This window comes from Methylobacterium sp. TK31 (assembly GCF_055361545.1).
In genome coordinates this window covers 742,856-856,617 of record NZ_CM143964.1, presented here as the reverse complement: position 1 = coordinate 856,617, position 113,762 = coordinate 742,856, and the positions used below count along the sequence as shown (strand labels likewise).

The following is a 113,762-nucleotide window of genomic DNA, read 5'->3' as shown; positions in this document are numbered from 1 at the left end:
CGGCCTGCACCAGGAACACCGGCGGGCAGCGGGCCCGGACATGGGTCTCGACGGACCAGTCCGCGCTAAGGTCGAGTTCGGGGTGGCGGCCGACCAGCTGGACGCGCGTCGACGTGTGGTCGTAGGGCGGCTCAAGGGTGATGATCGGGTAGATCAGCGCCGCCGTGGCGGGATGGGCCGGCAGGGCGTCGGTCGCGTCGCCCGATCGATAGGACGCGAATGCCGACCGCGTCGCGGCGAGGCCCATCAGGTGGCCGCCGGCCGAGAAGCCAAGGACGCCGATCCGGTCCGGAACGACGCCGTATGCGGCGGCCCGCGACCGGATCACGCGTAAGGCGCGCTGCGCGTCCTGGAGCGGGGCCAGCGGTCCGTGGGTCCAGCCCTCCCGGGGCAGGCGGTAGCTCAGAACGAAGGCGGTGATCCCGTGCGCGGCGAGCCAGCGGGCGGCCGGGCGCGCCTCCCTCTCCAACTCGATGCGCTTGTAACCGCCGCCGGCGGCGACCAGCATGGCCGTGCCGTTCGGCCGGGACGACGCGAACACCTCCAGACCGGGAACGGCGATGTTGCTGACGGCGCCCTTTCCGTTGACCGCGGGCGGCCCCCCTGGTCCACCTCCGCCCGGCGGGTCATCCGGCCAGAGCCGAAGGGACGCGGTTCCGGCAACCGCTCGGCCTGCCGCGAGCACGGCGGCGGTCCCGAGTACCAGCGAACGTCGGTCGATGCTCATGGCCGCGCCGGCCGGGACGTTTGCATGGCTTCGGACGATACGGCTCGCGGTCTGCCGAACAGTCGGTTCAGGTAGCCGAAGTAGACCGGCTGCTTCTGCCGAAGCTCCTCGCGGGTGAAGGGCTCGCGCGCCAGTCTGCCGTGCAGGTAGGCACTGGCGGTCATCGCGAAGAACTCGCTCGGGTTCTTCAGGACGTAGGCACCGGCCGGGTAGAATCCGCCCTCCCTGGCCCGCTCGTAGAAGGCCAGGATGTCCGGGTTCCGCTTGCCGTCGGGCAGCATACGGAAGTGGTACACGTGCATGTACTCGTGCAGCAGGATCGGACGGTCGTCGCCCGGGTCCGCGATCGCGATCGCGACGCTTTCGCCGCCGTTGTAGTGGCTGCCCGCGCTCGCGCCGGTCTGCACCACCACCGGGAAGCGTCGCAGGAAAGCCTTGGTGGAAGCGTCAAGGACGGTGGCCTCGACGAGGTCGACCTGATGCTCGGCGGCCCGTCGCAGTTGGGCGAGCTCGGTGTTCGGGACATCCGGGCCCATCTCGATCCGGTAGCCGCGATACGTCTCGCTCCCGTCACCGGATCGAGACGTGGCGGCCGCGACCTCCCGCGGCGCGGCGTCGACCGTGCCTCCGTGGACGGCCATCGTCCCGACCACGGCGAGCGCGGTCACGACATGCCAGAGCGGGGATGCAAGTTGGGCTGGGGCCATGCGTCCGTTGCCTCTCTTCGTCGGGACCCGTCCGAGGGCCTGAGCTGCGATGCGGATGACCGTCGCCCCCGGACCGTTCCTGGATGTGACGGGATGCTCGCGGCATGTAACGTTTTGTGACAGCGGTCGCTTTCGCGTTGCGGCCGGGTCACGGCGGCCTATCCTCGTGGCCATGGCCGACATCACTACCATCGCCATCGTCGAGGACGACGACGACATCCGCACCCAGCTCGCGGGCTACCTTGAGAGCGAGGGGTGCCGCGTCGTAGGCATCGACGGTGGCGCGGGTCTCGACCGGCTTCTCGCGACCGGACCCGCCCCAGACCTGATCGTCCTCGACTGGATGCTGCCGGGCGAGGACGGCCTGTCGATCTGCCGGCGCCTGCGCGAGGCGGGCGGTCCGCCCATCGTGATGCTGACGGCCAAGGACGAGGATATCGACTGGGTCCTCGGTTTGGAGATGGGAGCCGACGACTACGTCTCGAAACCGTTCAATCCCCGCGTGCTGCTCGCGCGCATCCGAGCGGTCCTGCGCCGGGCCAGCGGCGGTGCATCGGCCGCCGATCCCGGTTCGGAGACACTGCGCGTGGCCGACCTCACCGTGGACCTCGCGGCCCGCACCGTGACCAAGGGCGAGCCGGGCACCGTGGTGGCCCTCACCAGTGCCGAGTACGACCTGCTGCACTGCTTCGTCACCCGGCCGCAGCGGGTGCTCTCGCGCGACCAACTCCTCGACTGGACGCGCGGCCGGACGGCGGACGCCTTCGACCGCACCATCGACGTGCAGGTGAGCCGCCTGCGGCACAAGCTCGACGCCTCGGGCAGCGCGGCGGCGGCCCTGCTCAAGACGGTGCGTAACGCCGGCTACATCCTGGCCGCACCGGTGGGACGGGCGATATGATGGGCCGCATCGGCCTGCTCGGCCGAATCATGCTGATCCTGCTCGGCGCGCTTTCGCTGCTGGTGCTCGCAACCGTCGCAGTGGACAAGTGGCAGCGGCATGAGGAAGCCTCGCCCTACGCAACGCGTTTCCCTCGCCTCGATCAGGCCGCCGGCATCATGACCCTGCTGCGGGACGCGGACCCCGCGCAACGCCCGGCGATCCTGAAGGCAGTGAGCGGTGAAGCCCTGAGAGCCGAGATCACGATTGCGCCCCCCGACGAGGCCGCGCTGATCCGGGAACCCGTCCTCGAAGCACGCCTCCATCGGCTGACCGGCGATGCAGCAGGTGGCATCCGCGCCTTCACCACCACCGACATGCTCTACCGCGGCATCGGTCCGACGGACATCGGCACCGGACTACGGCACCGGTCCATCGGCAGTCTCGCACTGGCCACGTACGCCCTCGCGGACGGGCGGACACTGGTCATCACCGCCATCAAGGGGCACCGCTCGCTGATGCCGTGGCTGCTCGGGCAGCCGCTGAGCCTGTGGGTCGCGGCACTCGGCCTTGTCGTCGCCGGCCTCGTCCTCGTCGGCGCGCGCCACGAGCTTGCGCCGTTGCGGCGGCTGACCGAGGCGGTCTCCCGCTTCGACGGTCGTGCTCCCGAACCGGCCCTCGTTCCGCAGGGTGCCCCCGAGATCCGGCGCCTGTCCCAGGCCGTCCAGGCCATGCAGGAGCGCATCGTCGGCCTGATGGGCGAGCGCTCGCTGCTAATCGGCGCGATCTCGCACGACCTGAAGACCTACCTAACCCGTCTGCGGCTGCGGGCCGAGGGCGTGGCCGAACCTGAGCGCCGGGAGCGCCTGGTCGAGGACCTCGAAGCGATGACCGCCCTGCTCGACACCTCGCTCGGTTTCGCGCGGGGTACCGCCGTCGAGGTTGGCCGAACGACGGTCGACCTCGGCGACCTCGTCGCGGTCGAGGTCGCAGAGCACGCCGCGCAGGGGGTGAACATCGGCCTGACCGGCGAGGACGTACCGGATGCCGTGGTCGCCGGCGACGCGGTCGCCCTGCGCCGGGTGGTCGCCAACCTGATCGGCAACGCCGTCAAGTTCGGACGCTCCTCGGTCGCGGTCGCGGTGCAGCGTGCGGGGCCGACCTGTCAGGTCGCGGTCGAGGACGACGGGCCGGGCATTCCGGAAGCGGAGCGGTCGGCGGTGTTCAGCCCGTACTACCGGATCGAGCGCTCCAGGAACCGCGGGACTGGCGGGACGGGTCTGGGGTTGGCCATCGCCCGGCAGATCGCCGAGGCGCATGGCGGCACCGTCGTGGCCGAGGCAACCGCACTCGGCGGCGCCCGGCTCGTCCTGACGCTGCCCGCCATCGCCTGACCACCCAGGCCGTCGTTACAAATCGTTACGCCGGCGCATCCGCCCGTCACATCCGGGAAGAAATCCGGGACGATCCTGCCCTCATCGGTCGCGGCGTCGGGAGACGGCGCCAAGACTCCACGAGAGCAGAGGATGCAACGATGCTGAAGTATCTCGCCCCAATCGCCTTCCTGGCCGCCATCGCGGTCCCGGCCACCGCTGCGCCCCTAATCCAGGATGCCGTCTCGAACGGGTCGGACGGAGCCGAGATCATCCAGGTCTACGGTGGCTGCGGACCGTACGCCCATCGCGGTCCCTACGGCGGCTGCCGGACCGGTGGTCAGGCCGGTGGCTACGTTCGCGGCGCGTCCTGCCCGGCCGGCTTCCACATCGGGCCCTACGGGCGCCGCTGTTGGCCGAACTGAGCCGACCAAACCCTTTCCCTTTCCACACGTCCGGTCGCGCGCCGGACACGTCTGGAGCGAAACATGTTCCGCAGGATCGTCGTACCCCTTGCCCTCGCCGCGGGGCTTCTCACGGTCGGCTCGGCTGCCGAGGCCCGTGACGGCTGCGGCCTCGGCCTCCACCGGGGTTTCTACGGCTGGTGCCGTCCGAACCTCGGCTACCGTCCGTACGCATACGGCCCGGTGTACCGCGGCTTCGGCTATCGTGGATGGGGCGGCCGCCGCTGGCATTATAGCTACCACTATGCCTGGCATCGTCGTGTCGGTTGGCATGGCGGCGGGCATCGCTGGGGCGGGTTCCGGCACGCGGGCTGGCATCACCGCTGGTGACGCGGGCGCGCCATGACCCGTCGGGCCGCATCGTGACCTCGGAGGCCTTCCTTCATGTTCGCGAACCAGCGGTCACAGGTTCTCATCACGGGCGGCACGAGTGGTATCGGGCTTGGTCTCGCGAAGAGGTTCCTTGCCTCGGGAGCCTCGGTCCTCGTCACGGGTCGGGATGGCATTCGCCCAGCCGAGGCGGAGGTGACCAATCCGAACCTGCGCGGCGTCCGGAGCGACATCGGCAGCGTCTCCGACCGGGAGACGCTCGCCCGTCACGTCATGGAGACGATGCCGGGCTTAAACGTCGTCATCAACAATTCCGGGATCCAGCGTCGCGTGGCCTTGGCCGACGACCAGGCGCCATGGGTCGAGCGGCAGACCGAGATCGATGTGCTCCTCTCGGGGCCGGTCCATCTCAACACGCTGCTGCTACCGGGTCTGCTCGCGAGGGGCTGCCCCTGCCTCGTCGTCAACGTGACGTCGTGTGGCGCCTACGCCCCCCAGCCGTTCGCGCCGATCTACGCGGCATGCAAGGCGGCACTCCATAGCTACACGGTCACGTTGCGCCATTCTCTACGCGGCACCGAGGTTCGGGTGATTGAACTGATCCCGCCCGCGGTCGCCACCGGGCTCGCGGGACCCGGACGGAACCATGGGGCATCCATCGATCAGTTCTGCGACACGGTCTTCCCGCAGATCTTGGAAGGGAACGAGGCCGAGATCGGCTACGGTCCGACGGCGACGGACGAGTTTCATGACGCACGACAGTCGTTTCGCGAGATGTTCGAGGCGTCGGCGGTTCGCTTTCCGGTAAAGGGCTACCGAGACCGTGACATCGCGCAAGGGCGTCGAGGTTCGTCCGGCGGGTTCTAGCGAAGAGGCTATCTGGCGACGTTGCGGATCATCGATGCTCAACGCTTGTAGGTGCCAGCGAACACCGTGCCCCAAGGTAGGTCGCAGGTGCCACGCTGCTCGACTTTCCAGCCGTCGACGCCACTCGGACGGACGGTGACGAAGCAGCCGCCTTCCGTGGTCCTGGTGTCCTCAAATTCGGCCTGCCCCGGTCGTAGGTCGAGTAAGACGCCGGTGCTGCTCGCGTTTGACCTGACCGGTATTTTGGACCGAGCCCATTGAGAGGCTACTGCATGGTGGCGGCCATGGGTAGCCGGAAGGCCAGATCCGGGAAGGTGACAGGCGCAGGTGGCCGGTAGCTCAAGGACGAATGCGGCCGAACGCAATTGTAGGTATTCTGCCAAATCCCGATCATGGTCTGTGCCTCCTTGAGCGAGCAGAAAATCTCTTGGCATAGGCACTCGTCCTTCAGCTTGCCCTTGAAGCTCTCACGATAGCCATTCTCCCACGGCGATCCTGATGCGATATACTGGATATGCGGACCGGTTTGGGCGACCCATTTCCGCAAAGCCTTCGCGATCATCTCGCTGCGCGGTCCTTCGGTTCCGGGCCGTTGTCGCAGCGGATGTTCTCCGGGATGCCATGCAGGCACATCGCATCGGCCAGCGCCTCGATCACACCCAGACTGTTGATGCGCCGCGCGACCTTCAGCGCCAGGCAGGCGCGACTGTGCTCGTCGATCAGCGTCAGGATACGCAGGCTTCGCCCGTCGTGGGTCTGGCCTTGCACGAAGTCGAAGCTCCAGACGTGATTGCGATGGAGCGGCCGCAGCCGCACGCAGGAGCCGTCGTTCAGCCAAAGACGGCTGCGCGGCCGATGCTTTTGCGGAACCTTGAGCCCCTCACGACGCCAGATCCGCTGAACCCGGTCTTTCCCCACCTGCCAACCCGCTGCCTGCAGCAGCGCGGTGACGCGGCGGTAGCCATAGCGTCCGTACTCGGACGCCAAGGCGACGATGGCGCGGGTCAGCGCATCCTCGTCAGCGGTACCGTGGGCACGTAGCGTTGCGTGCCCCGGTGCTGGCCGACGATCCGGCAGGCGTGGCGCTCCGAGAGGCCGTACTTCTCCTGGATCGCGTCGACTGCCTGCCGGCGTCGCTCCGGGGCTACAAGTTTCCCGCGGCGACGTCCGCCAGCACCTGACCCTCCAACGATAAGTCAGCCACGAGCCGGCGCAATCGCGCGTTCTCCCGCTCCAGCGCCTTGATCCGCTCGCGCTCCTCTGAACCGCTCCGGGTTTCCCGGAGGCTCCAACTCTTGAGAGGATGGAGCGATGACGAAGCGAACCCCACCGTATTCCCCTGCGGTCCGTGCCCGCGCGGTTCGGATGGTCCTGGACCACCAAGGCGAGCATGCCTCGCAATGGGCGGCGATCAGCTCGATCGCGGCCAAGATCGGCTGTTCGGGCGAGACGCTCCGGAACTGGATCCGTCAGTCCGAGCGGGACACGGGACCACGGGGCGGCCCGAGCACGGAGGAGCGCGAGCGGATCAAGGCGCTGGAGCGGGAGAACCGCGAGTTGCGTCAGGCCAACGAGATCCTCCGGAAGGCCAGCGCATATGTTGCGATGGCGGAGCTCGACCGCCCTTTCAAACGATGAAGGCGTTCATCGACGAGCACCGCGATGCCTACGGGGTCGAGCCGATCTGCAGGGTGCTGCCGATCGCCCCGTCGACGTACCACGCGCACTGATCAGCCCCCATTGAAGTGGTCCGCCCTTTGGTATGGCTTTTGAGCCTGGTGGAGTTGACCCCGTTTGTGGTCCACGACCTACGCAAGTTCTCGGGCTGTGACAGCTTGATTGGTGAAGGCTCGGGGCGTCAAGCCGTCCAGGGCCGTATGAGGTCGGTCATCGTTGTCGTGGCACCTCCAGTCCTCGATGCGCTCGCGGGCATCAGCCAGCGACAGGAACCACGAAGCGTTCAGGCACTCCGCCCGCAGGCGGCCGTTGAACGATTCGATATAGGCGTTGTCGGTCGGCTTGCCCGGTCGTGAGAAGTCGATCTCGACCCCGTTCAGGTAGGCCCACTGGTCGAGCATGCGCCCGGCGAACTCCGGTCCATTATCCACCCGCAGGCTCTTGGGCCGACCTCGCAGCCGGACCAAGGTGTCCAGAGCCTCGGTCACCTGGAAGGCGCGGAAGTTGGCTCTCGGCGTGAGCGAGAGCGCCTCTCGCGTGTGGCAATCGACGACCGTCAGGATCCGGAACGGACGACCGTCGAAGAGGCGATCGGATACGAAATCCATCGCCCAGACCTCGTTCGGTCCACCGATGGCCAGTCGCCCCTGACGGTAGCGCCACGCCCGCTTGCGCTTGGGCAGCTTGGACCGGATCGACAGCCCTTCGTCGCGGGTTGTTCCGGTAGGTGCGCTTATGGTTCACCTCCCAGCCCTCCCGTCGCAGCAGGATGTGCAGCCGCCGGTAGCCGTAGCGCACCCGTGAGGCGGCCAGTTCCTTCAACCGCATCCGCAGCGCGACCTGAGGGTCGGCTCGCTTCCTGTAGCGCTGGGACGAACGGCCGAAGCCGGTAGCCAGACAGGCCCGACGCTCGCTGATGTCGTAAGCCACCTGCAGGTGACCACCGACCTCGCGGCGAGCGGCGGGCCTTACCACTGATCCTTCAGGACATCCTGCAGCATGGAGCGGTCCAGCGTCAGGTCGGCGACCAGCCGCTTGAGCTTGCTGTTCTCGTCCTCCAGCGGCTTGAGCCGTCGGATCTCCGGCACACGCCCATGCCGACGAACTGCTTCTTCCAGCGGTAGAATGTCGGCTCAGAGACGCCCATCTTCCGACAGACCTCGTCCACCGTCGCGCCATTCTCCGCCTGCCGCAGGGCGAAGGCGATCTGTTCATTCGTGAAGCGTTTGCGAGGCATGGCATCCACCCTCCTTCAGGGTTCAGGATGCCCGAAAAACTTGCGCTCAGCGCGGACCAGTTTGCTGGGTCAAGTTTAGGGGTGGTGTAATTCAAAATTCAGGTGTAAACCGAACGCCAGTGAATCTCGCGGCGAGGTTTAAATGAGTAGCATAAAGCAAGAAGATCAAATTAGCGTACTTGTCGCATTCGATGCGATGCGAAAATTCCTTGATGATTATTGGAAAAGAGGAGGGGGTGGTTCTGATGATATAGCTGTATTGCTTGGATCTCTTAATATAGATGAAATAGAAAATTCACTCCCCCTCGACGCGGCTCTATGGCATGATTGGCTAAAGGCAGTGTCAAAAAAATCTAAAATATTTATGGCGCAGCAAATCAGTCAGTTTTCGCTCACAGGGAGCGACATTTCAACCATAGGGATATAATATAAAAGCTAAATTTTCCAGCACAAAGTATCATACTCGTTTAAGTAAACGTTTAGGGGAATTTATGATCCCTCTGACTGACAAGTGGTGGGAAATTTCGCCTGAAGTCGACATGAATGCAATATTGCATGAATTAGCGGCGTTGATTTTTCCTAAAGCTATCCCGTATCTTGAGGTATTTTTAGACAATCAGAAATTAATCCGGCTTTGGGAGGCCGGCCAATCTCCTGGCATCACAGGTTTGCGAAGACAAAGATTTCTGACGAAATCGAAACAATTGGAGATCCTAGTTTGAGTCTCATCGGAATGTGGCATGTCGACCCGGAAGACACTGAGGCGGTCTTGATATTCGGAAATGTGCAAATCGAATTCGATGAATACGGCAACCTAAAATATCAAATTACAGACCAAAGGGCACGCCAAATTATTAATTTAAATTACTATATTTTTGGTGATAAAATCATAACTACTCAGCCATCTTCACCAAAGACCAAGTATACAAAATTTTCTTACACTGAGAAATGGTCACTTCTCCTGAAATTTGGTGGCATGTATGCCAATTTTATTCGCAAAAATTCTTGATAGAGTATATTTTATTAGCGCTCATCTAAAACCAAAGCTCATATTGGCAAGTTTTATATTTGGAATTAAAGAAAATTAAGTATATTTTAATTCAGTATGCAACATTAATTTCAAATTTTGCGATCGAACCGGATAATCATGAGGGACGATGCCGATTTATCAAGACGCGGTCGCTGAGCAGCTGGTCGCATCTGGCGTCATAAAGCGCCAAACTCTCGAGCGCGCTCAACGCTCCGCTGAAGAAAGTGGCTCTCGCGTTGATCAGGCACTCAACCGCCTCGGTCTCGACTCCGACGACCTCATCGTTCAAACTTGGAGCAGCGTCACCGGCATTCCCTTCGCCGCCGCCGCCGATCTACCCGCGGCATCTGTCGATACGGACGTAACCGATCTCGTAAGTGTTGAACCGCTTGCGCGTCTGCGCCGTCTCGGCCGCCGGAAGGCGAGAGATGTTGTGCCGTTGCAGACAGCGATGAAGGGGCGAGCGGCTCAAATGGGGGATAGTATCGCGCAGGCAGCCTAAAACATCGTCGAGCGGTAGCAGCGTTCGCCTCCGGAACTCGACCACAATCGCCTCCTCAGCCGGCGTCAGGACTGTGCTCTCGGGCGTCGGCCCCATCGGCGCATCTGTTGTCACCGTCCGCTTGCGCCATTTCGCGACTGTCTTCGGGTTCAGGCCATACTGAGCGGCTAGGGAGCGGCTACTTTCTTTCGACGCTTGGAGCTCGGCTCGAATACGCAGTGTCGTGCGGGCGTTGCCGTGAAGGACTCCTGCCATAGTGCACCCTACGCCTGACGCCCCAGCGCCAATAATGCACCATCACACTCCGGGACTGCACACCTAGGCGCCCCGTCGACGGCTTACCCGAACCTCCATCTTTTTGACCGCTACGCCGGCGCTCTCAGCGCCCGACTCCTCCGAGTCAGACCGTCATCGATGCTGGCCGTGAAGCCGTCGTCGGCACGATTTCGTCCTCATCCTCGACCGGTCCGGGTTTTCGCCGCGACAGCGTGAGGATCAGCACCGGCAGGATCAGCAGGATGAGGAGCGGTGCCAGGCTCATGCCGCCGACGACGACCAGCGCCAGGGGCTTCTGAACCTGCGAGCCGACACCGTTGGAGAAGGCGGCCGGCAGGAGACCGACGCCGGCGACGACGCACGTCATCACCACGGGACGGAGCTGCGTGTGGCAGGTGCGCAGCATCGCCCGCACCCGCTCGTCACCCTCGGCGATCAGTCCGTTGAAGTGCGACAGCACGATGATGCCGTCCATCACGGCGATGCCGAGGAGCGCGATGAAGCCGATCGCCGCGGAAACGCTGAAGGGTGTGTCCGTGATCACCAGGGCCAGAACACCGCCGGCCGCAGCCATCGGGATGACGCTGAGGGCCAGCAGCATGTCGATGACCGATCCGAAGTTCATGAACAGCAGGATCGCGATCAGGCCGATGGCGATCGGCACCGTCACCGACAGCCGCGCCAACGCGCCCTGCATGTTATTGAACTCGCCCACGAGTTCCAAGCGGTAGCCGCGCGGCAAGCTGACCTCGGTGTTGACGCGCTCGCGCGCTTCCAGAATCGCACTGCCGAGATCGCGATCGCGCACGCTGAACTTCACTGGCAGGTAACGCTCCTGGCCTTCTCGATAGATGTAGGCCGGGCCCGAGACGAGGGCGACCTGGGCGACCTCGCTGAGGGGTACCTGCATCAGCGTGCCGTTCGGCCCCTGACCCGAGATGCGCAGATTGCGGATGGAGGCGACGCTTTGGCGGAACTGTTCGGCAAGGCGGATGACGATCGGGTAGTGTCGGTCCGACCCGCTGTCGTAGAGATCACCGGCGCTGTCGCCACCGATGGCGGTGCGCACGGTAGCGTTGATGTCACCGGGGGTGAGGCCGTAGCGCGCCGCGCGGACGCGATCGACGTCGATTTGCACCGTAGGCTGGCCCAGCGACGTGAACACGCCGAGATCGGTGACGCCGGGCACCTTGCGCAGCACCGCCTCGACGCGGTTGGCGACCTCTGTCAGGGTTTCGAGATCGGACCCGAAAACCTTGAAGGAGTTCTCGCCCTTGATGCCGGAGACCGCCTCCGCCACGTTGTCCTGCAGGTATTGCGAGACGTTGAATTCGACGCCGGGGAAGTCGATGCGCAGCCGGTCGAGCAGATCCCCGACCATCCGATCCTTGGTCATGCCGGGGCGCCACTTCTCCGCCGGTCTGAGAGGCGCGAAGAATTCCCCGTTGAAGAAGCCTGCGGCGTCCGTGCCGTCATCCGGCCGGCCGTGCTGGGAGACCACGCTCTCGACCTCGGGCAATGCGGCGATGATGCGGCGGATACGGTTAACGTAGAGGTTGCCCTCCTCGAGCGAGATCGTGGCCGGCATGGTGGCGCGGAGCCAGAGATTGCCTTCTTCGAGTTTGGGCAAGAATTCGAGGCCGAGTTGGCGCCCCGCCACGCCGACGCCGGCGGTGAGCAGCAATGCGAGACCGAGGGTGAGGATGCGGTTGCCCAGCGCGGCGCGGATGGCGGGTCGATAGAGACGGTCGAGCGTCCGCACGAGGATCGTCTCGACCTCCTCGACATGGGCCGGCAGCAGGTAGGCGGAGAGGACCGGCGTCACCGTGAAGGTGGCGATGAGGCCGCCGAGAAGCGCATAGGCGTAGGTCTGCGCCATCGGCCCGAAGATGTGCCCTTCCACGCCCGTGAGGGTGAAGAGCGGTAGGAAGCCGGTCACGATGATGATCGCCGCGAAGACGATCGAGCGGCTGACGTCGCCCGAGGCCTGGCGGATGCGCAGAAGCTTCCCGGCGAGGCCCGGCCTCACGATCTCCCCGGTCGGGGCGCCGTGACCGGAGAGCCGTCGGAAGATCGCCTCGACCATGATCACCGTCCCGTCGACGATCAGCCCGAAATCGAGGGCTCCCACGGAGAGCAGGTTCGCCGACTCGCCGCGCACCACCAGGATGATGACCGCGAAGAACAGCGCGAAGGGGATCGTCGCTACCACGATGAGGGCGCTGCGCAGGTTGCCGAGAAACAGCCACTGCACGATCAGGATCAGCACGATGCCGACGAGCATGTTGTGCAGAACCGTATGGGTCGTGACCGCGATGAGGTCGGCGCGGTCGTAGATCCGCTCGATCTTCACGCCGGGCGGCAGCAGGCCCATGGCCTCAATGCGGCCCACCTCCGCCTGCACGGCCTCGATCGTCGGTGTGCTTTCCTCGCCGCGCCGCATCAGCACGATTCCCTGCACGATGTCGTCGTCGTCGTTCATGCCGGCGATGCCGAGGCGCGGCTGATGCCCGATGGTGACGGTCGCGACATCCTTGACCAGCACCGGGGCGCCACCCGACTGCGTCAGCACGGTGTCGCCGATGTCGTCGGTCGAACGGATCAGGCCGACGCCGCGCACCACCGCGGATTGGGTGCCGAGATTGATTCGGTTGCCGCCGACATTGAGATTGCTGTCGTTGAGGGTCTTCACGACGCCGGACAGGGTCAGTCCGTAGGCCGTGAGCCGATCGAGGTCGACGGCGATGTCGAACGTCTTGGTCTTGCCGCCCCATCCGATCACGTCGATCACGCCCGGCACGGCCCGGAAGCGTCGGCGCAGCACCCAGTCCTGGAGGGACTTGAGATCGAGGACGCTGTAGCCCGCAGGGGCAGTGAGCTTGTAGCGAAAGATCTCGCCGATCGGACTCACTGGAGAGATGGTGGGCTTGGCGCCGTTCGGCAGAGCGTCGAGCTGGGCCAGCCGGTTCAGCACCTGCTGCTCTGCCTCGCGGTAGCTGAATTCAAAGCCGAACTGCAACTTCACATCCGACAGGCCGTAGAGCGAGACCGAACGGACTTGCTTCAGGTTCGGCAGGCCCGAAGTGATCACCTCGATCGGCACCGTGACGTAGCGTTCGATCTCCTCGCCCGACAGGCCAGGCGCCTGCGTGATCACGTCGATCATCGGCGGCGTCGGGTCGGGATAGGCCTCGATGTTGAGGGTCCGGAACGCCACGAGCCCGCAGGCCAGCAGCAGAACGAACGCGAGCACCACCAGGGCACGCTGGCGCAGCGCGAGATGGACAAGGCCGGTCATGGGTGGGTTTCCTGCTGCCGAAGGCCGACGGATCAGCCTCGGGTCACCATCCGGTCGATGAACAGGGAGCCGCGTGAGATCACGCGCTCGCCCGTCGCGAGCCCTTCGAGGATCTCGATCTTGGCTCCGTCGATGATCCCGGGCTTGACGCGACGGTTCTCGACCGAATTGTCGGCCTTGAGCACCCAGACGCTGGCCTTGCTGCCCTCCAGCACCACCGCGGCGCGCGGGACCGATTGAGACAGGGTCTCGCGCTCGTTGATGATGCGCACGGTGGCGTACATCTCGGGCTTCAGCAGGTTCTGGCTGTTGTCGATGTCGGCCCGGACCGTGATGCGCCGGGTCGCGGGATCGACCGAGGAACCGATGAAGTTGATCCGACCCTCGAAGACCTTGTCGGGGTAGGCCAGGACCCGGAACTTGAGGCGGTCGCCGAGATCGACCTTGGCGGCATCCGGCTCGCGCAGCTGCGCAATCAACCAGACTTTGGACAGGTCGCCGATGATGTAGGAAGGATCACCGCCGCCAGTGCCGACATACTGGCCCGGCCCGATCTTACGCTGGATGATGGTTCCCTTGAGCGGCGCGTTAATCGCCGTCTCAGGGTTGATCGAACCCTTCTGCAGGTTGGCGACCTCGTCGTCGCGCAGTCCGAGGATGCGCAGCCGGTTGCGCACCGCTTCGAGGCCGACCTCGGCCGTCCGGGCGTCATTGGTGGCGGTATTCAGGTCGTTTTGCGCCGACTGGAGTTCACGCAGGGTGGTGACCCGCGAATCGTAGAGGTCGTGCAGACGCTTCTCGGCGGCCTGGGCGTAGCCGAGCTGCGAACGGGCCTTCGCGAGCACGTTGAGGGCAGCGAGATAGTCGTTCTGCGCCTGGACCATCTCGTTCGCCTGGATCGAGAACAGGCGTTCGCCCTTCTGTACCTGCTCGCCGGTGCGCGCGAAGATCGCGATGACGCGGCCGGGATAGGGCGAGAACACCGGTGTCGCCTGATACTCGTCGACGCCGATCTTACCCTCGGTGGTGATCTCCTCGTAGAATAGGCGCTGTTCGACCGTCTCGGTTTCGATGGCCGCGAGCTGGTCGGCGCTGAGGACGAATTCGCCCGGACCTGACGGCGCGACCGTGACCGCAGCCGGCGTCGGTGAGGTCGCGGCACCCGCGAATGTGCCGGGGAGCCACAGAAATCCAGCAACGCAAAGGATTGAGGCGGCTAACAGAATTGAGATCTGCGTGCGATGCTTCAGGCCGGCGAGTGGAGCGAACGAACCCTGAGGGTCAGTCATCGGATGAATCTCGCGCGTCTTCGCGTGTGTGAACTAATCCGACCCGACCGGATGGCGCGTCGGTCTGTAGAGGGCCCCCGCCCGAGATACAAGCGTGACCGATTCAGTTTTAGTCGCATCACAAATCCCGGAGCGGACACGTCCTCCCTGCCAATGACGCGGGAGCCCCGGTGACTTGAAATTCGACGTCGCCTTTCCGTTCTCGTCTTCAAATCCGATATCTGGTCACGCCGAAGATCGGGACGACAAAACCCCGCAGACCCTAGGGTTTGCGGGGTTAAAGTTGCGTCACATGAATCCCTGGGAGGGACCTTTGGTATACTACATGCCAAATTGCTTGCAGCAAGGGTCTTCGCCCTCGAAAGAAGTTTTATTTTGCCGGTGGCTATGTGGGTGACGGAGAAATCTTTCGATCGAGCGGCAACGAATAAACCCTCACTCCCACTCGATCGTGCCGGGGGGCTTCGAGGTGATGTCGTAGGTCACGCGGTTGATTCCCTTGACCTCGTTGATGATCCGGGTTGCGACGCGGCCCAGGAACGTCATGTCGAATGGGAAGAAATCGGCCGTCATGCCATCGACCGAGGTCACGGCGCGCAGGGCGCAGACGTGGTCGTAGGTGCGGCCGTCGCCCATCACGCCGACGGTCTTCACGGGCAGGATCACCGCGAAGGCCTGCCAGATCGTGTCGTAGAGTCCGGCCTTGCGGATCTCTTCGAGGTAGATGGCATCCGCCTTGCGCAACGCTTCCAGCTTTTCCGGGGTGATCGTGCCCGGGCAGCGGATGGCGAGGCCCGGCCCCGGGAAGGGGTGCCGGCCGACGAAGGCCTCCGGAAGCCCGAGTTCCTTCCCAAGCACCCGAACCTCGTCCTTGAACAATTCCCGCAGGGGCTCGACGAGCTGCATGTTCATGCGCTCGGGCAGGCCTCCGACATTGTGGTGGGACTTGATCGTGACGGAGGGGCCGCCCGTGAAGGAGACGCTCTCGATCACATCCGGATAGAGGGTGCCCTGGGCGAGGAAGGCCGCGCCGCCGATCTTCTTCGACTCCGCCTCGAACACGTCGATGAACAGGCGCCCGATCGTCTTGCGCTTCTGCTCCGGGTCGCTGACGCCGGTCAACTCGCCGAGGAATAGTTCCTGCGCTTCGACGTGCACAAGGGGAATGTTGTAGTGGTCGCGGAAGAGGCGAACGACCTCCTCGGCCTCGCCCATGCGCAGGAGGCCGTGATCCACGAAGACGCAGGTGAGCTGCTCGCCGATCGCCTCGTGGATGAGCACCGCCGCCACGGCGGAGTCGACACCGCCGGATAGGCCGCAGATCACCCGCTCCTTGCCGACCTGCGTGCGAATCTTCTCGATCGCCTCTTCGCGGTAGGCGCCCATGGTCCAGTCGCCGGAGCAGCCGGCGATGTCGCGAACGAAATTGCGGATCAGGAGGGCGCCATGCGGCGTATGCGCGACTTCGGGGTGGAACTGGACCGCGTAGTAGCCGCGAGCCTCGTCCGCCACGGCCGCGAACGGAGCGTTCTTCGACATCGCCACGGTGGTGAAGCCATCCGGCAGTTTGGTGACGCGGTCACCGTGGCTCATCCAGACGGGATAGTGCTCGCCCACATGCCAGACACCCTTGAACAGGGGACATTCCGACAGGATCTCGATCTCCGCCCGGCCGAACTCGGCATGATGTCCACCCTCGACCTCGCCACCGAGCTGAGCGGCCATGGTCTGCTGCCCGTAGCAGATGCCGAAGACCGGCACGCCGGAATCGAAGACGATCTGCGGCGTCCGGGGGGAGGCCTCGGTGGTCACCGATTCAGGTCCCCCCGAGAGGATTACGCCCTTGGGCTTCGTCTCGGCAAACGCTTCGGCCGCCTTCGTGAAGGGGACGATCTCGCAATAGACCCCCTCTTCGCGGACGCGGCGCGCGATGAGCTGCGTCACCTGGCTGCCGAAATCGACGATGAGGATCTTGTCGTGCTCTGTAGTCATAGAACCGGAGTTAGACGAGGCCTCGATCCGGTGCAACGGAGGGGCCCGCACAGCCGCCCTGCAGCGGCGATCCGGCTGGGGATGTGGCGCCGGCATGCGTTAACCGGTTGTTCACGGCGGAGCGTCGACACCGTGCGCCCCAGCAACGAACAGGAGCCTCAGCCATGAGAGCCACCATCTTCGGGATTGCCAGCCTCGCCCTCGCAGGCTTCGGCGCCACCTCCGCCTCCGCACTGCCGGTTCCGGCCGGCGTCGCACCGGCGAGCGGCATCGAGCAGGTTCGCATCGTCGAGCGCCGGGTGATCCGCGGCCCCCGTTGCAAGACCGTGGTCACCAAGCGCCGCGGGCCCCTGGGCCGGGTGGTCGTGGTACGCAAGCGCCGCTGCTTCTAGGAGGTGGATCGCGCCGCTTTCGAGCGGGCGCGCTGCGGTCTCTTGCAAGAGACCTCTGGGACTTCCGGAATGGCCCTTCGCAGGGCCATTTCTCGTTTTCAGCCCCTGCGTTCCAGCGTGGCGACGTAGAAGCCGTCGGTCCCCGTACGGGCGGGACTCATCTGCAGCCCGTGCCGGGTGAGACCAACGGCGGGTGCGACGCCGGGCGTGCAGGCGGCGATGACATCCGAGGCCGCGACCACCGAAAAATCGCCGGGACGACGCGCGAGAAGGCCCGCGATGGCCGCATCGTTCTCCTCGGGCAGAAGCGAGCAGGTCACGTAGGTGATGCGCCCACCCGGGCGCACCAGCCGCGTCGCCCGATCGAGCACCGTGGCCTGGTCGGCGATGCGCGTGGTCAGGGCGTTTGGGCGCATCCGCCACTTGGCGTCGGGATTGCGCCGCCAGGTGCCGGAGCCGGTGCACGGCGCATCGACGAGGACACGATCCGCGCTGCCGTCGAGGTCCCCGAGGACGTCGGTGCGCGCCTTGCCGGCACGGGGCGTGCGGATTTCCGCGACGGCGCCCGCGCGGCGCAGCCGCTCATGGATCGGAGCAAGTCGGCGCGGATCATCGTCGCTGGCTACCAGCCGCCCGGAATTTGCCATCATCGCGGCCAGGCTCAGGGTCTTCCCACCACCGCCGGCGCAGAGGTCGATCACGGTCTCGCCGGGCCGCGCACCGCTCAGCAGGCTCGCGAGCTGCGAGCCCTCGTCCTGGATCTCATACCAGCCGTCAATAAACTCCGGCTCGACATGCAGGGCGGGGCCGCGCCCGTCCTCGCCGATGGGGATGCGCAGGCCGTTCGGCGCATATGGAGTCGGCTCCGGCGCGAGATGAGCAAGGCCGGCCAGAGCCTCCACCCGGCTGCGCTTCAGGGTATTGATCCGGATATCCAGGGGCGCGCGGCGGCCGAGGGCGCGCAGTTCGTCCAGGATCTCAGCGCCGAAGGTTGCTTCGAGGGAAGGTAGGACCCATTCGGGCACGTCGCCGGCGACGTGCAACGGCGCGCCGACCAGGGTCCCCTCGGCCAAGCGAACATGCTCGTCCGCCGTCAGGGGTGCCGGGGCGAAGCGCTCCCCGCTGAACATCTGCGCGACGGTGGGAGCGGCGAGGCCGTACTGAAGCCGCAGCGTGCCGATGACGAGGCTCCGCGGGCTCTCATCGGCCATGATCCAGGCGGCGGAGGCGCGACGGCGCAGGGCGTCGTAGACGAGACTGGCGATGGCGGCCCGGTCGCCCGATCCGGCGAAGCGGTGGGAGAGGCCCCAGTCCTTCAGGGCATCGGCGGCGGGGCGGCGGCGCGCGGCGATATCGGCGAGGACCTCGATGGCAGCGGAAAGGCGGGCGGGGGGTGTCAGGGTAAGGTCCTCGGGTTCTTCAACAATCTCGTCGGCATCTCGGTCCGGTGCCGCGATACGGCCACGCTTCAGGCGACGACCGAACACAATACGGTCGAGCTTCCGGCGGGTTTACGGCTCAGCTTGTGCCATGGCGCCGCGCGGAGCGGATGCCCGGAGCTTTAGAGAACCTCATGTCCCCCGTCATCCATCTCAGCCTCGCCGGCCTCGTCATGCTGGCGGTTGCCGCCTGTTCCACGGCCCCCGCCGCCCCTGACCTGTCGGCACCGCCCCCGCGCCGGCTCGATGCCAAGACGCAGCTCGAATACGGCGCGCCGCCGCCGCCTGGACCTCGCTACTGAGGCTTCGCGGCCGCTGCCTCGCGGGTGCGGCGGTTCTCGTAGGCCTTGAGATGGGTGTAGACGCGGTCGAGCATCGGGTGCCCGGTCGCGTCGGGGGCCCGCGCGATCAGGTCGCCGATGATGTGGTCGGCTTCGATGCGGGCGCCTCCCTCGATGTCGCGCAGCATTGAGGCGGTGAAGGCCGAGCCCTCGGCGGTCAGGGTCTTGCGGGTGTTGTCCATCGCGGTCGGCCGCGGTGCGTAGCCGGCGGCCTCGGCGATGGAACGGCATTCCTCCATCAGCGCCTCGATGAAGGCGAGTCCGCCCGGGGCGGCGACGATGTCGCCGATGGTGGCGCGCATCAGGCAGGTGGAGCCGGCGAGCGTCGCCAGGAAACTCCATTTCTCCCACATTTCCAGGACCATGCTCTCGCTGAGGCGGGGCTGGAAGTTCGCGCCCCGCATCAGGGCCTCGATGGCCTCGACCCGGGCGGACCGGCCGCCGGCCCGCTCGCCGTAGGTGAGGGTGTGGAGCGGATTCATCTGGCGGATCTCGCCCGCGGGGCCGAGGGTCGCGACGATCGCGCAGGCGCCGCCGAGCACCCGGTCCGCGCCGTATACCAGGTCGAGCGCGTCGAGGTGGCGCATTCCGTTGAGCACGGGCAGGATCGCGGTGCCGGGTCCGACCGCCGGCCGGACGTCGGCGATGGCGCTGTCCAGATCGTAGGCCTTGCACGAGAACAGCACGAGGTCGAAGGCGCCGCCCCGGCCGGCGGCGAGGTCCGCGGCGGTCACCATCCGGGGCGCCGGGATGTGCAGGTCGCCTGCGGGACTCACGACCCTGAGGCCGTCGCGGGCGAGCGTCTCGGCACGGGCCGGACGGACCAGGAAGGTGACGTCGCGGCCGGCCTCGGCGAGGCGTGCCCCAAAGTATCCACCGGTGGCGCCGGCGCCGACAACGAGCACGCGCATGGTCTCATCCCTCTCGTCGTTGGTGGATCACGGCCTCATCGGGCCCCGATTCCGTCGAACCCGCGTCTTCGTAGCGGGTCAGGCGCCGATCGGCGCCCAGAAAATCCGGGCCGCGAAGACGATCCACATCGCCAGCAGCACCAGCGTCCCGGCGGTATAGGCCCGGAACCGGGACGGGACGTGATTCGTCGTGAGGTAGATTCCCGCGTGGACGAACCGCGTCGCCACGAAGACCCAGGCCAGGACGACGAAGAGCAGGTCGGCCTTGCGCGTCGCCAGGGCGAAGCCGACGAGGACGTAGAACAGGACCGGGATCTCGAACTGGTTCGAGAAGGTGTTGGCGGCCTGCTGGGCCGGGGCCGGCCAGTTGCGCTGGCCGAGCGACAGCGCGCGGTCCTTCACGGCACCCCCGCGCAGCGCGGAGAGGCGCGTGCGCCCGGTCCAGAACAGCAGCGCGAAGGTGAGGAAGACCTGGGCGAAGACGGGGGCCAGGATGGCTTGGACGGTCACGGCGGTTCCTTCGCCAGGGCAGGCCCGCGCCAGGGCAGGCCCGCGCCAGGCGCCCGGCCGGACCTCCGGCACGGGCAGGGGCGGCGCGGGGTCAGGCGCGGCCGGGGTAGTTCGGGCTCTCGCGGGTGATGGTCACGTCGTGGACGTGGCTCTCGCGCAGGCCCGCATTGGTGATGCGGATGAACTGCGCCTTCTCCTGGAAGTCCGGGATCGTCGGGGCGCCGACATAGCCCATGGCGGCGCGCAGGCCGCCGGCGAGCTGGTGCAGCACCGCCGCCACCGGACCCTTGTAGGGGACCTGTCCCTCGATGCCCTCGGGCACCAGCTTGTGGGTATCGCTGACCTCGGCCTGGAAGTAGCGGTCGGCGGAGCCGCGGGCCATGGCGCCCACCGATCCCATGCCGCGGTAGCTCTTGTAGGAGCGGCCCTGGTGCAGGAACACCTCACCGGGGGCCTCGTCGGTGCCGGCGAGCAGCGAGCCCAGCATGGCGACGGAGGCGCCGGCCGCGATCGCCTTGGCGAGGTCGCCGGAGTACTTGATGCCGCCGTCGGCGATCACCGGCACGTCGGCGCCGTGAGCGGCCTCGACGGCCTCCATCAGGGCGGTGAGCTGGGGCACGCCGACGCCGGCGACGATGCGGGTGGTGCAGATCGAGCCCGGGCCGATGCCGACCTTGATGGCGTCCGCGCCGGCATCGATCAGGGCCTGGGCGCCGTCGCGGGTCGCGACGTTGCCGGCCACCACCTGCACGGCGTTGGAGAGCTGCTTCACCCGGCGCACGGCGTCGAGCACCTTGATCGAGTGGCCGTGGGCGGTGTCGACCACGATGACGTCGCAGCCCGCGTCGATCAGGCGCTCGGCCCGCTCGAAGCCGCTGTCGCCGGTGGTCGTGGCGGCGGCGACCCGCAGGCGGCCCTGCTCGTCCTTGACCGCGCCCGGATAGGCGACCTGCTTCTCGATGTCCTTGACCGTGATCAGGCCGATGCAGCGGTAATGGTCGTCGACGACGAGCAGCTTCTCGATGCGGAACTGGTGCAGCAGGCGCTTGGCCTCGTCCTGGCTGACGCCCTCGCGGACGGTGATGAGCCGGTCGCGGGTCATCAGGTCGGCGACGGTCTCGGACGAGTTCGTGGCGAAGCGCACGTCGCGGTTGGTGAGGATGCCGACGAGCTTGCCGCGGGAGCCGTTGGGGCCGCGCTCCACCACCGGGATACCGGAGATGCGGTTCTGCTTCATCAGCGAGAACGCGTCCGCCAGGGTCTCGTCCGGGTGGATGGTGATGGGGTTCAGCACCATGCCCGACTCGTACTTCTTGACGAGGCGGACCTGCTCGGCCTGCTCGGCCGGCTCGAGGTTGCGGTGGATGACGCCCATGCCGCCGTTCTGCGCCATGGCGATCGCCATCGGCGCCTCGGTGACGGTGTCCATGGCGGAGGCCAGGATCGGCAGGTTGAGGTGGATCGAGCGGGTGAGCCGGCTCGCGATCTTCACGTCGGTGGGCATCACCGAGGAGGCTGCGGGGCGCAGCAGGACATCGTCGAAGGTCAGGCCCTCGATGATGGAATCAGCGGTGATGCGGGCCATGAACCAACTCCGGAACGGGTGTTGCGCCGGGCCCTCGCGGGCGCTCCGACGTCACTGGGTTGGCACGGGCCAGTATCATGCGCGGGGAACCGGCGCAAAGGCGCCGGTGATCGCCCTTGACAGGAAAATGCGCTCCCGGCGCCGTTCTCCTGTGGGGGTTGCGCCTAGCGCACGCCTCGCGGCGCGCCCGGCAGCCCTTCGGCCGGTCCCTTGTCGGTCCATTCCGGCGGCGCGCCGACGTAGTCGCCGAGGATGCCGTCGAGGCCGGGGGCGCGGCCGAAGGCCTCGCAATCCGGATCGAGGGGCGCTTCGCCCAGGGTGGTGATGCGGACGCGGTCGTAGGTCGGCAGCGTCAGCGGCGCCTTGAACGGGTCCTGGCCGGTGGCGAGGTAGAAGCCGAAATCCTGGCCGAACTCGCCGGCGAGGTCGTAGGCGTCGCTGGCCGGCGAGAACCGGGCCTGGTTGGTGAAGGCGTTGCTCGCCCCGCCCCAGACCATGGCGGCCCGTTGCACGTTGCGGCCGTCGAGGGCCTCGGCCTCCACCGTCAGGCTGCCGAGCCCGATCGGGATGCGGGGAATCGGGACGCGGCCCACCGCCGTCGCGAAGCCGGCGCCGAGCTGGGACGCGATGGTGATGCCCGCCGAGGTCGCCACGGTGGCACCGGCGGCCGGCACGTTGGTGAGGTCGATCCGGGTCACCGCCGAGCGGACGGTGAGATCGGCCTTTCGGCCGGTGACCACGTCGTAGCGCAGGGAGAGTTCGTAGCAGAGCGCCCGGTCGGCCGCGTTGGCGACGAGCTTGCGCTCGGCCGGCGTCAGGCCCGGGGCCACGACCTCGGAGAAGGTGGTGGGCACGATCCGCACGGTCCGGGTGGCCGCCAGGGCCGCCGGATCGACGAAGATCCGCGAAGAGCTCGCCGTCTCGTCGCTGGCCGCGAGGCGGTCGTAGCGGGTCAGCGCGCCCGATTCCGTCAGGACGACGGTGCCGCAGCCGGCGACGGCGGCCGCCAGCGCGAGGCAGGAGACGAAGCCGGCCAGCCTGCGTCGATGTTCGAACCTCGGAAGCATCGGTGACTTTCTTGGAGTCGCGGTAGGGGGTGCCCGGCGCGACTCCGAAGCGGAGTCGCGCAGCGTCCGATCATGCCGTCGAGCTTAGCGGCTCCAGCAACAATGTGGAAAGGCGCGCGCCGCCGGTCCCGGTCCGATGCTGGTCCGATGTGGCCGCAGGGCCACGCCGCCCGGGGCGTCGGGCCCTGCACATGCGACATGCCGCTTTCATCCCGTGCGCTTCGTCACCCGACGCGCACGGGCCGCGGGATCACTTTTCGTGCGCCGGAGGCACCCGGACGGCCCGACCGGACCTATGTCTCGCCGATGCGTACGTCCCAGATCGTCCCCCTCGTCGTCGCCACCGCGCTGTTCATGGAGAACACCGATTCCACCGTGATCGCCACCGCGCTCCCGGCCATCGCCCGGAGCCTGAACGAGGACCCGATCGCCCTGAAGCTCGCGCTGACCGCCTATCTCGTCAGCCTCGCGATCTTCATCCCGATCAGCGGCTGGATGGCCGACCGGTTCGGGGCCCGCACCGTGTTCCGGGTCGCGCTCGGGGTGTTCATGGCCGGGTCGCTGGCCTGCGCGGCCTCGAACTCGCTCGCCGGCTTCGTGGCGGCCCGGTTCTTCCAGGGGCTCGGGGGCGCCATGATGGTGCCGGTGGGGCGCCTCGTGATCCTGCGCAGCGTGCCCAAGAGCGAACTCGTCAGCGCCCTCGCCTACCTGACGATCCCGGCCCTGATCGGGCCGATCTTCGGTCCGCCGCTGGGTGGCTTCATCACCACCTATTTCGACTGGCGCTGGATCTTCTTCATCAACATCCCGATCGGCATCGCCGGCATCGTGCTCTCGACGATCTACTTCGAGAACATCCGCGAGGCCGAGCGCCCGCCCCTCGACGTCCTCGGCTTCCTGCTCTCCGGGCTCGGCCTCGCCACGCTGATGCTCGGCCTCGCCTCCACCGGCCGGCAACTCCTGCCGGACGGCCTGTCCTGGGTCTGTCTCGGCGCCGGCTGCGGGTTCCTGATCCTGTACTTCCGGCATTCGCGCGACCGCGCCAACCCGGTGATCCGCCTCGACCTGCTGCGGTATCCGACCTTCCGGGCGGCGGTGACCGGCGGCAGCCTGTTCCGGATCGGCACCGGCGCGATCCCCTTCCTGCTGCCGCTGATGCTGCAGATCGGCTTCGGCCTCGATCCGCTCCGGTCGGGGCTGATCACCTTCGCGGCGGCGGCCGGCGCGCTCCTGATCAAGATCATCGGTCCGCGCATCCTGCGGGCCTACGGCTTCCGCCGGGTGATGCTCGTCAACGCCCTGGTCGCCTCGGCCTTCCTGGCGGTGAACGGGCTCTTCACCGCCGAGACTCCGCACGCGGTCATCATCTGCGTGCTGCTGATCGGCGGCTGCGTGCGCTCGCTGCAATTCACCTGCGTCAACGCCATCGCGTATGCTGAGCTGGAAAGCCGTGAGATGAGCGCCGCGACGAGCCTCGCCAGCGTGGCGCAGCAGCTCTCGCTCAGCCTCGGGGTCTCCCTCGGGGCGCTGGCCCTGGAGGGGGCCGCCGCCCTGCACGGCCGCACCGAGATCGCGGCGCAGGATTTCGGCCCCGCCTTCCTGGCGGTGGCGCTGATCTCGGTGATGTCGTTCTTCCCGTTCCGGCGGCTCAGCCCGGAGGCCGGCGCCGAGGTCTCGGGGCACCGGCTCGTCGCCGCCGCCCCGCGCAACGCGATGCCGTAGGACGCGGCGGCGTCCTGGACCAGGCCACGTCTTGAACCAGGCCGGGCCTTGGACTTCAGACGGCGTCTCGGATCTCAGGCAGCGGTCTTGGACCTCAGGCGGCGGCCCGGGCCGGGGCCCGCCCGGGCGCGCGCTTGGGCTTTTGCGCGCCGCGCGCGGCGGTATTCGACTTGGCCGGAGCCTTGGCGGGGCTCGCCGCGGCGCGGGCGCCCTGGCGCCAGCCCTGCCAGCTCCAGCGGCCCGGACCCGTCATGGCGTAGATGAGGAAGCCGCCCGCCAGGCCGAAATCGGCCAGGAGCAGGGTGCGCTCGGCCACCGCGCTCGGTCCGGCGAACTGCCAGAACGGGTGGAGCAGCACCGCCATTACGCCCGCGAAGGCGGCGAGCGCCAGGCCGCTGATGCGGGGCAGCACGCCCAGGATGAGGGCGACCGGCCCGAAGACCTGGACGATCACCGCCGCGGTGGCGACGGCGTTCGGCGACGGCAGGCCGGTGGCCGCGAGGGTGACGGCGAAGCCCGAGACGTTGAGGGCCCGGGCGATGCCGGTGGGTAGCAGCGCGGCCGCGAGCAGCAGCCGGGCGAGGAAGAGCAATCCGTCTTGGGCACGGCCGGTCACGTCTCTGGCTCCGTCTGGCATCCTGGAACGCCGAGCTTTGTCGGGACCGGCTGAAGACGGCGTTAAGGCCGGCGCGTCCTCAACCGGAGACGCCGCCGCGGAACAGGCGGCCGCGCTCGGTCCAGGCCACCACCGCGAGGGCGAGGCCGCCGAGGAGGGCGTAGCCGATGCCGATGGGCAGCACCGAGCCGTCGAAGGCATGCCCGATCAGGAAGCCGCAGAAGGCGCCCAGGATCGTGGTGTAGAAGCCGAGGAAGGACGAGGCCGTGCCGGCGATCTCGCCGAGGGGCTGCAGCGCCAGGGCGTTGAAGTTCGGCATGGCGAAGCTGATCAGGAACTGGTTGGCCGCCAGGATCGAGAGGAACAGGGCCAGCGGCGGATGGCCGTGATAGGCGAGCCCGACCACGACCTGCCCCACCGCGACCACCACGAACAGGCTCAGGCCCGCATGGGAGAGAGGCCGCATGCCGAGGCGCCGGACGAGGCGGGCATTGACCAGGGTGGCGGCCCCCATGGCGCCGGCGACGAGCCCGAAGGCCAGGGGGAACAGGCCGCCGAGGTGGTAGAGCCCCGTGTCGAAGACCTGCTGGGCCGAGCCGACATAGCCCATGATGCAGCCGGTGAGCAGGCCGAGGGCGGTGGCGTACCCCACCGCCACCCGGTTGCGGAAGGTGATCCCCACCGCCTGGGCGACCGCCGCGAGGGAGAAGGGGCGCCGGTACTCGGGATGCAGCGTCTCGGGCATCCGCCAGGCGAACCAGACCACCAGGAGGCCGGCCAGCGCCAGCATCGAGACGAACACGTAGACCCACGAGCCGAACAGCAGCATCGCGCCGCCGATGGCCGGCGCGATCATCGGCACGATCAGGAACACCATCATGATGAGCGACATCACGCTCGCCATCTCGCGCCCGGCGAAGCGGTCGCGCACGATCGCCGTCGAGAGGACGCGCCCGCTGGCCGCGCCGATGCCCTGGATGATCCGTGCCGCAAGCAGCCAGCCGAAGGACGGCGCCACCATGGCGAGGCCGGTGCCGACGACGTAGATCGCCAGCCCCGCGAGCAGCACGGAGCGGCGCCCGTAGGTGTCCGAGAGCGGCCCGTAGACGATCTGCGCCGTGCCGAAGCCGATCATGTAGACGTAGACGAGGAGCTGCAGGCTGTTGGCATCGGCCACGCCGAAGCGGGCCTGGATCGCCGGGAAGGCCGGCAGCAGATTGTCGATGGAGATGGCTGTCACCGCCATCATCAGCGCGACGATGCCGACGAACTCGCCGAAGCCCGGACCCTTCCAGGGCCGGGCCGCGGGGTCCGATGCGGAGTCGGGGATCGGGCCTGACGGGGCGTGCGCGGTCGTGGCCGGGGTGGTGCTCACCTGGGACGGTTCCTCGGGGGGGCTGGGGCGGCACGGCGGATCACCGTCCGAGCCAGAACGTTTCGACCGGGTCTTGGTGCCTTCGGGGCGGCGGGGCCATCGGGGCCGCCGCATGGCTGCCGCGCGGGCCGGCCGGCGCGCTCGTGCCACAATTCGGGGGAACCGTGACCGGGCGCCGACCTGGCGGCGCGGTCGGGAGCGGAACAGCGGCAGCATGCACGAGACGCGTCGCCGCATCGTCCAGTTCGCGCTCCTCGGCGCCCTCCTCCCGGTCCGGATTGCGGCGGCCGGGACAGGCACCGATCCCGGTTCGGCTTCGCCCGAGGCGGACTTCGGCGGGCGGGCCGATTTCGCCGAGCGGGCCGACGCCCTGGTGCGGCCCTACGCCCGGGCCGGGATCTTCTCCGGCGCCGTGATCGTGGCCCGCGACGGGGCGGTACTGTTCCGGCAGGCCTACGGCGCCGCGCAGCGCGAATGGTGCGTGCCCAACACGCCCGAGACCCGCTTCCGGATCGCGTCCCTGACGAAGCAGTTCACCGCCGCGGCGATCCTCAGGTTGCAGGAGGCCGGGCGGCTGCATCTCGACGACCCGGCCGCGCGGCACATGCCGGGCCTGCCGACGACCTGGGCGCCCATCACCCTGCGGATGCTCCTCGACCACACGGCGGGCCTGCCCAACGTGACGGCGCTGCCCGACTATCCGACCACCCTCGCCCGGGCCGCCCGGACCCCGATGGAGGTGGTGGGCCGGCTGTTTCGCGAGGAACTGCTATTCCCGGCGGGCTCGGCCCAGGAATACAGCAACACCGGCTACATCCTCCTGGCGGCGATCGTCGAGCGCGTCGCCGGCGCGCCCTTCGCCGAGGCCCTGAACCGCCTCATCCTCGCCCCCGCCGGCCTCGCGGACACCGGCGACGCCGACCCGGAGGCGGTGATCGCGCAGCGCGCCGCGGGCTACCACCGGGTCGCCGGGCAGTGGCGGAACGCGCCCCCCGTGGTGCCGGCGGCCGCCCTGGGGGCCGGCGGCCTCGTTTCCACCCTCGACGACCTCGTGGCCTGGGACGCCGCGCTGTTCTCCGGCCGGGTCCTGCGCCCCCCCGCGCTCGCCGAGATGGTCCGCGACGGCGGCCACGGCTACGGGCTCGGCCTCTATGTCGGCCGGGCCTACGGCGAGCGCCTCCTGTCCCATGGCGGGTTCCTGAACGGCTTCTCCGCGATCAAGGATAGCTATCCGGATCTCGGCCTGACCGTGGTGGTCCTCGGCAACACCGAGACCGCGCCGGCCCAGACCCTGTCCCGCCGCCTCGGCGCCCTCGCCCTCGGGCGGCCGGAGGCGACCGAGATCGCGGTGCCGGCCGCCGTGCTCGACCGCTACGTCGGCGTCTACCGGACCGGTCCGCGCGCCGTGGTGTCCCTCGCCCGCGAGGGGGACCGGCTCGTCGCCCGCGGGACCGGCCCGGGACGCCTCGTCCTGGCGCCGGAGAGCGACCGCGTCTTCGTGGCCCCGGACGGGACCCGCATCGCCCTCGACATCGAGCCCGACGGCCGGGCGACGGGCTTGCTCCTCGACCTGGCGGGCGGCGCCCGCTCGGGCCCGCGCATCGACGCCCAGACGGCGCGGCGCATCGGCAACCGACGCCTGGCGCGCCTGACGCCGCACTGAGACCGGTCCGGGTCGCCAATCCGGCCGAACGGGTCTACCATCCGGCCCGCGCCGCGACGCCATCGGGCGCATCGATCATCCGAGCCGCGCCCGTCCGTTGGCCAAAAGTCCACCTTGATTTGGCGCGGCGTCTGGCCTTGGCTGCGGCCCATAAGAACAATTAGGAGGATACGCGATGAACAAGCCAGAATTTCTCAACCAGGGTACGAAGTCGCCCTTCTCGGCGCGCTACGAGAACTTCATCGGCGGCCAGTGGGTCGCGCCGGTGGCGGGACGCTACTTCGAGAACACCTCCCCGATCACCGGCCGGGTGATCTGCGAGGTCGCCCGCTCGGATGCCGCCGACGTCGACAAGGCCCTCGACGCCGCCCATGCCGCCAAGGAGGCCTGGGGCCGCACCGCGCCGGGCGAGCGCGCCCGCATCCTGAACAAGATCGCCGACCGGATGGAGGAGAACCTCGACCTGATCGCGCTGGCCGAGACCTGGGACAACGGCAAGCCGATTCGCGAGACGACCCACGCCGACATCCCCCTCGCCATCGACCATTTCCGCTACTTCGCCGGCTGCGTCCGCGCGCAGGAGGGCTCGATCTCGGAGATCGACCACGACACCGTCGCCTACCACTTCCACGAGCCGCTCGGCGTCGTCGGCCAGATCATCCCGTGGAACTTCCCCATCCTGATGGCGGTGTGGAAGCTCGCCCCGGCGCTCGCGGCCGGCAACTGCATCGTGCTCAAGCCCGCCGAGCAGACCCCGGCCTCGATCCTCGTGGTGGTCGAGCTCATCGCCGACCTGCTGCCGGCGGGCGTGCTCAACATCGTCAACGGCTTCGGCCTCGAGTGCGGCAAGCCGCTGGCCTCCTCGCCCCGCATCGCCAAGATCGCCTTCACGGGCGAGACGACGACGGGCCGGCTGATCATGCAGTACGCCTCGCAGAACCTGATCCCGGTGACGCTCGAGCTCGGCGGCAAGTCGCCGAACATCTTCTTCTCCGACGTCGCCAACGAGGATGACGACTTCTTCGACAAGGCGCTGGAGGGCTTCACGATGTTCGCCCTCAACCAGGGCGAGGTCTGCACCTGCCCGAGCCGCGCCCTGGTGCACGAGTCGATCTACGACCGCTTCATGGAGCGGGCGATCAAGCGCGTCGAGGCGATCACGCAGGGCTCGCCGCTCGATCCCGCCACGATGATCGGCGCCCAGGCCTCCTCGGAGCAGCTGGAGAAGATCCTCAGCTACGTCGATATCGGCCGTCAGGAAGGCGCCGAGTGCCTCACCGGCGGCGAGCGCAACGTCAAGGACGGCGAGTTCGCCGACGGCTACTACATGAAGCCGACGGTGTTCCGCGGCCACAACAAGATGCGCATCTTCCAGGAGGAGATCTTCGGCCCCGTCCTCTCGGTGACGACCTTCAAGGACGATGCCGACGCTCTGAGCATCGCCAACGACACCCTCTACGGCCTCGGCGCCGGCGTCTGGACCCGCGACGGGAACCGCGCCTACCGCTTCGGCCGCGCCATCCAGGCCGGCCGCGTCTGGACGAACTGCTACCACGCCTACCCGGCCCACGCGGCCTTCGGCGGCTACAAGCAGTCCGGCATCGGCCGCGAGAACCACAAGATGATGCTCGACCACTACCAGCAGACCAAGAACATGCTGGTCAGCTACTCGGCCAAGAAGCTCGGCTTCTTCTAGGACCCGTTCGAGACACGCCGATCCGAGTGAGACTTGCCCCGGCCGGACAGCGGCCGGGGCTTTTTTGTTCGCCGCCCTATCTCTCCCGTATGACCCGCCCCGGAGACCGGCCCATGAGCGAGACCGCCCTCGACCCGACCACCGCCGACCAGGCCGGCGCCGACGGGACGCCCCTGCGCGTCACCGCGACCCCCGCCGCCATCGCGCTCATCGAGGAATTGCGGGCCGAGCACGGCCCCGTGATGTTCCACCAGTCGGGCGGCTGCTGCGACGGCTCGTCGCCGATGTGCTATCCCGTGGGCGACTTCCTCACCGGCGACAGCGACGTCCATCTCGGCACCGTGGCCGGGGCCGATTTCTGGATCAGTCGGCCGCAATTCCAGGTCTGGAAGCACACGCACCTCATCCTCGACGTGGTGCGCGGCCGCGGCGGCATGTTCTCCCTGGAGAACGGGCGCGACCAGCGCTTCCTGATCCGCTCCCGCGTCTTCACCGAGGCCGAGAACACGGCGCTGGAGGGCGCCTGCCGGATCTGAGGCCTCAGGTCCGCGGTTTCGGCGCCCCGCCGGCATTGCAGCGCTTCATCGCCGCGAAGGCGTCGGCGGCGCCGGTCAGGTCGAAGCCCGCTTTCCAGCCCTTGCCCTTGATCAGGATCTCCTCGGATTCCGCGGCCTTCTCGGCGAGGTTGGCCGGCAGGGTTCCGACGAGCTGGGTGCCGTTGCCGGTCCAGGTCGACTTGGCGCTCACGGTCTTGCCGCCGAGTTCGGTGGCGGCCACGATCTTCTCGTCCTTGTCGTGCCGCCACTTGCCGTAGGTCAGCACCACGACGAGCGCCTTGTTCTCCAGCGCGAAGGCGACGGCATTGTCGGCGTCGTCATCGTCCTCGTCGACATAGGCCCGCACGATCACGCAGGACGGACTGCCCGTGATGCCGGTGGCGCGCTCGACCTGCCAGCCGTTCAGGCTCTCGAACAGGGGACGTTCCTGGGCTGCCGCGGGCCCGGAGGAAACGAGACCGGCGAGGAGGCCGAACAGCCAGGACCGGGTCGGCGACGGGCGCTTCATGAGGGGGGCTCCGGTTGGGATGGGGGAGGATCGCGGCTCAGAGCTTGGCGCCGGGCACCGGCGGCTCCGCCGGCTCCGTCGGCTTGGCCGCCGACTTGGCGGCCTCGCGGGCATCCATGAAGGCGGCGAAGTCCTCGGGCGTCTGGGTCGAGAATGCCAGGATGGGCTGCGGGTCGTCCGACAGGTCGCGGAAGGCGGCGCAGAGTTCGCTGGCCGGCTTGGCGAAGGTCGGCTGCAGCTTGCCCTGGATCTCGCCCAGGACCGGCGCCATCTCGGGCGCCAGGGCAGCGAGCTTGGCATCGAAATCGGTCCGCTGCCGCGCCGTGGTGGGAATCTCGCAACTCGCGAGGAGCTTCTGGAAGATCAGGCCCATCCCATAGACCTTGATCCGGGTCTCCGGGGGCCGCGCGGCCGCCTTCTTCTCGCTCTGGCGTCGCTCCGTCTCGGCCGCGAAGGCCTCCGGGGACAGGACGAGGTACTGGCCGAGGGCTGCGCCGAAGCCCGCCGCATCGTCCGGCTTCGGGCAGAACGGCTCCTTCGGGTCGTTGAAGCGCTTGCCGAGTTCGATGTCGATCATTGCCTGGATCGGGCTCATCTCCGGGCGCATCGCCGCGAGCTTGGTGTCGAGGTCGGCCCGCTGCTTGCCCGTGCTCGCGACATCGCAATCCTTCAGCGCCTTCTGGAAGAAGAGCCCGCTCGCGTAGTTGGCGATTCGCCCCTCCGACGGGAGTTCCGCCGCGGCCTCCGCCGGACCTCCGTTGCAGCGCTTCAGGGCGTCGAAGGCTTGCGCGAAGGCCGGGATCTTGAAGTCGGCGTCGCCGTCCTTGAAGCGCAGCACGATGGCGTCGGCGCCGAGGAGGTGGGGCAGGAGCGTGTCCGGGAACTCGCCCGTCATCTGGGTCTCGTCCGCCTTCCACTTGGAGCGCGGGTCGATCACCTTCCCCCCGGCCAGGAGCACGACGGTCCGGTCGCCCTTGTCGTGCGACCAGCCCTGGTAGCCGAGGGAGAGGATGAGCAGGCCGGGAGAGGTGGCCACGACAACCGAGCTGGCATTCTCGTCGTCTGGATCCTGGTAGCCGCGCGCCATCAGGCACTTGGCCTTGTCGCCCTCTCCGCTGCGGCTGATCTCCCAGTCCTTCACCTTGGCGAAGGGAACGTCCTTGGCCGACGCGGCGGTCGCGCCGAACCCGATCCCGGCCGCGAGCAGGGACACCAGAAACCGGGAGAACATGGGCAGCTCCGCATCGCCTGCGCGTCCGGGGACGGGTGCCCGGTTCAGGTCGGTCGATGTAGAGTGCCGAGCGTGGAGAAAGTCTTGATCCGGCCGGATTCACCAATGTTCGCGTCGGTCAGAGCTAATGAATGTGTAATGCCGCGCAGGCCGGCGGCCGTCGAATCCCACCGTCGGTGCGGATCGATACTGATCCTGCGTTCGCCGGGGCGGCGATTGGCAAATCTTCGCGCCGGGGCGGATCGAGCAGGTTCGTCCGAAGCCGTTCGCGGTCGCGTTCCGGTCACGTCGAAGGCCTGTTCGCCCGCGCCCGAGGGCTGGCGGAACAGGGCCGCCCTAAGAGGACGGCGAGAAGTGGGGTTGCCGAGGTCACGCTTCTGTGCGGGCTCGTCGCTCCCCGGGCGGCCCGGGGGGCGACGTTCCGGTCACGGCGACGCGATCGGCCGCGCCGCCCGTTCGTTCAGGCGCGGCTGACGCTGGCCGCGGTGATCTCGGAGAGCTTCGTGGCGCCGACCTGCCGCATGATGGTCTCGAACTCGCGCTGCATGATCGCCAGTACCGCCGTGACGCCGGGCTCGCCGAAGGCGGCCAGGCCCCAGACGTAGGGGCGGCCGATGCAGACGGCGTCGGCGCCGAGGGCCAGGGCCTTGATGACGTCGGTGCCGCGGCGGATGCCGCCGTCGACGAGGACGGGCACCTTGCGGTTGACCGCCTTGACCACCTCCGGCAGCGCATCGATCGTCGCTTCGAGGCTCTCCTCGGCGCGGCCGCCATGGTTCGAGACGATCAGGGCGTCGACGCCGTAATCCAGGGCTTTCCTGGCATCCTCGTGGGTGACGATGCCCTTGAGGACGAGCTTGCCCTTCACGATGCCGCGCAGGCGCTTCACGTAGTCCCAGGTCATGCCGGTGCCGTAGAGGTTGGTGACCTTCGACACGTCGATGCCGTCGAACATCGGCTTGCGGCTGACCTCGTTCTTGAAGCCGGGGGTATGGCAATCCGAACAGTTGCGCGTGTCCAGCCGGCGCTCGCGGAACAGCGTCTCGGTGTTGCGGCCGCCCTGGCGGTCGACCGTGAGCACGATGGCGGGGGCGCCGGCCTTCTCGGCCCGCTTCACCAGGGCCTCGGTCACGGCCCAGTCGTCGGTGGGGTAGAGCATGTACCAGACCGGCGCGCCGCGCTCCTTGATCACGTCCTCGATCGCGGTGCTGCCCACGGTGGACAGGATCATCTGGTGACCCTTGACCTTGGCGCCGCGCGCCACGGCCGACTCGGCCTCGGGGTGGAAGGCGCCCTGGCTGCTCACCGGGGCCAGGACGATCGGGCTTGCCCAGGTCTCGCCGAAGATCGTCACCGTGGTGTCGATCTTGCGCACGTCGATCAGGCGGCGCGCCCGGATGCGAATCCTCTCGAAGCCCTCGCGGTTCGCCTTCAGGGTCTCGTCGCCGTCGACGCCGCTGGCGAGGTAGCCGTAATGGGCCGGAGGCAGGGCCTTCTTCGCGGCCGGCTCGAAATCGAAGACGTTGAGGGCCTGGCTCGGATCGTCGATGATCGCGCCGATATTGGCGGGTGACTGGCGCAGGACGTCGTAGCTCTGGGCCATGGCGGCCTCGCTGCCGAGGACCGAGAGGCCGGCCAGCGCGCTCATCATCGACGGCGCCGCCACGGGGCTGGCCGACAGGAACTCCAAGAACGCGCGGCGGTGAATCCGTTTTTCAGTCTCGGACCCGGACTGACGGGAAAAGGTCTTGGACATCAGGCAGGCTCACAGAACGATCTCGTGGAGATATTGTCCTGTACCAATGATATCGCGCTGCGCAAGTTTGAGGGTTGGGCCTATGTTTCCATATTCTCGTCCGACTTCGAGAGATATAATGCAAAAATCAGTATTCACAAAATATCGAGTGGCTTAGAGACTCCTCGAAAGAGGTCTTCAAAGAAAGAAACGCGCGGCCGTCCCCGTGCCGCATTGCGCCGAGCGCAACGCCACCACGCTTCGGCGACTCGGTCTTTGCGGCAGGCGTCAGGCGTCGCGCGGGTCGAGGGCGGCGCCGGCCGGACCACGATATCCGGAGGCGAGCACGTAGAGTTCGCTCGAATCGGCCCGGCTCGCGTTCGGCTTCACGTGCCGAACGCTGGCGAAGTCGCGCTTCAGGTCGGCGAGCAGCGTGCCTTCGGTGCCGCCCTGGAACACCTTGGCGAGGTAGGAGCCGCCCGGCGCCAGGATCTCGCGGGCGAACTCGGCCGCCGTCTCGGCCAGGCCGATGATGCGCAGGTGGTCGGTCTGCTTGTGGCCGGTGGTGTTCGCGGCCATGTCGGAGAGGACGAGGTCGGCCGGGCCCCCGAGCAGGTCCGTCAGCAGCTTCGGTGCCTCGGGGGCGAGGAAGTCCAGGGTGATGAAGTCGACGCCGACCATCGGCTCGATCTCGAGGAGATCGATGCCGACGATCTTGCCGCTGGCGCCGACGATCTTGGCCGCCACCTGGGACCAGCCGCCCGGGGCCGCGCCGAGATCGACGATGCGCTGGCCGGGCTTCAGCAGCTTGAAGCGCTCGTCGATCTCGATGAGCTTGAAGGCCGCGCGCGAGCGGTAGCCCTCCCGCTTAGCCCGGGCCACGTAGGGGTCGTTGAGCTGGCGCTCGAGCCAGCGCTTCTGCGAGGCGGTGCGGCCCCGCCCCGTCTTGACCCGCTGCTTGAGTTCGCCGCGCAGACCCGCGCCGGCACCACGCCTGTCACTCACCGGTAGCTCCCACGGCGCCAGACGCCGTCCTCGCGCATCATGTTCATCAAGAGGCCCTCGCGCAGGCCGCGATCGGCGATGCGCAGGCGATCGGAGGGAAACGCCCGCCGGATCGCCTCCAGGATGGCGCAGCCCGCCAGCACCAGGTCCGCGCGGTCGCGCCCGATGCAGGGATTGTCCGCGCGCTGTTCGAGCCGGGTGTCGAGGAGGTCGTCGATGGCCTCGCCGACATCGGCGTCGCTCATCCACAGGCCGTCGACCCGCCGGCGCTCGTAGCGGGCGAGGCGCAGGTGCATCGCCGCCAGCGTCGTCACCGTACCGGAGGTGCCGAGCAGGTGGAAGTGCCGGGCATTGGCCGCCGGCGCCGCCCGGATGGCGAAGCGCGCCAGGAGGTCGGCCACCTCCTCCACCATGCCCTCGAAGGTCAGGCGGGTGACGTTCGAGCCGCCATGGCGCTCGGCCAGGGTGACGACGCCGACGGGCAGGGAATCCCAGGCGCGGATGCGCAGGGTCGGGTCGGCGGAGGGGTTCGTGGCCGCCCCGTCGAGCCAGGCGATCTCGGTGGAGCCGCCGCCGATGTCGAAGATCACCACCGATTCGGAATAGGGGTCGGCCAGGGCGGCGCAGCCCGTCACCGCAAGGTAGGCCTCGGTCTGCCGGTCGACGATCTCGAGGTCGAGGCCGACCTCGTTGCGCACGCGCTCGACGAACTCGGCTCCGTTCACCGCGAGGCGGCAGGCCTCGGTGGCGATGATCTTGGCGCGCACGACGCCGCGGGCCTGCATCTTGGCCTTGCAGACCCGCAGGGCCTCGAGGGTGCGCTCGATGGCGGCCTCGCTCAGGCGGTCGGAGCTGCCGAGGCCCTCGCCGAGGCGGACGATGCGCGAGAAGGCGTCGATGACCCGGAAGCCGTGGCTGGCCGGCTCGGCCACGAGGAGGCGGCAATTGTTGGTGCCGAGGTCGAGGGCGGCATAGGCGCTGCGACGGTTCGCGCGTCCCGGGGTGCCCGAGCCATCGGCGTGCGCGTCCGGTGCCGATGACGGCGTCTTCCCGCCGCTCGGGCGGGCCGGCATGGTCGCGGCGCTCTCTTCCCTCATCGGCCGAGCCGGAATCCCCGATCGTGGTCCCAGGCGGAGAGCCGGACCAACACGTCTTCGCGACGCTACAGGTCTCCCCGGCAAACTGCAAAGCCTCGATCGCCGGGGCGCATGGATCGGGGATGATTTCGGCGACTCGAACGGAGCGTCAGCCGAGCTTGCCCGCGGCGGCCATGCGCGGCACCGGTCGGAGCAGGCTCTTCACCTGGGAGAACGGACGCGGCCGGTTGATCACCTCGTCGAGGCGCGACCACAGGGTCTTGGGCGAGAACGGCTTGGCGATGATCTCGTTGACGCCGAGCGAGATCGCCCGGTCGACCACGTTCCGCCGCGGCTGCGCCAGCATCAGGATGATCGGCACGGTGGGCGACGGCGAGGTGGTCGGCGTCCGGGCGAGCCGGATGAACTCCTCGCCGGAGAGGATGGCGAGATCCCAGTCGATGATCGTCAGGTCGGGCTTGCTCTCGGCCAGGACACCGAGGGCCTCCGCTCCGTCCGGCGCCTCGAGGACCCGCTTGATCCCGACGCGCATCAGCATGTCGCGCACGATGCGGCGGATATACAGGCTCTCGTCGACCACGAGTGCGGAGAGGTCCGGAAAACTCGGCGTGGCGATCATCGGTGCGGCGTCGGACCCGGTGGTTCGGGGCGGACCTGCCCCGTGCCCACCCTAGCGGCGGAGACTTTGCGCTTCGCTAAGATCGGCCGGGAAATTGATTCGATCGGGCCGCCCGGGAATTGCCCAAGGCGCGGGCACCGCGGCCGGCACGGGCACGGGTGCGTTAAAAAGCTACGCATTTTGCCGCAGGAAAGTTACGGAACCCTCGCCAACCAGGACAGATGCATCTTGCGATCAAGGCGTCTTTCAGTCAGGACTAAGGCGTTATTCTTGGTCACCGCTGCTGGGAGTAATGATAGTGCGGAGCGTGGGCTGTCTGGGATGGCGCGCACGCGGTTATCGAAACTGATGGTCGGCGGACGGTTTTTGCGAGCTTTCTATGGGACGTGGTCGTGATTTTCGGGGGCCGCAGAAGCGCGGCTTCGATGAGGGTGGAGCCGAGCCGCGTTGGCCGGATCAGGCTCCTCCGAGCGGCGGTGGCTACGGTGGTGGTTTCGGCGGTGGCGGCGGTTTCGACCGTGGTCCGTCGCGCGCCGCCGCGGCACCCTCTGGACCGGAGCGCGATGCGACGGTCAAGTGGTTCAACAAGGAGAAAGGCTTCGGTTTCGTCGAGCTGGCTGACGGCTCGGGCGATGCCTTCCTCCACATCCGCGCCGTCGAAGCCGCTGGCCATGCCGACCTCCTCCCCGGCACGCGCCTGACGGTTCACACCGCCCAGGGCCAGAAGGGTCCGCAGGTGACCGACGTCACCAGCGTCGACACCTCCACGGCCGAGGCTGCTCCCATGCGCGACGCGCGTCCGCCCCGCAGCGGCGGATTCGGTGGCGGCGACCGCTTCGGCGGTGGCGGCGGCTATGGCGGCGGTGGTGGTGGCTACGGCGACCGCGGTGGCGATCGTGGCGGCGGCCGCTTCGCCAGCGGTCCGTCCACCGAGATGACCGGCACCGTGAAGTGGTACGACCCGGCCAAGGGCTTCGGCTTCGTCTCCGTCAACGACGGCGGCAAGGACGTGTTCGTGCACCGCTCCGCCCTCTCTCGCGCCGGCCTCGACTCCCTGGCCGAAGGCCAGCAGGTCGTCCTCGGCGTCGTCGAGGGCCAGAAGGGCCGCGAGGCCCAGAGCATCAACGTCGACGATTGATCGTCCCGGGCTGGCCGCGTTGCGGCCACCTTTCACGGCATGACTGAAGCGGCGGCCCCCATCCGGGCCGCCGTTTCGCGTTTCACCCCATGACATCGCCATGACCTCGCCATGACATCGCCTTCGGAGACCGGGATGCGGACCGCCCTCCTCGCACTGATCGGCCTCGCCGGCCTGGCGGCCAACGCCCCGGCCTCGGCGGAGGACTTCACGGGCTTCTATGCCGGTGTGAATGCGGGCTACGGCTTCGAGACCGGCGGGCGCGACCGGCCCGGGTTCGTAGCGCCGGGTGCGCCGGGCGACGGTCCCGCGACGGCGGCGGAGGCCGGGCTCCCGCCGAGCGCTCGCGACGCGTCCCGCGCCCTGCAGTCGCGCAACCGCGCGTCCCCGGGCGGCGGCGCCCTCCCCCGCTGAGGGACCGGCCGGCGGGGTCTCGGCGGAGGCTCGACCACAACGGGAAAGGGCCACCCTCGCGGGCGGCCCTTTCGTATCGTCGGCGATGATCCGGGGGGGATCAGCGCGAATAGAACTCGATCACGAGGTTCGGTTCCATCTGGACCGGGTAGGGAACCTCGCCGAGATTCGGCACGCGGGTGACGCGGGCCGTCATCTTGGAGTGATCCACCTCGATGTAGTCGGGCACGTCGCGCTCGGCGAGCTGCGCGGCCACGACGACGATCTCGAGCTGCTTCGAGGAATCCTTGACCTCGATCAGGTCGCCCGGCTTCACGAGGTAGCTGGCGATGTTCACGCGCTGGCCGTTGACCTTGACGTGGCCGTGGTTGACGAACTGACGGGCCGCGAACGGGGTTGGCACGAACTTCGCGCGGTACACGACGGCGTCGAGGCGGCGCTCGAGCAGGCCGATCAGGTTCTCACCGGAATCGCCGCGCAGGCGGATCGCCTCGGCGTAGTAACGGCGGAACTGCTTCTCGGTGATGTTGGCGTAGTAGCCCTTGAGCTTCTGCTTGGCGCGCAGCTGCGTGCCGAAGTCGGACATCTTGCCCTTGCGGCGCTGGCCATGCTGGCCGGGGCCGTACTCGCGGCGATTGACGGGGCTCTTCGGGCGGCCCCAGATGTTCTGGCCCATGCGGCGATCGAGCTTGTGCTTCGCCTGGATGCGTTTTGACATCGCGGTTCCTCTCGCAATGGAGATCTATCGAGGAACGCGCCCTCCTCTTTCCGCCGGGCCCGGGAGCCTGAAGCGGAACGACAGGACGGACATTGCCGCCCACGGGTGCGCTTGAAAATGCAGCGGGGCCCCTCGTCGGAGCCCCGTTACCGGCGCCTCGTTAGAGCACGCGACCGCCGTCGTCAATGCCGAGCCGGCTGCCGATCGCCTATTGCAGGCCGAGGGGCATGGCCTCGACGGCGACGCGGCCGATGCCGCGGTCCTCCAGGGAGCGGCGCAGCGGCGACGTCAGGCCGGCGCCGCTCGTGAAGGCGCCGAGCACCGGTGCGTCGTCCCGGCCCGGGGCGCGGGGGCTCGGCCCGATCAGCTGGGTCACCCGCCGGGCGATGGCGGGCGCGGGGTCGATCCAGGTCACGGGCCAGGGCGCGAGAGCCTGGAACCGGGCGAGCAGGAGCGGATAGTGGGTGCAGGCGAGGCAGACCACGTCGGTGCGCCGGCCATCCTCCAGGGTCACGAAGCAGGGTGCGATCTCGCGGGCCAGGGCCTCGTCGTCGACGGGCAGGCCGGCCAGTTCGGCTTCGGCGAAGCCGGCGAGGTTCGGGGCGCCCACCAGGGTTACGGCGCACGCCCCCGCATAGGTCTCGATGAGTTCGTGGGTGTAGGCGCGGGCCACGGTGCCGGGGGTCGCGAGCAGGCTGACCACCCGGGAGCGCGTCGCCTCCGCCGCCGGCTTGATCGGCGGCACCACGCCGACGAAGGGCGTCGCGAAGCGCTGGCGCAGGGCGGGCAGGACCAAGGTCGAGGCGGTGTTGCAGGCCACCACGACGAGATCCGGGGCGTGGAGGTCGATCAGGCGCTCCATCACGCCGAGCACCCGCTCGATCAGCACCGGCTCGGACAGGCGCCCGTACGGAAAGGCGGCATCGTCGGCGGCGTAGACATAGGCGGCATCCGGCCGGGCGCGCCGAACCTGTTCGAGCACGCTCAGGCCCCCCAGCCCGGAATCGAACACCAGGATGGTGGGCGCCGGCGCCACGTTCCGCGCCACCGCCGCCGTGGTCGCTCCTGCCATGAGATCGATCCGCATCCGAGCCCGGCCCGACTGTCCCGCGTCAACGGGTCAATGTCGGCCCCGGAGGGTTAAGGGGTGGTCACCGTGGCGGCAAAAAGGCGATCGACCCGGTGGCCGAGCGTGGCCGCGACGAAGGACCCCGCTGCGCTTCCGTTGCCGAATGCGCGCGCGGCCATATCTCCCCTCTCACGTTCGACTTTGAACATCCAAGTCTGGGAGTGGTCGCCATGGCAGCGACGGCAGCGTTTCGCGAGACCCCTGGGGCCGAGCCCGGTCGATCCGCCTTCCCGCCCCCGCCCCTCTCGGCCGCCCCGGTGGATCGCGCGGCCTGGATCGCAGCCTTCCACCATGTCCGCGACGAGACCGAGCGCCGCGCCGCGCCGCTCTCCCCGGAGGACCAGCAGGTCCAGTCGATGGCCGATGCCAGCCCGACCAAGTGGCACCGCGCGCACACGACGTGGTTCTTCGAGCAGTTCCTGCTGCGCGAGCACCTGCCGGGCTACGCCATCTACGACGAGCGGCTGCACTACCTGTTCAACTCGTACTACGTCGCCGCCGGCCCGCGTCAGCCGCGGATCATGCGCGGCCTGATCACCCGCCCGACGGCGGACGAGGTCGCCGCCTACCGCGCGCATGTGGACCGCGCCGTCGCCGCGCTGCTCGGCCAAGCCTCGGCGAGCGCCCTGGAGGCGGTGCTCCCGGTCCTCGAGATCGGGCTCTACCACGAGCAGCAGCACCAGGAACTGCTGGTGACCGACATCCTGCACGCCTTCGCGCAGAACCCGCTCGGACCAGCCTACGACGCGGCCTGGCGCTTTCCCGAGGCCCAGGGCCTGCCGGGCAAGGCGGAGCTGCGCCGGGGCATCGAGCCGATCGGCCATGCCGGCGAGGGCTTCTCCTTCGACAACGAGTCGCCGCGCCACGATGCGCTGATCCAGGGCGGCACCATCGACCGGGCCCTGGTCACCAACGCGCAATGGCTGGCATTCATGGCCGATGGCGGTTACGCGCGCCCCGAACTCTGGCTCTCGGATGGCTGGATCGCCGCCCAGGCCGAGGGCTGGGAGGCGCCGGGCTACTGGCGGGAGGCCGAGGGCGGCTGGGGCAGCATGACCCTCGCGGGCATCCGCCCGGTCGATCCCGCCCTGCCCGTCACCCATATCAGCTACTACGAGGCCGATGCCTATGCGCGCTGGGCCGGGCGCGACCTGCCCACCGAGTTCGAGTGGGAGGTGGCGGCCCGCGCCGACCTCCTCGGCGACGCCTTCGGGCTGGTCTGGCAATGGACCCGCAGCGCCTACACCGCCTACCCGGGCTACCGCCCGGTGGACGGGGCGCTCGGCGAGTACAACGGCAAGTTCATGTCAAACCAGTTCGTCCTGCGCGGCTCCTCGGTGGCGACGCCGCAGGGCCACGCGCGGGTCGGCTACCGCAACTTCTTCTATCCCCATCAGCGCTGGCAGTTCACGGGCCTGCGCCTGTCGGACGCCCGGGCCTGAATCCCCGACCCCGTTCCCTGAATCGTCGCGTACCCGGAGACGTCCCTTGACCATCAATCCCGTCTTCACGGACGCGACCCCGATCGCCGCCATCGACGCCGAGCGCCAGTTCCTGGACGACGTGCTGACCGGCCTCTCGGCGCCGCAGAAGTTCCTCTCGGCAAAGTACTTCTACGACGCGGCGGGCTCGGACCTGTTCGAGGCGATCACGCGGCAGCCGGAATACTACCCGACCCGCACGGAGCTCGGCATCCTCGATGCGCAGGGGGCCTCCATCGCCGCCGCCCTGCCGGCGCGGGCCAACCTGGTCGAGCTCGGCAGCGGGTCGACCGTCAAGGTCCGGCGCCTGATGGCGCACCGGCCGGATCTCGCCGCCTACGTGCCCGTAGACGTCTCGGAGAGTTTCCTCCTGAGCGAGGCCGAAGCCCTCGCCCGCGATTTCCCGAACCTGACGATCGCCCCCGTGGCGGCCGATTTCACCCGCGCCTTCACCCTGCCCGCCGGCCTCTCCGAGGGACCGGTGGCCGGGTTCTTCCCCGGCTCGACCATCGGCAATTTCGAGCCGCCGCAGGCGACCCGGCTCCTCGCCCATTTCGGGCGGGTGCTCGGCGCCGGCGCGACCCTGATCATCGGCGTCGACCTGGTGAAGGAGAAGGCGGTGCTCGATGCCGCCTATGACGATGCGGCCGGCGTGACGGCGGCCTTCAACCGCAACCTGCTCGTGCGGATGCGCCGGGAGCTCGGCGCCGAGGTCGATCTCGACGCCTTCGCCCACCGGGCCTTCTTCAATCCCGAGCCGTCCCGCATCGAGATGCATCTCGTCAGCCTGAAGGCGCAGACGATCCGCATCGCCGACCGGGCGATCGCCTTCGCGGAGGGCGAGACCATCCACACCGAGAACAGCTACAAGTACACGGTCGAGCGCTTCCGCGCCCTGGCGGGCGAGGCCGGCTGGCGGGCCGAGGCGGTCTGGACCGACCCGGACCGGCTGTTCTCGATCCACGCCCTGCGGCAGGGCTGAGGGATCAGCTCTTCTTCTCCATCATCGCCTTGACCTGCATCAGCTGGTCCCAGAGCTGGCCCGGCGAGGTCCCGAGGAAGTCGAGCGCGGCGGTGACGCCCCAGTAGATCCCGATGACGATCAGCGGGACGAGGATCCAGCCCAGGATCTCCTCGCCCCGCCGGCGGCGTCTGCGCCGCAGGCGGCGCTGCTCGCGGGCCGTGAGCTTCGGGGCCGGGGGCTGCCTGGTCGCGATGGGCGTGAGGGGGCCCTCGTGCAAGTCGTTCATCGGGGACGCCCTCCTCAACCGATCTCAGCGATGGGGAGGCGTATCCGGCCAGTCTCTCGCAGTGCCCGCTCTCCGTTCCCGCGCTTGCTAACCATCCGGCGACCCCGTGTCGACCGCCGGACGCGGTTTTCCGCCACCCGCGGGACCTGAAAAACCGGCCCCTCCCATGCGGGAGGGGCCGGTTCGACTTGGTTGGTTCGACTTGGTTTGTTCGACCGAGCTGGTCCGACCCGGGCCGATCGTCGTGACCGGTCCCGGGCCGTCCCTCCTCAGGCCTTGACCAGCGGCACCTTCGGAACGGTGCGGACGCCGCCGGAGCCGCCGCTCGGGCCGCCCTTGTCGTCGCGCTTGTCGTTCGTCTTGCGGGCGGAGGCCTTGGCCTTCGTGCGCTTGTGCTTCTTGGCCGCGTTGGCGACGTCCTTCTCGGGCTTGGGCGTGACCGGACCGGCGGGGAACTCGAAGCCGAGCGCGTCCTTCTCCGCGCCCTCGCCCTTGCGCAGGACGACCCGCACCGCGCCGCCGTCCTTCAGCCGCCCGAACAGGACCTCGTCGGCCAGCGGCGTCTTGATGGTCGACTGGATCAGGCGGGCCATCGGCCGGGCGCCCATCGCGTCATCGTAGCCGTTCTCGGTCAGCCACTCGCGCGCCTCGTCCGAGAGCTCGATGGTGACGTTGCGGTCGGCGAGCTGCGCCTCGAGCTGGAGGACGAACTTGTCGACCACCTTCGCCACCACGTCCTTCGGCAGGTGGCCAAACGAGATGATCGCGTCGAGCCGGTTGCGGAATTCCGGCGCGAACAGCTTGTTGATCGCCTCGACGTCGTCACCCGTGCGCTTGGCCTGGGTGAAGCCGTAGGCCGAGCGCGCGAGGTCGGAGGCGCCCGCATTCGTGGTCATGATGATGATCACGTTGCGGAAATCGACCTGCTTGCCGTTGTGGTCCGTCAGCTTGCCGTGATCCATGACCTGCAACAGGATGTTGAACAGGTCCGGATGCGCCTTCTCGATCTCGTCGAGGAGCAGCACGCAGTGCGGGTGCTGGTCGATGCCGTCCGTCAGCAGGCCGCCCTGGTCGAACCCGACATAGCCGGGGGGCGCGCCGATGAGCCGGCTGACCGTGTGCCGCTCCATGTACTCCGACATGTCGAAGCGCAGCATCTCGACGCCGAGGGAGGCGGCGAGCTGCTTGGCGGCCTCGGTCTTGCCGACGCCGGTCGGGCCCGCGAACAGGTACGAGCCGATCGGCTTGTCCGGATCGCGCAGGCCGGCGCGGGCCAGCTTGATCGCCGAGGTCAGGGCGTCGATGGCGTTCGGCTGACCGTAGACGACCCGCTTGAGGTTCTCGGTGAGGTTCTTGAGAACCACCGCATCGTCCTTCGAGACGGTCTTCGGCGGGATGCGCGCCATGGTGGCGATGGTCGCCTCGATCTCCTTGACGCCGATGGTGCGCTTGCGGCGCGCCTCCGGCACCAGCATCTGCGAGGCGCCGGTCTCGTCGATGACGTCGATCGCCTTGTCCGGCAGCTTCCGGTCGTTGATGTAGCGCGCCGACAGCTCGACCGCGGCCTTCACGGCCTCGGTGGTGTACTTGAGCTTGTGGAACTCCTCGAAATACGGCTTCAGGCCCTTCACGATCTCGATCGCGTCGGGGATCGACGGCTCGTTGACGTCGATCTTCTGAAAGCGGCGCACCAGGGCGCGGTCCTTCTCGAAGTACTGGCGGTACTCCTTGTAGGTGGTCGAGCCGATGCAGCGCAGCGAGCCGTTGGCCAGCGCGGGCTTGAGAAGGTTCGAGGCGTCCATCGCCCCGCCGGAGGTGGCGCCGGCGCCGATCACCGTGTGGATCTCGTCGATGAAGAGCACCGCGTTCGGATGCGCCTCGATCTCCTTCATGACCTGCTTCAGGCGCTCCTCGAAGTCGCCGCGATAGCGGGTGCCCGCCAAAAGGGTGCCCATGTCGAGGGAGAACACCGTGGCCTCGATGAGGACCTCGGGCACCTCCTTGTTGATGATCTTGCGGGCGAGGCCCTCGGCGATGGCGGTCTTGCCGACGCCGGGCTCGCCCACGAGGAGCGGGTTGTTCTTCTGGCGGCGGCAGAGGATCTGGATCGTGCGCTGCACCTCGGCCTCGCGGCCGATGAGCGGGTCGATCCGGCCGTCGCGGGCCTTCTTGTTGAGGTTGACGCAGTAGGCCTCGAGGGCGTCGCCCTTCTTCTTTGTGCGACCCTCGCCCTCGTCGCCGCTCGGACGCTCGGAGGCGGATTCGTCGTCGGCCCCGCGCACGGGCTTGGCCTCGGAGGCGCCGGGCCGCTTGGCGATGCCGTGGCTGATGTAGTTGACCGCGTCGTAGCGCGTCATGTCCTGCTCCTGCAGGAAGTACGCGGCGTGGCTCTCGCGCTCGGCGAAGATCGCCACCAGCACGTTCGCGCCGGTGACTTCCTCCCGCCCGGAGGACTGCACGTGGATCACCGCGCGCTGGATCACCCGCTGGAAGCCGGCCGTCGGCTTGGCATCCTGGCGGCCGTCCCCAATCAGGTTCGACAACTCGGTGTCGACGTATTCCACGAGGCTGCGCTTGAGCGTGTCGACCTCGACGTTGCAGGCCCGCATAACGGCCGCCGCGTCCTGATCGTCCACGAGGGCGAGCAGGAGATGCTCCAGCGTCGCATATTCGTGCCGGCGCTCGCCGGCGAGCGCCAGGGCGCGGTGGAGAGCTTGTTCTAGGCTGCGAGAGAAGCTGGGCAAAGCGTGGCCTCTGTGTGGGGTGCCTATTTCTTTTCCATAACGCACTGGAGAGGATGTTGGTGTTTGCGGGCGAAGTCCATGACCTGCGTCACCTTGGTCTCCGCAACTTCGTACGTGAAGATCCCGCACTCGCCGACACCGTTTTGGTGCACGTGCATCATGATCTGAAACGCGACTTCCTGCGACTTGTTGAAGAATTTCTCGACGACGTGGACGACGAACTCCTGGGGCGTGTAGTCGTCGTTCAGCAAGAGAACCCGGTAGAGGCTCGGTCGCTTGGTCTTCGGCTTGGTGCGGGTGATGATGGCGGTCCCGGACCGTCCGTCATCCGTACCGCCGGGCTCGCGTGGCTCGTCCGCCGCCCGCACATCCGCGAAACGCCGGTGAAGGGTGTGGTTCTCGGGGCCGTCCGCGCGTGAGGATTCGCTGCCCCGTATCAGGACGTCGGTCATCTGAATCGCATCGACCCCTTGGTGCGGCATGCTGCTCGTTGGCTGCTCATCCGCGGGTCGCGCCGGCGAGGCGCGCTCGCATCGTCGGTAATCTATAGGGCGTTCGGTCGCTTCGCCAGTCGGCTGCGCGCACTTGTCCGAGACCGCCACGGTCCGGCCGCGCGAGGGGCCTTTCGGGGCACCGGCGCTCGTCGCCATGTCCCGAACATGTCCCGAACGCGGAAGGCCCCGCGCGATCGCTCGCACGGGGCCGGATGGGAGAACCGGGACAGCCTCCCCGGCGCGGCTCGACCGCGCCCCGGAGGCAGGACGTCAGGCGGCCTTCTGGTCGACCGCCGGGAAGCCGGGGAGCTTCGGGAAGGAGTTCAGGTCGAACGCCTTCGGGTTGAAGAACGTCTTGGGATCGAAGAAAGCCTTCGGATCGAACAGGGTCTTCATGTCGAACGGCGCCTGGGCCTGCAGCGGGGCGCCGACCTCCTGGGCGAGGCCCTGGTAGAGCTCGGTCATCACCTTGGCCTGGCTCTGGAGGCGCTCGAAGGAGGCCTTGAGGTACTCGGCCTGGATCTCGAGGGCGGCCTGCAGCGTCCGGGCCCCGGCCAGCTTCTTCATGGTCTCGGCACCGGCGCTGTAGGATTCCTTGGCGAAGTCGGCGATCTCGATGCCGGCCGTCTGGTTGGTCTTGGCGAGCGACGAGACGCCCTTCATCATGGTGGCGAGGCCGGTCTTGTTCAGCTCGGCGGCCTTCTCGTACATTGGGGTCATCTGGTGATCCTTCCGCCCCGCGGGGCTTACCCTGATGTGCCGGGCAGATGCCCGCGAGGCCGAACGCGGCCCGTGCCGTTTATGTGTGCGACGCACCATGAAACGTCAAGCGATATATTGCAGTGCACCATGGGTCGCGATCCGGCGAATTGGTCCCGCAGCATTAACCGGGCCGTAACTGCGTCCACCTAGCCTGATTGACAGATGTTGCGGGGTAACGGCGGCACGGTCGCCCTCCCCGCCGAGATGTTGCGGTGCAAGCCGGCCCGCGGGTCGTGCATGTCGAGGCAGTGAGTCGTGATGCGTAGCCATACTCCCCGCGACGGCCGGGCACCCGCCAGGGTTCCCGCTCTCACGGCCGCAATCGCGGCGGCGGCCGTCCTGGCCGCCCTCGCCTCCCCGGCCGAGGCGCGCCGCGGCCATCACCACCGCGGCGGCGGCGGTGGCGGCTACAACCCGCCCTACGCCGCCATGGTGGTGGACGTGAAGACGGGCAAGACGCTGCACGCGATCAACGAGGATTCGCTGCGCCACCCGGCCTCGATCACCAAGGTGATGACCCTCTACATGCTGTTCGAGCAACTGGAGCGCGGGCGCTACACCCTCGAATCGCCGCTCACGATCTCGTCCTTCGCCGCCTCCCAGGCGCCTTCGAAGCTCGGCCTGCGTCCGGGCTCGACCATCGAGGTCGAGGACGCCATCAAGGCGATCGTCACCAAGTCGGCCAACGACGTGGCCTGCGCCATCGGCGAGAACATCGCCGGCTCGGAATCCCGCTTCGCCGAGATGATGACGCAGAAAGCCAAGGCGCTCGGAATGAGCCGCACCCACTACGCCAATGCCTCCGGCCTGCCGGATGCGGACCAGATCACCACGGCGCGCGACCTGACGATCCTCGCCCGGGCGATCCAGGACCGCTTCCCGCGCTACTACCGCTATTTCCAGACCCGGTCCTTCGCCTTCCGCGGCCGGGTCATCGGCAACCACAACCGTCTCCTCGGCAACGTCCAGGGCGTGGACGGAATCAAGACCGGCTACACCCGCGATTCCGGCTTCAACCTGATGACGGCGGCCAGGCTCGACGACCGCCAGATCGTGGCGATCGTGCTGGGCGGCAAGTCCGGCGCCAGCCGCGACCGCATCATGGCGGACCTCGTGCGCCAATCCCTGCCCCGCGCCTATGCCGGCGCCCGCCAGACCCCCGCAACCACCGAGGTCGCCGAGCGCGCCCGCCCGGCGGTGGTCGCCGACGGCGCGTCGCGCACCCGCACCCAGGTCGCCTCCGCGGACGACGAGGAGGACGTGGAGACCACGGCCTCCACCCTGCGCGCCGGCCAGCCCCTCGACATCTCCCCGAACCGCGGCGCCACGACGACCCCCGGCAGCGCCGGCATGAAGTGGCGCTCCGGTGCGCTCCCGGCCTCGGCCCAGGCCTATGCGCCCGCGAACGGGCAGGCCGCCTTCCCGGCCGGCGGCAAGACCGACGCCCGCCTCGCTTCCGTCGACGGCCCGCGCACCGAGGGCCCGAAGCCGGTGGCCGGCGCGCGCGTCACCCCCACGGCCTGGGTGATCCAGCTCGGCGCCATGGACGACGAGGATAAGGCGAAGTCCATGCTCTCCGAGGCCCGCAGCCGCGTCGGCAGCACGCTGGCCAAGGCCTCGCCCTACACCGTGAAGGTCGAGCACGGCGGCGCCACGCTGTTCAGGGCCCGCTTCTCGGGCTTCGCCGAGCAGGACACCGCGCAGGACGCCTGCAACGCCCTGAAGCGCAACGGCTTCAACTGCTTCGCCACCCGCAGCTGAGTTCACGCTGACGGGTTCGCAAGGGTCCGGGATCGCCGTCGCGCGACCCGGAACAGCACACGGCCGCCCGGGCTCCTGTCGCCGGACGGCCGCACCTTCGACATTCCCTGTCTGGCAACGCGCGTGGAGTATCAGCGATGTCGGTTGTTAAGCCTGTCACGGGCCGCGTTGACGCGGGCCGCCTGCTCGGCCGTGCCTCCCTGGTCGGGGTGCAGCCGCTTCATCAACGTCCGGTGAGCCGCGCGGACCTGCTCCAGGGTCGCCCCGCGCTCAAGCCCCAGGATCTCATAGGCCTCCTGCTCCGTCATCGCCCCTGGATACGCCGCGCGGCGCGGCCCCGGGTCGGGATCGCCCTGAGCGTGTACACGCCATCCGGGATGCCGGCGGTCGAGATACGCCTCTAGGCGCCGCGCCGTCGCGGCGTCGCGTCCGAACAGGGCGAGGAGGGCGGGCAGCGGAATCACCGAGAGCGGTTGGCCGGCATAGGGCCCGGCCAGGGCGACCCCCTCCCCCGCCGCATCGAAGCGGATGGTCGCGCCCGTGAGCCGCCGCGGATCGTAGCGGGCGGCGAAGCCCCGCACCCGCTTGTCCAGGCCGCTCACGCCTTCGTGGAGCCAGACGGCACCGGCGCCGAAGAGGATCGCGAGCTCGATGCGGCCCCGCACCAGGAACAGCCCCGCCGCCGCCAGGGCGACGTAGCCGCCGACCCGGCGCAGGACGCGGCTCGTCAGGGCGGGGTGCCGGAGGCGCAGGTTCCGCCCGAACCACCAGACCAGCAGAAGGGCGACCGCTCCGGCGAGAAAGGTCACCGGCCGATGCCGTACTCGGCGCCGACCCGGCCGCCGACGCGCAACTTCACCCCGCCGAGGTCGCGAAAGCCCTGCGCGTCCGGTGCCGCCGGCGTCGGACGGGCGCTTCCGCATCCCGGCTGCGGCGGCAGGCGCACCCCTTCAGGCGCGTTCTCCGGGCAGAGATGCGCCGGCGTGCGCTCGGCCGCGCCGGCACTGAGGACGCCGGCGAGCCAGAGCAGGACGACGAGGGGAGAACGGGGCCGGATCATGGATCGCCTTCGCTGATCGATCCGCCGCTTTAGCGAGTGCCGCGCGCCGTGACGAGGGGGCGGCCTCAGAGCCGGCTCTCCGCCACGTCGGTGGTGGTCACGCGGACACGGCGCGTTCGCCCGTCACGCTCCACGGTCAGGTCGATCGCGTTGCCGAGGCCGGCGGCCTCCATGGCGGCGGTGAGGTCCGCGAGGCGGTGGACCGGCCTGTCGCCGGCCCCGACGATGATGTCGCCGATCTCGCCCGTCTGCGCATCGACCCCCCGCAGGCCGGCGGCGGCGGCGGGCGAGCCGCGCAGCACGCGCAGCACCACGACGCCGTCGATGCCGAGCCGGGCGGCGGTGGCCTCCTGCCCGGCGATGATGCCGATGCCGGGATTGCGGGTCCGGCCGTTGCGGATCAGTTCGGGCACGACCCGGTTCACCACGTCGACGGGGATCGCGAAGCCGATGCCGGCGCTGGCGCCGGAGGGGGAGAAGATCGCGGTGTTGACGCCGATGAGGCGGCCGGCGGAATCGAGGAGCGGCCCGCCGGAATTGCCCGGGTTGATCGCCGCGTCGGTCTGGATCACGCCCGAGAGCTCGCGGCCCGCGCTGGTGGGCAGGCGCCGCTGCAGCGCGCTGATCACGCCGGTGGTGAGGGTGTGGTCGAGGCCGAACGGGTTGCCGATGGCGAAGACCGACTGCCCGACCTTCAGGTCGGACGAGGTGCCGACCGCCAGGGGCTGCAGCGGGGCGGTGGTCCGCCCGAGGCGGAGAACCGCGAGGTCGTAGCTCGGCGCGGCGCCGACGAGGGTCGCCGAAACCACCTCGCCCGAGGACAGGCGCACGGCGACGGAACTGCCCCCTTGCGCGGCGGCCGCGACCACGTGGTTGTTGGTGACGATGTGCCCGGCTGCGTCCCAGATGAAGCCCGTTCCCGTCTGCGAGCCGCCGCCCTGCTCGCCGGTCTCGTCGTCCACCCCCATCAGGGCCCGTCCCCGGGCCGCGGCCTGGACGAAGACGTGGACCACCGACGGGCTGGCCCGGGCGAAGAGGTCCACGGTCGCGGTCTCGGCCGGCGCCAGGTCGCCCCGGGCGGTGATCGCCCGCGGGGCATCGGCCGAGAACAGGAATCCGGTCAGGTAGGGCTGCGCCACGAAGAGCGCGAGCAGGACGAGGGCCGCCCCGGCGGCCCAGCGCAGGAACCGATCCGCCGGCCGCGGCGGGTAGGAATCGGGCATGTGTCATCCTCTTCACCATGCGGCGAAATCCGCAGCGCAACGGCGCCCCATTAACTGGGCGGTGACGCAATGCCCTTCAACTGGAGAGGTCCCGTCATGGATCAGGGTGCGACAGCACACCGAAGGCCGTGACGGCCAAAGATAAACATCGGCTCGACAGTGTCAGCCGAATCGACAAACAGAACGAGAGGGCGTCCAAAAGCAGCCATATTCTGCGCGCTGATCAACAACGGTGTGCTTTGTATGAGGGAGGGAGCGTTCAGGCCCGGATGATGATTTCATCCTTGTCCGAAATGACCTCAAAGCTGCCTCAGAGATGCTTCCATTCACCCGGATAGACGTCCCGCAGCGAATGTTCAGGTTCGAGGTCGTACAGACCTCTCGCCGGACATCCGGCATCGCGGGGAACGACCCTCACGATTGAAGGAATTGAGACCCATGGAAACCCAAGCCCTGGAACGCCCCGCCGATCTGACGATCTGGCGTACCGCTCCGGTCCCGGCGCCCCTCGCCCAGCCCGCCCGCTACCGCACCCTGCGCGAAGCCATCGAGGCCGCGGCCGGCGCCCTGTCCGATCCGGCCAAGCAGCCCTGGATCATCACCGAGGATGGCGAGGTCCTCTCGCCGAACTGGATCCGCACCTACCTGAACTGAGAGACTTCCCTGAACTGAGAGACTTGGCCGGCGCGTTCCGCGCCCGTCGCCCCGCGAGCCGACCGCTGCCCCGTGCGCGGCCGGCCCGCGTGCCTCCGCGAGAGACCGCCATCGATCCCCTGCGGCGCCCCAAGCCGAGCTTTGCTCCGCGACCCCGCCTCGTCGGTCGCGTGTAGGTCCATCGACCCGCCGATATCACCAACCCCGAATCGAAGCGCCGGCCGCGACGCGACCGCCCCCGCAGCGGCCGTGCTCCTCGGCCTGTGCCGGCTCGTCCGGACAGCGGACGAAAAAAAGGCCGCTCCGAAGAGCGGCCCGAAGTCTAGGGAGGAAACGCCCAATAAGGGCTGCTGAACCGCGACGCCATCGCGGTCCCGCAATGCACAATCTAAAGTGCGTCGCACAAAATGCAAGGGCTTTGCACGTCGTTCAAGGCAGATTCTTCGTCCGCTGCGTCCGGCCTCCGCGAGCCGGCTCGGCCCCCGCGGCGTCGCCCTCCCCGCGGCGGCTAGTGCTCGCTCAGAAGCTGCGCGATCTCCGCCTTGAGCGCGTCGGAGAGGTCCTTGCGCTCCAGCGCGTAGGCGATGTTGGCGGTGAGGAAGCCGAGCTTGGAGCCGGTATCGTAGGTCCGGCCCTGGTAGTGCATGCCGAAAAAGGCCTGGTCCTTGGCGAGCTTGATCATGGCGTCGGTGAGCTGGATCTCGCCGCCGGCACCGGTCTCGCCGTGGGACAGGATGTCGAAGATCTCGGGCTGGAGGATGTAGCGGCCGGAGATGATGAAGTTGGACGGCGCCGTGCCGGCCTTCGGCTTCTCCACCATGCCGTTGATCTCGAAGGTCTGGCCGAAGGTCTGGCCGACGCCGACGATGCCGTACTGGTGCGTCTCCTCGGGCTTCACCTCCTCGACCGCGATAACGTTGCCGCCGTGGCGCTCGTAGGCGGAGAGCATCTGCTGCATGCAGCCGCGGCTCAGCATGTCGGGCAGCAGCACGGCGAAGGGCTCGTCGCCGACGATCTCCCGGGCACACCAGACCGCGTGGCCGAGGCCGAGGGGCGCCTGCTGGCGGGTGAAGCTGGTCTGGCCGGCGGCCGGCAGGTCGCGCTTGAGAGCCTCGTAGGCCTCGGTCTTGCCGCGCTCCTGCAGCATCCGGTCGAGCTCGAACGCGACGTCGAAATGGTCCTCGATGACCGCCTTGCCGCGTCCCGTCACGAAGATGAAGTGCTCGATTCCCGCCTCGCGGGCCTCGTCGACGACGTGCTGCACCACGGGCCGGTCAACGACGGTGAGCATCTCCTTCGGAACCGCCTTGGTGGCCGGGAGGAAACGGGTGCCCAAGCCGGCGACGGGCAGGACGGCTTTGCGAATCGGTTTCATCAAGCGGGACCCGGTAGCGAGGAAGGGTTGAGGAGAACCTCGAATGGATTGACGTTGCCTCGATACAACCGTCACTGCCGGGGACGATAGAGGCATCGACGCAACGGGCATAACCGACAAGCTCGGTTTCCGATATATCGTCGGTGAGATGGTTGGGGAGAAGGTGTCATGGCGGTTCTTGTCACGGGTGGGGCGGGCTATATCGGCAGCCACATGGTTCTGGCTCTGCTCGACGCCGGGCACGAAGAGGTTGTAGTCCTCGATGACCTTTCAACCGGGTTCGACTGGGCACTCCCGCCCGAGGTGAAACTCGTGATCGGCGATGTCGCCGATCAGTCCTTGGTCACGGAAGTCATCCTCCAGCACCGCATCGATGCGATCGCACACTTCGCCGCGCGCATCGTCGTACCGGATTCCGTGGCGGATCCGCTGCATTATTACTTAGCCAATACGGTCAAGACACGGGCTCTCATCGAAACAGCGGTTCGCTGCGGCGTCAAGCACGTGATCTTTTCCTCGACGGCGGCGGTCTACGGCGAGCCCGAGGTGGTGCCGGTGCCGGAAAACCTGCTGCCCGCGCCGATCAATCCTTATGGGCGCTCCAAGCTGATGAGCGAATGGATGATCGCCGACGCGGCCAAGGCCCACGGCTTCTCCTACGTCGTCCTGCGCTACTTCAACGTGGCGGGTGCGGACCCGCGCGGACGGACGGGACAGTCGACTCCGAACGCCACCCACCTGATCAAGGTCGCGACGCAGGCCGCCCTCGGCCAGCGCACGCATCTCGAGGTCTACGGCACCGACTACCCGACCCGCGACGGCTCGTGCCTGCGCGACTACATCCAGGTCTCCGACCTCGCCGAGGCCCACCGGGTGGCTCTGAACCACCTCCGGTCCGGCGGCGAGAGCCTGACGCTGAATTGCGGCTACGGCCGCGGCTACTCGGTCCTCGAGGTGATCGACGTGGTCAAGCGGGTCTCGGGACGCGACTTCGAGGTCCGTCTCTCGCCGCGCCGGCCCGGCGACCCGGCCCAGATCGTCGCCGAGGCCCAGCGCATCCGCGATCTCGGCTGGACGCCGCAGAACGAGGACCTGGACCGGATCGTCGCCCAGGCCTTCGCCTGGGAAGAGGCCCTGACCCGGCGCAACCGCACGTGAGGGGCTGGGTGCCGCTCGTCCTCGCCGGACTGCTCGGCGCCGGCCCTGTGCAGGCGGCCGCCGCGTCTCCTCCGTTGACCGTGACGGCCGAGGCGAAGTCCCGCTTCACCGCCTTCGTCGCCGGCCTCCGGCCCGAGGCCGAGGCGCGCGGTGTCTCGTCGACGACGTTTTCGGCCGCCTTCGCGGGGTTCGCCGGGCCCGATCCCGAAATCCTCGCCCGTACGGGCAGACAGGGCGAGTTCGGGCGCCCCGTCTGGGATTACCTCGTCGGCGCGGTCTCACCCGGGCGGATCGCCCGGGGACAGGCCCAGGCCAAGCGGCTGGCGCCCGTCCTCGGCCGGATCGAGGCCCGCTACGGCGTACCGCGCTGGATCGTGCTGGCGTTCTGGGGCGTGGAGTCGGATTTCGGGGCGAGCGCCGGCAGCGTCCCGACGATCCGGGCGCTCGCGACGCTGGCGGAGGCGAAATTCCGCGGGACGCTGTTCCGCAACGAACTGCTCGCCGCCCTGACCATCCTGGAGCGGGGCGACGTCACCCCCGAGCGCATGAAGGGCTCCTGGGCCGGGGCCATGGGGCAGGTGCAGTTCCTGCCGTCGAGCTTCCTGGCGCATGCCGTCGACTTCGACGGCGACGGCCACCGCGACATCTGGGGGTCGGAGGCCGATGCCCTCGCCTCCATCGCCGCCTACCTGAAGACCCTGGGTTGGAACCCCGCCCTGTCCTGGGGCTACGAGGTCGTCCTGCCGGCCGGGTTCGACCTAGCCCGCTACCGGGGCGACCTCTCCGATTTCGCCGGGCGCGGGGTCCGGCGCACGGATGGGGCGGCCCTGCCCGCCAAGGGCGGCGCCAGCCTGTTCCTGCCCGGCGGCCTCGGCGGCCCGGCCTTCCTGATCACCGACAACTTCGAGGTGGTCCGCGCCTACAACACCTCGGATTCCTATGCGCTCGCGGTGGGACACCTCGCCGATCGCCTGGCCGGCGGACCGGCCCTCGCCGCGCCCTGGCCGGCGAAGGCCGCCCGCCTCGACAAGGCGGGGCTGCAGGCGCTCCAGTCCGGTCTGGCCGCTCGCGGGCTCTACGCGGGCGACACCGACGGACGTGCCGGGCCGAAGCTGCGCGAGGCGGTGCGCCAGTACCAGATCGCCGAGGGCCTGCCGGCGGACGGCTACGCCACGCCTGCGCTGCTGGAGCACATCCGCCGGCGCCCTTAGACCTCGGCGGCATCCTCCTCTAAGGTGTTGGCCACCCGACCGGTCGTCCGGTCCGATTGATCGAGGCATCCCATGACCTTGCCGGCATCGCGCACGGCCTGGTGTCTACTTTCCGGATTGTCCCTGCTCCTCGCCGGCGCCCTGCCGGCGGCCGCGCAGTGGGGCGATTCCTACGATGCCCCCCGCGGCGGCGACTACCAGTCGCCGCGTCGGCGGGCGCGGGACTATTACCGGGACGACGACGGCTACGGCGCCCGGCAGGCGAACCGGCGCTACGCGCCGCCGCCGCAGGAGGCGCCGCGCCAGTTCTACTGGCCCTGGGAGGACCGCCCGGCCCCCGCCCAGGTCGCGCCCGTGCCGAGCGCCCGCCCGGCGCCGCCGCGCAACCGCAGCTATGCCGACGATGGGCGCGCGGGCCACGACGACGGCCGCGCCGTCCGGCGCCGTCCCCGCCCTGCCCCGGTCGTCGCCCAGCCCAAACCCGCCGTCCCGAAGGTCGAGCCGACGACCCGCATCGCCGTGTTCGGCGATACGCTCGCAGGCCATCTCGGCAGCGGCCTGTCGAACGTGTTCGAGGACAATGCCGAGATCGGGGTGGTCGATCGCTCGAAGGCCGATAGCGGCCTCGTGCGCAGGGATGTGGTCGACTGGCCCAAGGCCGCCGAGGAATTCCTGAAGGCGAACCCGAAGACCAGCTACGCGCTGGTCATGCTGGGCTCGAACGATCGCCAGCCGATCCGCGAGGGCGACCAGACCCTCGAGCCCCTGAGCGACCGCTGGCGGACCCTCTACGCTGAGCGCGTCGATGCCCTGATCAAGGTGTTCACCGAGGCCAAGATTCCGTTGATCTGGGTCGGGGCGCCGCCCATGCGCAGCGAGTCCCTGACGAAGGACATCGCGGCGATCAACGACATCTTCCGCGAGCGCGTGGCCAAGGCCGGCCAGACCTACGTCGACATCTGGCCGGGCTTCGTCGACGACCGCAACCGCTACGCGGCGACGGGCCCGGATCTCGAAGGCCAGGAAGCGAAGCTGCGCACGGCCGATGGCGTGCACTTCACCAAGGCGGGTGCGCGCAAGATGGCGCATTTCGCCGACGTCGAGTTGAAGCGGATGATGGGTACCGGTACGCCGCCGGCCCAGCCGGCGCTCGCCGCCCCCGTGGCGGTGGCGCCGCAGCCGACGGTTGGCGGGGAGGCCGCCAAGCTCGACGATGCCGCCGCCATCGATCGCCAGATCACCGCGATGCTGCCGAGCCTGCCGGAGCCGCCGGGCATCCCGGCGCTCCCGGTCAAGCCCCTGGCCGGTCCGGTGGTCCCCCTCGGCCGTGCCGAGGTGACGCCGGGCGGCACCCTGATCAGCGGTCGACCCCGCGATGCCGATCCGTCGGGGACCGTCGAGCGCGCCCTGGTCCGTGGGGCGGCGCCCCTGCCCCAGCCCGGCCGGGCCGACGATTTCAAGTGGCCGCCCGGCTGACCGCCGGTCCATCCTCCGCCGGCCCGGGTGGCGGGTCGGACGGCGGGGCTCGGCGACCGCGCCGCTAGCCGACGCCCACCGGATGTTTCGTCACCACGGGGCTCCGCATGGTGACGAGTTCCTCGCCGGCCGTCGGATGCACCGCGATGGTGCGATCGAAATCCGCCTTGGTGGCCCCCATGGTCACGGCGATGCCCACCGCCTGGATGATTTCGCCCGCATCGTGCCCGAGCACGTGCACGCCGACCACGCGGTCGCTCGCGCAATCGACCACCACCTTCATGAGCACGCGCTCCTCGCGGCCCGAAAGCGTCGCCTTCATCGGTCGGAAGCTCGACCGGTAGACGTCGACGGCCCCGTAGAGCTTGCGGGCCACATCCTCGTTGTGGCCGACGACGCCGATCTCCGGTGTCGAGAAGACGGCGGTGGGGATGAGGCCGTGATCGACGCACCAGGGCTTCTCGCCGAACACCGTGTCGGCGAAGGCGTGGCCTTCGCGGATGGCGATGGGCGTCAGCGCAGCCCGGTCGGTGACGTCGCCCACGGCATAGATCGAGGGAACGCGGGTCTGCGAAAAGGCGTCGACGGGAATCGCGCCGCGCGCGTCCGGCTCGATCCCGACCGTGTCGAGGCCGAGGCCGGCGATGTTCGGGCGCCGGCCCGTGGCGGTCAGGACCTGATCGACCTCCAGGGTGGCGCCGTCGTCCAGGGTGACGCGGATGCCGCTCCCGGTGCGGTCCAGTCGCTCCACCGTCCGGTTGAGGCGCAGGTCCATGCGCTTGGCATAGGCTTCGCCCAGAGCGTCGCGGATCTCGTCGTCGAAGCCGCGCAGGAGCCGGTCGCCCCGGTGCAGCAGCGTGGTGCGGCTGCCCAGATGGGCGAAGACGCCTGCGAACTCCACTGCGATGTAGCCGCCGCCCACCACGAGAATGCGCTCGGGCAGGGTCTCGAGGTCGAAGACCTCGTTCGACGTGATGGCGAGCTCGGCGCCCGGGATCAGCGGCTCCTTGACCGGATGGGCACCGACCGCGACCAGGATGAACCGCGCCGTGACGCGGCGGCCCGATCCGACGAGGCGCACCGTGTGCGCATCCTCGATCACCGCCCGCTCGGGAACGATGGTGACGCCGGCCCGCCCGAGATTGGCGTCGTAGATGCCTTCGAGGCGTGTCACCTCGGCATCGCGCCGGGCCTTCAGGACGCTCCAGTCGAAGCGCGGCTCGGGCAATGTCCAGCCGAACCCGGCCGCATCTTCGAACTCGTCGGCGAAGCGCCCGGCATAGACCATGAGCTTCTTCGGCACGCAGCCGCGGATCACGCAGGTGCCGCCGACCCGATACTCCTCGGCGAGCTGGACCCGGGCGCCGTATCCGGCGGCGATGCGGGCCGCCCGGACACCGCCGGAACCGCCGCCGATGACGAACAGGTCGACGTCGAAGGTGCGGGCCAGATCGTCAGCCATGAACTCATCCTGCGGGTGTGGGCGCCGAGGGCTCTCCATCGCCTGAACGGGCCGGCACATCAACCGTCGCGTCGCCCGGGTTCCCCCGCACGACGCAAACGAAAAGGCCGCTTCTCCACGTGGAGAAACGGCCTCTAAACCACCGGTGCGGCGCGACGGGGCGCCGCCGGGCTTACTTGATCTTGGTTTCCTTGAAGTCGACGTGCTTGCGCACCACGGGGTCGTACTTCTTCATCGACAGCTTCTCGGTCTGCGTGCGGGAGTTCTTCTTCGTGACGTAGAAGTAACCCGTATCGGCGGTCGAGATCAGCTTGACTTTAACGGTGACGGCCTTGGCCATGGACGCGGCGCTCCTGTGATCGCGGCATTCCGCATCAGCGAAACGCAAAAGGGCCGGCGTTGGCCGGCTGAATACCGGCGGGTGATTGCCTCATCGGCCGGGATTCGTCAAGGCGCATCGTGTTCGGGATGGCGGACGATGCGCAGGGCGACGACGACCGCGTAGCCGAGGAACAGCAGGCACAGGCTGTAGGCGAAGCCCTGGGGTGGGGCCAGATCCATGCCGCCGCCGATGATCGGCGGTCCGAGCATCAGGCCGACATTGTAGAGCACCACGAAGGCGGCATTGGCGCCCGCGAGTTCCGGCCCCCGCACCGTCGCCCCGAGATGGGCGAGGCCCACCGTGTAGAGCGTTCCGGCGATCCCGCCCCACAGGAACAGGAGCACCAGCAGCGCGGGGAACGAGGACGAGGCGAGCGGGATCAGGCTCGAGCCGAGGGCGCCGCCGAGACCGGCCATCAGCAGCACGAGGCGCCGGTCCACCCGGTCGGCGAGCCAGCCGAAGGGAATCTGGAACATCACGTTGCCCAGCGCCAGCGCGCTGACGAGGCCGGCCGCCGTCTCGGCGTCGTAGCCGAGGCGCAGGCCGTAGAGCGGCAGGATCGCGAAGCCGCCGGTCTCCACCGCCCCGTAGACCAGGGCCGCCGCGGCGGCGGCGGGCGCGAGGCGCAGATAGGCGAGGAAGGACCGCGACGCGCCGTGCCCGATCTCCGGGGACAGGCCCCGGGCCAGCAGCAGGGGGACCAGGGCGACGAGGAACAGGCCGGCCCCGCCGAGATAGGGCGCGTAGCCCTGCGTCCCCAGGACGGCGAGCAGGGTCGGCCCGACCGCGAAGCCCAGCGCCAGCACCGTGGCGTAGATGCCCATCACCAGCCCGCGCCGCTCCGGCGGGGCCGCCGCATTGATCCAGAACTCGGAGAGCACGAACAGGGCGCCCAGGCTCGTGGAGAACACGAAGCGCAGCACGAACCACCAGGCGATGCCCTGGAGGAGCTTGAAGGCGACGAGGCAGAGCGCGCCGAGCACGATGGCGCCGACGAGCAGGGGCAGGACGCCGAGCCGGGCCGCGAGGCGTGGTACGAACGGCACGGTGAGGATGGCCGCGAGGCCGGCGACCGCGGTGTTCACCCCGATCAGGGTGCTCGACGCTCCCATGCGCTCCATCTCGATGGAGAGCAGCGGGATCGTCAGGCTGAGGCCGATGCCGACCACCGCCACGCAGGTGATGGCCGCGGCGATCGAGGCGAAGCGAGAGCGGTCGAGGGGCTCGGCGAGGCGTGGAACCGGCATGACGGGGTCCTGCGGCTCGCTTCCGCGACGCCGGGACCGCCTTGTCTACGCCGGGGGGCGCTCGCGCAACCTCCGGGCCGCCCTCAGCGCGCGGCCGATTTCAGCGGCTTGTTGTCGTTGGCCGGCGGCTTGCGCTCGATCTTCTGGCCGTCGCGCAGGTCGGCGGGCGGGCTGAGCAGGATCTCCTCGCCGCCATCCAGGCCCTGGCCGAGCTCGACGGTGGTGCCGAGGTCGCGCCGGATCGTCACCGTGCGCCACTGCGCCGTGCCGTCGTCGCGGGCGACCGCCACCTGCGTGCCGCGCTGGTTGAAGACGAGGCTCTCGGCCGGCACCCGCACGTTGGGCTCGGTGCGCGGCACCTTCAGGGTGACGTAGACGTAGAGCCCGGCCCGCAGCGCGCCGTCGCCATTCGGCACGTCGACCTGGGCCGTCAGGGTGCGCGACGAGGTCAGCAGCGCTACCGAGCTGCGCTCGACCTTGCCGGAAAAGGTCCGGTCGGCGATCTGCGGCACCTTGATGGAGGCCTCGACGCCCGGCTTCACCCCGACAGCGACGTTCTGGGGCACGTTGACCGAGACGCGCAGGATGTCGTCCCGGTCCATGGAGAGCAGGGCCGTCCCCGTTCCGTCGGCGTGGACGAGATCGCCGACATCGACGCCGCGCTGGGTGATCACGCCGTCGAAGGGCGCGATGATGTCCTTGAAGCCGGTGAGCGCCCGCAGGCGCTCCACCGTGGCGGCCTGGGCCTTGATGTTGGCCTGGGCCACCTTCACACCGGCCTCCGCCGAGGCGAGGGTCGCGGCCTGGCTGAGCACGCTGGCCTGGGAATTGTCCGCGTTCTGCTTCGAGGCCCAGCCCTGGCCGGCGAGCGTCGTGGTGCGGTTGTTGGTGACGTTGGCGAGGTTCACGTTGGCCTTGGCCTGGTCGACCATGGACTTCGCCTGCAGGAGCGCGGCCTCGAGCTGCCCCGTCTGCGCCTCCGCCTGGGCCAGCTGCTGGTCGAGATCCGGAGCGGCGATCCGCATCAGGATGTCGCCCTGGCGTACGCGGCTGCCGATGTCGACCCGGCGTTCGGCGATGTATCCGGTGGCGCGGGCGTAGAGGGCCGCCTTGGCGAAGGCGTCGGTCTGGCCCGGCAGGGTGATGTCGATCGGCTTGTCGGCCCGCTCGGCGGTGGCGGTGCGGACCACCGGCACGAAGCTGTTCATCTTGCGCTGGGTCTCGGAGGCAGCGGCGCGCCGCTCCATCTGGCCGTATCCGCCCCAGGCGAGCAGGCCGATGGCGATCACTGCGGCGATGAGGAACGGCGCCTTGCCGGGCGGCGGCGGGATGTCGGACGGGTCATGGGTCTGATGCATCACGGCTGTCCCATCCCCGAACCGGGCCTCATCCTGCCATCCATGTCCCGGACCCGCCAACGGCTCACGCGTAATCCTCCAACGGCTTGACCTCGCCCCGGCGCAGCAGGGCGTACAGGAACGGCACGAAGAGCAGCGTCGCCGGCGTGCCGATGGCGATGCCGCCCATGACCGCCCGGGCCAGGGCCGCGTTCTGCTCGCCGCCCTCTCCCGTGCCCAGCGCCATCGGGATGAGGCCGAGGAACATCGCGCTCGCGGTCATCAGCACTGGCCGCAGGCGGGTTTCGCCGGCGAGCAGGGCCGCTTCGACGACACCGCAGCCGGTGGCCTCGCGATGCTCCTTGGCGAAGGTCACCAGCAGGATCGAGTTCGCCGAGGCGATGCCCACCGACATGATCGCGCCGAACAGTGAGGGAATCGAGAACGTCGTTCCGGTGATGAACAGGCTCGCGACGATGCCGCAAAAGGCGAGCGGCAGGGCGGCCAGAACCACGAAGGGATCGCCCCAGCTCTGGAAGTTCACCGCCATCAGCAGGTAGACCGCCACCAGGGCGATCGCGAGGCCGACCTGGAGCCGGAAGAAGGCCGATTCCATGTTCTCGATCTGCCCGCGCACCGTGATCTTGTCGGGCGCCGGCAGGGCCTTCTGCTCCTCGGCGACGATCTGGCGGATCTCACTCGCCACCGAGCCCAGATCGCTGTCCTGCACCGCCGCGTAGACGTTGAAGGTCGGCTGCGTGTTGACGTGATTGATGACGGTCTGCGACCCCTCGCGGCGCATGGTCGAGACGCTGGAGAGGAGCGTCAGCACCCCCGGTGCGTCGGCGCCCCCGTTGACCAGGAGCGGCGTGTTCTGGAGCGCCGTCAGCGAGTCGTTGCGGTATTCCGGCGTCTGGACCCAGAGCTGGTAGGGGATGCCGGTCTTCGGGTCGGTCCAGAAGTTCGGGGTGACCTGGAAGGAGCCCGACAGCGAGACGTTCAACCCCTGCGCGATCTGCTGCTGCGTAAGGCCGAGCTCGGAGGCGAGGCGGCGGTCGACATCGACGAAGAATTGCGGCGTGCCGACGATCTGGTGCAGGTGCACGTCGACGGCCCCGCGCACTGCCTTGAGGCGGCGGACGATGGTCTGGGCCACCTCCAGATCCTTGGCGGTGTTGCGGCCCGAGACCTGGATGTCGATCTGCGCCAGGGTGCCGAAGTTCAGGATCTGGGTGATGATGTCCGAGGGCTGGAAGTAGAACACCACGTCGGGGAAGCGCTCGCGCAAGACCTCGCGCAGGCGCTTGGTGTAGTCCGCCACCGAGCCGTGGCCCTCCCTGAGGTTGATGAGCATCTGGCCGTCGTTGTAGGCGACGAACGAGCCGTCCGAGAACGCGAAATTGTAGTTGTTCGCCGGCAGGCCGATATTGTCGAGAATCTGGTCGATCTCGCCCTCGGGGATGACCTCGCGGACCACATTCTCCACCTGCGCGAAGACCTGTTCGGCCGTCTCGATCCGCATGCCGGGCCGCGTCCGCAGGTGCAGGGTCATCTGGCTCGAAGCGACCTGCGGGAAGTAGTCCTGACCCACGAAGACGAAGAGGCCGGCCGTGGTGGCGAAGATGACGGCCACCAGGCTCAGCGTCGCGACGCGGCGGGCGATCACGACGTGCAGCAGGCCGAGATAGCCGCGGTGGAAGCGCGCGAACCGCGCCTCGAAGCCGTGCCGGAACCAGCCTGCCAGCCGGAACACCGGTCCGCCGATCCAGCCGAAGGCGCGCGCGATGCGTCCCCGCCGCGGCGGCGCGCCCTCCCCGTGCTTGGCGTCGTATTCCCGCGCCACGAGCACGTCGATCAGCACCGGCACCAGGGTGCGCGACAGGACGTAGGAGGTCAGCATGGCGAACACGACCGCCAGCGCCTGCGGCGTGAACAGGTATTTCGGCGTGTCGGTCAGCGCGAAGACCGAGACGAAGGCGGCGCAGATCGACAGGGTGGAAATCAGCGCCGGCTTGGCGATGCCGGCCGCGCCCTCCACCACCGACTTGCGGAAGGGCTCGCCCTCCTCGAACAGCCGGTAGGTGTTCTCGATCGCCACGGTGGCGTCATCGACCAGGATGCCGACCGCCAGGGCGAGGCCACCCAGCGTCATCACGTTGATGGTCTCGCCCAGCGCCGCCAGGATCGCCAGCGAGGTCAGGATCGAGAGCGGAATCGAGACCAGCACCACGATGGTGGAGCGCCAGGAGCCGAGGAACAGCAGGATGGTGAGGCCGGTCAGGCCGGCCGCGATGATCGCCTCGTGGATCACGCCCTCGATGGCGGCCGAGACGAAGACCGACTGATCGAAGAGCGGCTTCAAACTCATGCCCTCGGGGGCGGCGGCCTGGATGTCCGGCAGCGCCTTCTTGACGTTGTTGACCACGTCCAGGGTCGAGGCGGTGCCGTTCTTGAAGATGCGCATCAGCACCGAGTGCAGGCCGTCGGCGCGGACGATGTTGACCTGCGGCGGGCCGCCGTCGCGGACGTTGGCGACGTCGCGCACCAGGATCGGCTGGCCGCCCACCACCTTGATCGGGATCTGGTTCAGGGCCTCGATCGCTTCCGGCGAGGCGTTGAGTTGCACCGGGTATTGCTGCTCGCCGATCTTGGCGAGGCCGGAGGGGATCGTCAGGTTCTGCGCCGTCACCGCGTTGGTGACGTCCAGCGCCGTCAGCCCGAGGGCCTGGAGGGCGTGCAGGTCGAGATCGACCATGATCTGGCGCGGCGTACCGCCGAAGGGCGACGGCAGGGTCGAGCCCGGCACCTGGGTCAGGCGCTGGCGGATGCGGTACTGGGCATAGTCGAAGACCTTGGTCAGGCTCTCGCGGTCAGAGGAAAGCGCGAGCTGGATCACCGGCACCGAGGAGGCCGAGAAGCGCAGGACGATGGGCGGCTGGACGCCGGGCGGCATCGTCGAGCGGATCGAGTTCATCGCCGAGACGACCTGCGCGATGGCGAGGTCGATGCTCACCGCGCCGTCGAAGTAGATCTTCTGGATCGCCGTGCCCTGGAGGGTCGTCGACTCCATCCGGGCGATGTTGTTGACGTTGTTGGAGAGCGAGAACTCCGCGTAGGTCGTGATGCGGCGCTCCATCTCGGAGGTCGACAGACCGTTATAGGTCCACACCACCACGACCACCGGGATATCCACGGTGGGCAGCACGTCCTTGGGCGCGACCACGACCGCCGCCGCGCCGCCGAGCATCATCAGTACGGCGAGGACGTAGATCGTGATGCGAAACTTCAGAGCATACTGGACGAGGCCCATGCGGCTCCCACGCGATCGCGTTCCGGCTGGTGTACCACGGTGGTCGCATGCCGGCGGCTTCTCTGTAGCCGTGACGCCGCGACGCAATCGAGGCCTGAACCCGGGTTTTTTGTTTCCGGGTGTAAATCAGCGGCTTAAGCTTTGTCGCTGCTGCCCGATTACTGTGCTGGTTTCGCCGGGGCGTTGCGGCCGATGCCGTCCGGCAACGTCCGGTGCGGACCCCTCCGGATGTTCCGTGCGCCAGTCGGCAGGCGGATTTGGCAGGCCTGTTCCCAGGTCATGGGACGGCCGCGGAGGAAGGTCGCGAGGCCCCTCGATCGGCGCTGGCGCGGCGCATCGGTTCGATCACGGGGATATCTGACGCGGTCTCGGTCGTCCCGGAACAATCCGCAGAGATCGTCGCCTGTCCGGTCGGGATCGGGATCGTCGGGCCCATCAGGCCACGCAGAGGACCAGGGCGGGGGAGGACCGAGCGTTCGCCCGCCGCCAGCAGGGCCTGCTCGGGATCGCGGGGAGGGACGTCGTCGAACGCGTCCGAGGTTTCCGCCGCGTCGATGATGTCCGATCGGAGGTATCTATGCGCCGGACCGGGTCCGTGCGCTGGAAGCGGTGTGGGCGTATCCGGAGTCCGGACCCCAGCGCCCCGCATGCAGGCCCGCCCGCCCGGTCAGCTTCTCGCAGGGCAGCGGCCCCTGGCGCTCAGCAGCAGCGGAAGCCGCTGCGGTTGCCGACGCCGAAACGGGCGTTCTCCCGGTTCCGGAAGAACTCCCGCTCGCTCATCGGCTCCTGGTCCGCGTGCGTCTTGCGGATATGGGCGGCGTAGGCGTCGTAGTCGCCCTGCCCCACCATCAGGCGGGCGCCGTCGCAGACGCATTTCGAGAAGGTCTTGAGACGGTCCCGCAATTCGGTCGACGACAGCGCCATGGGGCTTACTCCGCGGGAACGGCGGCCGGGCCGCCGCTCTCCAGGGCGGTCCAGCGATCGGCGCGGTACGCCTTCACGCAGGCCATGATGCCGAAGGTGGCGATGGCGAGCACGAGGCCGACGAACAGCACCGCGAGGGCCGCGTCGATCCGATCGTTGAAGACGATCTTGTGCATGTCGGCCATGTTCTTGGCCGGCGCCAGCACCTTGTTCTCGGCGATGGCCGCCGAGAAGCGATCGGCATGGGAGAGGAAGCCGATCTTCGGGTCCGCCGAGAAGATCTTCTGCCAGCCGGCCGTCAGCGTGCAGACGCAGAGCCACACGGTGGGGATGATCGTGACGAAGGCGTAGCGCTCGCGCTTCATCTTGAAGATCACCACGGTGGCGAGCGTCAGGGCCACGGCGGCCAGCATCTGGTTGGAGATGCCGAACAGCGGCCACAGGGTGTAGATGCCGCCGAGCGGATCGGTGACGCCCTGGTAGAGGAAGTAGCCCCAGGCGCCGACGCAGAGGGCGGTGGCCAGGATGCTGGGCGCCCAGGCGGTCGTGTCCTTGAACTTCGGCGAGACGAGGCCGAGCAGGTCCTGCAGCATGAAGCGCCCGGCGCGCGTCCCGGCATCCACCGCCGTCAGGATGAACAGGGCCTCGAACAGGATGGCGAAGTGGTACCAGAACGCCATCATCGCCTTGCCGCCGATGGCCGAGGAGATGATGTGCGCCATGCCGACTGCGAGGGTCGGCGCACCGCCGGCGCGGGAGATGATGGAGTGCTCGCCGACGTCCTTGGCCGTCTGGGCGATTTGCTCCGGCGTGATGGTGAAGGCCGGGTCGAGCTTCGTCACCGCGGCGGCGGCGCTCTCCGGCGTGGTACCGACGAGGCCGGCCGGGGAGTTCATGGTGAAGTAGATGCCGGGCTCGATCACGCTGGCCGAGACCAGCGCCATCACGGCCACGAAGCTCTCCATGAGCATGCCGCCGTAGCCGATGAAGCGGGCATCGGACTCACGATCGATCAGCTTCGGCGTGGTGCCGGAGGAGATTAGGGCGTGGAAGCCGGAGACCGCGCCGCAGGCGATGGTGATGAACAGGAACGGGAACAGCGATCCGGCCCAGACCGGGCCACTGCCGTCGACGAACTTGGTCACCGCCGGCATCTGCATGTGCGGTGCGACGTAGGCGATGCCCAGCGCGAGGCCGATGATGGTGCCGATCTTGAGGAAGGTCGAGAGGTAGTCGCGCGGGGCGAGCAGGAGCCAGACCGGCAGGATCGAGGCCACGAAGCCGTAGCCGATCAGCAGCCAGCACAGCTGCGTGCCCGTGAAGGTGAAGAACGGACCCCAGTAGGGATCGGCCGCGACGTTGCCGCCGTAGACGATGGCGAGCATCAGCAGCACGAAGCCGATGATCGAGACCTCGCCGACCTTTCCGGGGCGGATGTAGCGGGCGTAGAGGCCCATCAGCATCGCGATCGGAATCGTCGCCGCGACCGTGAACGTGCCCCAGGGGCTTTCGGCCAGGGCCTTCACGACGATCATCGCCAGCACCGCCAGCAGGATGACCATGATCATGAAGGTGCCGAACAGGGCGATGATGCCCGGGATCGTGCCGAGTTCGGACCGGATCAGCTCGCCCAGCGAGCGGCCGTCTCGGCGCATCGAGATGAAGAGGACCATGAAGTCCTGCACCGCGCCGGCCAGGACCACGCCCGCCAGGATCCAGAGCAGGCCCGGCAGGTAGCCCATCTGCGCGGCGAGCACGGGGCCGACCAGCGGTCCGGCGCCCGCGATGGCGGCGAAGTGGTGCCCGAACAGCACGTTGCGGTTCGTCGGGACATAGTCGAGCCCGTCGTTGTGCACGTGGGCCGGCGTCTGGCGGCCGTTGTCGAGCCGCATGACCTTGGAGGAGATGAAGAGCGAGTAGTAGCGATAGGCGATGAGGTAGACGCAGACCGCTGCAACCACGATCCAGAGGGCGTTCACCGTCTCGCCGCGGGTCGTCGCGACGATGGCGAGGGCCGCCGCCCCCAGCGCTCCCACGAGGGCCCAGGGCCCGTGCTTCGATACCGCACTCATGACGTCTCGCTCCAGCGACCTGTCCTTGATGGCAGGTCGTCAAGGGCTCTTCTCGCGCAAATTTTGCGGAAGGGCCAGAGGCGAGCGGCTCCAATCGTTAGGGTTTGAATAACACATCCGGGGATTGTCACCGCGCGCGCGCGGGGCCCCTCCGGCTTCAATCGAGTTCGATGACCCGGTTCGGCAGGGCATCGACCGGCCTGGCCTCCGGCGGGAGCGGACCGGACAGGATGGCCCCGACCTCGACGACCGCCGCGACCAGTCCCGCCTCCGCCTCGCCGCGACGCAGGGCCGCCAGCAGGCTCTCGATGGCCCCGGCCCAGGCGGCGGCCGGGACATGCGCGGCGACGCCATGGTCGGCAACGATCTCGGCATGGCCCTCGGCCCTGGCCAGATAGATGAGCACGCCGGTCCGCCCCGCCGTCCGGCTGAGCCCGCGGGTGGTGAACTCGCGCAGGGCCTGCTCGTGCGCCCGGTCGCGGCGAATGACCCGCGGCACCAGGACCATGCGCAGCCGCGGATGCAGGCCGGCCAGCAGGGCCAGCAGGACCACGGCCACCTGGGTGAGCGCGATCGCGGCGGCACTCCACGGCGTCAGCGCGATCAGCGGCCAGGGCACGGCAAGGCCGGCCGCGAGCGCCAGCAGAAGTGGCGCGGAGCGGTAGAGACCGGCGCGGGCGGCCACCAGCACGACGATCTCGCCCGCCGTCCCGGTCTCGGCCCGGCGGATCGCCTCCGCGATCCGCGCACGCGCCGCCGCGTCGAGGAAGGGATGCCGTTCACCAGTCACCGGAGGCTCCTCCCCCACCCGACGAGCCGCCGCCCCCCGAAAAGCCGCCGCCGGAGAAACCGCCGCCATCGAAGCCGCCCGAAACGCCGCCGCTCCAGCCGCCCGAGGAGGGCCCGGGCAGGATGATGAAGCCGCCTCCCCTACCGCGACGGCCGCGGTTCATCCGGTAGACGACGAACAGGATGACGAAGAACAGCACGATGAAGATCATCACCTGCCCGGGATCGGCCTCGTCGCTGCGCACCTCCGCCTTGCGGTGCCACTCCTCGGCGTCGCCCGAGAGGATCGACAGCATGGCGTCGACGCCCGCATTGATGCCGCCGGCATAGTCGCCGGTCTTGAAGCGCGGCGTGATCGCCGTGGTGATGATCACCTTCGAGAGGGCGTCGGTCAGCGCGCCCTCGAGTCCGTAGCCGACCTCGATCCGGACCTTGCGCTCGTTCGGGGCGACGAGGAGCAGCGCCCCGTTGTTGGTCTTGGCCTGCCCGAGCTTCCAGGCGCGGAACAGGCGATTGGCGTAGTCCTCCACCGTGCGGTCCTGCAGGCTCGGTACGGTGGCGACGACCACCTGGTCGGAGGTCTTGTCCTCGTATGCCTTCAGCTTGGCCTCCAGCGCCGTGCGATCCTCGGGCTTGAGGATGCCTGCCGCGTCGACCACCCGCCCGGTCAGGGACGGGAAGGTCGGCTCGGCCGCGGCGGCCGGAACCACCGCGAGACCGAGGACGAGCCAGAGCCCGAGAATCAGACGCTTCGCGAGATCCCGGACGGGATACGCCTCGACCCATCCCGGACGCGGGCGGCCCATGGCGGTCTAGAACTTCACGTTCGGCGGGCGCTCGGAATTGGGCGTCGCCGTGAAGGTCTCCATCGGCTTCGCCTCGGGGTAGAACCAGGCCGCGATCCAGCGCCCGGGGATGGTACGGACCTCGGTGTTGTAGTCCTGGACGGCGGCGATGTAGTCGCGGCGCGCGACGGCGATCCGGTTCTCGGTGCCTTCGAGCTGCGATTGCAGGGCGAGGAAGTTCTGGTTCGACTTGATGTCGGGGTAGCGCTCCACCGTGACGAGCAGCCGCCCGAGGGCGCCGGACAGCTGGTTCTGGGCGTCCTGGAATTCCTTGAACTTCTGCGGGTCGTTCACCGTGGAGGCATCGACCTTGACGCTGGAGGCCTTGGCCCGGGCCTCGGTGACGCCGATCAGGACGTCCTTCTCCTGCTGCGCGTAGCCCTTCACCGTCTCGACGAGGTTCGGGATCAGGTCCGCCCGGCGCTGATACTGGTTCTGCACCTCGCTCCAGGAGGATTTCGCCCGCTCCTCCAGGGTCGGCACGCGGTTGATCGCACCACAGCCCGTCAGAGTCGTGCCGAACGCAAGGGCCGCGACCGCGATCCGGATCCGGCCGAGCCAGGTCCTGACCGGCCCCGCCGCCGGGATGACGACACCTGAACGCATGCTTGGACTCCTCGGAAGCGGATCGCGGCCGCGGAACGGAAGTCCCTGCGACGCGGAGTGACAGATAGGTACGCGGCGGCTGCGATAAAGGCGCACAGTGAAAAACGTGGCCGCACGCGAAACCCGGCGGGACGCGGATCGTGTCCGGGTCGCTGCCGCAAGGCGCCGCGCGTGCCGGTTGACGGGGCGCCGGTTGACAAGCCGTGAGCGATCGGTCGCTTTACCCGCCATGGACGAAACGCCCCGCCCATCGCCCGAGAAGCCGCGGGTTTCGATCACCTACTGCACGCAATGCCAATGGCTTTTGCGGGCGGGATGGATGGCGCAGGAGCTCCTGTCGACCTTCCGGGACGATCTCGGCGAGGTCGCCCTGATTCCCGGCACCGGCGGCGTCTTCGTGATCCAGTGCGGCAGCCACCTGATCTGGGATCGGACGCGTGACGGCGGCTTCCCCGACGTCAAGGTCCTCAAGCAGCGTATCCGGGACCAGCTCGCGCCCGAGCGCGACCTCGGCCATATCGATCGCGTGGGCGTCGATCGCCCATGACCAACCCGCCTCCCGATCAATCCATGACCGCGCGCCGCCCGGGGCGTCGGTGGTGGAGACCGAGGTCGCTCGCCTCCGCCTACGCCCATGTCCGCCAGCGCGGGTTCTCGACCCAGGTCTACCTGATCGCCCTGGTGATCGCGCTGATCGGACCGGGACTGATCTTCACGGCGATCCTCCTGGTACGCTATGCCGGAACGGAGCGGGCCCGGTTCGAACAGGACGCCCGCGAGAACGTCCGGGGCATCGCCCTGTCCGTCGATCGCGACACGGCCGGCCTCGTCTCCGTGCTCCAGACCCTCGCGACCTCGCCGCGGCTGAAGGACGGGGAGTTCGAGAACTTCGACGCTCAGGCCCGGCTCGTGCGCGACGCGGTCGGCCTCGACATCCTGCTGCGGCGACCGGACGGACAGCAGGTCGTGAACACGGCGGTGCCCCGCGGTGCGCCCCTGCCGCGCAGCGGTCTGCCGTTCGACCGCGAGATCGCCTCGGGCAACCAGCGTGCGGTCGTCTCCGGCTACGTCAAGGGCATGAAGCCGACGGACGCGACCTACGCGGTCGCCGTGCCGGTGCTCGGCGAGGGCGGCGTCAGGCACATCCTCAGCTTCACGGTGCCGATCAGCCGCCTGGAGAGCCTCGTCGCCCGGGAAGCCGTCGAGGGCTGGACCACCGGCCTTTCCGATCGCGACGGGATCGTCCTGGCGCGGGTGCCGGACCCCGATTCCGTCATCGGCACGCCGCGCCTCGCGACCCTGCGCCAGCACCAGACCGCGACGCCGAACGTCTGGGAGGGCAAGGATCGACGCCTGAAGCCGGTGACCGTCGTCGAGGCGCGTTCGCGTCTCACCGGCTGGACGGCGGTGGCGATCATCCCGCAGGCCCTGGTGGAAGCGCGTCTGCGCAACTGGATCTGGGCCTTCTGCGGGTTCGGGCTCCTGGTGCTGGCGACCTCGTCCATCCTCGCCGTGCACCTGTGGTCGCGGGTCTCGCGGCCCCTGCGCCGGCTCGCGGCGACCGGGCCGGCCCTCGCCCGCGGCGAGGTCATTCCCCGGATCACCTCGCCGATCCACGAGATCCGGCGGCTGGGCGACGTTCTGGCCGATGCCTCGCAGCGCCTGCGCCTGCGCAGCGACGAGCGCGACCGCGCCCTCGCCGAGACCGAGCGGGGCCTGAGCGCCCTGCGCGAGAGCGAGGCGCGCTTCCGGCACATGGCCGATTCCGCGCCGGCCCTGATCTGGATGACCGACGAGACGGCCCAGATCAGCTTCGCCAACATGCATTTCGACCACATGTTCGGTCTCCACACGTCGGCCGTGCTGGCCGGCGAGGATTGGCGCCGCATCATCTTCGCGGAAGACTACGAGACCTTCGCGACGCGCTTCCGGGATGCCTTCGCGGCGCGGGTCCCGTTCCAGGCCGACGTGCGGGTGATCGACCAGGACGGAGTCGTGCGCTGGCTGCGCTGCGAGGGCGTCCCGCGCACCGACGATACCGGAAACTTCCTCGGCTATACCGGCTGCAACGTCGACATCACCGACGCCAAGCGTGCCGCCGAGCACCAGCAACTGCTCATCCACGAGCTCAATCACCGCGTGAAGAACACCCTGGCCACCGTGCAGTCCATTGCCGGCCAGTCCCTGCGCCGACTGGAAGGGCCGGAGGCCACCGCCGCCCGCGCCGCCTTCGAGGCGCGGCTGCTCGCCCTCGCGCGGGTGCACAACGTTCTCACCCGGGAGAGCTGGGACGGTGCCGAACTCGGAAACGTCGTCGCCGATGCCATCGCGCCGCTGGATACGACGGAAGGGCAGCGCTCCCGCTTCCTCGTATCCGGTCCCACCCTTCGCCTGCCGCCGCGCCTGGCCCTCTCGATCGCCATGGCGCTGCATGAGCTCGGCACCAATGCGGTGAAGTACGGCGCGCTCTCGCAGGAGGGCGGCACCGTCACGATCGCCTGGTCGGTGGAGCGGCAGGCGGAGACCCGCCTGATCCTGCGCTGGAGCGAGGATGGCGGGCCGACGGTCGTTCCGCCGACCCGGACCGGCTTCGGTTCGCGTCTGATCGAGCGCAGCCTCGCCCGGGAGCTCGATGGCGAGGTTCAGCTGCTGTTCGCCGCGACCGGTGTCGTCTGCACCATCGAGGCGCCCGTTCCCCCGCCGACCCTGCTGGAGCGCAAGGCCGATCTCATCGGACCGCGCGAAGTCGCCCTGTCGCGCTCGGCCTGACCGGCGCCTCCGCCGCAGGCGCCGGCGAACCGTGCTCAGCGCGGCTTCCGGTCTACAATCTGGAGATGTCGCTGTGGCGAGCCGACCGGGCGGGCCGGTTTCGGTCACCGCTTGAGCGATTTCAGTTCAGCTTGGCAAAATTCCATCGTGCCCGAGGAACGCCTGATCGCGGGCGCCTCCCCGAATGCGGAGCAGTCGGATCGCGCGACGGTACGGAAATAGACGTAAGCTCCGGCGCCCCTCCTGGCGCGCCGTCTTGTCGGAAAATCGACGCCGACGTCGGGAAACATTGCCCGCGATCTCGGCTGCCAGGAAATTGAAGGCTAATGCTTTGGTTCAAGCCTTATAAATCTTTCCAGCTCTCGAACATCGCACGACTAGAAGAAAACAAGCACCGATTGCGCGAACGCGGCTTCATTGTTTGCGGTGCAGCGAGTTTCGTCGGCGCCCGACTGGGATGGCTTCAAATCATGGTGAGGATGTTTTCGCGCAATAAGGATACATTAATCGAAGACCGGTAGATAACAGCGTTACACCCTACAGGACCAACCGCGATGCTCGGCCTCCCCTTCGCTCGTTCCGCCACGAAGCAGCCCGCCGGCGACGCTGCGCCGGATGCCACGCGCACCGGCGACGAAGCGCGCCTCGTCCGGGCCGTCGAATCCCTGATGGCGAGCCAGAACATCGCGGGCATCGACCTGCCCGAGGGACCGCTTCGCGCGGCGATCGAACGGCTGCATGCGAACCGCGAGTCCGATCTCCTGCGCAGCCTCGGCACCACCGCCACCGTGGCGCGCGAAGCGTCCGAGGCCGCGACCAACACCGGTTGGATGACCTACGACGTCGGCGAGGTGGCGAGCGCCACCCAGACGATCGCCGGCGCCACCGAGGAGATGGCGGCCTCCGTGGCGGAGGTGGCGCAGACCTCCGAGACTGTGGTGACCGTGGCGCAGGATGCCCTCGCGGAGACCCAGGCCTGCATCCAGGACGCCCAGAAGGCGCGCACGGCGATGCACGAGATCGACGATCGCACCTCGCAGATTTCCGAGCGGGTCGTCGTCCTCGAGCGGGCCATCGCTCAGATCGAGGTGATGGCGACCACCATCGCGGCGATCTCGGCCCAGACCAATCTGCTGGCGCTCAACGCCACCATCGAGGCGGCGCGGGCCGGCGAGGCCGGCCGCGGGTTCTCCGTGGTGGCCGCCGAGGTCAAGTCGCTCTCGGCCCAGACCGCGAAGTCCACCGGCGAGATCCGCGGACTCCTGAGCACGCTCACCGCCGAGATGGGTGCGATTTCCGAGGCCGTGCACGAGAGCCGCAGCGCCGTCACCACTGGTCGGACCATCGTGGACCAGCTCGAGCACCGCATCGTCGAGACGAATGCCCGCATCGCCCAGGCGAGCGACCTCAACCAGGCGATCTCCCAGATGCTCGGCCAGCAGCGCGCGGCGACCTCCGAGATTTCCACCAGCGTCCAGAACATCGCCGCCAAGGCTGCCAAGACCCACGAGGAGATCGAGAAGATCACCAGCCGCTTGGTGCGCGCCGAGGCCACGGGCCAGACCGCCCTGAACGCCAACGCCCGTGACGTGCCGCTCTACGCCCTGGTGCGCCTGCCGGCCGATATCGGTGCCTGGAAGCGCAAGCTCGCCCGTGTGCTCGTCGGCATGGCGCAGCCGGACCCGTCGCTCGCGACCCTCTCGGGCCAGCCCGGCCGGAGCCTGAAGGCGGACCTCGCCGGCACGGCCCCCGCCGCCCATCCGGCCTTCGCGCGCCTCGCGGCGGCCGAGACCAAGGCCTTCGCGGAGGCCGGTCGGATGCTGGAAGCCCTGAAGGTCAGTAACTGGGACATCGGAACGCCGGCCTATCAGGCCGCCGCCGAGGCGATGAAGGAGATGCTGACCGCCGCCCGGGAGATCACCGGCTGAGACGTCGGACCCGGGGACGGTCGCCGGAACGGTCGATCGCAGGCGGGCGCCCTTGTCGGGGCGTCCGCTTTCGGCTTCCCTGCGCGGGTCGCTACGGAGCCTTCGCTTGACCGCATTCCCCGCCGCTGCCCCTGAGGCCTCCCGGTTCAACGGCGCGCGCTACTGCCTGGCCGAGAACGCACGCCTGCGTCCCGACAAGACGGCGCTGATCATGGCGGGGGCCGGCCACGACGTCCGGTCCCTGAGCTTCGGCGAGGTCGACCGCGCGGTCCGCAGCATCGGTGCCGGGCTTCGGTCCCTCGGTCTCGAGCCCGGCTCTCGGGTGATGATCCGCATGGGCAACGAGGCCGACTACGTCCTCGTCTATTTCGCGGCCCTGGCGGCCGGCCTCGTTGCCCTCCCCTCCTCGCCGCAACTGACCGAGCCCGAGGCGGCCTTCCTGATGGAGAATGCCGCTGCGTCGGTGGTGGTCATCGGCGCCGGCCAGTCCATCGATCCGGCCGGGCTCGGCGGCCGCATCCTGCTTCGATCCGAGGACATCACGGCCATGAAGGCCGGCCCGGGGCTGGCAGGCTACGCCGACACCGGAGCCGACGATCCGGCGACGCTGGTCTACACCTCGGGCACGACCAGCCGGCCCAAGGGCGTTCTGCATGCCCACCGCGCCATCCGTGGGCGCCGGCCGATGCATGCGCACTGGCTCGGCCTGTCCGAGCACGACGTGATGCTCCATGCCGGCACGATGAACTGGACCTACACCCTCGGCGTCGGCATCACCGACCCCTGGGCCTGCGGCGCCACGGCCGTGCTCTACGACGGTCCGCGTGACCCGGCGGTCTGGCCGGCCCTCATCGCCCGCCACCGGGCGACGCTGTTCGCCGCGGTGCCGAGTCTTTACCGGCAGATCCTGAAATATGCCGATCTCGGCGCCGTCGATCTCAGCACGCTGCGCCATGGCGTGACGGCTGGCGAGGCCCTGCCGCCCGAACTTCTCGCGGCCTGGACGCGGGCGACCGGAAAACCCCTCTACGAAGCCCTCGGGATGAGCGAGTGCTCGACCTACGTCTCGAGCGGACCGACGATCCCGGTGCGCCCCGGCTCGCCCGGCAAGCCGCAGCCCGGACGCCGGGTGGCGATCCTGCCGACGGAGGGGCCGGCCGAGCCGCTTCCGCCCGGGCAAATCGGGCTTCTCGCGGTCCACCGCTCCGAGCCCGGCCTGATGCTGGGCTACTGGAACCGGCCCGACGAGGAGGCGGCGGTGATGCGCGGTGAGTGGTTCGTCGGTGGCGACCTCGCGAGCCTCGACGCCGACGGCTATCTCACCTTCCACGGCCGCAACGACGACCTCATGAACGCCCTGGGCTACCGGGTCTCGCCCAACGAGGTCGAGGGCGTCCTGATCGAACATCCCGGCGTCGCCGAGGTCGGCGTGGCGGAGATGGCCGTGCGGGCCGATCTCAGCGTCATCACCGCCTTCGTGGTGCCGAAGCCCGATGCCGTGCTGGAGGTCGACGACATCCTGGCGTGGTGCCTCGATCGGCTCGCCGCCTACAAGTGCCCGCGCGAGGTGCGTTTCCTCGAGGCGTTGCCGCGCACCGCCAACGGGAAAGTCCAGCGCAAGCGCCTCGCCGGCGTCTGACAGCCGCGGCACCTTCGGACGGTTCGCCGGGATTCCGTGTTGCCGCATGCCTGCCATCCGTCGCGCCTGTGCCCCGGGCGGCACGCAGAGCGGGACGGCACCGATTTCCCGATGGCGACCCCAATCGTAGCTTGACCCGCCGGATGCGAAATTCTAGATCGACGGCCTGCGGAGACGTGGCCGAGCGGCTGAAGGCACTCGTTTGCTAAATGAGCATACCCCGAAAGGGGTATCGAGGGTTCGAATCCCTCCGTCTCCGCCAGACCCCTCCCATCGCGATAAGTCGTTGGTATCGCCCATTTGCGGCGGTCGTCGAATTCGCGTTTGTCCTTGATTTGTTCCTGTGGGTCTCGCGGTGGAAAAGCCTGGGCGCGCCCAGGCAGCGGCCCTTGGCTTCGACGCCGTGCTCGTCGCCCGATCCATCGCCCGGGGGCGGTTCGCCATCAACCTCGTGAAAGCCTGGACAGGGCCGAGTTCGGGCGGGCCGGCCTGCGCTTTCCGGCGCCCGACGCGCGCTAATCCTACCCCGCCGAATGGATCTGCCTCGTCGGCCGGCCGAAGGGGGGCGGGCGCGTCATCCACGCGGGGCCGCACTTCGAAGTGTCGGATTGCCAGCTGCGCCCCGCCCGCCGTCAACGGCCCGCTGCGCTACGGACTCTCGGCCTTCGTCATCGCCCGCGAGACCGATGCGGCGGCGCAGGCCGAACACGCGTGCCTGCTGGCCCTGGCCCGACCGCGACGCGGCGCTGCGGGCCGACACCCGGGCGCGCACGGACACGGCGAGCGTGATGTTCGCCAAGACCGACGCGGCGGCCTCCCGCCATGTCGGGACCAACGGCGGCACCGCCGCCGGCCACGTCCGCAGCTACGACACCCTCGCGTCCCGCATCCGCGCCTTCCATGCGGCCGGCATCGAGCGCTTCAGGCTGCAATTCCAGCCGTTCGGGACCGAGATGCGGCGCTTCGCCGTAGATGTCCTGCCCCGGGTGCGCTGAGGCTCAGGCGCGGGCGACGAACCGCTGGTGGGCCGCCATGCCCGCCAGCATGGCGGCGACGAAGACCGCCACGGGCAGCGCCCCCGTCGACAGGGCCGCCACGGCGGGGCCGGGACAGAGGCCCGACAGGCCCCAGCCGATCCCGAACAAGGCCGCGCCGCCGATCAGCGGCCGGTCGATCCGGCGGTTCGTCGGCAACTCGTAGGCGGCTGCCAGGGCCGGGCGCGGCAAGCGGCGGGCCAGGGCGTAGCCGAGGCCGGCGACGCTTACCGCGCCGCCGAGCACGAAGGCCAGCGTCGGGTCCCAGGCCTGACGCCCGTCGAAGGCACCGGTCACGTCGAGGAAGCCCTGGACCCGGGCCGGGTCGAGCATGCCCGAGAGCGACAGGCCGAGCCCGAAGATCAGTCCGGCGGCGAGGGCCGCGAGCAGCCGGAGCGCCGCGCTCACGCCAGCGCCCGCAACAGGGCGACGGTGAGCATGCCGGTCCCCAGGAAGGTCAGGACCGCCGCCAGCGAGCGGGCTGAGAGCCGGGCGAGGCCGGCGACGCCGTGGCCGCTGGTGCAGCCCGAGCCGAGACGGGTGCCGAACCCGACGAGGAGGCCGGCGACGGCGAGCACCGGCAGGGAAGCGACGAAGCGCATCGCCGGCCAGGCCCCGGTGGCGAGGGCGAAGACCGGCGGACCGGCGATCAGGCCGGCGACGAAGGCGGCATCGACCCACCGACGCAGGCCCCGATCCCGGCCGAGGCCGGCCACGAGGCCGCTGATCCCGGCGATGCGCCCGTTCAGGAGCATCAGGAGCGCCACCGACAGGCCGACCAGCGCGCCGCCGGCGAACCCGGACGCATAGGTGTTCATCGGAATGGGCCCTGCTCCGCCACCGCGTGTCGCCTCATACTCTACCGAGCCCTATCCTAGCGGGCCATGCCCCAGCGCCGCACGGTCAGCCGCTCGAAGGCCGCGAACACGAGGTTCTCGACCACGAGGCCGATGACGATGACCAGGACGAGCCCGGCGAAGACCCGGTCGGTGTAGAGCTCGTTGCGGTTCTGGAAGATGTACCAGCCGAGGCCACCCCGCCCCGAGGAAGCCCCGAACACCAGCTCGGCCGCGATCAGGGTGCGCCAGGCGAAGGCCCAGCCGATCTTCAGGCCGGACAGGATCGCCGGCAGGGCGGCTGGGATCAGGATCTGCAGGACGTAGGACGGCCCGCGCAGGCCGTAGTTGCGCCCCGCCATCCGCAGGGTCTCGGGTACGCCCTGGAAGCCCGCATAGGTGTTGAGCGCCATCGGCCACAGCACCGAGTGGATCAGCACGAAGATCAGGCTGCCGGAGCCGAGGCCGAACCAGAGCAGGGCGAGCGGCAGCAGGGCGATGGCCGGCAGCGGATTGAACATCGCCGTCAGGGTCGAGAGCAGGTCGCGGCCGAACTGCGTCGAGACCGCGAGCGTCGTCAGCCCGAAGGCCAGCACGATGCCGGCGAGGTAGCCCTGCACCAGCACGGTGAGGGAGATCCACACTCGGTCGATGAGCTCGCCGTTGGCGAGGCCGTCGAAGAGGGCCGACATCGTGGCGAGAAATCCGGGCAGCAGCAGGTCGTTGTCCTGCCAGCGCGCCAGCCCCTCCCAGACCAGCGCCAGGGCGGCGATGATCAGGCCCTTGCGCAGCCAGTCCCGCTGCCACAGCCGCGCGCCGAGCGGCAGCGTGCGTTCCACCGGTGCCTCCACGAAGGGCGCGAGCACCCGGTCGTATTCCGGGCGGACCGGCGGTACCAGATCGCGCGGGATGCGGTTCTGGATGAAGCGATCGGGGCGGGTCGCGGACGCGCTCATCGGGCCGCCTCCGCAGGGGCGTCGGTCTCGAACAGGCGCGCGTGCAGCCGCTGCACCGCTCCCTGGAAGGCCTCGCTGCCGATGCTGGAGAGATCGAACGCGTGGCTGTTGAACTCGGCCCGCACCCGGCCGGGATGGGGCGAGAGCAGGGCCACCCGGTTGCCGACCACGAGCGCCTCCTCGATCGAATGCGTGACGAAGAGCAGGGTGAAGCGGGCCTCGTCCCAGAGGGCGAGCAGCTCTTCCTGCATCCGCCGCCGGGTCAGGGCGTCGAGCGCCGCGAAGGGCTCGTCCATCATCAGCACCCGGGGCTGCATCGCCAGGGCGCGGGCGATGGCGACGCGTTGCTTCATGCCGCCCGAGAGCTGGTGCGGGTAGCTGTCGGCGAAGGGGGTGAGCCCGACCTTGTCGATGTAGTGGCGCGCGCGCTCCTGCGCCTCCCGCCGGCCGAGCGCCTTGGCGGCGCGCAGCGGGAAGGCGACGTTCTGCGCCACCGTCTTCCAGGGCGGCAGTTGGTCGAATTCCTGGAACACCACGATGCGGTCGGGCCCGGGCGCCCGCACCGGAGCGCCCGCCAGGGTGATCGCGCCCTCCACCGGCGTGATGAAGCCGGCCGCTGCTTTCAGCAGGGTGGACTTGCCGCAGCCCGACGGCCCGAGCAGGACGAAGCGGTCGCCCGCATGGATGTCGAGGTCGATCCGGTGCGTGGCCCGCACCACCCGCTGCGGCGTGCGGTATTCCAGGGTGACGCCGCGGATCTGCAGCAGGGGCGACGGGTCGAGCGCGGGGGGAGGCGCGGGCTCCGGTGCCGGCCGGGCGGGGGCGGCGTCGCGCCGGCCGCCGTCGCGCGGGCGCGGCTCGGCCAGTTCGAGAACGGACAGGTCGGACAGGGTGGCGGCGCAGATCATCGCGGGCCGCTCAGCTGCCGGTATCGATGCGCGGATCGGCGAAGAAGTAGTCGCCGATGGCCTGGGGCGCGGACTTGATCGCCCCGACCCGATGCATGAACTGGCCCAGCCCGAGGGTATTCTCCGGCGCCACCTTGAAGGTCACGGCCGGGTTGGTGATGATTGTCTTGAGCAGCGCCGGATCGAGCTTGCTGCTGGTCGTCCGGACGTAGATTTCGGCCGCCTTGTCGGGGTTCTCGGTGATGAACTTCGCCGCCTCGTCGAGCGCGTCCAGGAAGGCCTTGTAGGTCTTCGGGCTGGATTTGTAGAACGCCTCCGTCCCGTAGAGCACCGTCGAGGAGGACGGGCCGCCCTGGACGTCGTACGAATTCAGGACGATGCGGGCCTTGGGGTTCTCCGCCAGTTCCTGGTCCTGGAAGGGCGGATTGCCGAAATGCCCGGAGATCTCGGTGCCGCCCTTGATGATCGCGGCCGCCGCCTCCGGATGCGGGACCGCGACGCTGATCCGGTCGAGCCTGGCGAAGTCCTTGTCGCCCCAGAGCTTGGCCGAGGCCCATTGCAGGATGCGCGACTGCACCGAGACGCCCACCGCCGGCACCGCGATCCGGTCCTTCTCGCCGAAATCGGCGATGCTCTTCACCGCGGGATTGTTGGTGACGAGGTAGTAGGGAAAGTTGCCGAGCGAGGCGACGCCCTTGACGTTCTGCCGGCCCCGGGTGCGGTCCCAGAGGGTGAACAGCGGACCGACCCCGGCCCCGGCGATCTCGATGTTGCCGGACAGCAGCGCGTCGTTGACCGCGGACCCGCCCGAGAGCTGGACGTAGTCGACCTTGATGTCGAGGCCGGCCGCCTTGCCGTGCTTCTCGATGAGCTTCTGGTCCTCGACCACGTTGAGGAGCAAGTAGACGACGCCGAACTGCTTGGCGATCCGCAGCTGGCCCTCGGCCGCCGCCGCGGCGCCGGAGAGCGTCGCGCAGAGCGCCAGTCCACCGAGCAGGGCCCCGGCGAGCCGCCGCGAGAGGAAGGTGTGTCGTCTGGTCGTCATCTGGCCCGCCGCTGACTTGTTGGGAGACACTGTCTCGCTTGGGGCAGTAATCTTGTTCCGAGGAGGCGATCCTGCCCGGAGAAGCTGCCTCGTCCGAGGAGATATGCGGCGATCCGGGTCGACAGCGCGCTCCGGATCGATGACGAAGATGTTATCCTGGGTCCGAGGCGCGTCAATAAAAGCGAAGTCTTTATTCGAGTGGTGGCGGAGATGGTTTGCGTTCCCGGCCTCGGGTTCCGGAGAGCATTTCTCGCGAGGCGCACTTTATCGCCGAAACTCCGGCTCAGATGCTGGGAAATGCCGCTTCTTCTTGGTTTGGCCTGGCGGTCGGCCCGCTCGGCCGCCGCTTGGACGAACGGCCGCTCCGGTGACCCCGCCAGCCGCGGGGGTGGAACCCGCTCGTGCTTCCAGACGAGGAATGCTTCCAGTTCTGGCCGAGGCGGAGGCTATTCCTCTCGCACCGGACAGAAAAACGAAAGACCCTTTCGTTGATCGCCCCGCCTGAATACGGTTGAATGCCGGTCTTCGGGGCGCCGTTGATGCGGCCCGCCCGCGCTCCGTCGCGGGCGGCCTCCGTGCCCCGATCCTCCCCACCCTCGTGCGGATTCCGTCCCATGCCCCCTGACGCCCTGCGCCGGCTCGCGCATCGACGCAGTTTCCTCCGCCTCGCCGGCGCCGCCGCCGGTGGGGTCGGGCTCACCGCAACGGCCCGCGCCGCGGGCGCCGTCGAGCCCCTGGAGGTTCCCCCGTGGAGCCGCACCCCCGGGGCGCCGGTGGCCTCGCCGGCCTATGGTCAGCCCTCGCCCTTCGAGCGGCTGGGACGACGGCCGCGCACGCCGCCACCCTTTCCGGGGGCGGCCTCGACGGGCACGCCGCTCCAGCACCTGCACGGAATCATCACCCCGAACGGCCTCCATTTCGAGCGTCACCATGCCGGCGTCCCGGCGATCGACCCGGACCGGCACCGGCTGGCGATCCACGGCCTGGTGGAGCGCCCCCTCGTCCTGACTATGGACGACCTGCTGCGGATGCCCGCCGTGTCGCGCATCCACTTCCTGGAATGTTCGGGCAACACGCCCTGGCTCGGGGCCAAGCCGTCCTGGACCCTACAGGAGAGCCACGGCCTGCTCTCCTGCTCCGAGTGGACCGGGGTCGAGCTCGCCACCCTGCTCGACGAGGTCGGCGTGAGGCCGGGGGCCGCCTGGATCCTCGCCGAGGGTGCCGACGCCTCGGGAATGAGCCGCAGCCTTCCCCTCGACCTCGCCCGCGACGGGGCGATCCTGGCCTATGCCCAGAACGGCGAGCGCCTGCGCCCGGAGCAGGGCTATCCGCTGCGGCTGTTCGTGCCCGGCGTGGAGGGCAACCTCAGCGTCAAGTGGCTGCGCCGCCTCAAGGTCGGCGACCAGCCGTTCCAGACCCGCGAGGAGACTGCGAAGTACACCGACCTGATGCCGGACGGCACGGCCCGGCAGTTCAGCTTCGTGATGGAGGCCAAATCCGTCATCACCACGCCTTCGGGCGGCGAGCGCCTGGGCGAGCCGGGCTTCCGGGAGATCCGGGGCCTCGCCTGGACCGGGCGGGGCCGGATCGCCCGGGTCGAGGTCTCCGCGGACGGGGGCGCCCGCTGGCAGGCGGCGACCCTCGAAGGTCCGGTCCTGCCGCGCTGCCTCACCCGGTTCCGGCTGCCCTGGCGCTGGGACGGCGGCCCGGCCCAGCTCCTCAGCCGCGCCACCGACGAGACCGGCTACGTCCAGCCCGATCGCGCCGCCCTGGTGGCGGTGCGGGGCACCCAGTCCTTCTACCACAACAACGCGACGTTCGGCTGGCGGATCGCCGCCGATGGAGGCGTCAGCCATGCGGGTTAGCCTTCTCGGGTCCCTCGCCTGCCTCGTGCTGACCGGTGCGGCCCTGGCTGATCCCGGCGGACCCGCCGCCGGCCTGCGCGGCCCGTCAGGCCGCCTCGGGATCGGCCGTGCGGCCACACCGGAGCTCCTGGCCGCCTGGGACATCGACGTCCGCGCCGATGGCCAGGGCCTGCCCCCGGGCCACGGCAGCGTCCGCGACGGTGCCGCCCTGTTCGAGGCGCGCTGTGCGGCCTGTCATGGGGCGAAGGGCGAAGGCGGCAGCGCCGACGCGCTGGCCGGCGGCCAGGGCTCTCTCGCCACGCCGAAGCCGGTCCGAACCGTGGGCAGCTACTGGCCCTACGCCACCACCCTGTTCGACTACATTCGCCGTGCCATGCCCTTCGACGCGCCGCAAACCCTCAGCGCAGACGAGACCTACGCCCTGAGCGCCTACGTCCTCCACCTCAACGGCCTCCTGCCGCAGGACGCCGTGTTGGATGCCGGCGCACTCCCGGCGGTGGTGATGCCGAACCGGCACGGCTTCACCGGGGACGCACGCCCCGACATCTTGGTGACGGGCCGCTGAGGCCACTGGAATCGGCCGCGCAGGACAAGCCTGCTCCCGGGACCCGTCCGGGAGGAAGGCCGTGCCCGCAGGCGGCCGATCTTTGGAAACCGCTGTCATTGACCCCGGAGGCCCCGGATCGGCAGACTTCTCAGAGGTGCGGCGCCCCCGACGCCCCCTCCAGCGAAGACGTGCAGATCGGAGTAAACGATGGTTCTCGGAGATCAGGTTGTGTTCGCCCGGCTCGACGTGGCCGATGCCCTCGGGATCTGGCGCCACGCCACCGGTCGCATCGTCGACGTCCTGCCGGCCCGGGACGGGGCGCAGGTGGTGGACGTGCAGTTCGAGGGGCACGGCCTCCTGGTGGGCTACATCGCCGCTCTGTTCCAGCGCGTCGGTTGAGGCCGGTGCCGCCGTGCGCCGCTCGGACCGCCCGATGCACATGACCCCATCCCCATGACAGCCGGCAGCCACGCCTCGCGCGTACCCAGCAGCCTCCTGCGCCCACCCCTGCGCAGCGTGAGCCAGACCACGGCCGGCGCCGACGTCTGGCGGGCGATGCGTGCCGAGGCGGAGGCGGCCCTCATCGAGGAGCCGCTCTATGCCGGCATCATCCAGGCGACGGTGCTCGACCAGCCGAGCCTGGTCCATGCCTTCGCCTACCGCCTCGCCCATCGCCTCGGCGACGGCGACCTGGCGCGGCTCTCAACCCGCGACCTCTGCCTCTCGGCCTTCGAGGCCGACCCGCATGCGGGCGAGCACGCCGTACGCGACCTCGTGGCCATCCGCGAGCGCGACCCGACCTGCCGGCGCTACCTCGACCCCTTCCTGTTCTACAAGGGGCTCGCGGCGCTGGAGAGCTACCGGGTGGCGCATTGGCTCTGGCACCAGGGCCGCGTCACCCTGGCGCTGCATATCCAGAGCCGGATTTCCGAGGTGTTCGGCGCCGACATCCATCCGGCGGCGCAGATCGGCTCCGGCGTCTTCATCGACCATGCCACCGGCGTCGTGATCGGTGAGACCACGGTGATCGCCGACGACGTCTCGATCCTGCAATCCGTGACCCTGGGGGGCAACGGCAAGGAGAGCGGCGACCGCCACCCGAAGATCGAGCGCGGTGTCCTCCTCAGCGTCGGTGCCAAGGTGCTCGGCAACATCCGGGTCGGCGAGGGCGCGAAGGTGGCCGCCGCGGCCGTCGTCCTGCACAACGTGCCGGCCCACACCACCGTGGCGGGCGTGCCGGCCCGCGTCGTATCGCGAATCAGCGCGGCCGAAGACCCGGCCCAGAGCATGGACCAGTTCTTCGGCGACGGGATCTGACGGGTGTCTGGGCCGGACGGTCCCCGGGGCCGCGACGGACCCGTCTGTCCGAATTCCGGCCGATACCCGGCCCCGCCGTGCGCGCCGATCTCCCCTCCGGGGCGGGCCGGGCCTCGGACCGGAGTGTTCCGATCGCTTCCTCGGATTCCACATCCTGAAGAACAGGCTTCTCTGTTTATTCAGTCTAAAGACATTCAATCTTGTGTGCGTTCCAATTAAGAGCGACTCATACTGGAATGAGATGAAACATAGAAAATTATTTCATTGACGCTGTGTCTCCGCCACGGTTAGAACCGCGTCACTTCCGGCCCTATGCAAATAATCACGGCGGGAACGACAAGAATTTGCCGTGGTCGCCGCAGTGCTGTCCTCGAACGCACAGTCGCTCGACTGTGCGCACGCCGATCCATGTCCGGATGCGCACGGCATCACCCGACAAACCAGACGGAGACGACCAACCATGAGCGGACAGGGGCAGAGCGTGGGCGCATCCGCAGCACGCAATCTATCGACGGCGACCGTTACCTCGGTCCAGAACCTCGCCAACACCCCGCGCTGGCTCCTGCGGCTCCTGCCCTTCGTCAACGTGGATGGCGGCGTCTACCGCGTGAACCGGCGCGCCGTCGTGCTGGCCAAGCCCGGCCGCATCGCGTTCGCCAGCGCCGACAAGGCACGCACGATCAGCCCCGCTTCCTTACGCGCCGTGCCGCCGTTCAGCCGGCTGGGCGATGCCGAACTCGCGGCCCTCGCCGACCGGTTCACCGAGAGCAAGCACAAAGCCGGCGAGACGATCTCGGAAGGCGGCGCGGGCGACCGCAGCCTGACCATCGTCGCCGACGGCACCGTCGAGCTGTCCCTGTCGGGCCCCTACCAGAACCGCCTGCGCTCGGGCCTCGCCACGCGCGGCGACTTCTTCGGCGACGACACCCTCACGGGCGACGGCCAGCCCGCGCCCGCCGTCAAGGCGCTCTCGGCCGTCACGCTGCTGACCCTCGACCGGGCGGCCCTGGACGACGCCGCCGTCAGGAATCGCATCGCGCAGTATGTCGAGGAGCGTGATCGCCTGAAGGGTCACACCAACAGCCACGGCGAGCAGGGCATCGAGCTGCTCGCGGTGCAGACCGGCGCGCCGCGCCTGCCGACCACCTTCGTGGATTACGAGATCGATCCGCGCGAGTACCACCTCTCCACGATCCAGACGATCCTCAACACCCATACCCGCGTCACCGACCTCTACTCCAACGAGATCGACCAGCTGCGCGAGCAGATCCGCCTCACGGTCGATGCCGTGAAGGAGCGGGAGGAGTGGGAGCTGCTCAACAATTCCGAGTTCGGCCTGCTGAACGAGGTCGGCGGACGCCAGCGCATCCCCACCCGCGGCGGCCCGCCGACGCCGGACGACCTCGACGAGCTGCTGACGCTGGTCTGGAAGAAGCCCGCGTTCTTCGTGGCGCATCCCCGCGCCATCGCGGCCTTCGGCCGGGAAGCCACCCGCCGCGGCGTGCCCCCGGTGGTGATCCACCTGTTCGGCGCGCCGTTCATCACCTGGCGCGGCGTGCCGCTCGTGCCGAGCGACAAGCTGCCGATCGACACCGATCCGGTCACCGGAGCCCAGACCACCTCGATCCTGCTGCTGCGCGTCGGCGAGGGCGAGCAGGGCGTGGTCGGCCTGCAGAAATCCGGCGTCACTGGCGAGATCGAGCCCGGCCTGTCGGTGCGCTACATGGGCACCAACGACCATTCCATCGCCTCGCACCTGGTGACCCGCTACTTCTCCGCCGCCGTGCTGGTGGAGGACGCCATCGCACGCCTCGATAACGTCCTGCTGGGTAACTACCATGACTACGCCTGAGGCCGGCGTCTTGGGCTCGTCCGGCTTCGGCCTCCCCACGGGCGCGGCCGGCGATACGGCGCATGCCGACCTCGTCGGACGCATCGCCCGCGAGATCTACGGCCAGGGCCAGGCGGCGTCCGCGCCGCTGGCCCCCGCGCTGCCGGCCACGCCGCAGGGTCCCCAGGGTCTGGAGAGCCTTCCCCAGGCCCCCGGGCAGCCATCGCTTCCGGGTGTTGCCATCGGCGTGCCTTCGGTGCCCTCGGGCGCCCTGTCGTCGGGCCTCCAGCCCGACGCCGCGGTCCTCGGGGCGCGCAACGTCGGTGGCCCGAGCGTCGGGCTGCCGGGCCTGACCGGGCCGTCGGCCGCCAACCCGTTCGGCGCCACGCCCGTGCCGGGGGGCGCCGGCTTCGTCGACACGGCAACGATCCCCTCGGTCCATCCCCTCGCCGACCCGTTATCGGCGCGGCACGGCCTGCCGGAATTCTTCGTGCCCACCGTGCCGGAAGTGGCCGCCTTCCTGCCCGGCGGCCCCGACCTGCACCGGACGATCGCCCAGGACCATCCGCGCGCGAACGCCTTCGCGCACGCGATCGCACCGAGCCTCGTGCCGGCCGATCCAGCGAAGCGTGGCGGCGGCATCGCCGAGAAAGACCTCGCCCGGAAAGACCTCGCCCAGGAAAACTTCCAGCGCACGGGGCGCCTCTCGGGCGAGCCCGTCCACCCGGCGCAGCCGGGCGGTGACGCGGCGTCCGCGTCGGGCGACTATTATTTCCTGTCCGATTCTTCCCCGACGCAGTCCCGGCGCGCCTCGAAGCCGCACGCCTCCCCGCGCGCCGAGCCCTCGCGGCACGGCGGGCCGGCCCCGCGCGTGACCTCCCACGGGTCGAGCCCGGTGGCGGCGCCCTTCGATGTCGAGCGCGTCCGCGAGGACTTCCCGGCCCTCCACCAGAGCGTCAACGGGCATCCCCTGGTCTGGCTCGACAACGCAGCCACCACCCACAAGCCGCAATCCGTCATCGACGCCACGTCGGAGTTCTACGCGCGCCACAACTCGAACATCCACCGGGCCGCCCACACCCTGGCGGCGCGCTCCACCGACCTGTTCGAGGGCGGGCGCGAGAAGGTCCGGCGCTTCCTGAACGCGCCCTCCAAGGACGATATCGTCTTCCTGCGCGGCACCACGGAGGCGATCAACCTCGTGGCCAACGCGTATGGCCGCGCGAATATCGGTCCGGGCGACGAGATCATCGTCAGCCAGATCGAGCACCACGCCAACATCGTGCCCTGGCAGATCCTGACCCAGGCCACGGGCGCGACCCTGCGGGTGATCCCGGTGGACGACCGCGGCGAGATCATCTTCGAGCAGTTCGCCGCCCTGCTCTCGGGCCGTACCAGGATCGTCTCGGTGACCCACGTCGCCAATGCGCTCGGCACCATCAACCCGGTCCGGGAAATCATCGCGCTGTCCCACGCCTACGGCGTGCCGGTGCTGGTGGATGCGGCGCAGTCCTCGCCGCACATCCCCCTCGACGTGCAGGCGCTCGATGCCGACTTCCTCGTCTTCTCCGGCCACAAGGTCTTCGGACCGACGGGCATCGGCGCCCTCTACGGCAAGAAGCACCTCCTGGAGGCGATGCCGCCCTGGCAGGGCGGCGGCCACATGATCGAGGACGTCACCTTCGCGAAGACCGTCTACAAGGGCGCGCCGGAGAAGTTCGAGGCCGGCACGCCCGACATTGCCGGCGCGGTCGGCCTCGGCGCCGCCCTCGATTACTTGGAAGGGGTCGGCCTGCCCGGCATCGCCGCCTACGAGCACGACCTGCTGGACTACGCGCAGGCCGGGCTCGCCGACGTGAAGGGCCTGCGCCTGATCGGCACCGCCCGCCAGAAGGCGAGCGTGATGTCCTTCGTCATCGACGGGCACGCGAACGAGGCGGTGGCCCACCATCTCGACGCACGGGGCATCGCGGTGCGCTCGGGCCACCATTGCGCCCTTCCGGCCCTGCGCCGTTTCGGCGTCGACCAGTCGGTGCGGGCCTCGCTCGCCTTCTACAACACCCGCGCGGATGTGGACGCCTTCCTGACGGCGCTGCACAGCCTGCCCCGCCGGTAAGGACGCGGGTCCCCGCTTTCCGCGCTCCGCGTCCGGCGGCGGCCATCCCGCCGGACGCCGCCCTGTGCCCCGCGGTCCGCCGGTCGAGCGGGCGCCGGCAGGGCCGGAAGCCCGTGCGGTCGCGCGCTCGGGGGCCGCGCCGTCAGGGCCGGGCGACGGCCATCCGGGTGCCCCCGCGCCGGTCGGCGACCATCGACACGGCCCAGATCGCCAGGCCCCCGAGGGCCAGGGCGACGCCGACCCAGCCGGTCGCGGGCAAACCGAACCCGGCCGTGAGGGCGAGCCCGGCGAGCCAGGGGCCGAGGGCGTTGGCGACGTTGAAGGCGGAGTGGTTGAGGGCGGCGGCCAGGGTCTGCGCGTCCTCCGCCACATCCATCAGGCGGGTCTGCAGGATGGTGGCGAGTCCGCCGCCGCAGCCGATCAGGAAGACGACCGGACCGAGGGTCCAGAGGCTTCCGGTGGCGTAGGGGTAGAGGGCGAGCGCGGCCGCGCTCCAGACCAGGGTCGCGCCGGCCGCCGGCATCAGCGCCCGGTCGGCCGCCCAGGCGCAGGCGAGGTTGCCCAGGGTGAGGCCGAGGCCGAAAAGGGCCAGCACCGGCGGGATCGCGCCGGGCGACGCGTGGGTGACCTCCAGCATCGTCGAGGCGAGGTAGGTATAGACCGAGAACAGGCCGCCGAAGCCGATGGCGCCGGTGGCGAGGGTCAGCCAGACCTGGCCGCGCCGCAGGGCGCCGAGTTCCCGCAGGGCGCTGGCCCCCTGCGCCGGCGCGCCCAGCGGCGCGTGCAGCCGCACCAGGATCGCGGTCGCCAGCGCCAGCAGGGCCACGAGGCCGAAGCTCCAGCGCCAGCCCACGAGCTGGCCGATGCCGTTGGCGAGCGGCACGCCCACCACCGTCGCCACGGTGAGGCCGGCGATCACCCGCGAGACCGCCTGCGAGCGCCGCTCGCGCGGCACGAGGGACGCCGCGACCAGGGCCGCCACGCCGAAATAGGCCCCGTGCGGCAGGCCGGCGAGGAAGCGGAAGGCCAGCATCCAGGGGTAGCTCGGCGCCAGGGCCGAGAGCCCGTTGCCGAGGGCGAACAGCAGCATCAGGCCGACGAGGAGGGTGCGCCGCGCGATCCGGGCGGCCAGCACCGCGATGACGGGCGCGCCCACCACGACCCCGAGGGCATAGGCGCTGATGACGTGGCCCGCCGTGGCGGCGTCGATCCCGAGATCGGGGGCGAAGGCCGGCAGCAGGCTCATGGCGGCGAACTCGGTGGTGCCGATCGCGAATCCCCCCGTCGCCAGCGCGACGAGGATCAGGGTCGGGTGCGACGCGGGCGCCGGACGGCCGGGGGTGGCGTCCGCCGCGGCGGCGGCCTCGAGCGGGGCGGTCTCGGGGAGATCGACCAGACTCATCGGTGGCCTCCCGCGCCAAGGTCTCCCGCGCCAAGGTCTCCCGCGCCAAGGTCTCCCGCGCCAAGGTCTCCCGCGCCAAGGTCTCCCGCGCCAAGGTCTCCCGCGTGACGGCGGTCGAGGCCGTGGGCCGGCGCGGCGCCGGGCCGGCCGGCACGGATCTGGGTCGGGCCCGGCTCGGGCCGCGTGAAGGTGTCCATGGGTCTCTGAGGTCCGCTGTGAGGAGCCAAGGCCCCGGGCGCGTGCCCGGGGATCGGGCCGCGATCAGTTCTTCGGCACCTTGTCCTTGCCCTTGCCCGGGTTCGAGGTGTTGACGAGTTCGGGCGACGCCTTCGCCCGCAGGGTCTCGCGCTGGGCCTCGGTGTCGATCCGCTTCGCGCGGGTGAACGGCTCCAGTCGCACCGGTCCGCCGGTCTTCAGGGCCTCGACGATGCCCTCCAGCACCCGCACGTCGGCATAGCCCTCCTCGCCGTCGGGCTCGGGGTCGCGGTCGTTCAGGATGCAGTCGGAGAAGTAGCGCAGCTCGCCGCCGAAATGGTCGGTGTTGCGGAAGCTCTCGTGGGTCTTGGTCTCGCCGAGCGTGACCGTGTGCTCCAGGGACTTGCCGTACATGTAGCCGGGATTGACCTCGACGCTGCCCTTCGTGCCCACCACCGCGTAGGTGTCGAGGGTATTGCCGACATAGGACAGCACGAACTGCGCCAGGCGCTCGCCGGGGAAGCGCAGGGTGACCGCGACGGTGTCGTCGAAATCGCCTAGGCCCGCCTCCGGATGGCGCACGCCGACGGCCGAGACCACCTCGGTGGGCTCCGCTCCGAAGACGTAGCGGGCGGCGTTCACCGGATAGGGGCCCATGTCGAAGACCGGGCCGGCCTCGACGCCGCTGCGGGCCCGGTGGTTCTCGGGCGAGACCATCTGGGTGAAGGTCGAGGTGAAGGTGAGGAGGTCGCCGAGCTTGCCCGAGCGGATCAGGTCGATCGTCGCGAGGGTCGCGGGCTCGAAGTGCAGGCGGTAGGCCACCATTAGCTTCGCCGAGGAGGTCTTCGCGACCGCGAGGATCTCGCGGCACTTCGCCGTCGAGACCTCGAGCGGCTTCTCCACCAGCACGTGGATGCCCGCCTCCAGGGCCGGGATCGCGAACTCCGCGTGGCGCCAGTTCGGGGTGGCGAGGTAGATCGCGTCGATCTTGCCCGAGGCGAGGAGCTCGCCGAACTGGGCGTAGTCATAGGAGTCGGTGACGCCGTACTGCGCGCCGACGCCCCGCGCCTTCTCGGGATCGCCGGTGACGAAGGCCACGACCTCGGAATTGCCGGTATGCGCCACACCCGGCAGCATCGCCTCCTGGGTGATGTCGCCGAGGGCCACGAAGGCGTAGCGGACCTTGCGGCCCGAGGTCAGGCCGAGGGCGGATGCGAGGCTCATGCGGATCTCCGGGGGCACGGGGAAGCGGGTCGGGCGTTCGGCTCGCGGCCGGGTGCCGGGGCCGAACGGGCTGCGTCCCCCGTCAACTGTGCGCTGCAGCGAATGTTGCATAGGGATGCAGTCCGGCGCACATGGATGCCCTGCGCCCCATGCAGGGGCCGTCCGGGAGACTTCACTGTGGTGACCAGGACCCGCCCGCCCTCCTCCATCGCCGTGGCGCGGCTGGCGGGCGTCTCGCAATCGGCGGTGTCGCGGACCTTCACGCCGGGGGGCGTCGTTTCTGCGGCCACCCGCGCCAAGGTCCTGGCGGCCGCCGAGGCCCTGGACTACCGGCCGAACCTGCTGTCGCGCTCGCTGACGACCGGGCGCTCGGGCCTCGTCGCCGTGGCGGTCGGCGGCCTCGCCAACCCGTTCCACGGCATGGCCCTGGAGAGCTTCGCCGCCGGCCTGCAGCGGGCGGGGCGGCAGGTCATGCTGGTCGTCGTCGAGGACGAGTGGGCGCTCGGCTCGGCCGTGGAGGTCCTGGCGGGCTACCGGGTCGACGCGGTGCTCACGTCGCTCTCGGTGAACGCGGCGGACGTGGCCGAGGCCCTGACCCGCTTTTCCGTGCCCATCGTGACGATGAACTCCTCGGTGACCAGCCGCTGGGTCCGGACGGTGGCGGCCGACGACCACGGGGCCGGCGTCGCGATCGCCAGGCACCTGCACGCCCAGGGCGCGCGTCGCTTCGGCTACATCGCGGGCCGGCCGGGCACGCTCGCCCAGGAGCGCCGCGAGGCGGGCTTCCGGCAGGGCCTGGCGGACCTCGGCATCGCCGATTGCGCCCGGGCGCAGAGCGACCACCACCACGGCGGCGGCTCCGCGGCGGTGCGGGCGCTCTATCGATCCGGCACGGGGCCGGACGGCCTGTTCTGCCTGAACGACCTCACGGCGATGGGCGCCATCGACGCGCTTCGCGAAGAGTTCGGCCTGCGCTGTCCCGAGGACGTGCTGGTGGCCGGCTACGACAACGTCGCGGCCTCGGCCTGGCCGCCCTATCGCCTGACCACGGTGGATGTCGGCCTCGACCGGGTCGCGGCCCGTGCCTTCGCGCTGATCGAGGCGGAGGATGGCGGCCCCAGCGAGGTCCTGGTGCGGCCCCGCCTCGTGCTGCGCGCCAGCACCCGGTGCTGACCGGGCGCGGGCCCGGCCCGCCCGGGTGAATCGCCGTGCCGCCCGGTTCAGGGCGTCTCCGCCGCGGCCGCCTCCGGGGGCTGGCCGAGGCGGGCGACCTCGGCGGCCAGTTCCTGCAGGCTGGCATCGCCCTTGCGGACCACCCGGTCGACGCCGGCGAGCTCGTTCCGCTCGGCCGGCGAGATGTCCCGGGCGCTGAGCACCACCACGGGGATGTCGGCGCAGCCCGGCAGGGCGCGCAGCCGCAGCAGGAACGAGAAACCGTCCATGACCGGCATGGTCAGGTCGAGCAGGATGACGGCGGGCCGGGCCTCGTCGACCCGCGCCAGGGCCTCGGCCCCGTCGCCGGCCTCCCGCACCGACCAGCCGTCGCGCTCCAGCACGTGGCGCAGGCGCTCGCGCATCCCCGCATCGTCGTCCACCACCAGCACCCCGCCGGGCTCGGGGCCGAGGCGGGTCAGCACGGCCTTCAGGCGCCCCCAATCCACCGGCTTCGGCAGCGCGTCCGCCGCCCCGAGGGAGGCGCTCAGCGCGGCATCGGCCACGAAGCTCACCATCACCACCGGGATGTCGCGGGTCGTCCCATCGGCCTTCAGGGTCGAGAGCACCGTCCAGCCGTCGACCTCCGGCATCATCACGTCGAGCAGGATCACCCGGGGCGCCAGGGTTCGGGCGAGGTCGAGGCCGGTCCGGCCGTCGCCCGCCGTCCGCACCGAGAAGCCCTGCCGGATCAGGAAGCGCGCCAGCAGGTCCCGCTGGCTCGCCTCGTCGTCGACGACCAGCACGAGGCCCCGGCTGCCCGCGGCCTCGTGCTCGGTCTGCGCCTCCGGCGCCTCGGCCTCGGGCGTCTCGACGGCGGGCAGGACGGCCGGCACGGTCAGGGTGAAGGTCGTGCCCTGCCCTTCGACGCTCGCGGGCACGACATCCCCGCCCATCAGCCCGGCGAAGGCCCGGGTCAGGGCGAGGCCGAGGCCGGTGCCGCCGTACTTGCGCGTCGTCGTCTCGTCGGCCTGGGCGAAGCGCTGGAACAGCCCCGCCACCTGCTCGGGCGACATGCCGATGCCGGTATCGACGACGGCGAAGCTCAGCCGGTCCCCGTCCGCGGCGGCGAAGCGGCGGACCCGCAGGGTGATCGTCCCGCCCTCGGTGAACTTGGCGGCGTTGCCGAGGAGGTTGAACAGGCACTGGCGCAGCTTCACCGAATCGGTGCGCGCCGCGCCGAGGTCCGGCGCGAGGTCGAGGACGAGGCGGTTGCCCTTCTTGGCCACCAGCGCCTCGACCGTGGCTGCGGCGTCGCGCGCGAAGGCCTCGACGGCGAAATCCTCGGCGTAGACGTCCATCTTCTCGGCCTCGACCTTCGAGAGGTCGAGGACGTCGTTGATCAGCCCGAGCAGGTGCTGGGCGTTCGCCCGGATCTTGCCGAGGTCGGACAGGAAGCTGTCCTGGCCGAGATCCTCCGCCTCCTCCTCCAGCATCTCGGCATAGCCGATCACCGCCGAGAGCGGGGTGCGCAATTCGTGGCTCATGTTGGCGAGGAAGCGGCTCTTGGCGCGGCTCGCTTCCTCGGCGGCGTCGCGGGCCTCCCGCAGGGCGGCCTCGTAGGCGTGCCGCCCGGTGACGTCCACGTGCACGCCGACCCATTCGCGGATGGTGCCGTCGGCGTCGTGCACCGGCACGGCGCGGACCGCGTAGTGGCGCCAGTCCCCGTCCGGGTGGCGCACGCGCTGGTCGACCACGTAGGGCGTGCCGGTCCGCACCGCCGCCTCCCAGACCAGGCGGGCATTCTCCGCGTCGTCCGGGTGCAGCACGCGGGTCCAGCCGCCGCCGCGATAGTCCGCGAAGCTCTGCCCGGTGATCTGCTCCCAGCCGGGCTGCTCCTCGACCAGTTCGCCCGCCGCGTTGGTGTTCCACATCACGCCGTCGACGGCCCGGACGGCGGCGCGGAAGCGCGCCTCGCTGACGTGCAGGCGCCGCTGCACCCGCCCCTGGTCGAGGGAGCCCGCCATCATCGCCAGGAACAGGATCACGACGGTCACGCCCGCCACCGCCAGGGCGAGGTTCTGCGGGCCGGCCGCCGGAACCGCCCCGTGCGCCGCCTGGGCGCCGCCCTCCGCCAGGGTGAAGCTCGCCGCCGCCATGCCGGTGTAGTGCATGCCGGCCACCGCCAGGCCCATGATGCAGGCGGCCACCAGCTTCTGCCAGAGCCGGTTGCGGCGGAAGGCCAGCCAGAGGGCGGCGGTCGCCGCCGAGACCGCGATGGCGATCGAGGCGAGGACGATCGCGGGCGCGTAGGCCATGTCGCCCGGGATCCGCATCGCCGCCATCCCGACATAGTGCATGGCCGCGACGCCGAGCCCCATCAGCGGCCCGGCGACGAGGAGCGACCGCAGCGAGGTGCCCCGGATCGCCACCCAGCCGAAGCCCGCCGCGGTGGTGACGATCGCCACCAGGAGGGACAGGGCCGTGATGCCGAGATCGTAGGCGGCGGGCGCCCCCATCGCGAAGGCCAGCATGCCGACGAAGTGCATCGCCCAGATCCCGCCTCCCATCGCGACGGCGGCGGTCCCCACCCAGACCCAGCGCAGGCGGGGGGCCGCGCCGAGGACGCGGCCGCCGAGATCGAGCGCCGTGTAGGAGGCGAAGACCGCGATGGCGATCGAGAGGGCGACGAGGGCGGGATCGTAGCCGGTGTGAACCATGGGAAAGCCCGTGCGGTGGCGGTCCGCCCCGCCCCTCGAACCCGGCACGGCGGCGTCGACCGCGGGGATCGCGGCGGCGGCGGATGAGGGTGGCGGGCCGGCCGGGGAGGCGGCGTTCACGCTCTGTAGACCATCCGGGCGCCCCCGCCGCCTTCACGAAGCCGTGGGGCGCTCCCGGAAGCCCGGCGTCCCTTGCGACACGCGGCGATCCCGCCGGCTATTCCACCCGCGCCGATCCCGCCGCCATAGGACAAGCTGTCCGGCTGACGGCCGAACGCCCGGCATGCGATGACGGGGCATGATCCGGGTCATCAAGCACATCATCGTCGAGCCGACGGCGGACCAGCTCCAGCGCCTGAGGCGGATCGAGGCGGCCGTCGCCGCGCGGTTTCCCGACGCCGTCACCGACATCATTCCCGGCCTGCTCGACGACGACCTCGTGGTCGAGGTGCGCCTCCCCCTCGCCCACCTGCTCGACTGGCGCGGCGCCCGGGAAGCCTGGGGCGATTTCAGCCGGATCGGCGGCGAGGCCGGCGCCCGGGACGGGACGCGGGGCTGAGGCCCGGCCGGTCCTGTCCCCAGCGCCCCGTTCACGCTTGCGTGATTTGGGCCCACAGGTTCGCGCGACCGCGGCGCAGCATTCGGCCAACGGACCGAGGATCATCTTCGACGGGGCCAAGCTGAGCCGAGCAACCGCACCGGTCGGCATGTCCTGCGCCACAAAAACCATACGTTAAGATTTTACTAACAGGTCGCGGCTGCCGCGATTGACAGGGGCCGGAAATTGCAACTTTGATGGAAATATCTCGTGGGTCCTCCACGGAGAGGATGGACCACAGACATGAGCTGGCTTTCGCTCCGCAAATTAACCGCAAGTGAAAGCAAGACCACGTCCTCGCAGCAGGCCGATGCACTGCCGCGTGCTCCAATACACGACGTGCCGTTTGTCCGAATGGGCGAAGACGTCGAAACGTCCGAGCTTCCACTGGAGGGTGAAGAACTCTCGCTGGATTCTCTTTCGCTGGACTCCCTCGGGCAGCACAACGAGAGCCTGCGGTTCCGCGTCGCCGAGATGTCGGAGCGGCTGGACGACCTGAAGTCGCTCCAGGCGGACTTCTCGGCCCTCCTCGTGCCGATCGTGGCGATCACCGAGGAATTGCCGCGGGCCAAGGTCCGGACGGCGGAGCTCGAGACCCTGCTGGCGATGGAGCAGAGCAGCGCCGGCACGCTCCGGCGCGACCTCGCCGATGCCACCGGCCGGCTCGCCGCGGCCACCAACGACGTGGCCGCCGCCAAGATCCAGCTGCATCATCTGGAGACCAGCCTCCAGGCCCGCGACGCGGCGGCCGAGGAGATCCGGATCGCCCTGCGCGACAAGACCCTCCAGGCCGAGAACCTGGAGCGGCGCCTCTTCGCGGAGACCGAGCAGAGCCGCGCCCTGCAGGGCGAGAGCAAGGCCCTGCGGGTCGAGGCCAAGGCCCTCGACCAGGCGCTGGCCCGCTCGGACAGCGAATTGCAGGACCTGCGCGAGAGCCGGCACGCCCTCGACCGCGACAACCTGCGGCTCCAGAACCTGAGCGAGGCGCAGGCCGCCCAGCTCGCGGAGCTGACCGCCCGGGCGCAGGACTTCGAGGGGCAGGCCGAGGCCGGCCGCGTCGCCCTGCACAACGCCGAGCAGCAGCTGGCGGCCGAGATCGCCGCGGCCCAGAAGGCGGAGGCCCAGTACGAGGCCGAGGTCGCCAACCACCGCACCGAGCGCGCCAGCCTCGCCATGCGGGTGGAGGCGGCGACCAGCCGGCTCGCCAACACCGAGCAGATGCTGTCCCAGCTGCGCACCCAGCTGCGCGAGCGCGACGAGGCGGGCCGCTCGGCCGAGCGCGGGCTCAAGGAGGCCTCGATCGAGCGCGTCACCCTGGAGCGTCGGCTGGAGAGCGCCCAGGCCGACCTCGCGAGGCAGAACGAGCGCTTCCTCGAGATGCAGCGCACCCGCTCGGAATTCGAGCATCGCTGCGAGATGCTGACCAAGGCGATGGCGGCCAAGGACGCCGCCCTGGAGCAGGCGTTGGGCCGGGTCTCCAGCCTGTCCGACCGCATCGACCACCTGGTCCACCGCCAGGAGGTGGAGCGCGCCGATTTCGAGACGGTGAACCACCGCCTGATAGAGGAGCTCCAGCACGAGCGCTCGGAGCGCAAGCTCGCGCAGGGCGCCCTCGACATCGCCCGCGAGAGCCGGGTCTCGCTGCAGAAGCAGCACGAGGCCCTGCGCCGCTCGGCCCGCAGCTTCGCCGCAGACGAGGCGGCCCGGGCCGAGGCGGCTCCGCCCCCGCCTCCGCCCGAGCCCAGCAACGTCCGCCCGTTCGCCCCCGCCTCCGACAAGTAGGGCCCCCGCCCGAGCCGACCGATCCAGCCGCGCCGACCCGAATCCGTCACCCCATCGAGAGACCGCGCGGCCTAGACCCCGCGCAGGGAAGCCCACATGTCCGAGACCGCGCTTCGCGACCGAGAGACGTCTTCCGCCGGAGCCTGGCTGATGCGCAGCCTGCCGAGCCCCCATCGCGGCGCGCCCGCGCCGGAGCCGCTCGCGCCCCAGGCCGCCCCGGCCGACGGCCTGCCGGCCCCGGCCGGCCCGAAGCGCGACTGGTCCGCCTCCCTCGACCTGATCCACGAGGCGACGGCTGCGATCCGCATCAGCGAGGAGCGCGCGGCCGAGCTGGAGCAGGAGCTGGAGCGCACGGTCGCCCGCGCTCTGGAGCGGGCGACCGCCCTGGAGGCCCAGGTGGCCGCCGCCCAGACCCGGGCCGACCTGGCCGAGCGCCGGGCGGAGGAGGCCGAGGAATGGCTGGCCCGCCTGCACGACGCGGTGGTGGAAGGCTTCACCCGCCGCCCGTCGCAGGACGAGGCCGCCCCGTCCGTTCCGGTCCAGGCCGCCTCCTGACGCGCCCCGGGGCGCGGGGGGACGGAACCGCGTTCGGCTCCCCCGCGTCCTCTTCGAGACCGTGCCCCGCCCGGGATCCGCCCCCATGTCCGCTGCCGCCTCTCCCGCCCTGTCGCCCGTGATCGACCTCGCGATCGCCCGGCTGCCCGTGCGCCACGGCGCCGAACGCCAGGAGGTGCACGAGGTGGTGCCCGAGGCCGCGCACGAATCGGTGCTTGAGCGCCCCACGGGGCAGGCCCTCGTCCTGGTCCCGCTCGCGCCGGCCTCCCCCGCCTCGGAGCTCGGGGCGACGACCCTGCGCCTCGTCGAGCACAGCATGGAGACGATCCAGGCCCTGCACACGCGGGTCGACACCATCTCCGCCCAGGCGCGGGACCTGATCCGCCTCACCCACCGGGAGCGCGTCGAGCAGCAGGGCGAGCTCGACCGCGCCCGCGCCGAGGGCGCCACCTGGCGCCGGCAGGCCATGGAGCTGGAGATCCGGCTGCGGGAGGCCCAGCTCCGGGTGCGCGAGGCCGAGATGGCCCGGCGCGAGGCCGACGAGGCCGTCCTCGACGCCCGCCAGCAGGCCCGCGCCGCCCAGGCCGAGGTCCAGGGCCTTGAGTCCTACCTGCGCCGGATCAGCGATTTCCTGCAGGCCAATCTCGGCCACGGCCCGGCCCGGCCCTCCGGCGACGCCTGAGCGCGACCCCGAGCGAATCGCTCCGGGGCCGCGGCGCGGAGCCCGGACGGCCCTCCGGCGGCGTCCGGGCCTGGTCGGCGCGCGCCCTCCCGTGAAAACGATGCTGCGGCGCAAGCGTGGCCATTCGTTGAGAAGGCTCGCGGATTTCGGGTGCGACGCTGGAATGCCAGTATCTCCGCTGCGCTGCGGGATGGAATTCGGGCTCTCTGGACTGTCGAGGACTTGCGTAGTCTGAACCGGAAGTTAAGATTTTAACTCCGCCGAAAACATATCGCGTCTAACCTTTTTGACAGGGTGATAGCCATGTCCAACGTGATTCGCGTGAAGCCGACGCATGACGGCACCTACACGGTCTATCGCGGCGACGCCGTCCTGGTGAGCGGTCTGACCCGCCTGCAGGCGGAACGCTACCAGGCCAGCATCGCCGCCCAGGCCAAGGTCCTGGAAGACGCCTGAGCGACGACGCCCGGCATCGGGCGCCTGTAACGACGACGCCCGGAACCGGGCGTCCTGGAACGACGAGGGCTCGAGGCGATGCCGGTCCGGCGTCGCCTCAGGTCCGGACCAGCGAAAGCGGTCCGAGGTCGGCGATCATGCCGGTCTCGGTCAGGCCCCGCTCGACACCCGCGACGGCGTAGCCCGTCGCCTCCCGCGTGATCGTATAGAGGTGGTAGCTCGCCCGGTGATGCCGGGCATCGCCCCGGGCCGAGGCCGAGGCGGCCCCCACCACCGGAATCGACCGTCCCCCCGGCCCGGCCACGAACGCGACGCTGCGGACGTGGTTGTGGCCGTGCAGGATCAGTTCGGCGCCCGCATGGGCGACCATGGCGGTGAACGCCCCCGCATCCTTCAACTCGCGCCCGGCGGTCGTGCCGCCGGGATGCGAGGGATGGTGGATCATCACCACGCGGAAGGGCGGCTCGGGCTCGGCCCCGAGCGTCCGGAGCAGGGCCTCCGTGGCGGCGATCTGCTGCGGGCCGAGGCGTCCGCTCGCCATCAGGGGCTTGGTCGGAATCGCCGAGGACAGGCCGATCAGGGCCACCGGCCCGCGCCGGCGCAGGTAGGGGAAATGCCCGTGCGTGCCGTCGTCGCCCGTGGTCCAGGCGCCGCAGGCCAGGAGCAGCCCCTCCAGGGAGCCGCGCACGTAGGCGTCGTGGTTGCCCGGCACGAAGCTGACGGCGTCCGGCGCCCCGAGGGCTTCGAGGAACACCTTCGCGGTCGACCACTCGCTCGGCAGGCCGATGTTGCAGAGGTCGCCGGTGCAGGCGATGTGGTCGTGCCCCTGCGCCTGGAGGTCGGCCACCAGGGCGGCCAGCACCTCCATGTCGTGGGCGTCCTTGCGGCCGCGCTGCCAGTTCACGTAGCCGGTGGCGCGCTTGCTCAGGAGCTGGCGCAGGCGCGGGCGCGTCAGCGGCCCCACATGGGGGTCGGTCAGGTGGGCGAGGCGGAACATCATCCCCCGGTGAACAAGCGACGGGCGGGTTTTCGCGCCCCGCATCGCCCCATCGGGCCCCGGGGGTCAACCCTCGGCCCGCGAATCCGGCCCGTCCCTCAGGCGCTGCCGATGGCGATTCCGGCGAGCAGCACCAGGGCGCCCCCGAGCACCACCTGCATCGCCGCGCGCCAGAACGGCGTCGCCATGTAGCGGGTGCGGATCGCCGCTATCGCCAGCAGTTCCACCACCACCACCAGGATGGCGAGGCCCGTCGCGATGCCGAAGGCGTTGGGCCAGGCGGAGGGGATCGCGTAGGGCAGCGTGTGGCCGAGGCCGCCCACGGTGGTCATCACCCCGCAGACCAGGCCGCGCATCCAGGGCGTTCCGCGCCCGGTGATCTGCCCGTCATCCGAGAGCGCCTCGGTGAAGCCCATGCTGATCCCGGCACCGATGGAGGCCGCGAGCCCCACCAGGAAGGTCGCGCCGTTGCTGTGGGTCGCGAAGGCGGCCGCGAAGATCGGCGCCAGGGTCGAGACCGAGCCGTCGATGAGCCCGGCGAGGCCCGGCTGCACGTAGCGCAGGACGAAGGCGCGGTGGGCCTCGGCCGCCTCGGCCTCGATCGCGGCGACCGATCCGGGGCCGTCATGGACGGGGGAGATCATCATCGTGAGCGTCCTTTCGCGGCCCGGCCGCTGTTTGGATTGATTCCAATTTATAGCTTGGAACGGCTCTAAACAAGCGCTGGAGGCCCGTTTCTGTCTCGGAAACGGCCCGTCCGGAGGCCTCCGCGCCGTTGCGCCGGCGGCGGGATCGGAGCTAGACAGCCCGGCTTCCCGCCCGGCGCGCCCTCCGGCGCGACGGACGGGACGGCTCCGTGGACATCCCTTCCTCGAAAGCCTCGCCGCCCGCCCGTCGGGGCCGCGATGCGAAAGCGACGTGATGAGCCTGGTCAAACGCATCGGCCGCGCGCCCGCGGTCCAGCAGGCCCTCGGCATCGTCGCCGGCGGCTACCTGCGCCTCGTCCGGCGCACCAACCGCTTCACGGTGGAGCCGGCCGCGCCCGATTCCTGGCTCGACGGGCTCGGGCCCTTCATCGCCGGCATGTGGCACGGCCAGCACACGATGATCTCGTTCATGCGCCGGCCGCACGACCGGATCGCCACGATCATCTCCCGCTCGCCCGACGGCAACATCAACACCATCGCGCTCACCCGGATGGGGGTGCGGGTCATCCGGGCCTCCGGCGCCCGGGGCCGCGTGCTGCGGGACGCCCGGGCGAAGGGCGGGGCCGAGGGCCTGCGCGCCATGCTGCGCGCCCTCAAGGACGGCGAGACGGTGGCCTTCAGCGCCGACGTGCCGAAGGTCTCGCGCCGGGCCGATGCCGGCATCCTCACCCTGGCGCGCTTCTCCGGCCGGCCGATCGTCCCCGTGGCGGTGGTGACGAGCCGGCACTGGCGCTTCAACAGCTGGGACCGGGCCTGCCTCGGCCTGCCCTTCGGCCGCGGCGCGATGGTGTTCGGCGAGCCGATCCTGGTGCCGCGCGACGTCGAGCCCGAGGCCCTCGAGGCCCTGCGCCGCCGGCTGGAGGCCGAGATGAACCGCGTGCACGACCGGGCCTACACCCTCGTCGGGCGCCCCGACCGGGTCGGACCGCACGACCGCGTCACCCATGCGGACCGCGTCGGGGCCGGCATCGGGACCCCCGCGTGAAGGCGATGGCGAAGGCCCCGCCCCTCACGGCGATCCTGAGGGCCTACCGGACCGGGCTCTATCTCGGCGAGCCGGCGCTGGCCGGCCTGCTCGCCTGGCGCGCGCGCCGGGGCAAGGAGGATCCCGGGCGCCTGGCCGAGCGGCGCGGGCTGCCCGGCCGGGCCCGGCCCCTGGGGCGTCTCGTCTGGATGCACGGGGCGAGCGTCGGCGAGGCGCTCTCCCTCGTGGGCCTCGTCGACGGCATGATCGCCCGCGGCTTCTCGGTGCTGGTGACCACCGGCACCCGCAGCGCGGCCGAGCTGATCGGGCGGCGCCTCCCGGCCGGGGCCGTGCACCAGTACGTGCCCCTCGACGCGCCCCGCTGGGTCGACCGCTTCCTCGACCACTGGCGGCCCGACCTCGCGCTCGTCGCCGAATCCGAGATCTGGCCGAACACGATCCTGGGCCTGCACCGGCGCGGCATCCCGCTGCTCGTCGTCAACGGGCGGATGTCGGAGCGCTCGTTCCGGGGCTGGGGCCGCACGCCCCGCACCGTCGAGGCCCTCCTCGCCCGCATCGCGATCTGCCTGGCCCAGACCGATGCGGATGCCGATCGCTTCCGCCGCCTCGGCGCCCCCCGGGTCAGCATCGCGGGGAACCTGAAATACGATTCCGAGGTGCCGCCGGCGGACGGCCAGCAGCTCGCCCACCTGCGCGACCTCGTCGGCGACCGGCCGGTCTGGGTCGCGGCCAGCACCCATCCGGGGGAGGACGCCATGGCGGCCCGGGCCCATGCCCGCCTGCGGGCGCGCTGGCCCCGGCTCCTCACCATCGTGGTGCCGCGCCATCCCCATCGCGGCGGCGACGTCGCGGCCTGCGCCGGGGCCGAGGGCCTGCGCAGCGCCCGGCGCTCGCAGGGCGGGCGCCCCCATGGTGGCGTCGACCTCTACGTCGCCGACACGCTGGGCGAGCTCGGCCTGTTCTACCGCCTCGGCCGCATCGTCTATCTCGGCGGCTCCCTGGTGCCCCATGGCGGCCAGAACCCGATCGAGCCGACGCGCCTGCGCGCCGCCGTGCTGCACGGCCCGCACGTCCACAACTTCACTCAAGTCTATCGCGCCCTCGACGAGGCCGGCGGCGCCCTCGCGGTGGCCGATGCCGACGCCCTGTCCGCGGCCCTGGGCGACCTCCTGGGCGACCGCCCCCGCATCGAGGCCATGAACCGGGCCGGCGCGGCCGCCCTGCAACCCTTCGAGGGCGCCGTCGCCCGCACCCTGTCGGTGCTCGATCCCTTCATCGCCCAGATGACCCTCAAGGCGATGGCGGCCCCGTGAGCGCTGGCTGATGCGCCCCCCCGCCTTCTGGGCCGGACCTCCCGGCCATCCCGCCGCCCGATGGCTCGCCCCCCTCGGCGCCCTCTACGGCCGGCACACCGCCGCGCGCATGGACCGCCCCGGCGCCGCGGCCCCCTGCCCCGTCCTCTGCGTGGGTAACTTCACCCTGGGCGGGGCCGGCAAGACTCCCACCGCCCTGGCGCTCGCAGCCCTGCTGCGGGACCTCGGGGCGAAGCCGGCCTTCCTCACCCGGGGCTATGGCGGGCGTCTCGCCGGCCCGGTGCGGGTCGACCCGGCGCGCCAGTCCGTCGCCGAGACCGGCGACGAGGCGCGGCTGCTGGCGCGGGCCGCCCCGACGATCCTCGCCCGCGACCGCCCGGCGGGCGCCGCGCTCTGCCATCGCGACGGCGCCGACGTCATCGTCATGGATGACGGCCTGCAGAACCCGAGCCTCGCCAAGACGCTGTCGCTGGCCGTGGTCGATGCCGGCGCCGGCCTCGGCAACGGGCTGCCCTTCCCGGCCGGCCCCCTGCGGGTGCCCCTCGCCCGGCAATGGCCCCACATCCACGGCCTCGTGCTGATCGGCGACGGCCCGCGCGGCGCGTCCGTGGCCGAGGATGCAGGGGCGCGCGGCCTGCCCGTCCACCGCGCCCGCCTGGTCCCCGGCGCCGACCTGACGGGCCGCCGCGTCCTCGCCTTCGCGGGCATCGGCCGCCCCGAGAAGCTCTTCGCGAGCCTCGAGGAGGCCGGCGCCACCCTCGCCGGCCGCCGCACCTTCCCGGACCACCATCCCTACGCCGCCGCCGACGAGGCCGCCCTCGCGGCCGAGGCGGCCCGCCTCGGCGCCGCGCTGATCACCACCGAGAAGGACCACGTCCGCCTCAGCCCGCGTTTCGCCGACCGCGTCGCGACCCTGCCCGTGACCCTCGTGTTCGCCGACGCGGCGCCGCTGCGGGGGCAGCTGCGCAGGCTCCTCGCCGGAGCGGCGGGCTAGGAGGATGGCCCGCGCCGCAGCTTTCGCCGGCCTCTCGGTCCGGCGCTCTCGGGCGGTGACCCCGGAGGCGGGGCGTGGCGGGAAACCCGGTCGGCCGCGACCCCGCCGCTGCGACCGATCGGTCGCTTGTCATCTCCGGAAAGACGCGCCATCAGGCGTCCATGACCGTACGCAAGGCCGCGTCGATCTCGCTCCGTCCCGAACGGATGCCCCGCCCGGAGCGGCATGCCGTTGCCGAACGGATGCTGGCCTTCGGGCGCGACGGCACCCGCGGCGCGGTCGTCCGTGCGGGCCCGTGCCGCCTCGACGAGCGTGAAGTGGACGCCCATCAACATCGGACCGCCCCGAGAGCCGGACGCCCCATGGAGGCGACGGAAGGACCCCTGGTCGCATGAGCGGCGCGCGCGCTCCGTCCCCGGCCGATGCGCCGGCCGGCACGGTCATGGACCGGTCGATCGGTTCGTTCGACTGGTCGGCCACGCCCCTCGGACCCCGCGAGGCCTGGTCCCCCGGTCTCACGGCCATCTACGAGATGATGATGGCCTCCCCGCTCGCCATGTGCGCCGCCTGGGGGCCGGACCTGACCCTGATCTACAATCGGGCCTACGTGGACTTTCTCGCGTCCCGGCATCCGGCGGCACTCGGTCGACCGCTGAAGGAGGTGTGGCACGACGTCTGGAACGACATCGAGCCGTTCGTCGCGCGGGCCCTGGCGGGGGGGCATGTCCAGCGGACCGACATGCACCTCGCCATGACCCGCCGGGGCTATGCGGAGGACACCTACTGGACCTTCGCCTACAGCCCGCTGCGCGACGGGGCGGCGACGCCGGGTTTCCTCAACATCGCGTTCGAGACGACGGCGGGCGTCCGCGCGCAGCAGCGGCGCGATGAGGCCGAGACCAGCCTGCGGCGCCTGAACGCGACGCTCGAGCAGCAGGTCGCGGACCGCTCGGGCGAGCGCGACCGTCTCTGGAACCTGTCGTCCGACATGCTCGCCCGCGCCGACTACGAAGGCATGATGTCGGCGGTCAGCCCCGCCTGGACCCAGGTGCTCGGCTGGTCCGAGACCGAGCTCCTGTCGCGCCCCTACGCGACCTTCATGCATCCCGACGACATGGACCAGACGCTGGCCGCCCTCGCCCGCATGGGCGAGACCGGCCTGCCGGCCCGGTTCGAGAACCGGATCGCCACCCGCGCGGCGGGGTGGAAGCCGATCGAGTGGACGGTGACGCCCGAGCCCGGCGGCGGCAACTTCATCGCCGTCGGACGCGACCTGAGCCTTGCGAAGGCGCGCGAGGCCGAGCTCGCGGTGGCGCAGGAGGCCCTGCGCCAATCGCAGAAGATGGAGGCGGTGGGCCAGCTCACCGGCGGCGTCGCCCAAGACTTCAACAACCTGCTGACGATCATCCGGTCGTCGGTGGATTTCCTGCGCCGCCCCGAATTGCCGGACGAGCGCAAGCGGCGCTACCTCGATGCCGTCTCCGACACCGTCGATCGGGCCGCCAAGCTGACCGGGCAACTCCTCGCCTTCGCCCGGCGCCAGACCCTGAAGGCCGAGGTGGTCGACGTCGGGCAGCGTCTGCGCACGATCAGCGACATGCTCGATCCCGTCACCGGCGCGCGCATCCGCCTGGTGACGGACCTGCCGGACCGGTCCTGCTTCGTCCGGGTCGATTTGAATCAGCTGGAGACCGCGCTCATCAACATGGCGGTCAACGCCCGCGACGCGATGGAGGGCGAAGGGACCCTGACCCTGCGGCTGGCCTGCGGCAGCGCCATGCCGTCGATCCGCGGGCACCAGGGCAGCAAGGGTCCCTTCGCCGCGATCGCGTTGCAGGACACCGGCTCCGGCATCGCCGCCGACCAGCTCTCCCGGATCTTCGAGCCGTTCTTCACGACCAAGGCCGTGGGCAAGGGCACCGGCCTCGGCCTGTCGCAGGTGTTCGGCTTCGCCAAGCAGTCCGGCGGCGACGTCGACGTCGACAGCACCCCCGGCGTCGGCACCACCTTCACCCTGTACCTGCCCGAGGTCCTGCCGGAGGAGGCGCCGCGGGACGAGACCGGCCACGGCGAGGGGCCGGCCCCGCTGGGGCGGGGTCAGCGCATCCTGGTGGTCGAGGACAATATCGGGGTCGGCCAGTTCGCCACGCAGATCCTCGACGATCTCGGCTACCAGCCGACCTGGGTCGCCAATGCCGAGGAGGCGCTGGACCGGCTCGGCAGCGACGGCGCCGGGTTCGAGCTGGTCTTCTCCGACGTCGTGATGCCGGGGATGGGGGGCGTGGCGCTCGCCAAGGAGCTCCAGCGCCGGTTGCCCGAGCTGCCGGTGGTGCTCGCTTCCGGCTACAGCCACGTCCTGGCGCAGGACGGCAGCCACGGCTTCGAAGTGCTGCACAAGCCGTATTCGGCCGAGCAGCTCGGCCGCATCCTGCAGCGGGTCTCGCTGCAGCGGGCCTCGCTCCAGCAGGTCTCGGGCGGGAAGCCGGGCCGCGCCTGACGCCGCCCGCGCGACGGGCCGGTCGGCGAGGTTTGACAACCGGCACACGCCATGGAACGGCTGGGCGATGCCCGCCGCGCCGCCCCGCACCATCGTCCTGACGCAGGAACCGGAGAGCTCCGTCCGTGCGCAGGTCGCCCGCACGCAGGGCGCCCGCGGGCACAACGCCAGCGCCGGCGAGGTCGTGCGGGCCGCCCTGCGCCTCCCGGTCGAGCGCGACCACGGTGTGACCCGCGAGGCCGCCGCGCCGAAGCCGGTGGACGGCCGATGAGCGGGTCGACCCCGCCCGCCGCGGCAACGCCCGCGTTCGCGGCCGACCTCCTGGCGGTCGAGAGCATCGCGGCCGTGCCCACCATCCTCGACGTCGTCTGCCGGACGACCGGGATGGGCTTCGCCGCGATCGCCCGGGTCACCAGCGACCGCTGGGTGGCCTGCAGCGTCCGGGACGAGATCGGGCTCGGCCTGCAGCCGGGGGGCGAACTGGAGATCGCCACCACCATCTGCAACGAGATCCGCGACAGCGGGACGGCCGTGATCATCGATCACGTGGCCGAGGACCCGGCCTATTGCCGGCACCCGACGCCTCAGCGCTACGGCTTCCAGAGCTACGTCTCGATGCCGATCCGGCTGCCGGACGGCAGCTTCTTCGGGACGCTCTGCGCCCTCGACCCGCGCCCGACCCAGGTCAGCACCCCCGCGATCGTGGGCATGTTCCGGATGTTCGCCGACCTGATCGGCTTCCACCTCGATGCGCATCGGCGCCTGGCGGACGGCGACACCCTCCGGCGCAGCGAGAGCTTCGTCACCGGCATCCTGGCCGCGAGCCCGGACTGCGTGAAGGTCCTCTCCGTGGACGGCGTGCTCGAGTTCATGAGCGCGCGCGGGGTCGTGCTGAACCAGCTCGAGTCCGTGCAGGACGTGCTCGGCCGGGAATACGCCTCCCTCTGGCCGGAGGCGGAGCGCGGGAAGCTGCGCGAGGCGGTGCGCGCGGCGGCGGCCGGGCAGACCACCCGCGTGGTGGGCTTCGGCCCCACGGCCAAGGGGGAGCCGCGCTGGTGGGAGGTGAGCTTCGCCCCGTTCCAGCCGGAGGGCAGCGCGGCGCTCAAGCTCGTGGGGATCTCGCGGGACATCACCGAGCGCTACGAGGCCGAGGCCGCCCGGCGCGGCGCGGCCGAGACGCTGCAGGCGCTCAACGACAGCCTGGAGCGGCAGGTCGCCGAGCGCACCGCCGAACTGCGGCTCTCGCGCGACATCCTGCAGTCGAGCGCGGCGCCGATCTGCGCCTTCGACACCGCCTACCGCCTGATCGCCTTCAACCGGGCGCACAGCGACGAATTCCACCGGATCTTCGGCCGCCGGGTGCAGCTCGGCGACGTCTTCCCCGATCTCTTCCCGGAGGATCAGGCCCCGGTGATGCGGGGCTTCATGACCCGGGCGCTGGCCGGCGAGATCTTCACGGTCACCGAGGAGTTCGGGGATCCGGACCTCGTCCGGCCGTACTGGGAGGTGTCCTACTCGCCCCTGCGCGACGAGGCCGGGGCGATCATCGGCGCCTTCCACTTCGCCAAGGACATCTCGGAGCGGCTGCGCGCGGAGGCCGAGCTCGCCCAGACGCAGGACGTGCTGCGCCAGAGCCAGAAGATGGAGGCGGTGGGCCAGCTCACCGGCGGCGTCGCCCACGACTTCAACAACCTGCTGACGATCATCCGCTCCTCGGTGGATTTCCTGCGCCGTCCCGAGCTCCCGGACGAGCGCAAGCGGCGCTACCTCGACGCGGTGTCCGACACCGTCGACCGGGCCGCCAAGCTCACGAGCCAGCTGCTGGCCTTCGCGCGCCGCTCCGCCCTCAAGCCCGAGGTGTTCGACCTGCGGGAGCGCCTGCGCGCCGTCGCCGAGATGCTCGACACCGTCACCGGCGCGCGCATCCGCGTGGAGGTCGAGACCCTGGACGAGCCCTGCTTCGTCGAGGCGGATGTCAGCCAGTTCGAGACGGCCCTGATCAATCTGGCGGTGAACGCCCGCGACGCGATGGAGGGCGAAGGCGCCCTGACCCTGCGGCTGCGCCGGACGGAGCGCCTGCCCCCGATCCGGGGCCACGCCGAGGCCCGCGGGGCCTTCGCGGCGATTGCGCTCGGCGACACCGGGTCGGGCATCGAGGCCGGGCAGCTGGAGCGCATCTTCGAGCCGTTCTTCACCACCAAGGCGGTGGGCCGCGGCACGGGGCTCGGCCTCAGCCAGGTCTTCGGCTTCGCCAAGCAGTCGGGCGGCGACGTCGACGTGGAGACGAAGGTCGGGGTCGGAACCACGTTCACGCTCTACCTGCCCGAAGTCGAGGCCCGGGCCGCGGCGCCGGCGCCCGAGAGCCCGCCGGTCGAGGCCGCCTCCCCGATGGGGGCCGGACAATGCGTGCTGGTGGTCGAGGACAACCTGGAGGTCGGGCGCTTCGCCACCCAGATCCTGGAGGACCTCGGCTACCGGACGAGCTGGGCCGTCAACGCCGAGGAGGCCCTGGACCGGCTCGGCTCCGAGGGCGGCGGCTACGATGCCGTGTTCTCGGACGTGGTGATGCCGGGCATGGGCGGCATCGCCCTCGCCCGGACGGTGCGCCGCCGCTTTCCCGGCCTGCCGGTCCTCCTCGCCTCCGGCTACAGCCACGTCCTGGCCCAGGACGGCGCCGAGGGCTTCGAGCTGATCCACAAGCCCTATTCCGCCGAACAGCTCGGACGCATCCTGCGCCAACTCACGGCCCGCCGGCCGGACAGCCCTTCCCGCTGAGAGCGGGGACGGCGGGTCGCCGCGATTCCGACCTGCATCATCCCCCTCTGATGGCGTGGCGCACCGGTCTGTGATCGACGCAGCGTCCGTCCCGGTTTGCGACGAGCCCTCCGCAGGCGGCGAGGCGCCTCGTCGTCAGCGAAACGGGTTCGGGGGCGCCGATGGGCTCGCGTTCAGCAGCGTGATCGTGACCCGTTGGTTCGGCGCGATGTAAGGATTGTCGGGGAAAACCGGCTCGGTGTCGGCGCGTCCCACCACGGACGTGAAGTTGTCGTCCGGAACCCCGGCACCCGCCAGGATCGCGCGCACGGCGAGCGCACGCCCGGCGGTGAGGCTCCAAGGTTCGCCGGCTCGCGCCGAGCCCGGGCGCGTGGCGGCCGTGTGGCCGATGATCGACAGGTTGTTGGGCAGCCGGCGCAGGGCCGGCGCGAGTGCCTCCAGCACGCGACGGGTGCGCTCGTAGGGGTCGACGGAGCCCTCGCGGAACATGGAGCGGCCGTCCTGGTCTACGAGAGAAACGTTCACGCCCTCCTTGGTGGGCTCGACCACGATGTTGCGCGACAGTTCGGCAACTTCGGGCATCTTCTGGAGCGCCTGCCGGAGGCTGGCGGCGGCACTGGCGTTGGCCTGATCGCGGACGGCCGGACGGCTGGCATCGAGATCGCTGGGCCGAGTCGCGCGCGTTCTGTCCTCCTGCTCGGCCGAGCCCCTGGCCGCGTCGCGCGGCGAGGACGCCTTATCGCCCGAACTGTCGGCCGAGCCCCAAGCGGCCTCGCGCGGCGTGGCCGCCTTGTTGCCGGAGGTGTCCAGGGCGGTGCCGTACAGCATTCCACCAGCGCCACTGGTTTGCGGGCTCAAAGCTGCCGGAGCGAAGTATTCCGCTAACCCGATCTTCTGCTCCTCCGTCGTCATGCTGATCAGCCACATCAGCAGAAAGAACGCCATCATGGCGGTCACGAAATCCGCATAGGCGATCTTCCAGGCCCCGCCGTGGTGGGCATGAGAGGCCTTCTTGACCTTCTTGATGATGATCGGCTGGATGGCCATGGCCCACGTGTCCCTGCTCGAGATGGCGTCAGATCTAGGCGGGCAGAGCGGCGGTTGCCGTTTCCACTTCGTTGAAGGTCGGGCGGACGTCGCTCATCAGGGCTTTGCGGGCAAATTCGACCGACATCACCGGCGGCTGACCGCTGATATGGGCGATGAGACCCGCCTTGAGTGAAAGGTAGTACTTGGATTCGGCCTTGAGGAGGCTCTTGAGCGACTGCGCCATGGGCCCGAAAAAACCATACGCGACGAATACGCCGAAGAAGGTGCCGACAAGCGCGCCGCCGATCAGATGTCCGAGCACCTCCGGCGGCTCTTTGATCGCTCCCATCGTCTTGATCACGCCGAGCACGGCAGCGACGATGCCGAGCGCCGGTGTTCCGTCGGCGAGCGCTTGCATGGACGAAACGACCTGCTCCTGCTCCTCGTGGTGCGTTTCCAGCTCCTCATCCATGAGGGCTTCGATCTCGTAGGCGTTGTTGGCGCCCAGCATCACCATCCGCATGTAGTCGCAGACGAACTCCACCGCGTGATCGTTCGCCGCAAAGGTCGGGAAGGCGTTGAACAGCGTCGACTCGCTCGGATTTTCGATGTGCGGCTCGAGCGCCATCATGCCCTTCTGCTTCACGAGTTTGAACAACGAGTATTGCATCCCGAGCAGTTCGACGTAGCTTTGCTGCCTGTATCGGGGTCCCTTCACGATCGTGCCCAACATGGCCGGCACGGCCCTGAGCACCGACCCGGTGTTGCCGATGATGAAGGCACCGATCGCTGCACCGAGGATGATGACGAACTCGAACGGCTGCCAAAGGACCTCCAGGTGGCCACCCATCGCTGCGTAGCTGCCGAAGACGCAGGCGAAGACGACTATTGCGCCGATGAACAACCGCATGATGTGCCATTCCCGCGCGGCGGCAGGTAAAGCCCCCGCCAAGCCACGAATGATCCGAGAAATCAGCGATTAAGATTAACAGCGCGTTTAGAGCCGTATCCGGAGGATCATCACATGTTTGGCCCAAGCATTTGGTCGAGCGGGTTCGACCTGAAGCGCGGAGCTCAGCGAACCACACGTTGCAGATGACCTCGGAGGATGTGAGGTCACGCAGCGTCTTGAGGCGGCAGCCTGCCCGCACGCTGAATCGCTCAATTCCCAAGCTGGATAGCATCCTCCGCTGTAGGGGTTGGATCTCTGCGAAACTTACCCATCCATCCGCGGACAATGCTGATAGATGACCCATGCCCGGGGGAATCCTGAGCGTCCAAGCCACTAAAAACAGAGGGTTCGGCCTATCGGCCCTGTTGTGGAAAGTACAATTGCTTTCGACATAGAAGGTGGCTCCCGCCTTCGACGCGTTGCAAACTCCGACAGCACGTCGTCACGGCACCCGGAACATCACCGAGGCATCGACATCGCCGTGCGCGGGATGGTGGAACGCGAAGGGCAACCGCCCGACGATCTCGAACCCAAGCTTCTGCCAGAGGCGCACCGCCCGCGCGTTCGTGCTCACCACGACGTTGAACGGCATGCCCCGGGATCTGCGAGACCGGGCGTGCGCGCGGGCATGCTCGCCCATACGCCCTGCGATGCCGTGTTCTCGGACGTGGTGATGCCGGGCATGGGCGGCATCGCCCTCGCCCCGACGGTGCGCCGCCGCTTTCCCGGCCTGCCGGTCCTCCTCGCCTCGGGCTACAGCCACGTCCTGGCCCAGGACGGCGCCGAGGGCTTCGAGCTGATCCACAAGCCCTATTCCGCCGAACAGCTCGGACGCATCCTGCGCCAACTCACGGCCCGCCGGCCGGACAGCCCCGCCCGCTGAGAGCGGGGACGGCGGGTCGCCGGGTGGTCGGTGTCGGCGCTGCGGGTGCTGCGACGGGAGGGTGTGGGCGGGCGGCCCCGGTCTGCCCACTACGGATGCCCAGGCCTGGCCCTCCTCCGACATATACCGCCTTGATGCTGATTACGTCTCCGCCGGTAATGTCCATGTGCGCTTGGTCCCAAATTTCGCCGCCGGTGCCGTACTCTGCTCGAGGCCCTCGTGTTCGTCGCTCAAGCGCTAGTTCAGGGGCAGTTGCGATAGCTTCTTGTCGAGCAGCGAACTGACCGGAGCGCTTCAGGGTCGCTCCGGAAGGGCCTGACGAGCAATGCGGACTTATATCGCAAGGCAGGTCGCTAGCCGCCATTTCTTCGACTCATGCATTTCTTCGACCCCTTGAGTCGTTGGTAAGCGGCCAAATCACCGAAACCTTCTGGGAGCATTCTCAAATGTCGTGAAAGCGGCTGTGGACTATCTCTTAAGTTGCGAAAATCCAGGTGTCGCCGCGCAATTGTGGGCCTAAGCTTCCGTCTGTCGCTGACGTCTAAATTCGATGGAGGTTGCCTCGCGAACTGTTCGGCAGCTTCCAATCAGAAGTGCAATGCAAAGCGGGCCGGTCTCAATGAAAGGAGCGATGACATCCACGATAAAACAAGAGGACTTGGAAGATGCTTTGACGGGCAATCCTGACGCCTTAGATGTTCATTTAACGAATATTGAGCGTGATATCTGTGTATCTGGATATTCACTAAAAATTCACTGCCATTGCTTGGCGGTTGATGGAAACAATCGTATACAACTTCGCCGCTTAGCAGAATTTATGCGAAACGCTGCAGCAGATTATGCGATGCCGAGGTCCAAAGTTGCGGAAGCTAAAGCACGCGACGCCAAATTTAACAGTACTGAGGCAATCGCTGAATTAGTCAAACGGGCAAAACGCTCTTTTACTGATCTCGCTAAGACAGGCGAGGGCGGAGAAATGCTTTTATTCATGTTGGCCGAGCGTTTTCTACGTCTTCCACAAATCTTATGTAAGATGGATTTAAAAACCGATGACCGTTTGCACTACCATGGTGCAGATGGCGTGTATGCAGGCGTCACAGAAGAGGGTCTCCTGAAACTCTACTGGGGTGAGTCTAAAATCTACGAGGACGCGGGAGATGCAATCCGTGCCTGTTTAGCCTCATTAACACCATACTTAAAAGAAACAGAGCATGAAGGCGCTGAACGCGAAAGAGATCTTCTACTATTAAGTGACAAAGCGGATTTGAGCGATCCGACTTTGACATCCGCTTTACGACGGTACTTCGACCGGTCGTCACCTCAATCAAGACGC

96 protein-coding genes, 1 tRNA gene, 7 pseudogenes and 1 other annotated feature (2 of these 105 running past the window's edge) are annotated in these 113,762 nt (G+C 69.5%); of the genes and pseudogenes, 50 read left to right on the top strand and 54 right to left on the bottom strand.

Translation table 11 applies throughout. The features are described 5' to 3' along the window. Positions 1-727: the 5' portion of an alpha/beta hydrolase gene (locus tag ACXJY8_RS03845; RefSeq protein WP_463776162.1), read on the bottom strand. 194 nt of this gene lie to the left of the window's left edge; only the first 727 of its 921 coding nucleotides appear in the window; it begins with the start codon at positions 725-727; the stop codon falls past the left edge of the window. After that, positions 724-1,395: a hypothetical protein gene (locus ACXJY8_RS03840; RefSeq protein ID WP_463776161.1), complete on the bottom strand. Its 672-nt coding sequence runs from the start codon at positions 1,393-1,395 to the stop codon at positions 724-726. The genes ACXJY8_RS03845 and ACXJY8_RS03840 overlap by 4 nt, the downstream gene beginning before the upstream one ends. A gap of 211 nt (positions 1,396-1,606) precedes the next feature. Here ACXJY8_RS03840 and ACXJY8_RS03835 point away from each other — a divergent pair, with 211 nt between their 5' ends. From ACXJY8_RS03835 to ACXJY8_RS03815, 5 genes are all read left to right on the top strand, one after another. Further along, positions 1,607-2,335 carry a response regulator gene (locus ACXJY8_RS03835; RefSeq protein WP_463776160.1) on the top strand — a complete coding sequence of 243 codons (729 nt, stop codon included), beginning with the start codon at positions 1,607-1,609 and terminating at the stop codon, positions 2,333-2,335. After that, positions 2,332-3,708, top strand: a complete 1,377-nt coding sequence (locus ACXJY8_RS03830; RefSeq protein ID WP_463776159.1) for a sensor histidine kinase — start codon at positions 2,332-2,334, stop codon at positions 3,706-3,708. The genes ACXJY8_RS03835 and ACXJY8_RS03830 overlap by 4 nt, the downstream gene beginning before the upstream one ends. Before the next feature lie 140 nt (positions 3,709-3,848). Then, entirely contained in the window at positions 3,849-4,112 is a 264-nt protein-coding gene (locus ACXJY8_RS03825; protein WP_463776158.1) for a GCG_CRPN prefix-to-repeats domain-containing protein, read from the top strand. Positions 4,113-4,175: 63 nt separating this feature from the next. After that, positions 4,176-4,481, top strand: a complete 306-nt coding sequence (locus ACXJY8_RS03820) for a GCG_CRPN prefix-to-repeats domain-containing protein (RefSeq protein WP_463776157.1) — start codon at positions 4,176-4,178, stop codon at positions 4,479-4,481. A gap of 54 nt (positions 4,482-4,535) precedes the next feature. Continuing rightward, positions 4,536-5,348 (top strand): SDR family NAD(P)-dependent oxidoreductase, encoded by an 813-nt coding sequence (locus ACXJY8_RS03815; RefSeq protein WP_463776156.1) that lies wholly within the window; start codon positions 4,536-4,538, stop codon positions 5,346-5,348. A 265-nt stretch (positions 5,349-5,613) separates the two neighbouring features. Here ACXJY8_RS03815 and ACXJY8_RS03810 read toward each other — a convergent pair. Next, positions 5,614-6,591, bottom strand: a pseudogene (locus ACXJY8_RS03810) (IS3 family transposase); the annotation flags it as partial. A gap of 68 nt (positions 6,592-6,659) precedes the next feature. Between ACXJY8_RS03810 and ACXJY8_RS03805 the strand changes: the two are divergent. Further along, a pseudogene (locus ACXJY8_RS03805) lies at positions 6,660-7,075 on the top strand (transposase); the annotation flags it as partial. Further along, positions 6,941-7,057: a sequence feature (AL1L pseudoknot), on the top strand. It overlaps the preceding pseudogene by 117 nt. A gap of 81 nt (positions 7,076-7,156) precedes the next feature. On the opposite strand, the pseudogene ACXJY8_RS03800 reads toward ACXJY8_RS03805, so the two are convergent. Further along, positions 7,157-8,262 (bottom strand): annotated as a pseudogene (locus ACXJY8_RS03800) (IS3 family transposase). A 142-nt stretch (positions 8,263-8,404) separates the two neighbouring features. Between ACXJY8_RS03800 and ACXJY8_RS03795 the strand changes: the two are divergent. Continuing rightward, the gene (locus tag ACXJY8_RS03795) at positions 8,405-8,689 is read left to right on the top strand and encodes a hypothetical protein (protein WP_463776155.1); all 285 of its coding nucleotides are present in this window, start codon (positions 8,405-8,407) and stop codon (positions 8,687-8,689) included. Positions 8,690-8,980: 291 nt separating this feature from the next. Continuing rightward, the gene (locus tag ACXJY8_RS03790; RefSeq protein WP_463776154.1) at positions 8,981-9,271 is read left to right on the top strand and encodes a hypothetical protein; all 291 of its coding nucleotides are present in this window, start codon (positions 8,981-8,983) and stop codon (positions 9,269-9,271) included. A gap of 364 nt (positions 9,272-9,635) precedes the next feature. On the opposite strand, the pseudogene ACXJY8_RS03785 reads toward ACXJY8_RS03790, so the two are convergent. From ACXJY8_RS03785 to guaA, 4 genes and pseudogenes are all read right to left on the bottom strand, one after another. Beyond that, a pseudogene (locus ACXJY8_RS03785) lies at positions 9,636-10,049 on the bottom strand (transposase family protein); the annotation flags it as partial. Between the two features lie 145 nt (positions 10,050-10,194). After that, positions 10,195-13,368 carry an efflux RND transporter permease subunit gene (locus ACXJY8_RS03780; RefSeq protein ID WP_463776153.1) on the bottom strand — a complete coding sequence of 1,058 codons (3,174 nt, stop codon included), beginning with the start codon at positions 13,366-13,368 and terminating at the stop codon, positions 10,195-10,197. 32 nt (positions 13,369-13,400) lie between these two features. Next, on the bottom strand, positions 13,401-14,657 hold the full coding sequence (locus ACXJY8_RS03775; RefSeq protein WP_463776152.1) for an efflux RND transporter periplasmic adaptor subunit: 1,257 nt from the start codon (positions 14,655-14,657) through the stop codon (positions 13,401-13,403). Positions 14,658-15,092: 435 nt separating this feature from the next. Next, positions 15,093-16,649 carry a glutamine-hydrolyzing GMP synthase gene (gene guaA, locus ACXJY8_RS03770; RefSeq protein WP_463776151.1) on the bottom strand — a complete coding sequence of 519 codons (1,557 nt, stop codon included), beginning with the start codon at positions 16,647-16,649 and terminating at the stop codon, positions 15,093-15,095. 164 nt (positions 16,650-16,813) lie between these two features. On the opposite strand from guaA, the gene ACXJY8_RS03765 reads away from it, so the two are divergent. Next, the gene (locus ACXJY8_RS03765) at positions 16,814-17,041 is read left to right on the top strand and encodes a hypothetical protein (RefSeq protein ID WP_463776150.1); all 228 of its coding nucleotides are present in this window, start codon (positions 16,814-16,816) and stop codon (positions 17,039-17,041) included. A 98-nt stretch (positions 17,042-17,139) separates the two neighbouring features. On the opposite strand, the gene ACXJY8_RS03760 is transcribed toward ACXJY8_RS03765, so the two are convergent. After that, positions 17,140-18,441 carry an RsmB/NOP family class I SAM-dependent RNA methyltransferase gene (locus ACXJY8_RS03760; RefSeq protein ID WP_463780349.1) on the bottom strand — a complete coding sequence of 434 codons (1,302 nt, stop codon included), beginning with the start codon at positions 18,439-18,441 and terminating at the stop codon, positions 17,140-17,142. A gap of 173 nt (positions 18,442-18,614) precedes the next feature. On the opposite strand from ACXJY8_RS03760, the gene ACXJY8_RS03755 reads away from it, so the two are divergent. After that, a complete protein-coding gene (locus ACXJY8_RS03755; protein WP_463776149.1) occupies positions 18,615-18,782 on the top strand; it encodes a hypothetical protein in 168 nt (55 codons plus the stop codon). Here ACXJY8_RS03755 and panE read toward each other — a convergent pair. The 4 genes from panE to ACXJY8_RS03735 all read right to left on the bottom strand — a co-directional run bounded on the left by panE (position 18,776) and on the right by ACXJY8_RS03735 (position 22,894). After that, positions 18,776-19,732 (bottom strand): 2-dehydropantoate 2-reductase, encoded by a 957-nt coding sequence (gene panE / locus ACXJY8_RS03750; protein ID WP_463776148.1) that lies wholly within the window; start codon positions 19,730-19,732, stop codon positions 18,776-18,778. The genes ACXJY8_RS03755 and panE overlap by 7 nt on opposite strands. 78 nt (positions 19,733-19,810) lie before the next feature. Further along, a complete protein-coding gene (locus tag ACXJY8_RS03745) occupies positions 19,811-20,242 on the bottom strand; it encodes an MAPEG family protein (protein WP_463776147.1) in 432 nt (143 codons plus the stop codon). Between the two features lie 91 nt (positions 20,243-20,333). Next, a complete protein-coding gene (gene guaB, locus ACXJY8_RS03740) occupies positions 20,334-21,827 on the bottom strand; it encodes an IMP dehydrogenase (RefSeq protein ID WP_463776146.1) in 1,494 nt (497 codons plus the stop codon). A 164-nt stretch (positions 21,828-21,991) separates the two neighbouring features. Continuing rightward, entirely contained in the window at positions 21,992-22,894 is a 903-nt protein-coding gene (locus ACXJY8_RS03735; protein WP_463776145.1) for a DUF3313 domain-containing protein, read from the bottom strand. 306 nt (positions 22,895-23,200) lie between these two features. On the opposite strand from ACXJY8_RS03735, the gene ACXJY8_RS03730 reads away from it, so the two are divergent. Then, complete coding sequence (locus tag ACXJY8_RS03730) at positions 23,201-24,616, top strand: DHA2 family efflux MFS transporter permease subunit (protein ID WP_463776144.1); 1,416 nt, start codon at positions 23,201-23,203, stop codon at positions 24,614-24,616. 94 nt (positions 24,617-24,710) lie between these two features. Here the strand turns inward: ACXJY8_RS03730 and ACXJY8_RS03725 are convergent, their stop codons facing one another. Together ACXJY8_RS03725 and ACXJY8_RS03720 are read right to left on the bottom strand one after the other, a co-directional pair. After that, the gene (locus tag ACXJY8_RS03725) at positions 24,711-25,232 is read right to left on the bottom strand and encodes a DoxX family protein (RefSeq protein WP_463776143.1); all 522 of its coding nucleotides are present in this window, start codon (positions 25,230-25,232) and stop codon (positions 24,711-24,713) included. A gap of 79 nt (positions 25,233-25,311) precedes the next feature. Further along, positions 25,312-26,481: a multidrug effflux MFS transporter gene (locus tag ACXJY8_RS03720; RefSeq protein WP_463780346.1), complete on the bottom strand. Its 1,170-nt coding sequence runs from the start codon at positions 26,479-26,481 to the stop codon at positions 25,312-25,314. A 340-nt stretch (positions 26,482-26,821) separates the two neighbouring features. Here ACXJY8_RS03720 and ACXJY8_RS03715 point away from each other — a divergent pair, with 340 nt between their 5' ends. The 3 genes from ACXJY8_RS03715 to ACXJY8_RS03705 all read left to right on the top strand — a co-directional run bounded on the left by ACXJY8_RS03715 (position 26,822) and on the right by ACXJY8_RS03705 (position 30,502). Further along, entirely contained in the window at positions 26,822-28,270 is a 1,449-nt protein-coding gene (locus ACXJY8_RS03715; protein ID WP_463776142.1) for a serine hydrolase, read from the top strand. A gap of 175 nt (positions 28,271-28,445) precedes the next feature. Further along, a complete protein-coding gene (gene adh, locus ACXJY8_RS03710; RefSeq protein ID WP_463776141.1) occupies positions 28,446-29,966 on the top strand; it encodes an aldehyde dehydrogenase in 1,521 nt (506 codons plus the stop codon). Between the two features lie 113 nt (positions 29,967-30,079). Continuing rightward, the gene (locus ACXJY8_RS03705) at positions 30,080-30,502 is read left to right on the top strand and encodes a DUF779 domain-containing protein (RefSeq protein WP_463776140.1); all 423 of its coding nucleotides are present in this window, start codon (positions 30,080-30,082) and stop codon (positions 30,500-30,502) included. A 4-nt stretch (positions 30,503-30,506) separates the two neighbouring features. Here the strand turns inward: ACXJY8_RS03705 and ACXJY8_RS03700 are convergent, their stop codons facing one another. The 6 genes from ACXJY8_RS03700 to ACXJY8_RS03675 all read right to left on the bottom strand — a co-directional run bounded on the left by ACXJY8_RS03700 (position 30,507) and on the right by ACXJY8_RS03675 (position 36,718). Next, the gene (locus ACXJY8_RS03700) at positions 30,507-31,031 is read right to left on the bottom strand and encodes a hypothetical protein (RefSeq protein WP_463776139.1); all 525 of its coding nucleotides are present in this window, start codon (positions 31,029-31,031) and stop codon (positions 30,507-30,509) included. Positions 31,032-31,068: 37 nt separating this feature from the next. After that, positions 31,069-32,262, bottom strand: a complete 1,194-nt coding sequence (locus tag ACXJY8_RS03695; protein ID WP_463776138.1) for a hypothetical protein — start codon at positions 32,260-32,262, stop codon at positions 31,069-31,071. Positions 32,263-32,722: 460 nt separating this feature from the next. Next, positions 32,723-33,913 (bottom strand): alpha-hydroxy acid oxidase, encoded by a 1,191-nt coding sequence (locus ACXJY8_RS03690; protein ID WP_463776137.1) that lies wholly within the window; start codon positions 33,911-33,913, stop codon positions 32,723-32,725. A 372-nt stretch (positions 33,914-34,285) separates the two neighbouring features. Continuing rightward, the gene (locus ACXJY8_RS03685) at positions 34,286-35,002 is read right to left on the bottom strand and encodes an RlmE family RNA methyltransferase (protein ID WP_463776136.1); all 717 of its coding nucleotides are present in this window, start codon (positions 35,000-35,002) and stop codon (positions 34,286-34,288) included. Continuing rightward, positions 34,999-36,099, bottom strand: coding sequence for a Ppx/GppA phosphatase family protein (locus ACXJY8_RS03680; protein ID WP_463776135.1), 1,101 nt, complete (start codon positions 36,097-36,099; stop codon positions 34,999-35,001). The genes ACXJY8_RS03685 and ACXJY8_RS03680 overlap by 4 nt, the downstream gene beginning before the upstream one ends. Before the next feature lie 148 nt (positions 36,100-36,247). Continuing rightward, complete coding sequence (locus ACXJY8_RS03675; protein ID WP_056189093.1) at positions 36,248-36,718, bottom strand: response regulator; 471 nt, start codon at positions 36,716-36,718, stop codon at positions 36,248-36,250. Between the two features lie 379 nt (positions 36,719-37,097). On the opposite strand from ACXJY8_RS03675, the gene ACXJY8_RS03670 reads away from it, so the two are divergent. After that, positions 37,098-37,856 (top strand): cold-shock protein, encoded by a 759-nt coding sequence (locus ACXJY8_RS03670; RefSeq protein ID WP_056470410.1) that lies wholly within the window; start codon positions 37,098-37,100, stop codon positions 37,854-37,856. Positions 37,857-37,967: 111 nt separating this feature from the next. Next, positions 37,968-38,270, top strand: coding sequence for a hypothetical protein (locus ACXJY8_RS03665; RefSeq protein ID WP_463776134.1), 303 nt, complete (start codon positions 37,968-37,970; stop codon positions 38,268-38,270). A 100-nt stretch (positions 38,271-38,370) separates the two neighbouring features. Here ACXJY8_RS03665 and rpsD read toward each other — a convergent pair whose 3' ends face one another. Together rpsD and murI are read right to left on the bottom strand one after the other, a co-directional pair. Beyond that, positions 38,371-38,988 (bottom strand): 30S ribosomal protein S4, encoded by a 618-nt coding sequence (rpsD, locus tag ACXJY8_RS03660; protein ID WP_055953400.1) that lies wholly within the window; start codon positions 38,986-38,988, stop codon positions 38,371-38,373. Between the two features lie 208 nt (positions 38,989-39,196). Continuing rightward, positions 39,197-40,075, bottom strand: a complete 879-nt coding sequence (murI, locus tag ACXJY8_RS03655; protein ID WP_463776133.1) for a glutamate racemase — start codon at positions 40,073-40,075, stop codon at positions 39,197-39,199. A gap of 212 nt (positions 40,076-40,287) precedes the next feature. On the opposite strand from murI, the gene egtB reads away from it, so the two are divergent. Together egtB and egtD are read left to right on the top strand one after the other, a co-directional pair. Continuing rightward, on the top strand, positions 40,288-41,559 hold the full coding sequence (gene egtB / locus ACXJY8_RS03650; protein WP_463776132.1) for an ergothioneine biosynthesis protein EgtB: 1,272 nt from the start codon (positions 40,288-40,290) through the stop codon (positions 41,557-41,559). 46 nt (positions 41,560-41,605) lie between these two features. Continuing rightward, positions 41,606-42,580 carry an L-histidine N(alpha)-methyltransferase gene (egtD, locus tag ACXJY8_RS03645; protein WP_463776131.1) on the top strand — a complete coding sequence of 325 codons (975 nt, stop codon included), beginning with the start codon at positions 41,606-41,608 and terminating at the stop codon, positions 42,578-42,580. A gap of 4 nt (positions 42,581-42,584) precedes the next feature. Here egtD and ACXJY8_RS03640 read toward each other — a convergent pair whose 3' ends face one another. The 4 genes from ACXJY8_RS03640 to ACXJY8_RS03625 all read right to left on the bottom strand — a co-directional run bounded on the left by ACXJY8_RS03640 (position 42,585) and on the right by ACXJY8_RS03625 (position 46,806). Further along, positions 42,585-42,848 (bottom strand): hypothetical protein, encoded by a 264-nt coding sequence (locus tag ACXJY8_RS03640; protein WP_463776130.1) that lies wholly within the window; start codon positions 42,846-42,848, stop codon positions 42,585-42,587. A gap of 269 nt (positions 42,849-43,117) precedes the next feature. Further along, entirely contained in the window at positions 43,118-45,592 is a 2,475-nt protein-coding gene (clpA, locus tag ACXJY8_RS03635; RefSeq protein ID WP_463776129.1) for an ATP-dependent Clp protease ATP-binding subunit ClpA, read from the bottom strand. A 23-nt stretch (positions 45,593-45,615) separates the two neighbouring features. Continuing rightward, complete coding sequence (gene clpS / locus ACXJY8_RS03630) at positions 45,616-46,044, bottom strand: ATP-dependent Clp protease adapter ClpS (protein WP_463780344.1); 429 nt, start codon at positions 46,042-46,044, stop codon at positions 45,616-45,618. A gap of 312 nt (positions 46,045-46,356) precedes the next feature. Beyond that, a complete protein-coding gene (locus tag ACXJY8_RS03625; RefSeq protein ID WP_463776128.1) occupies positions 46,357-46,806 on the bottom strand; it encodes a phasin family protein in 450 nt (149 codons plus the stop codon). Between the two features lie 300 nt (positions 46,807-47,106). Between ACXJY8_RS03625 and ACXJY8_RS03620 the strand changes: the two genes are divergently transcribed. Continuing rightward, positions 47,107-48,609 (top strand): SPOR domain-containing protein, encoded by a 1,503-nt coding sequence (locus ACXJY8_RS03620; RefSeq protein WP_463776127.1) that lies wholly within the window; start codon positions 47,107-47,109, stop codon positions 48,607-48,609. Positions 48,610-48,740: 131 nt separating this feature from the next. Here ACXJY8_RS03620 and ACXJY8_RS03615 read toward each other — a convergent pair whose 3' ends face one another. The 3 genes from ACXJY8_RS03615 to ACXJY8_RS03605 all read right to left on the bottom strand — a co-directional run bounded on the left by ACXJY8_RS03615 (position 48,741) and on the right by ACXJY8_RS03605 (position 50,892). Next, entirely contained in the window at positions 48,741-49,418 is a 678-nt protein-coding gene (locus ACXJY8_RS03615; protein ID WP_463776126.1) for a J domain-containing protein, read from the bottom strand. Beyond that, complete coding sequence (locus ACXJY8_RS03610) at positions 49,415-49,669, bottom strand: hypothetical protein (RefSeq protein WP_463776125.1); 255 nt, start codon at positions 49,667-49,669, stop codon at positions 49,415-49,417. Before ACXJY8_RS03610 ends, ACXJY8_RS03615 begins: the two co-directional genes overlap by 4 nt. A 65-nt stretch (positions 49,670-49,734) precedes the next feature. Continuing rightward, positions 49,735-50,892, bottom strand: coding sequence for a S1C family serine protease (locus ACXJY8_RS03605; RefSeq protein ID WP_463776124.1), 1,158 nt, complete (start codon positions 50,890-50,892; stop codon positions 49,735-49,737). 438 nt (positions 50,893-51,330) lie between these two features. On the opposite strand from ACXJY8_RS03605, the gene ACXJY8_RS03600 reads away from it, so the two are divergent. Further along, positions 51,331-51,546 (top strand): hypothetical protein, encoded by a 216-nt coding sequence (locus ACXJY8_RS03600; RefSeq protein ID WP_055953370.1) that lies wholly within the window; start codon positions 51,331-51,333, stop codon positions 51,544-51,546. Positions 51,547-52,054: 508 nt separating this feature from the next. Here the strand turns inward: ACXJY8_RS03600 and galU are convergent. Continuing rightward, entirely contained in the window at positions 52,055-52,921 is an 867-nt protein-coding gene (gene galU / locus ACXJY8_RS03595; protein WP_447675494.1) for a UTP--glucose-1-phosphate uridylyltransferase GalU, read from the bottom strand. Positions 52,922-53,089: 168 nt separating this feature from the next. On the opposite strand from galU, the gene galE reads away from it, so the two are divergent. From galE to ACXJY8_RS03580, 3 genes are all read left to right on the top strand, one after another. Continuing rightward, the gene (gene galE, locus ACXJY8_RS03590; RefSeq protein ID WP_463776123.1) at positions 53,090-54,079 is read left to right on the top strand and encodes a UDP-glucose 4-epimerase GalE; all 990 of its coding nucleotides are present in this window, start codon (positions 53,090-53,092) and stop codon (positions 54,077-54,079) included. A gap of 74 nt (positions 54,080-54,153) precedes the next feature. Then, positions 54,154-55,290 carry a lytic murein transglycosylase gene (locus ACXJY8_RS03585; protein WP_463780340.1) on the top strand — a complete coding sequence of 379 codons (1,137 nt, stop codon included), beginning with the start codon at positions 54,154-54,156 and terminating at the stop codon, positions 55,288-55,290. Positions 55,291-55,362: 72 nt separating this feature from the next. After that, entirely contained in the window at positions 55,363-56,766 is a 1,404-nt protein-coding gene (locus ACXJY8_RS03580; protein ID WP_463776122.1) for an SGNH/GDSL hydrolase family protein, read from the top strand. A 64-nt stretch (positions 56,767-56,830) separates the two neighbouring features. Here ACXJY8_RS03580 and gor read toward each other — a convergent pair whose 3' ends face one another. The 10 genes from gor to ACXJY8_RS03530 form a co-directional block, all read right to left on the bottom strand. Then, the gene (gene gor / locus ACXJY8_RS03575; RefSeq protein WP_463776121.1) at positions 56,831-58,228 is read right to left on the bottom strand and encodes a glutathione-disulfide reductase; all 1,398 of its coding nucleotides are present in this window, start codon (positions 58,226-58,228) and stop codon (positions 56,831-56,833) included. Between the two features lie 172 nt (positions 58,229-58,400). Further along, positions 58,401-58,568 carry a 50S ribosomal protein L33 gene (rpmG, locus tag ACXJY8_RS03570; RefSeq protein ID WP_018044575.1) on the bottom strand — a complete coding sequence of 56 codons (168 nt, stop codon included), beginning with the start codon at positions 58,566-58,568 and terminating at the stop codon, positions 58,401-58,403. 107 nt (positions 58,569-58,675) lie between these two features. Further along, on the bottom strand, positions 58,676-59,857 hold the full coding sequence (locus ACXJY8_RS03565) for an MFS transporter (RefSeq protein ID WP_463776120.1): 1,182 nt from the start codon (positions 59,855-59,857) through the stop codon (positions 58,676-58,678). Between the two features lie 83 nt (positions 59,858-59,940). Beyond that, a complete protein-coding gene (locus ACXJY8_RS03560; RefSeq protein WP_463776119.1) occupies positions 59,941-61,215 on the bottom strand; it encodes an efflux RND transporter periplasmic adaptor subunit in 1,275 nt (424 codons plus the stop codon). A 64-nt stretch (positions 61,216-61,279) separates the two neighbouring features. Next, positions 61,280-64,504 carry an efflux RND transporter permease subunit gene (locus ACXJY8_RS03555; protein WP_463776118.1) on the bottom strand — a complete coding sequence of 1,075 codons (3,225 nt, stop codon included), beginning with the start codon at positions 64,502-64,504 and terminating at the stop codon, positions 61,280-61,282. 699 nt (positions 64,505-65,203) lie between these two features. Then, a complete protein-coding gene (locus ACXJY8_RS03550; RefSeq protein ID WP_463776117.1) occupies positions 65,204-65,428 on the bottom strand; it encodes a YbdD/YjiX family protein in 225 nt (74 codons plus the stop codon). 5 nt (positions 65,429-65,433) lie between these two features. Beyond that, a complete protein-coding gene (locus ACXJY8_RS03545) occupies positions 65,434-67,500 on the bottom strand; it encodes a carbon starvation CstA family protein (RefSeq protein ID WP_463776116.1) in 2,067 nt (688 codons plus the stop codon). Positions 67,501-67,657: 157 nt separating this feature from the next. Continuing rightward, complete coding sequence (locus tag ACXJY8_RS03540) at positions 67,658-68,290, bottom strand: TPM domain-containing protein (RefSeq protein ID WP_463776115.1); 633 nt, start codon at positions 68,288-68,290, stop codon at positions 67,658-67,660. After that, the gene (locus ACXJY8_RS03535; protein ID WP_463776114.1) at positions 68,280-69,095 is read right to left on the bottom strand and encodes a TPM domain-containing protein; all 816 of its coding nucleotides are present in this window, start codon (positions 69,093-69,095) and stop codon (positions 68,280-68,282) included. The genes ACXJY8_RS03540 and ACXJY8_RS03535 overlap by 11 nt, the downstream gene beginning before the upstream one ends. Before the next feature lie 6 nt (positions 69,096-69,101). Then, positions 69,102-69,740: a LemA family protein gene (locus ACXJY8_RS03530; protein ID WP_463776113.1), complete on the bottom strand. Its 639-nt coding sequence runs from the start codon at positions 69,738-69,740 to the stop codon at positions 69,102-69,104. A 229-nt stretch (positions 69,741-69,969) separates the two neighbouring features. Here ACXJY8_RS03530 and ACXJY8_RS03525 point away from each other — a divergent pair, with 229 nt between their 5' ends. The 6 genes and pseudogenes from ACXJY8_RS03525 to ACXJY8_RS03500 form a co-directional block, all read left to right on the top strand. Continuing rightward, on the top strand, positions 69,970-70,287 hold the full coding sequence (locus tag ACXJY8_RS03525; RefSeq protein WP_463776112.1) for an Rdx family protein: 318 nt from the start codon (positions 69,970-69,972) through the stop codon (positions 70,285-70,287). Positions 70,288-70,310: 23 nt separating this feature from the next. Beyond that, positions 70,311-72,509 (top strand): sensor histidine kinase, encoded by a 2,199-nt coding sequence (locus ACXJY8_RS03520; RefSeq protein ID WP_463776111.1) that lies wholly within the window; start codon positions 70,311-70,313, stop codon positions 72,507-72,509. 554 nt (positions 72,510-73,063) lie between these two features. After that, on the top strand, positions 73,064-74,437 hold the full coding sequence (locus tag ACXJY8_RS03515; protein WP_463776110.1) for a methyl-accepting chemotaxis protein: 1,374 nt from the start codon (positions 73,064-73,066) through the stop codon (positions 74,435-74,437). A 106-nt stretch (positions 74,438-74,543) separates the two neighbouring features. After that, positions 74,544-76,076 (top strand): class I adenylate-forming enzyme family protein, encoded by a 1,533-nt coding sequence (locus ACXJY8_RS03510; protein ID WP_463776109.1) that lies wholly within the window; start codon positions 74,544-74,546, stop codon positions 76,074-76,076. Positions 76,077-76,246: 170 nt separating this feature from the next. Beyond that, positions 76,247-76,338 (top strand) — tRNA-Ser (locus ACXJY8_RS03505). An 87-nt stretch (positions 76,339-76,425) separates the two neighbouring features. After that, positions 76,426-77,071: pseudogene (locus ACXJY8_RS03500) on the top strand (LLM class flavin-dependent oxidoreductase); the annotation flags it as partial. A gap of 3 nt (positions 77,072-77,074) precedes the next feature. Here the strand turns inward: ACXJY8_RS03500 and ACXJY8_RS03495 are convergent. From ACXJY8_RS03495 to ACXJY8_RS03475, 5 genes are read right to left on the bottom strand one after another with little or no spacing between them, the layout of a single operon-like run. After that, positions 77,075-77,518: a DUF6691 family protein gene (locus ACXJY8_RS03495; protein ID WP_463776108.1), complete on the bottom strand. Its 444-nt coding sequence runs from the start codon at positions 77,516-77,518 to the stop codon at positions 77,075-77,077. Continuing rightward, the gene (locus tag ACXJY8_RS03490) at positions 77,515-77,928 is read right to left on the bottom strand and encodes a YeeE/YedE family protein (protein WP_463776107.1); all 414 of its coding nucleotides are present in this window, start codon (positions 77,926-77,928) and stop codon (positions 77,515-77,517) included. The genes ACXJY8_RS03495 and ACXJY8_RS03490 overlap by 4 nt, the downstream gene beginning before the upstream one ends. A 56-nt stretch (positions 77,929-77,984) precedes the next feature. Continuing rightward, positions 77,985-78,902: an ABC transporter permease gene (locus ACXJY8_RS03485; protein WP_463776106.1), complete on the bottom strand. Its 918-nt coding sequence runs from the start codon at positions 78,900-78,902 to the stop codon at positions 77,985-77,987. After that, a complete protein-coding gene (locus tag ACXJY8_RS03480) occupies positions 78,899-79,810 on the bottom strand; it encodes an ABC transporter ATP-binding protein (protein WP_463776105.1) in 912 nt (303 codons plus the stop codon). The genes ACXJY8_RS03485 and ACXJY8_RS03480 overlap by 4 nt, the downstream gene beginning before the upstream one ends. A gap of 10 nt (positions 79,811-79,820) precedes the next feature. Continuing rightward, a complete protein-coding gene (locus ACXJY8_RS03475; RefSeq protein ID WP_463776104.1) occupies positions 79,821-80,855 on the bottom strand; it encodes an ABC transporter substrate-binding protein in 1,035 nt (344 codons plus the stop codon). Between the two features lie 614 nt (positions 80,856-81,469). Here ACXJY8_RS03475 and soxC point away from each other — a divergent pair. The 6 genes from soxC to ACXJY8_RS03445 all read left to right on the top strand — a co-directional run bounded on the left by soxC (position 81,470) and on the right by ACXJY8_RS03445 (position 88,531). Beyond that, on the top strand, positions 81,470-82,720 hold the full coding sequence (gene soxC / locus ACXJY8_RS03470; RefSeq protein WP_463776103.1) for a sulfite dehydrogenase: 1,251 nt from the start codon (positions 81,470-81,472) through the stop codon (positions 82,718-82,720). Next, positions 82,710-83,285: a c-type cytochrome gene (locus tag ACXJY8_RS03465; RefSeq protein ID WP_463776102.1), complete on the top strand. Its 576-nt coding sequence runs from the start codon at positions 82,710-82,712 to the stop codon at positions 83,283-83,285. The genes soxC and ACXJY8_RS03465 overlap by 11 nt, the downstream gene beginning before the upstream one ends. Before the next feature lie 189 nt (positions 83,286-83,474). Beyond that, positions 83,475-83,666: a hypothetical protein gene (locus ACXJY8_RS03460; protein ID WP_056180629.1), complete on the top strand. Its 192-nt coding sequence runs from the start codon at positions 83,475-83,477 to the stop codon at positions 83,664-83,666. Positions 83,667-83,720: 54 nt separating this feature from the next. Beyond that, entirely contained in the window at positions 83,721-84,584 is an 864-nt protein-coding gene (gene cysE / locus ACXJY8_RS03455) for a serine O-acetyltransferase (RefSeq protein ID WP_463776101.1), read from the top strand. Positions 84,585-85,044: 460 nt separating this feature from the next. Then, positions 85,045-86,436 carry a family 2B encapsulin nanocompartment shell protein gene (locus ACXJY8_RS03450; protein WP_463776100.1) on the top strand — a complete coding sequence of 464 codons (1,392 nt, stop codon included), beginning with the start codon at positions 85,045-85,047 and terminating at the stop codon, positions 86,434-86,436. After that, a complete protein-coding gene (locus ACXJY8_RS03445) occupies positions 86,423-88,531 on the top strand; it encodes a family 2A encapsulin nanocompartment cargo protein cysteine desulfurase (RefSeq protein WP_463776099.1) in 2,109 nt (702 codons plus the stop codon). Before ACXJY8_RS03450 ends, ACXJY8_RS03445 begins: the two co-directional genes overlap by 14 nt. A 142-nt stretch (positions 88,532-88,673) precedes the next feature. Here ACXJY8_RS03445 and ACXJY8_RS03440 read toward each other — a convergent pair whose 3' ends face one another. Both ACXJY8_RS03440 and ACXJY8_RS03435 read right to left on the bottom strand, forming a co-directional pair. Then, on the bottom strand, positions 88,674-89,933 hold the full coding sequence (locus tag ACXJY8_RS03440) for an MFS transporter (RefSeq protein ID WP_463776098.1): 1,260 nt from the start codon (positions 89,931-89,933) through the stop codon (positions 88,674-88,676). Between the two features lie 261 nt (positions 89,934-90,194). Continuing rightward, complete coding sequence (locus ACXJY8_RS03435; RefSeq protein WP_463776097.1) at positions 90,195-91,352, bottom strand: Gfo/Idh/MocA family protein; 1,158 nt, start codon at positions 91,350-91,352, stop codon at positions 90,195-90,197. A 180-nt stretch (positions 91,353-91,532) separates the two neighbouring features. Here ACXJY8_RS03435 and ACXJY8_RS03430 point away from each other — a divergent pair, with 180 nt between their 5' ends. Then, positions 91,533-92,525 (top strand): LacI family DNA-binding transcriptional regulator, encoded by a 993-nt coding sequence (locus ACXJY8_RS03430; RefSeq protein WP_463776096.1) that lies wholly within the window; start codon positions 91,533-91,535, stop codon positions 92,523-92,525. A 47-nt stretch (positions 92,526-92,572) separates the two neighbouring features. On the opposite strand, the gene ACXJY8_RS03425 is transcribed toward ACXJY8_RS03430, so the two are convergent. Next, positions 92,573-95,344, bottom strand: a complete 2,772-nt coding sequence (locus tag ACXJY8_RS03425; protein ID WP_463776095.1) for an MHYT domain-containing protein — start codon at positions 95,342-95,344, stop codon at positions 92,573-92,575. Positions 95,345-95,522: 178 nt separating this feature from the next. On the opposite strand from ACXJY8_RS03425, the gene ACXJY8_RS03420 reads away from it, so the two are divergent. The 5 genes from ACXJY8_RS03420 (at position 95,523) to ACXJY8_RS03400 (ending at position 99,297) form a co-directional block, all read left to right on the top strand. Further along, a complete protein-coding gene (locus ACXJY8_RS03420; protein WP_463776094.1) occupies positions 95,523-95,783 on the top strand; it encodes a hypothetical protein in 261 nt (86 codons plus the stop codon). 393 nt (positions 95,784-96,176) lie between these two features. Further along, positions 96,177-97,604, top strand: coding sequence for a chromosome partitioning protein ParA (locus tag ACXJY8_RS03415; RefSeq protein WP_463776093.1), 1,428 nt, complete (start codon positions 96,177-96,179; stop codon positions 97,602-97,604). A gap of 96 nt (positions 97,605-97,700) precedes the next feature. Further along, on the top strand, positions 97,701-98,159 hold the full coding sequence (locus tag ACXJY8_RS03410) for a hypothetical protein (protein ID WP_463776092.1): 459 nt from the start codon (positions 97,701-97,703) through the stop codon (positions 98,157-98,159). 85 nt (positions 98,160-98,244) lie between these two features. Beyond that, positions 98,245-98,841, top strand: coding sequence for a hypothetical protein (locus tag ACXJY8_RS03405; protein ID WP_463776091.1), 597 nt, complete (start codon positions 98,245-98,247; stop codon positions 98,839-98,841). 303 nt (positions 98,842-99,144) lie between these two features. Then, positions 99,145-99,297 (top strand): hypothetical protein, encoded by a 153-nt coding sequence (locus ACXJY8_RS03400; RefSeq protein ID WP_463776090.1) that lies wholly within the window; start codon positions 99,145-99,147, stop codon positions 99,295-99,297. Positions 99,298-99,394: 97 nt separating this feature from the next. Here the strand turns inward: ACXJY8_RS03400 and ACXJY8_RS03395 are convergent, their stop codons facing one another. Then, positions 99,395-100,294: a metallophosphoesterase family protein gene (locus ACXJY8_RS03395; protein ID WP_463780335.1), complete on the bottom strand. Its 900-nt coding sequence runs from the start codon at positions 100,292-100,294 to the stop codon at positions 99,395-99,397. A gap of 98 nt (positions 100,295-100,392) precedes the next feature. After that, positions 100,393-100,875 (bottom strand): annotated as a pseudogene (locus ACXJY8_RS03390) (VIT1/CCC1 transporter family protein); the annotation flags it as partial. 340 nt (positions 100,876-101,215) lie between these two features. Here ACXJY8_RS03390 and ACXJY8_RS03385 point away from each other — a divergent pair. The 7 genes from ACXJY8_RS03385 (at position 101,216) to ACXJY8_RS03355 (ending at position 109,565) form a co-directional block, all read left to right on the top strand. Further along, a complete protein-coding gene (locus ACXJY8_RS03385; RefSeq protein WP_463776089.1) occupies positions 101,216-101,986 on the top strand; it encodes a lysophospholipid acyltransferase family protein in 771 nt (256 codons plus the stop codon). Positions 101,987-101,991: 5 nt separating this feature from the next. Further along, positions 101,992-103,299: a 3-deoxy-D-manno-octulosonic acid transferase gene (locus ACXJY8_RS03380; RefSeq protein WP_463780331.1), complete on the top strand. Its 1,308-nt coding sequence runs from the start codon at positions 101,992-101,994 to the stop codon at positions 103,297-103,299. Between the two features lie 10 nt (positions 103,300-103,309). Beyond that, complete coding sequence (gene lpxK, locus ACXJY8_RS03375; protein WP_463776088.1) at positions 103,310-104,293, top strand: tetraacyldisaccharide 4'-kinase; 984 nt, start codon at positions 103,310-103,312, stop codon at positions 104,291-104,293. 74 nt (positions 104,294-104,367) lie between these two features. Continuing rightward, positions 104,368-104,688 carry a hypothetical protein gene (locus ACXJY8_RS03370; RefSeq protein WP_463776087.1) on the top strand — a complete coding sequence of 107 codons (321 nt, stop codon included), beginning with the start codon at positions 104,368-104,370 and terminating at the stop codon, positions 104,686-104,688. After that, positions 104,685-106,790: a hybrid sensor histidine kinase/response regulator gene (locus ACXJY8_RS03365; RefSeq protein WP_463776086.1), complete on the top strand. Its 2,106-nt coding sequence runs from the start codon at positions 104,685-104,687 to the stop codon at positions 106,788-106,790. The genes ACXJY8_RS03370 and ACXJY8_RS03365 overlap by 4 nt, the downstream gene beginning before the upstream one ends. A gap of 67 nt (positions 106,791-106,857) precedes the next feature. Further along, on the top strand, positions 106,858-107,061 hold the full coding sequence (locus tag ACXJY8_RS03360) for a type II toxin-antitoxin system ParD family antitoxin (RefSeq protein WP_463776085.1): 204 nt from the start codon (positions 106,858-106,860) through the stop codon (positions 107,059-107,061). Beyond that, positions 107,058-109,565: a PAS domain-containing protein gene (locus ACXJY8_RS03355; protein WP_463776084.1), complete on the top strand. Its 2,508-nt coding sequence runs from the start codon at positions 107,058-107,060 to the stop codon at positions 109,563-109,565. The genes ACXJY8_RS03360 and ACXJY8_RS03355 overlap by 4 nt, the downstream gene beginning before the upstream one ends. Positions 109,566-109,700: 135 nt before the next feature. Here ACXJY8_RS03355 and ACXJY8_RS03350 read toward each other — a convergent pair whose 3' ends face one another. The 3 genes from ACXJY8_RS03350 to ACXJY8_RS03340 all read right to left on the bottom strand — a co-directional run bounded on the left by ACXJY8_RS03350 (position 109,701) and on the right by ACXJY8_RS03340 (position 112,138). Next, positions 109,701-110,606 (bottom strand): flagellar motor protein MotB, encoded by a 906-nt coding sequence (locus tag ACXJY8_RS03350; protein WP_463780328.1) that lies wholly within the window; start codon positions 110,604-110,606, stop codon positions 109,701-109,703. Positions 110,607-110,646: 40 nt separating this feature from the next. Beyond that, on the bottom strand, positions 110,647-111,504 hold the full coding sequence (motA, locus tag ACXJY8_RS03345) for a flagellar motor stator protein MotA (protein WP_463776083.1): 858 nt from the start codon (positions 111,502-111,504) through the stop codon (positions 110,647-110,649). Between the two features lie 484 nt (positions 111,505-111,988). Beyond that, the gene (locus tag ACXJY8_RS03340; protein WP_463776082.1) at positions 111,989-112,138 is read right to left on the bottom strand and encodes a GNAT family N-acetyltransferase; all 150 of its coding nucleotides are present in this window, start codon (positions 112,136-112,138) and stop codon (positions 111,989-111,991) included. A 48-nt stretch (positions 112,139-112,186) separates the two neighbouring features. Here ACXJY8_RS03340 and ACXJY8_RS03335 point away from each other — a divergent pair. Both ACXJY8_RS03335 and ACXJY8_RS03330 read left to right on the top strand, forming a co-directional pair. After that, a pseudogene (locus ACXJY8_RS03335) lies at positions 112,187-112,429 on the top strand (response regulator); the annotation flags it as partial. Positions 112,430-113,060: 631 nt separating this feature from the next. Next, a protein-coding gene (locus ACXJY8_RS03330) for a HamA C-terminal domain-containing protein (RefSeq protein ID WP_463776081.1) crosses the window boundary here: on the top strand, positions 113,061-113,762 show its 5' portion. 117 nt of this gene lie beyond the right edge of the window; only the first 702 of its 819 coding nucleotides appear in the window; it begins with the start codon at positions 113,061-113,063; its stop codon lies beyond the right edge, outside the window.

Bases quoted from the DNA above. Each gene is read 5' to 3' on its own strand.
- ACXJY8_RS03835 (WP_463776160.1), top strand. From the start codon at position 1,607: ATGGCCGACATCACTACCATCGCCATCGTCGAGGACGACGACGACATC.
- ACXJY8_RS03830 (WP_463776159.1), top strand. From the start codon at position 2,332: ATGATGGGCCGCATCGGCCTGCTCGGCCGAATCATGCTGATCCTGCTC.
- ACXJY8_RS03825 (WP_463776158.1), top strand. From the start codon at position 3,849: ATGCTGAAGTATCTCGCCCCAATCGCCTTCCTGGCCGCCATCGCGGTC.
- ACXJY8_RS03820 (WP_463776157.1), top strand. From the start codon at position 4,176: ATGTTCCGCAGGATCGTCGTACCCCTTGCCCTCGCCGCGGGGCTTCTC.
- ACXJY8_RS03815 (WP_463776156.1), top strand. From the start codon at position 4,536: ATGTTCGCGAACCAGCGGTCACAGGTTCTCATCACGGGCGGCACGAGT.
- ACXJY8_RS03795 (WP_463776155.1), top strand. From the start codon at position 8,405: ATGAGTAGCATAAAGCAAGAAGATCAAATTAGCGTACTTGTCGCATTC.
- ACXJY8_RS03780 (WP_463776153.1), bottom strand. From the start codon at position 13,368: ATGACCGGCCTTGTCCATCTCGCGCTGCGCCAGCGTGCCCTGGTGGTG.
- ACXJY8_RS03775 (WP_463776152.1), bottom strand. From the start codon at position 14,657: ATGACTGACCCTCAGGGTTCGTTCGCTCCACTCGCCGGCCTGAAGCAT.
- guaA (WP_463776151.1), bottom strand. From the start codon at position 16,649: ATGACTACAGAGCACGACAAGATCCTCATCGTCGATTTCGGCAGCCAG.
- ACXJY8_RS03765 (WP_463776150.1), top strand. From the start codon at position 16,814: ATGAGAGCCACCATCTTCGGGATTGCCAGCCTCGCCCTCGCAGGCTTC.
- ACXJY8_RS03755 (WP_463776149.1), top strand. From the start codon at position 18,615: ATGTCCCCCGTCATCCATCTCAGCCTCGCCGGCCTCGTCATGCTGGCG.
- panE (WP_463776148.1), bottom strand. From the start codon at position 19,732: ATGCGCGTGCTCGTTGTCGGCGCCGGCGCCACCGGTGGATACTTTGGG.
- guaB (WP_463776146.1), bottom strand. From the start codon at position 21,827: ATGGCCCGCATCACCGCTGATTCCATCATCGAGGGCCTGACCTTCGAC.
- ACXJY8_RS03735 (WP_463776145.1), bottom strand. From the start codon at position 22,894: ATGCTTCCGAGGTTCGAACATCGACGCAGGCTGGCCGGCTTCGTCTCC.
- ACXJY8_RS03730 (WP_463776144.1), top strand. From the start codon at position 23,201: ATGCGTACGTCCCAGATCGTCCCCCTCGTCGTCGCCACCGCGCTGTTC.
- ACXJY8_RS03720 (WP_463780346.1), bottom strand. From the start codon at position 26,481: ATGATGGCGGTGACAGCCATCTCCATCGACAATCTGCTGCCGGCCTTC.
- ACXJY8_RS03715 (WP_463776142.1), top strand. From the start codon at position 26,822: ATGCACGAGACGCGTCGCCGCATCGTCCAGTTCGCGCTCCTCGGCGCC.
- adh (WP_463776141.1), top strand. From the start codon at position 28,446: ATGAACAAGCCAGAATTTCTCAACCAGGGTACGAAGTCGCCCTTCTCG.
- ACXJY8_RS03705 (WP_463776140.1), top strand. From the start codon at position 30,080: ATGAGCGAGACCGCCCTCGACCCGACCACCGCCGACCAGGCCGGCGCC.
- ACXJY8_RS03700 (WP_463776139.1), bottom strand. From the start codon at position 31,031: ATGAAGCGCCCGTCGCCGACCCGGTCCTGGCTGTTCGGCCTCCTCGCC.
- ACXJY8_RS03695 (WP_463776138.1), bottom strand. From the start codon at position 32,262: ATGTTCTCCCGGTTTCTGGTGTCCCTGCTCGCGGCCGGGATCGGGTTC.
- ACXJY8_RS03690 (WP_463776137.1), bottom strand. From the start codon at position 33,913: ATGATGAGCGCGCTGGCCGGCCTCTCGGTCCTCGGCAGCGAGGCCGCC.
- ACXJY8_RS03680 (WP_463776135.1), bottom strand. From the start codon at position 36,099: ATGAGGGAAGAGAGCGCCGCGACCATGCCGGCCCGCCCGAGCGGCGGG.
- ACXJY8_RS03675 (WP_056189093.1), bottom strand. From the start codon at position 36,718: ATGATCGCCACGCCGAGTTTTCCGGACCTCTCCGCACTCGTGGTCGAC.
- ACXJY8_RS03670 (WP_056470410.1), top strand. From the start codon at position 37,098: ATGGGACGTGGTCGTGATTTTCGGGGGCCGCAGAAGCGCGGCTTCGAT.
- ACXJY8_RS03665 (WP_463776134.1), top strand. From the start codon at position 37,968: ATGACATCGCCTTCGGAGACCGGGATGCGGACCGCCCTCCTCGCACTG.
- rpsD (WP_055953400.1), bottom strand. From the start codon at position 38,988: ATGTCAAAACGCATCCAGGCGAAGCACAAGCTCGATCGCCGCATGGGC.
- murI (WP_463776133.1), bottom strand. From the start codon at position 40,075: ATGCGGATCGATCTCATGGCAGGAGCGACCACGGCGGCGGTGGCGCGG.
- egtB (WP_463776132.1), top strand. From the start codon at position 40,288: ATGGCAGCGACGGCAGCGTTTCGCGAGACCCCTGGGGCCGAGCCCGGT.
- ACXJY8_RS03640 (WP_463776130.1), bottom strand. From the start codon at position 42,848: ATGAACGACTTGCACGAGGGCCCCCTCACGCCCATCGCGACCAGGCAG.
- clpS (WP_463780344.1), bottom strand. From the start codon at position 46,044: ATGACCGACGTCCTGATACGGGGCAGCGAATCCTCACGCGCGGACGGC.
- ACXJY8_RS03625 (WP_463776128.1), bottom strand. From the start codon at position 46,806: ATGACCCCAATGTACGAGAAGGCCGCCGAGCTGAACAAGACCGGCCTC.
- ACXJY8_RS03620 (WP_463776127.1), top strand. From the start codon at position 47,107: ATGCGTAGCCATACTCCCCGCGACGGCCGGGCACCCGCCAGGGTTCCC.
- ACXJY8_RS03610 (WP_463776125.1), bottom strand. From the start codon at position 49,669: ATGATCCGGCCCCGTTCTCCCCTCGTCGTCCTGCTCTGGCTCGCCGGC.
- ACXJY8_RS03605 (WP_463776124.1), bottom strand. From the start codon at position 50,892: ATGCCCGATTCCTACCCGCCGCGGCCGGCGGATCGGTTCCTGCGCTGG.
- ACXJY8_RS03600 (WP_055953370.1), top strand. From the start codon at position 51,331: ATGGAAACCCAAGCCCTGGAACGCCCCGCCGATCTGACGATCTGGCGT.
- galU (WP_447675494.1), bottom strand. From the start codon at position 52,921: ATGAAACCGATTCGCAAAGCCGTCCTGCCCGTCGCCGGCTTGGGCACC.
- galE (WP_463776123.1), top strand. From the start codon at position 53,090: ATGGCGGTTCTTGTCACGGGTGGGGCGGGCTATATCGGCAGCCACATG.
- ACXJY8_RS03580 (WP_463776122.1), top strand. From the start codon at position 55,363: ATGACCTTGCCGGCATCGCGCACGGCCTGGTGTCTACTTTCCGGATTG.
- gor (WP_463776121.1), bottom strand. From the start codon at position 58,228: ATGGCTGACGATCTGGCCCGCACCTTCGACGTCGACCTGTTCGTCATC.
- rpmG (WP_018044575.1), bottom strand. From the start codon at position 58,568: ATGGCCAAGGCCGTCACCGTTAAAGTCAAGCTGATCTCGACCGCCGAT.
- ACXJY8_RS03565 (WP_463776120.1), bottom strand. From the start codon at position 59,857: ATGCCGGTTCCACGCCTCGCCGAGCCCCTCGACCGCTCTCGCTTCGCC.
- ACXJY8_RS03560 (WP_463776119.1), bottom strand. From the start codon at position 61,215: ATGCATCAGACCCATGACCCGTCCGACATCCCGCCGCCGCCCGGCAAG.
- ACXJY8_RS03555 (WP_463776118.1), bottom strand. From the start codon at position 64,504: ATGGGCCTCGTCCAGTATGCTCTGAAGTTTCGCATCACGATCTACGTC.
- ACXJY8_RS03550 (WP_463776117.1), bottom strand. From the start codon at position 65,428: ATGGCGCTGTCGTCGACCGAATTGCGGGACCGTCTCAAGACCTTCTCG.
- ACXJY8_RS03545 (WP_463776116.1), bottom strand. From the start codon at position 67,500: ATGAGTGCGGTATCGAAGCACGGGCCCTGGGCCCTCGTGGGAGCGCTG.
- ACXJY8_RS03535 (WP_463776114.1), bottom strand. From the start codon at position 69,095: ATGGGCCGCCCGCGTCCGGGATGGGTCGAGGCGTATCCCGTCCGGGAT.
- ACXJY8_RS03530 (WP_463776113.1), bottom strand. From the start codon at position 69,740: ATGCGTTCAGGTGTCGTCATCCCGGCGGCGGGGCCGGTCAGGACCTGG.
- ACXJY8_RS03525 (WP_463776112.1), top strand. From the start codon at position 69,970: ATGGACGAAACGCCCCGCCCATCGCCCGAGAAGCCGCGGGTTTCGATC.
- ACXJY8_RS03520 (WP_463776111.1), top strand. From the start codon at position 70,311: ATGACCGCGCGCCGCCCGGGGCGTCGGTGGTGGAGACCGAGGTCGCTC.
- ACXJY8_RS03515 (WP_463776110.1), top strand. From the start codon at position 73,064: ATGCTCGGCCTCCCCTTCGCTCGTTCCGCCACGAAGCAGCCCGCCGGC.
- ACXJY8_RS03490 (WP_463776107.1), bottom strand. From the start codon at position 77,928: ATGAACACCTATGCGTCCGGGTTCGCCGGCGGCGCGCTGGTCGGCCTG.
- ACXJY8_RS03485 (WP_463776106.1), bottom strand. From the start codon at position 78,902: ATGAGCGCGTCCGCGACCCGCCCCGATCGCTTCATCCAGAACCGCATC.
- ACXJY8_RS03480 (WP_463776105.1), bottom strand. From the start codon at position 79,810: ATGATCTGCGCCGCCACCCTGTCCGACCTGTCCGTTCTCGAACTGGCC.
- ACXJY8_RS03475 (WP_463776104.1), bottom strand. From the start codon at position 80,855: ATGACGACCAGACGACACACCTTCCTCTCGCGGCGGCTCGCCGGGGCC.
- soxC (WP_463776103.1), top strand. From the start codon at position 81,470: ATGCCCCCTGACGCCCTGCGCCGGCTCGCGCATCGACGCAGTTTCCTC.
- ACXJY8_RS03465 (WP_463776102.1), top strand. From the start codon at position 82,710: ATGCGGGTTAGCCTTCTCGGGTCCCTCGCCTGCCTCGTGCTGACCGGT.
- ACXJY8_RS03460 (WP_056180629.1), top strand. From the start codon at position 83,475: ATGGTTCTCGGAGATCAGGTTGTGTTCGCCCGGCTCGACGTGGCCGAT.
- cysE (WP_463776101.1), top strand. From the start codon at position 83,721: ATGACAGCCGGCAGCCACGCCTCGCGCGTACCCAGCAGCCTCCTGCGC.
- ACXJY8_RS03450 (WP_463776100.1), top strand. From the start codon at position 85,045: ATGAGCGGACAGGGGCAGAGCGTGGGCGCATCCGCAGCACGCAATCTA.
- ACXJY8_RS03445 (WP_463776099.1), top strand. From the start codon at position 86,423: ATGACTACGCCTGAGGCCGGCGTCTTGGGCTCGTCCGGCTTCGGCCTC.
- ACXJY8_RS03440 (WP_463776098.1), bottom strand. From the start codon at position 89,933: ATGAGTCTGGTCGATCTCCCCGAGACCGCCCCGCTCGAGGCCGCCGCC.
- ACXJY8_RS03435 (WP_463776097.1), bottom strand. From the start codon at position 91,352: ATGAGCCTCGCATCCGCCCTCGGCCTGACCTCGGGCCGCAAGGTCCGC.
- ACXJY8_RS03420 (WP_463776094.1), top strand. From the start codon at position 95,523: ATGATCCGGGTCATCAAGCACATCATCGTCGAGCCGACGGCGGACCAG.
- ACXJY8_RS03415 (WP_463776093.1), top strand. From the start codon at position 96,177: ATGGGCGAAGACGTCGAAACGTCCGAGCTTCCACTGGAGGGTGAAGAA.
- ACXJY8_RS03410 (WP_463776092.1), top strand. From the start codon at position 97,701: ATGTCCGAGACCGCGCTTCGCGACCGAGAGACGTCTTCCGCCGGAGCC.
- ACXJY8_RS03405 (WP_463776091.1), top strand. From the start codon at position 98,245: ATGTCCGCTGCCGCCTCTCCCGCCCTGTCGCCCGTGATCGACCTCGCG.
- ACXJY8_RS03400 (WP_463776090.1), top strand. From the start codon at position 99,145: ATGTCCAACGTGATTCGCGTGAAGCCGACGCATGACGGCACCTACACG.
- ACXJY8_RS03395 (WP_463780335.1), bottom strand. From the start codon at position 100,294: ATGTTCCGCCTCGCCCACCTGACCGACCCCCATGTGGGGCCGCTGACG.
- ACXJY8_RS03385 (WP_463776089.1), top strand. From the start codon at position 101,216: ATGAGCCTGGTCAAACGCATCGGCCGCGCGCCCGCGGTCCAGCAGGCC.
- ACXJY8_RS03380 (WP_463780331.1), top strand. From the start codon at position 101,992: ATGGCGAAGGCCCCGCCCCTCACGGCGATCCTGAGGGCCTACCGGACC.
- lpxK (WP_463776088.1), top strand. From the start codon at position 103,310: ATGCGCCCCCCCGCCTTCTGGGCCGGACCTCCCGGCCATCCCGCCGCC.
- ACXJY8_RS03365 (WP_463776086.1), top strand. From the start codon at position 104,685: ATGAGCGGCGCGCGCGCTCCGTCCCCGGCCGATGCGCCGGCCGGCACG.
- ACXJY8_RS03360 (WP_463776085.1), top strand. From the start codon at position 106,858: ATGCCCGCCGCGCCGCCCCGCACCATCGTCCTGACGCAGGAACCGGAG.
- ACXJY8_RS03355 (WP_463776084.1), top strand. From the start codon at position 107,058: ATGAGCGGGTCGACCCCGCCCGCCGCGGCAACGCCCGCGTTCGCGGCC.
- motA (WP_463776083.1), bottom strand. From the start codon at position 111,504: ATGCGGTTGTTCATCGGCGCAATAGTCGTCTTCGCCTGCGTCTTCGGC.
- ACXJY8_RS03340 (WP_463776082.1), bottom strand. From the start codon at position 112,138: ATGCCGTTCAACGTCGTGGTGAGCACGAACGCGCGGGCGGTGCGCCTC.